Source organism: Bacteroides sp. DH3716P (assembly GCF_025914115.1).
Classification (GTDB): Bacteria; Bacteroidota; Bacteroidia; order Bacteroidales; family Bacteroidaceae; genus Bacteroides; species Bacteroides ovatus.
In genome coordinates, this window is record NZ_CP083673.1 from 3,975,897 (window position 1) to 4,091,239 (window position 115,343).

At 41.4% G+C, this 115,343-nt stretch carries 94 protein-coding genes, 1 other RNA gene and 1 pseudogene (1 of these 96 only partly in view); 22 read left to right on the forward strand and 74 right to left on the reverse strand.

Annotation, left to right across the window (positions count from 1 at the left end):
- Window positions 1–856 precede the first annotated feature (856 nt).
- The 16 genes from KQP79_RS14915 to KQP79_RS14995 all read right to left on the reverse strand — a co-directional run bounded on the left by KQP79_RS14915 (window position 857) and on the right by KQP79_RS14995 (window position 27,519).
- Entirely contained in the window at window positions 857–2,917 is a 2,061-nt protein-coding gene (locus tag KQP79_RS14915) for a SusF/SusE family outer membrane protein (RefSeq protein ID WP_224262682.1), read from the reverse strand.
- Window positions 2,918–2,974: 57 nt separating this feature from the next.
- Complete coding sequence (locus tag KQP79_RS14920) at window positions 2,975–4,156, reverse strand: metallophosphoesterase (protein WP_061448572.1); 1,182 nt, start codon at window positions 4,154–4,156, stop codon at window positions 2,975–2,977.
- Window positions 4,157–4,172: 16 nt separating this feature from the next.
- Window positions 4,173–7,322, reverse strand: a complete 3,150-nt coding sequence (locus KQP79_RS14925; protein WP_262912953.1) for a glycoside hydrolase family 3 N-terminal domain-containing protein — start codon at window positions 7,320–7,322, stop codon at window positions 4,173–4,175.
- 19 nt (window positions 7,323–7,341) lie between these two features.
- Complete coding sequence (locus KQP79_RS14935) at window positions 7,342–10,005, reverse strand: RagB/SusD family nutrient uptake outer membrane protein (protein ID WP_061448573.1); 2,664 nt, start codon at window positions 10,003–10,005, stop codon at window positions 7,342–7,344.
- A gap of 26 nt (window positions 10,006–10,031) precedes the next feature.
- Window positions 10,032–12,860, reverse strand: a complete 2,829-nt coding sequence (locus KQP79_RS14940) for a SusC/RagA family TonB-linked outer membrane protein (RefSeq protein WP_008025350.1) — start codon at window positions 12,858–12,860, stop codon at window positions 10,032–10,034.
- Window positions 12,861–12,889: 29 nt separating this feature from the next.
- Window positions 12,890–14,647 carry a RagB/SusD family nutrient uptake outer membrane protein gene (locus KQP79_RS14945; protein ID WP_032849776.1) on the reverse strand — a complete coding sequence of 586 codons (1,758 nt, stop codon included), beginning with the start codon at window positions 14,645–14,647 and terminating at the stop codon, window positions 12,890–12,892.
- A gap of 5 nt (window positions 14,648–14,652) precedes the next feature.
- A complete protein-coding gene (locus tag KQP79_RS14950; RefSeq protein WP_061448574.1) occupies window positions 14,653–18,078 on the reverse strand; it encodes a TonB-dependent receptor in 3,426 nt (1,141 codons plus the stop codon).
- 148 nt (window positions 18,079–18,226) lie between these two features.
- A complete protein-coding gene (locus tag KQP79_RS14955; RefSeq protein WP_004310276.1) occupies window positions 18,227–19,399 on the reverse strand; it encodes a FecR family protein in 1,173 nt (390 codons plus the stop codon).
- A 62-nt stretch (window positions 19,400–19,461) separates the two neighbouring features.
- Window positions 19,462–20,007 carry an RNA polymerase sigma factor gene (locus KQP79_RS14960; protein WP_004296671.1) on the reverse strand — a complete coding sequence of 182 codons (546 nt, stop codon included), beginning with the start codon at window positions 20,005–20,007 and terminating at the stop codon, window positions 19,462–19,464.
- A 57-nt stretch (window positions 20,008–20,064) separates the two neighbouring features.
- On the reverse strand, window positions 20,065–21,255 hold the full coding sequence (locus tag KQP79_RS14965) for a clostripain-related cysteine peptidase (RefSeq protein ID WP_008777198.1): 1,191 nt from the start codon (window positions 21,253–21,255) through the stop codon (window positions 20,065–20,067).
- Window positions 21,256–21,345: 90 nt separating this feature from the next.
- Window positions 21,346–21,747, reverse strand: a complete 402-nt coding sequence (locus tag KQP79_RS14970) for a hypothetical protein (protein WP_004310274.1) — start codon at window positions 21,745–21,747, stop codon at window positions 21,346–21,348.
- 77 nt (window positions 21,748–21,824) lie between these two features.
- Window positions 21,825–22,448 carry a murein L,D-transpeptidase catalytic domain-containing protein gene (locus KQP79_RS14975; RefSeq protein ID WP_022199541.1) on the reverse strand — a complete coding sequence of 208 codons (624 nt, stop codon included), beginning with the start codon at window positions 22,446–22,448 and terminating at the stop codon, window positions 21,825–21,827.
- Window positions 22,449–22,582: 134 nt separating this feature from the next.
- Window positions 22,583–23,443 carry an RNA polymerase sigma factor RpoD/SigA gene (locus tag KQP79_RS14980; protein ID WP_002561589.1) on the reverse strand — a complete coding sequence of 287 codons (861 nt, stop codon included), beginning with the start codon at window positions 23,441–23,443 and terminating at the stop codon, window positions 22,583–22,585.
- Between the two features lie 184 nt (window positions 23,444–23,627).
- The gene (locus KQP79_RS14985) at window positions 23,628–25,163 is read right to left on the reverse strand and encodes a trypsin-like peptidase domain-containing protein (protein WP_004296667.1); all 1,536 of its coding nucleotides are present in this window, start codon (window positions 25,161–25,163) and stop codon (window positions 23,628–23,630) included.
- A gap of 219 nt (window positions 25,164–25,382) precedes the next feature.
- A complete protein-coding gene (locus tag KQP79_RS14990; RefSeq protein ID WP_138343904.1) occupies window positions 25,383–26,534 on the reverse strand; it encodes a dipeptide epimerase in 1,152 nt (383 codons plus the stop codon).
- A 4-nt stretch (window positions 26,535–26,538) separates the two neighbouring features.
- Window positions 26,539–27,519 (reverse strand): NlpC/P60 family protein, encoded by a 981-nt coding sequence (locus KQP79_RS14995; RefSeq protein WP_008651519.1) that lies wholly within the window; start codon window positions 27,517–27,519, stop codon window positions 26,539–26,541.
- 98 nt (window positions 27,520–27,617) lie between these two features.
- Here KQP79_RS14995 and rnpB point away from each other — a divergent pair.
- The 3 genes from rnpB to KQP79_RS15010 all read left to right on the forward strand — a co-directional run bounded on the left by rnpB (window position 27,618) and on the right by KQP79_RS15010 (window position 32,771).
- Window positions 27,618–28,003: RNase P RNA component class A (gene rnpB, locus KQP79_RS15000), an RNA gene on the forward strand.
- 112 nt (window positions 28,004–28,115) lie between these two features.
- Window positions 28,116–29,435: a YihY/virulence factor BrkB family protein gene (locus tag KQP79_RS15005; protein WP_004296663.1), complete on the forward strand. Its 1,320-nt coding sequence runs from the start codon at window positions 28,116–28,118 to the stop codon at window positions 29,433–29,435.
- Window positions 29,436–29,486: 51 nt separating this feature from the next.
- The gene (locus KQP79_RS15010; RefSeq protein ID WP_008651518.1) at window positions 29,487–32,771 is read left to right on the forward strand and encodes a S41 family peptidase; all 3,285 of its coding nucleotides are present in this window, start codon (window positions 29,487–29,489) and stop codon (window positions 32,769–32,771) included.
- A 213-nt stretch (window positions 32,772–32,984) separates the two neighbouring features.
- Here KQP79_RS15010 and KQP79_RS15015 read toward each other — a convergent pair whose 3' ends face one another.
- The 6 genes from KQP79_RS15015 to pstC form a co-directional block, all read right to left on the reverse strand.
- On the reverse strand, window positions 32,985–33,530 hold the full coding sequence (locus tag KQP79_RS15015; RefSeq protein WP_008777194.1) for a nitroreductase family protein: 546 nt from the start codon (window positions 33,528–33,530) through the stop codon (window positions 32,985–32,987).
- Between the two features lie 32 nt (window positions 33,531–33,562).
- Window positions 33,563–34,165, reverse strand: a complete 603-nt coding sequence (locus tag KQP79_RS15020; RefSeq protein ID WP_004303876.1) for a riboflavin synthase — start codon at window positions 34,163–34,165, stop codon at window positions 33,563–33,565.
- Between the two features lie 375 nt (window positions 34,166–34,540).
- On the reverse strand, window positions 34,541–35,230 hold the full coding sequence (phoU, locus tag KQP79_RS15025) for a phosphate signaling complex protein PhoU (protein ID WP_004296659.1): 690 nt from the start codon (window positions 35,228–35,230) through the stop codon (window positions 34,541–34,543).
- 55 nt (window positions 35,231–35,285) lie between these two features.
- On the reverse strand, window positions 35,286–36,044 hold the full coding sequence (gene pstB / locus KQP79_RS15030; RefSeq protein ID WP_004296658.1) for a phosphate ABC transporter ATP-binding protein PstB: 759 nt from the start codon (window positions 36,042–36,044) through the stop codon (window positions 35,286–35,288).
- Window positions 36,045–36,052: 8 nt separating this feature from the next.
- Window positions 36,053–36,928 carry a phosphate ABC transporter permease PstA gene (gene pstA / locus KQP79_RS15035; RefSeq protein WP_118161539.1) on the reverse strand — a complete coding sequence of 292 codons (876 nt, stop codon included), beginning with the start codon at window positions 36,926–36,928 and terminating at the stop codon, window positions 36,053–36,055.
- Between the two features lies 1 nt (window position 36,929).
- Window positions 36,930–38,126 carry a phosphate ABC transporter permease subunit PstC gene (gene pstC / locus KQP79_RS15040; protein WP_118032911.1) on the reverse strand — a complete coding sequence of 399 codons (1,197 nt, stop codon included), beginning with the start codon at window positions 38,124–38,126 and terminating at the stop codon, window positions 36,930–36,932.
- A gap of 177 nt (window positions 38,127–38,303) precedes the next feature.
- Here pstC and KQP79_RS15045 point away from each other — a divergent pair, with 177 nt between their 5' ends.
- The 4 genes from KQP79_RS15045 (at window position 38,304) to KQP79_RS15060 (ending at window position 43,133) form a co-directional block, all read left to right on the forward strand.
- Window positions 38,304–39,116, forward strand: coding sequence for a PstS family phosphate ABC transporter substrate-binding protein (locus KQP79_RS15045; RefSeq protein ID WP_004296655.1), 813 nt, complete (start codon window positions 38,304–38,306; stop codon window positions 39,114–39,116).
- Between the two features lie 48 nt (window positions 39,117–39,164).
- A complete protein-coding gene (locus KQP79_RS15050) occupies window positions 39,165–40,904 on the forward strand; it encodes a glutamine--tRNA ligase/YqeY domain fusion protein (RefSeq protein WP_004303881.1) in 1,740 nt (579 codons plus the stop codon).
- Between the two features lie 102 nt (window positions 40,905–41,006).
- Window positions 41,007–42,458: a tetratricopeptide repeat protein gene (locus KQP79_RS15055; protein ID WP_004296653.1), complete on the forward strand. Its 1,452-nt coding sequence runs from the start codon at window positions 41,007–41,009 to the stop codon at window positions 42,456–42,458.
- 30 nt (window positions 42,459–42,488) lie between these two features.
- Window positions 42,489–43,133 (forward strand): DedA family protein, encoded by a 645-nt coding sequence (locus tag KQP79_RS15060; protein WP_004296652.1) that lies wholly within the window; start codon window positions 42,489–42,491, stop codon window positions 43,131–43,133.
- Between the two features lie 169 nt (window positions 43,134–43,302).
- On the opposite strand, the gene KQP79_RS15065 is transcribed toward KQP79_RS15060, so the two are convergent.
- Together KQP79_RS15065 and tpx are read right to left on the reverse strand one after the other, a co-directional pair.
- Window positions 43,303–44,187 carry a DUF3078 domain-containing protein gene (locus tag KQP79_RS15065; protein ID WP_004296651.1) on the reverse strand — a complete coding sequence of 295 codons (885 nt, stop codon included), beginning with the start codon at window positions 44,185–44,187 and terminating at the stop codon, window positions 43,303–43,305.
- A 198-nt stretch (window positions 44,188–44,385) separates the two neighbouring features.
- The gene (tpx, locus tag KQP79_RS15070) at window positions 44,386–44,886 is read right to left on the reverse strand and encodes a thiol peroxidase (protein WP_004296650.1); all 501 of its coding nucleotides are present in this window, start codon (window positions 44,884–44,886) and stop codon (window positions 44,386–44,388) included.
- A 137-nt stretch (window positions 44,887–45,023) separates the two neighbouring features.
- On the opposite strand from tpx, the gene KQP79_RS15075 reads away from it, so the two are divergent.
- From KQP79_RS15075 to KQP79_RS15090, 4 genes are all read left to right on the forward strand, one after another.
- Window positions 45,024–45,587 carry an HdeD family acid-resistance protein gene (locus KQP79_RS15075; protein ID WP_004296649.1) on the forward strand — a complete coding sequence of 188 codons (564 nt, stop codon included), beginning with the start codon at window positions 45,024–45,026 and terminating at the stop codon, window positions 45,585–45,587.
- 83 nt (window positions 45,588–45,670) lie between these two features.
- Window positions 45,671–46,150 (forward strand): DUF4494 domain-containing protein, encoded by a 480-nt coding sequence (locus tag KQP79_RS15080; RefSeq protein WP_004296648.1) that lies wholly within the window; start codon window positions 45,671–45,673, stop codon window positions 46,148–46,150.
- Between the two features lie 6 nt (window positions 46,151–46,156).
- On the forward strand, window positions 46,157–46,825 hold the full coding sequence (locus tag KQP79_RS15085) for a YggS family pyridoxal phosphate-dependent enzyme (protein ID WP_004296647.1): 669 nt from the start codon (window positions 46,157–46,159) through the stop codon (window positions 46,823–46,825).
- Between the two features lie 23 nt (window positions 46,826–46,848).
- On the forward strand, window positions 46,849–47,826 hold the full coding sequence (locus KQP79_RS15090) for a dihydroorotate dehydrogenase-like protein (RefSeq protein WP_004296646.1): 978 nt from the start codon (window positions 46,849–46,851) through the stop codon (window positions 47,824–47,826).
- Between the two features lie 120 nt (window positions 47,827–47,946).
- Here KQP79_RS15090 and KQP79_RS15095 read toward each other — a convergent pair whose 3' ends face one another.
- Window positions 47,947–49,272, reverse strand: coding sequence for a PhoH family protein (locus tag KQP79_RS15095; RefSeq protein ID WP_004296645.1), 1,326 nt, complete (start codon window positions 49,270–49,272; stop codon window positions 47,947–47,949).
- Between the two features lie 131 nt (window positions 49,273–49,403).
- Between KQP79_RS15095 and KQP79_RS15100 the strand changes: the two genes are divergently transcribed.
- Window positions 49,404–50,894 (forward strand): bifunctional folylpolyglutamate synthase/dihydrofolate synthase, encoded by a 1,491-nt coding sequence (locus KQP79_RS15100; RefSeq protein WP_138343466.1) that lies wholly within the window; start codon window positions 49,404–49,406, stop codon window positions 50,892–50,894.
- Here the strand turns inward: KQP79_RS15100 and KQP79_RS15105 are convergent.
- On the reverse strand, window positions 50,862–51,236 hold the full coding sequence (locus KQP79_RS15105) for a RidA family protein (protein ID WP_128131872.1): 375 nt from the start codon (window positions 51,234–51,236) through the stop codon (window positions 50,862–50,864). The genes KQP79_RS15100 and KQP79_RS15105 overlap by 33 nt on opposite strands.
- A gap of 95 nt (window positions 51,237–51,331) precedes the next feature.
- Between KQP79_RS15105 and KQP79_RS15110 the strand changes: the two genes are divergently transcribed.
- The 3 genes from KQP79_RS15110 to KQP79_RS15120 are packed head-to-tail and all read left to right on the forward strand — an operon-like array spanning window position 51,332 to window position 56,940.
- Complete coding sequence (locus tag KQP79_RS15110) at window positions 51,332–52,948, forward strand: formylglycine-generating enzyme family protein (RefSeq protein WP_128131873.1); 1,617 nt, start codon at window positions 51,332–51,334, stop codon at window positions 52,946–52,948.
- Between the two features lie 21 nt (window positions 52,949–52,969).
- Window positions 52,970–53,638 (forward strand): hypothetical protein, encoded by a 669-nt coding sequence (locus tag KQP79_RS15115; protein ID WP_061448578.1) that lies wholly within the window; start codon window positions 52,970–52,972, stop codon window positions 53,636–53,638.
- A gap of 20 nt (window positions 53,639–53,658) precedes the next feature.
- Window positions 53,659–56,940, forward strand: coding sequence for a CHAT domain-containing protein (locus tag KQP79_RS15120; RefSeq protein ID WP_234120733.1), 3,282 nt, complete (start codon window positions 53,659–53,661; stop codon window positions 56,938–56,940).
- On the opposite strand, the gene KQP79_RS15125 is transcribed toward KQP79_RS15120, so the two are convergent.
- From KQP79_RS15125 to KQP79_RS15150, 6 genes are all read right to left on the reverse strand, one after another.
- Window positions 56,915–57,208 carry a RyR domain-containing protein gene (locus KQP79_RS15125; RefSeq protein ID WP_004303891.1) on the reverse strand — a complete coding sequence of 98 codons (294 nt, stop codon included), beginning with the start codon at window positions 57,206–57,208 and terminating at the stop codon, window positions 56,915–56,917. The two genes, KQP79_RS15120 and KQP79_RS15125, sit on opposite strands and share 26 nt — an antisense overlap.
- Window positions 57,209–57,230: 22 nt before the next feature.
- Complete coding sequence (locus KQP79_RS15130) at window positions 57,231–58,298, reverse strand: RyR domain-containing protein (protein ID WP_138343475.1); 1,068 nt, start codon at window positions 58,296–58,298, stop codon at window positions 57,231–57,233.
- Window positions 58,299–58,302: 4 nt separating this feature from the next.
- Window positions 58,303–58,875: a sigma-70 family RNA polymerase sigma factor gene (locus KQP79_RS15135; RefSeq protein ID WP_138343468.1), complete on the reverse strand. Its 573-nt coding sequence runs from the start codon at window positions 58,873–58,875 to the stop codon at window positions 58,303–58,305.
- Window positions 58,876–58,879: 4 nt separating this feature from the next.
- Window positions 58,880–61,138: a hypothetical protein gene (locus KQP79_RS15140; RefSeq protein WP_122138442.1), complete on the reverse strand. Its 2,259-nt coding sequence runs from the start codon at window positions 61,136–61,138 to the stop codon at window positions 58,880–58,882.
- 126 nt (window positions 61,139–61,264) lie between these two features.
- Complete coding sequence (locus KQP79_RS15145) at window positions 61,265–61,771, reverse strand: DUF805 domain-containing protein (protein ID WP_004303897.1); 507 nt, start codon at window positions 61,769–61,771, stop codon at window positions 61,265–61,267.
- A 138-nt stretch (window positions 61,772–61,909) separates the two neighbouring features.
- Window positions 61,910–62,269 carry a hypothetical protein gene (locus KQP79_RS15150; RefSeq protein ID WP_004303898.1) on the reverse strand — a complete coding sequence of 120 codons (360 nt, stop codon included), beginning with the start codon at window positions 62,267–62,269 and terminating at the stop codon, window positions 61,910–61,912.
- 152 nt (window positions 62,270–62,421) lie between these two features.
- On the opposite strand from KQP79_RS15150, the gene KQP79_RS15155 reads away from it, so the two are divergent.
- The 4 genes from KQP79_RS15155 (at window position 62,422) to KQP79_RS15170 (ending at window position 66,123) form a co-directional block, all read left to right on the forward strand.
- The gene (locus KQP79_RS15155) at window positions 62,422–64,749 is read left to right on the forward strand and encodes a DUF3987 domain-containing protein (RefSeq protein WP_138343469.1); all 2,328 of its coding nucleotides are present in this window, start codon (window positions 62,422–62,424) and stop codon (window positions 64,747–64,749) included.
- A gap of 256 nt (window positions 64,750–65,005) precedes the next feature.
- The gene (locus tag KQP79_RS15160; RefSeq protein WP_004296631.1) at window positions 65,006–65,494 is read left to right on the forward strand and encodes an HU family DNA-binding protein; all 489 of its coding nucleotides are present in this window, start codon (window positions 65,006–65,008) and stop codon (window positions 65,492–65,494) included.
- Between the two features lie 70 nt (window positions 65,495–65,564).
- Window positions 65,565–65,663: a smalltalk protein gene (locus KQP79_RS15165; protein WP_004303901.1), complete on the forward strand. Its 99-nt coding sequence runs from the start codon at window positions 65,565–65,567 to the stop codon at window positions 65,661–65,663.
- Window positions 65,664–65,679: 16 nt separating this feature from the next.
- Window positions 65,680–66,123: an N-acetylmuramoyl-L-alanine amidase gene (locus KQP79_RS15170; protein WP_118032945.1), complete on the forward strand. Its 444-nt coding sequence runs from the start codon at window positions 65,680–65,682 to the stop codon at window positions 66,121–66,123.
- A 62-nt stretch (window positions 66,124–66,185) separates the two neighbouring features.
- Here the strand turns inward: KQP79_RS15170 and KQP79_RS15175 are convergent, their stop codons facing one another.
- The 27 genes from KQP79_RS15175 to dnaN form a co-directional block, all read right to left on the reverse strand.
- Window positions 66,186–66,419 (reverse strand): DUF4248 domain-containing protein, encoded by a 234-nt coding sequence (locus KQP79_RS15175; protein ID WP_264386536.1) that lies wholly within the window; start codon window positions 66,417–66,419, stop codon window positions 66,186–66,188.
- Between the two features lie 360 nt (window positions 66,420–66,779).
- The gene (locus KQP79_RS15180; protein WP_004309206.1) at window positions 66,780–67,583 is read right to left on the reverse strand and encodes a glycosyltransferase; all 804 of its coding nucleotides are present in this window, start codon (window positions 67,581–67,583) and stop codon (window positions 66,780–66,782) included.
- Between the two features lie 569 nt (window positions 67,584–68,152).
- A complete protein-coding gene (locus tag KQP79_RS15185) occupies window positions 68,153–69,370 on the reverse strand; it encodes a glycosyltransferase family 4 protein (RefSeq protein WP_004313287.1) in 1,218 nt (405 codons plus the stop codon).
- A complete protein-coding gene (locus KQP79_RS15190) occupies window positions 69,371–70,588 on the reverse strand; it encodes a hypothetical protein (RefSeq protein ID WP_004313286.1) in 1,218 nt (405 codons plus the stop codon).
- A 40-nt stretch (window positions 70,589–70,628) separates the two neighbouring features.
- A complete protein-coding gene (locus tag KQP79_RS15195) occupies window positions 70,629–71,759 on the reverse strand; it encodes a glycosyltransferase family 4 protein (RefSeq protein WP_004309203.1) in 1,131 nt (376 codons plus the stop codon).
- Window positions 71,760–71,771: 12 nt separating this feature from the next.
- Window positions 71,772–72,512, reverse strand: coding sequence for a glycosyltransferase family 2 protein (locus KQP79_RS15200; RefSeq protein WP_008771196.1), 741 nt, complete (start codon window positions 72,510–72,512; stop codon window positions 71,772–71,774).
- Between the two features lie 74 nt (window positions 72,513–72,586).
- A complete protein-coding gene (locus tag KQP79_RS15205; protein ID WP_004309201.1) occupies window positions 72,587–73,669 on the reverse strand; it encodes a glycoside hydrolase family 99-like domain-containing protein in 1,083 nt (360 codons plus the stop codon).
- 34 nt (window positions 73,670–73,703) lie between these two features.
- A complete protein-coding gene (locus KQP79_RS25905; protein WP_008777184.1) occupies window positions 73,704–74,279 on the reverse strand; it encodes an acyltransferase in 576 nt (191 codons plus the stop codon).
- A gap of 30 nt (window positions 74,280–74,309) precedes the next feature.
- Window positions 74,310–75,377 (reverse strand): acyltransferase family protein, encoded by a 1,068-nt coding sequence (locus KQP79_RS15220; RefSeq protein ID WP_004309199.1) that lies wholly within the window; start codon window positions 75,375–75,377, stop codon window positions 74,310–74,312.
- Window position 75,378: 1 nt separating this feature from the next.
- Window positions 75,379–76,251: an alpha-1,2-fucosyltransferase gene (locus KQP79_RS15225; protein WP_004313284.1), complete on the reverse strand. Its 873-nt coding sequence runs from the start codon at window positions 76,249–76,251 to the stop codon at window positions 75,379–75,381.
- Window positions 76,251–77,777 (reverse strand): lipopolysaccharide biosynthesis protein, encoded by a 1,527-nt coding sequence (locus KQP79_RS15230; RefSeq protein WP_008771199.1) that lies wholly within the window; start codon window positions 77,775–77,777, stop codon window positions 76,251–76,253. Before KQP79_RS15230 ends, KQP79_RS15225 begins: the two co-directional genes overlap by 1 nt.
- A 273-nt stretch (window positions 77,778–78,050) precedes the next feature.
- A complete protein-coding gene (locus KQP79_RS15235) occupies window positions 78,051–79,064 on the reverse strand; it encodes a glycosyltransferase family 2 protein (protein ID WP_004309195.1) in 1,014 nt (337 codons plus the stop codon).
- 62 nt (window positions 79,065–79,126) lie between these two features.
- Entirely contained in the window at window positions 79,127–80,281 is a 1,155-nt protein-coding gene (glf, locus tag KQP79_RS15240; RefSeq protein WP_004309194.1) for a UDP-galactopyranose mutase, read from the reverse strand.
- Window positions 80,268–81,188, reverse strand: a complete 921-nt coding sequence (locus KQP79_RS15245; RefSeq protein WP_004309193.1) for an NAD-dependent epimerase/dehydratase family protein — start codon at window positions 81,186–81,188, stop codon at window positions 80,268–80,270. The genes glf and KQP79_RS15245 overlap by 14 nt, the downstream gene beginning before the upstream one ends.
- Window positions 81,185–82,264, reverse strand: a complete 1,080-nt coding sequence (rfbG, locus tag KQP79_RS15250; protein WP_004309192.1) for a CDP-glucose 4,6-dehydratase — start codon at window positions 82,262–82,264, stop codon at window positions 81,185–81,187. Before rfbG ends, KQP79_RS15245 begins: the two co-directional genes overlap by 4 nt.
- A gap of 3 nt (window positions 82,265–82,267) precedes the next feature.
- Window positions 82,268–83,047 carry a glucose-1-phosphate cytidylyltransferase gene (gene rfbF / locus KQP79_RS15255; RefSeq protein ID WP_004309191.1) on the reverse strand — a complete coding sequence of 260 codons (780 nt, stop codon included), beginning with the start codon at window positions 83,045–83,047 and terminating at the stop codon, window positions 82,268–82,270.
- A 171-nt stretch (window positions 83,048–83,218) separates the two neighbouring features.
- Window positions 83,219–84,628: an undecaprenyl-phosphate glucose phosphotransferase gene (locus KQP79_RS15260; RefSeq protein ID WP_004309190.1), complete on the reverse strand. Its 1,410-nt coding sequence runs from the start codon at window positions 84,626–84,628 to the stop codon at window positions 83,219–83,221.
- A 20-nt stretch (window positions 84,629–84,648) separates the two neighbouring features.
- Complete coding sequence (locus tag KQP79_RS15265) at window positions 84,649–85,785, reverse strand: chain-length determining protein (protein ID WP_004309189.1); 1,137 nt, start codon at window positions 85,783–85,785, stop codon at window positions 84,649–84,651.
- Between the two features lie 12 nt (window positions 85,786–85,797).
- The gene (locus KQP79_RS15270; protein ID WP_171036014.1) at window positions 85,798–88,212 is read right to left on the reverse strand and encodes an SLBB domain-containing protein; all 2,415 of its coding nucleotides are present in this window, start codon (window positions 88,210–88,212) and stop codon (window positions 85,798–85,800) included.
- Window positions 88,190–88,873: a UpxY family transcription antiterminator gene (locus tag KQP79_RS15275; RefSeq protein WP_264386537.1), complete on the reverse strand. Its 684-nt coding sequence runs from the start codon at window positions 88,871–88,873 to the stop codon at window positions 88,190–88,192. Before KQP79_RS15275 ends, KQP79_RS15270 begins: the two co-directional genes overlap by 23 nt.
- A gap of 356 nt (window positions 88,874–89,229) precedes the next feature.
- Entirely contained in the window at window positions 89,230–90,174 is a 945-nt protein-coding gene (locus KQP79_RS15280) for a tyrosine-type recombinase/integrase (RefSeq protein WP_138343471.1), read from the reverse strand.
- Between the two features lie 359 nt (window positions 90,175–90,533).
- The gene (locus tag KQP79_RS15285) at window positions 90,534–92,240 is read right to left on the reverse strand and encodes a serine protease (RefSeq protein ID WP_032856166.1); all 1,707 of its coding nucleotides are present in this window, start codon (window positions 92,238–92,240) and stop codon (window positions 90,534–90,536) included.
- Between the two features lies 1 nt (window position 92,241).
- Complete coding sequence (gene rlmB / locus KQP79_RS15290; RefSeq protein ID WP_004297025.1) at window positions 92,242–92,985, reverse strand: 23S rRNA (guanosine(2251)-2'-O)-methyltransferase RlmB; 744 nt, start codon at window positions 92,983–92,985, stop codon at window positions 92,242–92,244.
- 41 nt (window positions 92,986–93,026) lie between these two features.
- Complete coding sequence (recN, locus tag KQP79_RS15295; RefSeq protein ID WP_004311491.1) at window positions 93,027–94,688, reverse strand: DNA repair protein RecN; 1,662 nt, start codon at window positions 94,686–94,688, stop codon at window positions 93,027–93,029.
- Window positions 94,689–94,714: 26 nt separating this feature from the next.
- Window positions 94,715–95,923, reverse strand: coding sequence for a bifunctional phosphopantothenoylcysteine decarboxylase/phosphopantothenate--cysteine ligase CoaBC (gene coaBC / locus KQP79_RS15300; RefSeq protein WP_022199382.1), 1,209 nt, complete (start codon window positions 95,921–95,923; stop codon window positions 94,715–94,717).
- Entirely contained in the window at window positions 95,923–96,702 is a 780-nt protein-coding gene (locus KQP79_RS15305; RefSeq protein ID WP_004297028.1) for a 3'-5' exonuclease, read from the reverse strand. Before KQP79_RS15305 ends, coaBC begins: the two co-directional genes overlap by 1 nt.
- Window positions 96,703–96,803: 101 nt before the next feature.
- Window positions 96,804–97,928 carry a DNA polymerase III subunit beta gene (dnaN, locus tag KQP79_RS15310; RefSeq protein ID WP_004297029.1) on the reverse strand — a complete coding sequence of 375 codons (1,125 nt, stop codon included), beginning with the start codon at window positions 97,926–97,928 and terminating at the stop codon, window positions 96,804–96,806.
- 153 nt (window positions 97,929–98,081) lie between these two features.
- Here dnaN and KQP79_RS15315 point away from each other — a divergent pair, with 153 nt between their 5' ends.
- Complete coding sequence (locus tag KQP79_RS15315) at window positions 98,082–98,456, forward strand: DUF3127 domain-containing protein (protein WP_004311494.1); 375 nt, start codon at window positions 98,082–98,084, stop codon at window positions 98,454–98,456.
- Window positions 98,457–98,561: 105 nt separating this feature from the next.
- Here KQP79_RS15315 and KQP79_RS15320 read toward each other — a convergent pair whose 3' ends face one another.
- The 5 genes from KQP79_RS15320 to KQP79_RS15340 form a co-directional block, all read right to left on the reverse strand.
- The gene (locus tag KQP79_RS15320) at window positions 98,562–100,136 is read right to left on the reverse strand and encodes a DUF3352 domain-containing protein (protein WP_004311495.1); all 1,575 of its coding nucleotides are present in this window, start codon (window positions 100,134–100,136) and stop codon (window positions 98,562–98,564) included.
- An 83-nt stretch (window positions 100,137–100,219) separates the two neighbouring features.
- A complete protein-coding gene (locus tag KQP79_RS15325; RefSeq protein ID WP_004311496.1) occupies window positions 100,220–100,978 on the reverse strand; it encodes an MBL fold metallo-hydrolase in 759 nt (252 codons plus the stop codon).
- A 10-nt stretch (window positions 100,979–100,988) separates the two neighbouring features.
- Window positions 100,989–101,981: a UDP-N-acetylmuramate dehydrogenase gene (murB, locus tag KQP79_RS15330; RefSeq protein ID WP_004297035.1), complete on the reverse strand. Its 993-nt coding sequence runs from the start codon at window positions 101,979–101,981 to the stop codon at window positions 100,989–100,991.
- 47 nt (window positions 101,982–102,028) lie between these two features.
- Window positions 102,029–102,877, reverse strand: coding sequence for a DUF4348 domain-containing protein (locus KQP79_RS15335; RefSeq protein WP_004297036.1), 849 nt, complete (start codon window positions 102,875–102,877; stop codon window positions 102,029–102,031).
- Window positions 102,877–103,830 (reverse strand): NAD-dependent epimerase/dehydratase family protein, encoded by a 954-nt coding sequence (locus KQP79_RS15340; RefSeq protein WP_004311497.1) that lies wholly within the window; start codon window positions 103,828–103,830, stop codon window positions 102,877–102,879. Before KQP79_RS15340 ends, KQP79_RS15335 begins: the two co-directional genes overlap by 1 nt.
- A 136-nt stretch (window positions 103,831–103,966) precedes the next feature.
- Between KQP79_RS15340 and kbl the strand changes: the two genes are divergently transcribed.
- Together kbl and KQP79_RS15350 are read left to right on the forward strand one after the other, a co-directional pair.
- Complete coding sequence (kbl, locus tag KQP79_RS15345; protein WP_004311498.1) at window positions 103,967–105,160, forward strand: glycine C-acetyltransferase; 1,194 nt, start codon at window positions 103,967–103,969, stop codon at window positions 105,158–105,160.
- Window positions 105,161–105,362: 202 nt separating this feature from the next.
- Window positions 105,363–105,770, forward strand: a complete 408-nt coding sequence (locus tag KQP79_RS15350) for a DUF2721 domain-containing protein (protein ID WP_004304023.1) — start codon at window positions 105,363–105,365, stop codon at window positions 105,768–105,770.
- A 31-nt stretch (window positions 105,771–105,801) separates the two neighbouring features.
- Here the strand turns inward: KQP79_RS15350 and KQP79_RS15355 are convergent.
- From KQP79_RS15355 to purU, 10 genes and pseudogenes are all read right to left on the reverse strand, one after another.
- Window positions 105,802–108,065 (reverse strand): annotated as a pseudogene (locus tag KQP79_RS15355) (ATP-binding protein).
- Between the two features lie 156 nt (window positions 108,066–108,221).
- Window positions 108,222–108,701, reverse strand: a complete 480-nt coding sequence (locus KQP79_RS15360; RefSeq protein ID WP_004304025.1) for a ferritin — start codon at window positions 108,699–108,701, stop codon at window positions 108,222–108,224.
- 141 nt (window positions 108,702–108,842) lie between these two features.
- Window positions 108,843–110,003, reverse strand: coding sequence for a diaminopimelate decarboxylase (lysA, locus tag KQP79_RS15365; RefSeq protein WP_234120735.1), 1,161 nt, complete (start codon window positions 110,001–110,003; stop codon window positions 108,843–108,845).
- 78 nt (window positions 110,004–110,081) lie between these two features.
- Entirely contained in the window at window positions 110,082–111,401 is a 1,320-nt protein-coding gene (locus tag KQP79_RS15370; RefSeq protein WP_004304027.1) for an aspartate kinase, read from the reverse strand.
- Window positions 111,402–111,414: 13 nt separating this feature from the next.
- Window positions 111,415–112,143 (reverse strand): cell division ATP-binding protein FtsE, encoded by a 729-nt coding sequence (locus KQP79_RS15375; protein ID WP_004304028.1) that lies wholly within the window; start codon window positions 112,141–112,143, stop codon window positions 111,415–111,417.
- A 41-nt stretch (window positions 112,144–112,184) separates the two neighbouring features.
- Entirely contained in the window at window positions 112,185–112,796 is a 612-nt protein-coding gene (hisIE, locus tag KQP79_RS15380) for a bifunctional phosphoribosyl-AMP cyclohydrolase/phosphoribosyl-ATP diphosphatase HisIE (protein WP_004304029.1), read from the reverse strand.
- Between the two features lie 130 nt (window positions 112,797–112,926).
- Window positions 112,927–113,682, reverse strand: a complete 756-nt coding sequence (gene hisF, locus KQP79_RS15385; protein ID WP_004311503.1) for an imidazole glycerol phosphate synthase subunit HisF — start codon at window positions 113,680–113,682, stop codon at window positions 112,927–112,929.
- Window positions 113,683–113,785: 103 nt separating this feature from the next.
- On the reverse strand, window positions 113,786–114,505 hold the full coding sequence (gene hisA, locus KQP79_RS15390) for a 1-(5-phosphoribosyl)-5-[(5-phosphoribosylamino)methylideneamino]imidazole-4-carboxamide isomerase (protein ID WP_004311504.1): 720 nt from the start codon (window positions 114,503–114,505) through the stop codon (window positions 113,786–113,788).
- 18 nt (window positions 114,506–114,523) lie between these two features.
- Window positions 114,524–115,114, reverse strand: a complete 591-nt coding sequence (gene hisH / locus KQP79_RS15395) for an imidazole glycerol phosphate synthase subunit HisH (protein ID WP_004297048.1) — start codon at window positions 115,112–115,114, stop codon at window positions 114,524–114,526.
- On the reverse strand, window positions 115,114–115,343 hold the end of the coding sequence (gene purU / locus KQP79_RS15400; RefSeq protein WP_004297049.1) for a formyltetrahydrofolate deformylase. It continues 628 nt past the right edge of the window; the window shows 230 of its 858 coding nt (coding positions 629–858); the start codon falls outside the window, past its right edge; the stop codon is at window positions 115,114–115,116. Before purU ends, hisH begins: the two co-directional genes overlap by 1 nt.

A 115,343-nucleotide genomic window follows, 5' to 3' on the forward strand; every position in this document is an offset into this window, starting at 1 on the left:
GCTTTCTTCTCTTGGAAAGCGGGTGCAAAAGTACGCCCTTTTGGTATACACTCCAAATATATCAAACTATTTTTTCTAATTATTTTTGAGTACATTTGCTAAAGTGCTGACGCATAACGATGTTGTAGAACATATTTTTCATGTATAGGGAAATTGTGCGCGGAAACGACGAGAGGGATACACATTATTATATCACACGCGGGCGCGTAAAGGCGAAAAAGGAAAAAGCAAGAAGATGCCTGTAAGGGAAAAATCTGTAGTACAAAGACTCACCAACTCAACCCATTTATTTAAACTTAGGTCAATACCTCCTTTTTTCAGATTACAGAGTGCAGAACGGAAATGTTCGAGAATAGTATACATTCTCGCTTAGTGATTAGTAAGGGCTCACCAATGTGAACAAATAAGCTATCAAATGTAGACAAACAAGCTCACTACTGTAAACAAGTCTATCTACTATAGTGAGCCCATAAGAAGCATTAAGAGTTTACAGAAAGATCATTAGGTATTAACCTATAATTGATGAAAGAATATAGAATAAGAGACGGTACTTCAAAAGCAGATACTAATGACACACTTTCGGCATTTATATGATAGAAAAAGGATCAAAATAGTGAGATATGAGATTAGTTGTTTACATCCAAACAGAAGTATATTTCACTATAAATCAATAAATTAAAAGTAAAACTAAAATTAAATAGGGTGAGGGTAACTTTTTACCCTCACCCTACTGCCACACGTTCCCTCACACCTTGCAACCACGATGAATAAAGGGATTGAACGAAGGTGTGAGGGTGTGAGGGTAAAAGTGATATAAAAATATAATCAGCTACAATTTTTCTTGGAGCAGACCGGGCTAAGGAACTACTATCGTTCCTTTCGCTGCCCTGAAATCAAGAGTTATTATAGTGTTGGCAGCCCATACATAATCTTTGTTCGGTTCATCCATGCCCTCTTTACGCAAATAGATTTCAAGAGTCTCCGGATTAACAGCATATTCGCGTTTCCAAGCACCAAATGAAGGATTAAGATTATCAAAAGCAGGAATATAAGGATGTATTCTGAAACGTCCTCCATTAGGTAAAGTAACAGAGAATGTTTTCCCGTCGCTACTTTCCGTAAAAGGCAAGATCTTTTCGTTGTTTCCTCCGGCTGCCGTTCCATACCCATAGATTACAGGCTTTTGGATGGAGATGGTCTTCGAACCTAAATCAACGAAAATGATATAAGTACCACTTTGGGGGATAACCACCAGTCCTTCGTCAGAGATTTCGAAGCCCACATTATTAGTCAGTCCGGTAAACTCTCCATCACCAAATATCTTGGATGTAGAGAAACGAAGTTTAGTTCCGGCATTGAAATAATTAATATGTATCCATCGGTCGGCACTGTTCCAAACCTTATCTAATGAGATAACCCCATCCGAGCCCCAATTCATGTTTCCAAATTCATCGCCAACCATATAAATAGCCTTCGCTGTTGAGGGGACATCACTTGGAGAGGCAAAAGTCACAGCTATTTTACCTCTATCTTGAGAGAAATCAAGTTCTATTGGTATATTAGAAGCAACAGGAACCGGTTCCAGTGCAGCACCTACACCACGATAATAGATTTGTCCATTATAGATGTTGAATTCCATAGTGTTCCAGTCTCTATTGTTATAGTCGGAAGTTGCATACATCTGAAGATTGCCTTGTGTTGTAGTGACAGCAGAGAAATTCTGCCCGGAAAGATCGAACGATACTTCCTGTCCGTCAAAACACTCACCTATTCCATAAACGGCAGGTTTCTCAAAAGCTATAAGATTACGGTTCATATCTACATATACCAAATACAGGCCGCTTGTTTCTACCGTCGCTCTTCCGTTACTGCCTACAACATAATTGACATTTGTACCCAAAGAGGCAAAACTTTCCGCATCAGATTTTTCCGATGCCCATTTAATTCCCTGACCAGCATTGAAATACTTGATAGTCCAGAATGCACCATTGCCAAGCTGTCCCACAGGGGCCATCTCTACCACATTTGTCGAATTCCAATTCCAGTTTCCAAATTCATCTCCAATCATATATAGTTTCTCCGGATACCCCTCCGGTTCGGGTTCTATGATCTCATTGCCCGTCATCTTCGCAAAGAATTTTCCTGTCAAGACTTCATATTGAAGCGTTACTTTATACTCACCTTTGTTTTTAAGATTGAGCTGCACTTGCGACTGGTTGGTTAGTTCGGCATATTCTTCAGTTAAAACATTCATTTTTATACTTCCTCCCGTTCCGGTGTACATAGAAGAGAATGTATATTTCTCCGTATCTGTTTCCTTCACATCAAAAGACGTATTATCGGTATAATTAAACGAAAACTCTGCCGGTAATATCACTTCTAACTCGCCACTGGACACCCAGGTAGCCACATGGTTAATATGGTCGTAAGACGGTTTTTGAAGAAAGAGTTCGTTTTCACCGTCTTCTGTCAGTTCGAATTTACTCGTCAAACGGAAATTGAATGGAACAATATTAACCTGTTTCAATAAAGGATTCACAATTAGCTGATACAATCCATCTTCCATTACTCTGAAACCGCCGGTTCCAGGAGCCAAAGAATAAGTTGACACCTCACTGTTGTCGTTTTGCAAAAGCGCTCCCTGCCCATAATAAACGGGTTGCCCATCCGGTCCGACTAAAGAGATATAAAAATCTCCGCTGGATGTCAGCCATGTGTTCAATGCGACCAAAGTGCCCTCTTTTATCACATTCATTTTACCATTGATTGCCTCTACCGAGAATTGGGACGCACTCCCCGTCAGATAGATACCTTCGGGAACATTGATTTCCCGTTCATAGTGTATCCCGTCGTCGGCACAACGACAGAAAATAAATGGCAACGAAAATACAAATAATAATTTTATTATAGTTTTCATCTTCATGATTACATTAAATTATAAATAACTATACTATTGGAATCTAATGGTATTTGACTAAAATTTCACATCAAACTGATGTTGCTTCTTGTCTTTTCCATTCGCTCCTACCACATCAATCACCATTTTTCCATCTTTTATCTTACAAAGCAGATAGCTGTTATTATCATTGACAAGGATGGGAAAGTTGGCTTTATCGGGTTCTGATTCACGGAAATAATATTTATGAGTGTGTCCGGATAACATCAGATCAATTCCAGCCGTATTTAAAACGGGCAACAAGGTTTGCTGCAAATGATAGTTTCCATGCCAATTGCCTATCGTCGGCGGGATGTGCAGGAATGCGATCCGAAGGGATGATTGCTTAAAATCGTTTTCTTCCACCACACTCCGCAACCATAGGGTTTCTTCTTCTCGATAATTGTCATAGTCGGCAATACCGGCATACTCCAAATCCGAATCCGGCTTATCTTCACCGGAATCAAGAACAAGAAAACAAACCTTACCTATGTTGAAACGATAATAAAAAGTTCCGGTAGACGTAGGAAAATACTTTATCAACGCATCGGAATAAACTCCACGTGTTTCATGGTTTCCCCGGTTGAAAACAATAGGCACTTCGGACGCAAACAATTCGACACAAGCATCAATATAATCTTTACATATCTGCTCCTGCCCCTCTACCCATGACGACATATCTCCATTAAGCAAAACGAAATCAAGAGATTTGAAATCTACTTCCCGACACAGAGACTTCATATAGTCACTCCGCCCGTGAATATCATTTAATACCAGAAAGGAAATTTCTTTCTTCCGGTCGTCGAAAGTTCTGAATCTGAAAGGTTCTTGCTTGTATACATTTGAAGCAGCAATCAATCCATAAGTTACCCAGTCACTCGAAGGCCAAGAGACAACTTCTCTCGAAAAAATCCGGTATCTGTATTCCCTGCCGGGTTCCAAATGTTTGATGCGTACACGGTGGATTGTATCATTGGCCCGCTTACGTCCGGACTCCGTATCGTAATATCGCGGACGTTCCTTCCCATAGAAATGATCTTCACCGGCAGGCGCCACTTCCACCCACGAAAGAGTAGGTTTGTTTGTAGTCCATACCACTGTCACGCCGTCGGTACTCATATCACACAGGTAAGGACCGTGTGTGATCTTTATACTGTCACCGTCATGTGCAGAAAGCCGAGCGGCAAAGATGACAAAAAATACAATTATCCAATTTCTCATAGAACGGTTCCTCCTTCTAATTTATTAGTTTGACCGATATGGTTTGTAAATCATTACTGTTGCAGCCGGTCATAATTTCAAATTCACCGGGTTCTACCACATAGTTCATGGCAGCATCATAAAAGCCTAAAGCTAAAGGAGAAATGTCAAACTGAACGGTCTTTGACTCCCCCGCTTTCAGGAATATTTTTTTGAATGCCTTCAACTCCTTTACCGGACGCACAACAGAAGCAACTTTATCATTCACATACAGTTGCACAGTCTCTTCGCCATCTCTGTCTCCGGTATTGGTTACTGTCACCGAAACGGAGATGGTCTCCTGTCGCGTATATTCTTTTTGGGTGCTCTGCGGAACTGAATAACTGAATGTGGTATAACTCAAACCGTAACCAAAAGGATAGAGCGGAGCATTCGGAACATCGATATGCCGGGTGGTTGAGGAATGGGGCATATCTCCCGGACGTCCGGATTTCTTATAGTTATAGTAAACCGGTACTTGTCCCTCTACCCGTGGAAAAGAAATGGTCAATCTTCCGGAAGGATTATAATCACCGAACAGTATATCAGCAATAGCGGTTCCTGCAGAAGTACCTAAAAACCAGGTTTCGAGAATGGCCGATACGTTCTTGTCCACCCATTCGATAGACAGCGGACGCCCATTCATCAATACGACGACAACGGGTTTCCCTGTGGCAACCAGTTCTTTTATCAATTCTTCCTGCACACCCGGCAAATCCAGTTGGGCACGGCTTCTCGATTCGCCACTCATCAAAGCTTTTTCACCGACAACGGCAATCACCATATCACTTTTGGAAGCCAATTTCACTGCTTCTTTGAATCCTGACTTATCTTCTCCGTCAAAATCGCAACCACGGGCATATCCAACTTTCGTTTTGTTACCGCCGATTTTGTTCTTTATGCCCTGCAATACAGTCGTCACATGGCGATCTTCCCCTCTTGCTCTCCACGAGCCCAGCAGTTCGGTCTGATTATCGGCCAGCGGACCTACCACGGCAATGGAACGGACATTTTTTGCCAGCGGTAATGTATGATTGTCATTCTTCAGCAGGACAGCCGATTTATGAGCCATGTCCAGTGCTGCATCCAGAAATTCTTTTTTCATGATTGTCTGCGATTCGTATTCTTCATTACAGAATTTATATGGATCAACAAACAGTCCCAAAGCATATTTGATATGCAGAATCCGACTGACGGAATTGTCGACATCTTCCATACTGATTTTACCGGCTTCTATCAGTTCTTTCATGTATTTATTATAGAGCCCATCTGTCATATCCATGTCGATGCCGGAATTGAAAGCCAGACGGGTAGCGTCTTTATCGTCTTCCGCCACTCCCTGCGCCACCAGCTGCTTCACTGCTTCCCAATCGCTTACCACAAAACCATTGAAATTCCATTGCCCTCTCAATAAGTCTTTGAGCAGGAACGGATGTGCGGACGCAGGAATACCATTTATATCATTGAAAGCACTCATAAAAGTAAGTACTCCCGCATCAATGCAAGCCTTAAAAGGAGGTAGATAAGTATCAAACAAAGTCCGTTCCGACATATCCACCGGAGCATAATCTCTTCCCGCCTGGGGAAGTCCGTAAGCTACCCAATGCTTTGCACATGCCAATACTGAATTATTCTCCCAAAGATTCCACTGAAAACCATTCACTCTTGCTTTGGCTATTTCACTTCCCAGGTAGGTGTCTTCTCCTGCTCCTTCCACTACCCTGCCCCAACGGGCGTCTCTTGCGATGTCGACCATAGGAGCGAACGTCCAATGTAGTCCGGCTGCCGAGGATTCAATCGCAGCAATCTTGGCAGCTCGTTCGATCGCTGCTAAATCCCAACTACACGATTCCGCCAAAGGAGTCGGAAAGATTGTCTTATATCCATGAATCACGTCCATCCCAAAAAGAATCGGTATCTTTATCCGGGAATAACGCATATTCTTTTCCTGCAAATCACGCAATGTCTTTGCACCGGATATATTCAAAACAGAACCTACAAGTCCGCGTGCTATCAATGAATCGCTCAAATATTCTGATTCAGGACCGGTTAGAAGGGTACGGCCTACGTATTGGGATAACTGGCCGATCTTCTCTTCCACAGTCATCCGTGAGAGCAAATCTTTAACAAATGAATCCGCTTCCGGAGTATGAGGTAGTTTACTATTTCCGACGATCCGGGTATGCGGATCGCGAACATAAACTCTTATCCAATCAATATCGAAATCAAATTGCTGCAATTCCTCCGCAGGATAGCCGACATCCAACTTGTCAAATGCTCCTACCTGCCCGGTGATAGCAATATCCCAAACTCTGTCCAGCCGATTCTCTTTACGAGCCTTAGTGATAAAATCAGTATATGCATCCCCCAACTGTGTACGGGTATGTATCTGGTAATTGACTTTATTATCTATCAGAAACGTAATGATGGCATGATTGTTATCAACAGGATCGGGATCTATCTGAACCGCATATACATGGAAATTATCTCCCGGCTTATCGTCTCCGATTTCAGTATATCGTATCTGACCTTTGGGTAGATTGATTCCCAACCTTTGCGTTTCCGAATTGAACAAATGCAAGGTTTGATTCGCTTTGGCCGGATAAGGATTTTCCCCGAAAGCTTTGGTAAAAAACTCCAGTATATCTATTTCGGCTACTCCAGCTCCTTTATAATGCCTCAACCAAAGTGCATTCCAAAGCCCATATAGATATGGGACTTTGGCTTTGATCTCTATGCGGCAGAAAAGAGGATAATATTTCTCCGTATCGGAATCTCTGCTGGACAGCGCTCCCGACCACCATCCGGTCTTGCTCTTCACACTGGGATGAACGGGACTGGGCGCATCTTTACTTTTGAATGAGTGAATTCGACAAATCTTCTCTCCTGTAGGAAGGGTTTCGATAAAGACCTGCTCCGGACGGTATGTCTGAAGCATGGCTTTATTTTCCTGATTATAGGTGGGTCGCCCCACTTTTTGGGAACCATATATTCCCCAATACCGGGAGTCAATCACATCTCCGTTAAACTCGTCTCCATCGTAATAAATCCATCCGGGAGGGGTTTCTGATGAAGGAGGAATAACGGTTTGGGCTTTCACCACCCCGATACAGCAAAATATGATTATTAGAATCTTTATTTTCAACATGATATTTCTTTTTAATGATTTACCAACCCGGATTCTGTTTCCAGTTCTTCAACTGCAGAATCTCACTTTCAGGTATGGGATACCAATACATTTTAGAATCAAACACTCTCTTTTCTACCACAGCACGGGAATAATCAAACTTCTCGACGGGATATTCCGGCTTTTCAGGAATCTCTGGTTCTGTTTCATCCCGGGTAAATACACGTACCCAATCTACATCCATCGAAACGTTTCTCAAATTGGCATTCCTGTCTTCGGGATAGCCGATACCATTTTCATTCTTTCCTCCGATTTGTCCGGTTATCGCAATGTCCCAGGTTCGCTTTTCTCTTCCCTCCGCTATTGCTTTGGTTATAAATGTATTATATCTGTCATCATAGTCAATCGTCTTGAATGTATTGGTTACTTTACCATCCAACAGGTAGCTGATGATAGCATGCTTATCCGGAGAAACCGGGTCCGGATCTACCTGAACGCCATACGTATGGAAGTCTGCTCCCGGATCAAAATCAAGCACTGTATGTCGTCCGTACCCATTCACGTTGATTCCCAGATTGCCTGTTTTATTATCATGCAAATGTAAAGCCTGGCTAAGCCGGCGGGGTGAAGCCGTATTCTCAAATTCCTTGACGAAAAACTCTTCGATGTCAAGTTCCGCAACACTGGCTCCTGCATAATGACGACACCACGGTCCCATCCATATACCATATATATAAGGTATTTTTGCACGAATCTCAATGCGGGAATGCAGAGGGTAATATTTCCCCTGATAACCATATTTGTCGGTATCCCGGCTGGACAAAGCTCCCGACCACCATCCTTCTCTCGTACTGGCAGTGCTTAATGTCGGAGCCGGTGGATTGTCGTCCTTGGTGGCTGTTATCCGGGCAAAGCTCAATCCGCCACTCCCTTTCTCAATCGTAATCTGTTTTTTACGATAAGTCTGGATATTTCCAGTGGGTTGTCCATACTGTGAGTTTCCTACCGGAGTGTCGCTTCCATACTGTCCCCAATATGAGTTGTTTACGACCAAATCATTGAATTCGTCTCCATCGTAATAATGCCATCCTTCCGGAACTTCGTTAACCGGTATTACGGAATTCCGGGTAACAGCTCTTCGAGCCTGATTCTTACGGGTGATTTCAAGACCTAGCAAATCTCCTCCGAGTGTTTCTTGCGCAATCTTCCACCGTCTTACATCCCACGAACGATGTTCCTCAAATGCCAGTTCGACACGACGTTCACGCCGGATACGCTCACGCATTTCGTCCTGCGTCAATCCGGAAGGCAGATTCGGTTGTCCGGCACGATTGCGCACTCGATTGATGTACTCTGCTATATCCGTATTTTCGGGATCGTACTCATTCAAGGCTTCCGCATAATTCAGGTAAATCTCCGCTAAACGAAATAACGGCCAGATATGTCCCTGACTTCCTCCGCCGGTTTGGATATTCACATCTTCATTGAGGTACTTTTTCAGATAGAATCCAGTTTTGGTTGCATTGGTAACGCCCAGACCGTCTTTTCCACCGTCCCAATTCTCTACCGCCGTGCTTTTCCAAACGGAATCATTCAGCAGAATGGTAGCATTCAACCTGTCATCCCGGTAGAATTGCGGACGAACGGCATTTTCCTCATTCTCCCAACTAAAATAGCTGCCATCTTTCATTTCATAAGAGTCTACCAGATTCAACGAAGGATTGATGCCGCCTACCCCACCATAACTGACAGGAAAGTTGTATTTTTCAAAGTCGGAATTGTTTCCATAACGACGCATCAGAATAAACTCGGAATTCTGAAAGTTATTCTTGAATAAAGTGGCATAACTGCCATACAACGAATATATGCCCAGATCAATTACGTCTTTCGCAGCCTGTGCCGCAGCTTTCCATTTCTCCATATCGGAAGGAAGATCGCTTTCCGAAAAATTCTGCCAGTCCAGATACAAGGGACTGGCCGCATACAATAAAACTCTGCTTTTCAAAGCCAATGCGGCTCCCTTCGTTGCACGTCCCAAATCCGAATCGATTCCTCGTCCCGGAGTTAAATCGAGCACTTCGGCTACCTTATCACATTCGCTGGAGATGAATGAGATGCAATCGTCCATAGACGGGCGTGGAGTCTCCGAATAATCCGCATTGACGGATAGTGTAGAAGTAATCACAGGTACAGGTCCGAAACGTTTCACCAGCTCGAAATGGAAAAACGCTCTTAAAAAACGGGCCTCATATTTCCATGTTTTCAAGTCATTCAGACGGTTCTGATATTCATTCTGATTATCCGGATCGAGTCTGTATTTATCCAGATTCACTCTGTCTACATTTTCTATAAATTCATTCGCTATGCGAATTCCTGCGTAATACTTATTCCACAAATCATCCGGATTGGACCTTGAATTCCAGGCTCCGGTGTTGAAGTGCTGGATGTTGCAGGAGGCATTAGCATGTTCGGCATCATCGGTAGCGGCATCCAACATAGCTTCGGAACCGATACGGTTGAAACCATCAGGCAGATACCGATAAGCATTGACTAGAAATTTGCTTGTACGTTCATAGGAAGTAAAGGTCATCTCGTTGTCGATAAACGAATCATACTCTCTGTCCAGATAATCACTGCATCCGGACAATATGCTGATAGCAGCAAGAGCATTCAATATGATAGATAAACCTATTGGGTATTTCATAATTATTATATTTTTGTTCTTACCTATTAAAAATCAATTTTTATTCCCAGGTTGTAGGAACGTGTCAACGGATATGTAATCAAAGAACTGCTTTCCGGGTCGGCCAATCCGTCAAGATGACTCACGGTGAAAAGATTGCTCGCATTAGCATACACATACAATCTGGACAATTTTATCGCTCTTGCTATTGACTGGGGGAAGGTATATCCAATCCGGATATTCTTCATTCTGAAGTAGTTTCCGTTTCTTTTCCAATATGTAGATATCCGGTAATTGTTTTCAAATGTCCGGGTAGACAAACGGGGATAAGAAGCATTGGGATTCTCCGGTGTCCAGCTGTCGAGAGCCAGTTTTGAAGCAGAGCCATTGTCGGTAAAGGAATAAGCCAACGGCCCGCTCAAATAGATGTCTCTATTGGCAACGCCATGAAATAAAGCCTCAACGTCTATCCCTTTCCATTCAAAGCCTATTTTCAAAGCATAATTCCACTCCGGAATATTAGAATATCCCACAGGATAGGAGTCATTGGAATCGACTACTCCATCACCATTTTTATCGATATATTTTATATCACCGGGGTTTACTTCTCCAAACTGCGGTACCGGTAAATGTGACTTCAGACTTCCATTCGAATCGAAATCACTCTCCTGATACAGTCCGTCAGCAACAAGTACAAAAGGAGTATTCACGGAACGTCCTTTACGATATTGATAATCGTAGAGTTTCACTTCTTCCGCCATATCGACAATTTCATTCTTTGCATACCACGCCGATGTTTCAACGTAATAGTTGAAGTTGTTTTTAAGACTGCTTTCGTACCTGATCGTACCCTCGAAACCTTGATTCTTTACTTTACCTACATTCATATAAGGCAATATGTCGCCATAAGAGGCTCCAACAAATCCGGGAATAGTGGAATACGGCTGTGACAGGATATCATATCTTTCTTTATGGAAATAATCGAATTCTACCGACAGCCCTTTCAGTAAAACTGCATCCAATCCAATATTGAATACACGTTCCTTCTCCCAACTAATATCGGGATTGGCAATCATATCTGCCCGAAACCCGCCTGTTGATGACGACCCTGTACCTAAAAAATAGGAGCCGTTACTGCTATAAGTCTGGTCGAACAGATAACGTCCGTTCTCATTCTGATTGTTTCCAACCAGTCCGATAGATGCTCTTAGTTTCAAATATTCAACCCAGTTGATATTTTTCATGAAGTTTTCTTTCGACAGTATCCATCCGGCGGAGAAAGCGGGAAAGAATCCATATCTTTTTCCAGGAGCATAATCATCACAACCTGTATATGAAGCTGCAAATTCTCCTATGTATTTTTGATTATAAGAGTAAGTTACCCGCCCTGCATAATTCAAGTATTTAATGTCATCACGACTTCCATATTTCTGATATAAATCAGACAGGAAAAAGATGCTGGCAGTGAGTTGATGTTGCTTGAAAACGCGATCATAATCCAACTGTGCCTTAAAGTTCAGACGGCTCCAGTCAGTACGGAATCCTTCATCGGATTCCAAAGGAGAATCAGCGCCGTAGGGTGTATATAGCACCTCTCCCCCTGCTCCTTTGGAAAGAGAATAACGGGCATAATTCTGATTCTTTATAGATGAATCCGCCATATAGTTGTTGTAGGCAATACCGGCACTGACACTTAATCCCTTTGTCAGTTTCTCCAGGTCGTATTTAGGCATAAAAATCAGTTGGAAAGTCCGGCTGTTTTCTTTATAAAGCCCTCTGCTGACGATATTACCGACCGGGTTGGTAAAAGCGGCATTTCCTCCATACGATCCGTCGGGGTTGTACACCGGAAATGCATTCGGAGCTGTTCTCCATATCGCTCCCAAAAGTCCGTTGGCAGAACTGCTGCCTCCGGGAATAGAGCGATTACCTACACTCCCGCTAAAATTGAGTCCGGTAGACAGGTGTTTGCTTATCTGGATATTCAAATTAGACCTGAAATTAAAGCTCGCATAATAGGCATTCGAGTTTTCCCGGCGTTTTTTATCGGTGTCTTTGTAGAAACCGATGTTCTGCAAAAGATTCATCATTACATAGTATTGCACCACATCTCCTCCTCCTTTAAAACTTAAATCAGCCATACTCAAAGGAGCTGTATTATTCAAAATGGCCTTTTTCCAGTTTACATTGGGGTAAAAGTAAGGATCGGTGTTGTTCTGATAGGCATTCAATTCCTCTGGAGTGTATAAACGAGGCAATCCGTCATTCACACGCGCCTGATTGTATAAGGTGGCATAATCATACGCATTGATAGGATCGGGAACGCCCAACGGTTGTTGTATTCCCGTTTGTAAACGGATACTGACTTGCGGAGCGGAAACGCATCCTTTCTTGGTTGTCACCAATAAAACACCATTTGCACCACGCATACCATATAAAGCCAGAGCCGAAGCGTCTTTCAATAATGTTACAGACTCGATTTCCGCAGTGGACAGACTTTCAATCGGGGCTTCGAAACCGTCGACATATACCAGCATTTTTTGTCCGCTTGCATAGGAAGTACGTCCCCGGAGGTAGAGATTCGCGATAGAGAAATCATAGCCGGGCTCTCCGCTTTGTTGCAACAATGTTAGTCCGGGAAGCTGTCCTTGCAGACTATTTCCCAAGCTTGCGGAAGTAGTTTTCAGCAAATCTTCCCCACGTATGGAAGAAATGGCACTTGTTCGCCTCCATTCCGGTTGTTGCCCATAGGCGACTTCTACAAGTGCAGAATCGGCTATGTGTTGAGCAAACAAAACGGGAGCATAAAAAGTGAGAATAGTAGTCAAAAGTATAGCATAACGCTTCCCTTTGTATATACTGTTTATTATTGTCATACCTTTTATTTTTAGTTGATTGAACATATTTACCATCCCGGATTCTGAAGCATATACCCTTTATCTATTTCGGTCTGCTTGATAGGATGTAAATAAGAACGGTCACTCCATAATCTGTTTTCAAAGACATAAGGTTTGTAATGTACTTTACCCGGTGCTCCTGTAACAGCGGAGAGCTGCAATCCATACATGGCACCTTTCATAACACCTTCATCATCGGCTATCAGCCAACGTCTTATATCCCAGAAACGATGATCTTCATAAGCCAGTTCCACGGCTCGTTCTCTTCGCAGTTTCTCCCTGAACTGCTTTTTATTCAAAGTGGAAGGAAAGCCCGGCATTCCGGAGCGTTCACGAACTTTCAGGACTGCATCGAATGCTTCTTTCGGGGGAGTTTCATAATATTCATTCAAAGCTTCTGCATAATTCAGATAGAGTTCGGCTACCCGGAAGACAATCCAGTCCATATTAGTGGAGTTGCGCGGAGCCGTTGCTCTTAGTACGCGAGGTACCCATTTGCGAACCAGGTGTTTCGTTTTATCATTGGCTACATTGTGAGCTCCACCGGGCAGAAAATTAAGAATTCCAATCTCTGTATTCCAGTTAGCTCCATGTGCTGCAATGGTTTGCGCAAAACGAGGGTCCAGTTCGTCGTACTTTTCAAGCAGATCATCGCCACCATCCATATTCCATGTTTGTTGGTTCCCGTCTTTTTTCTCATAGAAACGCACGAAATTGAAGGTTGTAAAAAGACCGCCGTCGCTCCAACTACTTCCCGCCCATGCCGGTATATTGCTTGTTATGGGATGACTGCTTGTTGTGAAATTCCGATATTTTTTGTTGGCCAGAATTATTTCTTTGTTATCGGGAGCAGTCCACACATGTTCGTAATTTGTTTCAGGTGTTCCCTCATCGTACAAGTCATAATAGCCAGAAGATTCAACAGCGGTAATGGCTGCCTTGGCTGCTTTAGCAGCTTCATTCCAGCGTTCTTTACTATAGTTTCCATATCCTATCAGGTCATTATTTCCACTTAAAGGAAGGTACGGATCGTCGGTATTGAACAAAGGACTCGCCGCATACAGGAGTACTCTGGATTTGAGGGCTAAGGCGGCTATCCTGTTTGCCCGTCCCACCAATATCGAATTCGTATAATAATCCGGTAATATGGAGGCAGCCCGGTCACAATCGACAAGAATGGAGTCTACACAATCGGAAAATGTATTACGGGGTAGTTTACCATCTTCCGACGGATTTATTCTACGGTGTATTATAGGCAGTCCACCATATCTATATACTCCTTCCCAGAAGACCAAAGCCCGCATAAAATAGGCTTCGCCTCTGGAACGTGTCTTAAAATCAACGTCTCCCGGATCATCGGGCACTTCGTCAATACGTTCAAGCACGATATTGCATTTTCGTAATGTCTGCCAACGGGTGTTGTGACGGGGGTCTTCATCCCAGTCTATGCTGCTGTTGTTATGATTGTCCACGTTCCACGAGGCATTGCCCTTCCCCCAGTTTGCACCTTGTTCGGCTTCATCACACGCTCCTGCCAGGGTTGAGGTTGCACACAATTTACGGTCGATCCCGCTACTTCCCATCGAGAACCCCAGCGGCATACCTTCTGCATAGATGCCTGTTATGTATTGTTCTGTCAAAGTCCTGTCGGCAAAGACACCGTCTTCATCCAAATCGACAGAGGGCGGAGCTTCCAGATAGTCACTACACGAAAACATCAATACAGACGACAGAAGTATTGCACATATATATGTTATTCTTTTCATGATTATCAAAAATTTATATTAAGACCAATATTATATACTTTCTGCAACGGATATGTATTGATTTCAACATTTCCACTTCTCGAAGGTGCTTCCGGGTCCAGATCTACCACATCTGTCCACGTGAATAAATTGGAACCGTTGAAATATAATCTTACACTATTCAGGTTAAGCCGTTTGACAAAACCTCCGGTAAATGTATATCCTACTTCGAGGTTTTTCAATCGCAAATAACTGGCATCCCGTATCCAAAGAGTAGAAGGACGATAGTTGTGATCGGTTTCTCCGTTGGGATTCAGAGACAAACGGGGAAAGGTGATCTTTTCTCCTGCCTCATACCGTTCCTGTGTCCAACGTTCTTTTATCAGAGATTTCGCACTCTCTTCTCCTTTCGCGAAAGGCCACATCGACCGTCCGAAATATTTAATGGATACATTGTCGGCTCCCTGAAATAAGATGGAGAAATCAAATCCTTTATATTGCGCTCCGAATGAGAAACCGTAAATAATCTCCGGTACGGGGGTGTATCCTATCGGAACCATGTCGTAATCATCAATCACTCCATCCCGGTTGACGTCTACATACTTGACGTCTCCCGGTTGCAACTGATTCCCGCTCCATGAACTTTTAGGACGGTCTAATGCATTGATTTCTTCCCACGAGTTATAGTATCCGTCAAAGATCAGTCCGAAAAACTGATTCTTTCTTCTTCCGGTAGTCATCTGATAATCATATCTCTTCTGCACTTCATCCATGTAGATGATTTCATTCCTCGCAAATGAATAATTGAAGCGTGCCCAATAATGGAAATCTTGTATATGATGTCTAAAATTAAGGTCCATTTCCCAACCGCGATTTTCCATTTCTCCAAAATTATATGCAGGAAGATTAGCACCTATAATCATGGGGGATGTTGATCTGTTGGCTAATATGTTATTTCGTTTTTCTTTGAATATATCAAATGAAGCAGTCAGACAATTATTGAACAGATTAATATCTACACCGACATTCATCTTTTTCGCCTTTTCCCAAGTCAAATCAGGATTACCGATTTTATTTTCAACAATCATCAGTGAAGTATACGGATTGGAAGCCAAACCGAAATTATACTTGTTCACACCCGAATCGCTCGCTGCTCCATAAGAAGACGGCAGATACAAAAATCGATCACCACCTATCTGATCGTTTCCTACCTCTCCGTAGGACCCTCTCACCTTTAGATATTTAACGATATTGTTTTTCGGAAAAAACTTTTCTTCACTGATGACCCAACCTAATGAAACAGCAGGAAAAAATCCGAACCGTTTGCCTTTGGCAAAATTCTCGGTTCCGTTGTATCCCATATTGAATTCTGCCAAATAACGGGAGGCATATTCATAGGTCAATCGTCCTACCAATCCCTGATAAGCATTAGGTACATAATATTGAAGGGAGGGGGAATAGTATTTACTCTGATTATACAGAATAAGTGCTGTCGTTTTATGAAGCCCGAAAGTTCTATTATAATCAATTCCAAACTCCATATATACTTTCCGGTTCTTATCCCATCCGGTACTTACAGACCAGATACTCTCTTCTGATTGGGGGATCAGATAGATGTAATCCGGATCTTCCGCATCACGGCGCGCAAGATAATAAGGAAAGGTTTTCGAATATTTCTTACGGCTGTAATAATAGCTATCATACGCGATACTCCCGTGTACGGACAAACCTTTGGTCAGCAAAGATGATAAATCATAATTCAGACGTAATGTTGTATTGATGTTATTTCTATTATCTTTCTGATAACCGTTGCTTAATAAGGTTTGCCAGGGATTGACGCTTCCCAATCCATCCTGTATGCGGACAATTTTATTGTCCACCAATCCCGGAGAGCTCAAGGGATTGGCAAAAGAAATAGCTTGCCAGATTCCACTGTTACCGGAGCCCGGAGTAATCACTCTGCCTATCTGGGCGGCCATTTGAACAGTTGTCGAAAAGTCCCGCGTTATCTGAAAATCGAAATTAGTTCTGAAGTTATAACGGGTGTTACGGGGATTTACATCATGATCCGAATCTATCTTGGTATGTTTATAGATACCGGTCTGATCGAAATAACTTCCCGATATAAAGTATTTCACACGTTCTGTACCACCCGAAAGGTTGATGTTATGTTGAGTGCGGGTAGAAAACTTTCTAAGAAAATCGTCTATCCAGTTAGTGTTCGGATGCAAAATCGGATCAAAGCCATTTCTGTACAATTCAATATCTTTATCCGTGAATTTCGGTTGGTAGGTAGAACCCGAAACCCGGGAGTCATTTTCTAAAGCTTCATTGTATAAAGTTGCATAATCCGCACTATTCAGATAACTGGGGAGCTGGGTAGATTGCTGCAAAGCAAAATTACCCGAATAGCTCAACCGGGGACGCCCTCTTTCCCCTTTACGGGTAGTAATTAATACTACGCCGTTAGCTCCCTTTACTCCATAGATCGCTGTTGCCGAAGCATCTTTAAGTATATTCAATGATTCAACTTCATTCGGATCTATGCCGTCAAAATTAGTTCGTTCGATGCCATCGATCATTATTAAAGGAGCCGTGTTGTCTGTAAATGTACTGACACCTCTGATTAACAGACTGGAAGCGTCTTCGCCGGGAGCACCACTTCTTTGAAAAGCAATCAATCCCGGCATTCGTCCTACCAGCATGTTACTAATATTGGATTGTTGTGTCTGTACCAGTTCTTTCCTCGAAATAGAAGCGATAGATGCTGTCACACTTTCTTTCTTCTGCTTTCCGTAGCCGACAACAACGACTTCCTCCAGACTTTGCTCGGCTTCTTTTATTTCAATAGAAAGCACTTTATTGTCTTTTACAGGTACTGTCGTCGTGACATAACCGATATAACTGATTTCCAAAACTGCATTCGGATTTACAGATAAGGCAAAGCGCCCGTTTATATCGGAAATTATGCCGTTAAATGTACCGACTTCCTTGATATTGGCACCGATAATCGGTTCTCCTTTTGTATCGGTAATAGTACCGGTTATTCTCCGAGGCTCCTGTGGCTGTGAAGAAAGATTCTTTTTCACTGCCGTTTTTCTCTTTACAACAATCTGTTTTCCATTTATTTCATATACCAGATTTGTCTTTTCAAACAAGGCTGACAATTTTTCTGTGATTGTCTTCTTCCTGGATAGATCTACACTGACAACTTGATTTAAACTAGGTCGGATATCTTTCGAATAGATGAAAACGTAGCCTGTTTCTTTCTCTATATCTTTAAAATATTCCAGTAGAGTCCCTTTCTTTATATCATAGAGTTCGCTCGTTCCATTTCCATTAGCGAGAGTTACATTCGCTATAAATAGAAAAATAACAAAAAATTTCACAAACAGATATGATTTACAAAGAAAATATGCCCTATTTGCATGATTGTAATAGGAATTTTCCATATTTTTGCGTATCAATTTTTAGGTTTTTCATAAGTAATTGAAAAATTTAAATCTCACGGGTTCGGAAGAGTTGCCTCTCTTCCGAACTTCTTTTTTACAAAGGCTTCATTTCTGTGGTTTATTCATAGGCATTAAATTTTTAGGGTTATTACTCGATTTTTATACTTCCCGCTTCAATTGTACACTGGACATCGTACAGCAACGAGAAGGTTTTCATGACTTGTTCTATATCATCAAATAAGATAAGTTTTCCCATTGTACACTTTTGCGCAACTTCCGGCGTACATGTGATAGATACATTATAGTAGCGACTTAGCCGTTGGATAATATCTTTCATTGTCTCACCCCGGAACTGAAGTACGCCATCTTTCCATGAAATATAATCGTAAGCATTAACTTCGTCGATGCCGGATATCCCATCACTCAACTTAAAACGCTGATTAGGCAAAAGGACAAAATCTTCATTGGAGTTTGCTTTTACATTTACTTTTCCTTCTACCAACACCACGGATTGCAATGCATCATCAGCATAGGCAGACACATTAAACTTTGTTCCCAATACATTAACTGTCAGTTGGGGTGTCTCTACATAAAAAGGCCGGGAAGTATCTTTGGCAACTTCTATATAAATCTCTCCTTCTACTTTTATCCTGCGTTCGCCCGGACCAAAAGAGGAAGGGAAACGTAATTTACTTCCGGAATTAATCCATACTTTCGATCCGTCTGCCAATACAATGGATGAATGGCTACCATAAGGAACTATCAGTGTATTTTGTTTTCCGGGTTGAACCGCTCCCTCTTTGATTATCTCTGTTTCCTTACCATCGGATTGAATAGTAATATTGCTATCATAAGTAATGACGGCATTATTCTCTATCTGAATCGCTTCCGCATCATCTCTTATCAGCATTACTTTCTGATACAGAGTATCTGCTTTCACATTGACAAGCAGATCATCAGCAGTTCCGGACGTCTGAAAAGAATGAATCAACCAGAAAGAAACAATACCTAATATTAGTACACAGGCGGCAGCATAACGGGTAAATAAGATAAAACGATGTCTCTTATCACGACGCTCCATGCTTGTCTCTATACGTGCCCACAATCTTTCTGATTCTTCGGGTAAGCGCTGAACCGGATTCAGCCGGGCAGATAATATGATTTTGCGGGCCTCCTGTAGGGATGCTTGATCTTCGGGATGCTCTTTTTGATAATTAACCCACCATTCTTCCGATTCCTGGGTAGGAGCCAGACACCACAATATGAAGTCTTCATTTTGTAGCCATTGTTTTGTCGATTCGGGTATTCGATCTGAATGCATACTCGTTCTTTTTACGGTTTCACTTTAAAAACACGCAAAGAACAAAAATACCCCCACGAAAATTAAAGAAAATAACCGAAAAGGAAAAAATAAATAATTTGAGGCTGAATTTTACGCATTTGTTCGATAGCCCGATACACTAATTTCTGTGCTGCTTTAGGTTGTATTCCCATCAATTTCCCGATTTCCTCATAGCTAAGTCCTTGGGTATAACGAAGATATACAGCCTCCCGTTGCCGGTCTGTAAGGCTATCCAGCATCTTTTTCAGCTGTTTTTGCATAGCGGCTCTTTCTTTTTCTTCATCTATGAGTTCAAAGCCGTTCACTTCAATAAGGAAACTATAGTTATCAGAACCTTCTTCCAGAAATTCGGTATTCATTTCTTTTTTCTTAATGGTCCGAATCCGGTTCTTCAAACAGTTCAACAGATAGAACTTCATATTCTGACTTTCCCAAAGTTTGTGCTCACGCTCATATAAATGCAAAAAAACATCGTGAATGGCATCTTCTAAAAGTTCTTTACTAATGCCAAAAGCAATGCCGTATGAAAACAAATCGTTCTCATACGTCTCATATAACCACTTATATAAGGATTGCTTATTCTTCACACTATCTTCACAAAAAGTTAGAATCCTATCTTCTAAAGAATATTGAAATGGTAATTATCACCAGCCTGTCTCATCCCATCCGGCAGCGGAGTACCATTGTATCGACTGACGATAAAAAGGATTTATCTCCTCTTCATACGACTGACGAAATATATAAGTAGAAAGTCCTGCAGAGCCATTCATCGAGAAACTACCGCCATAACTGGAGTAATTATTAGGAGTAGTCTTCCAATAAACCACAGCAGCATCATAAGCAGCTTTCCAAGCCTCATATTCGCTAGTCTCACTACCTAAAGAACGTATTAATCCATCAAAATCATAATAATACTTACTGGACCGACAATCATAACAGAGTATGCCCGATGTGGCTATCGCTTGTCTGCCCTTAATATATTTCGGAATAATCTCACTACTGCTTTTATCCAGTTGTTCCAACATGGAAGTGTTCACTACAGAAACAGAGACTCCTGCCGTCCAGGGATCACCTAAGCCCCAATTATATGGCAATTTGCCAGTATAAAGATTTTCATCTGCATAAAATTCAAAATATGCCTTTGCTATGTCCGTAGCCGATGCATTATTGGCAAACATAGCCGGAACTACTTTCTGATATGGAGCACCCGGTGCGGGTATCTCTGTCGGAGAGCCTATAATGTAATCCGCATGTTCCTTCAATTCATAGACCACCTCAACAGATTGCATAAAGCATGCATCGAAAAGAAGAAAACTCAAATGAGGCGCATTACGCAGAACATCTTTTAACTCGGAAATATCCATGTAATTTGAACCACCATCCTGTCCCCACCAACGGGTTTTATTCTGCGATTTTGCCAACCATCCTTCTCCATGAGACCACAAAACCAACCCATAACTCTGTGCCGGATATTCAGAAAATGCCGTGTTGATAACCTCCTTCATCTTAGAGACATCTACAGAATTTCGTCCTTCATACGTAGCGATTACCTCCTGTACGACATTCTTCTTTTTATCCTTCTTCAATCGAATTAGTTTAGGACTTGATCCGGTATCAATGTATACGAGTAGGTTATAAGAGTTATCATCTACAGACTGCATTCCCTCTGTCATTTCCGCCAAATCCTCTGTGGCAAAGCTGCGAAGAGAATTGTCACCTGCTATATAAACAAGAACTGTACGCATCTGGACTCCTCTTTCATCATCGTCATTATGACAAGCGATTACCAGCATAGCCAAACACACAAACAAGGAGAATATTTTTATCTTTTTCATTAGATTTCAAGTTTATTACGAGGCAAAGATAAAAAAATAAGAGATGCAAAGCTGCATCTCTTATTATATTAACAATTTAACTATTGCTTATTATTCTTCCGGTTTCGTAAAGCGGAATTTATCTGAATCAATCCGCGATACCGTCATTCTATTATTCTTCTTATATTTATTCAGAATCTTCGTTGCTTCTTTTTCCAACTTCTTTCTGTTTTCCGAGAAGTAAATCATACATGTACTATTCTGCTGCAGTTGGTTATCCTCCAGATAATTTTTCAACTGATAACTATATAATTCACGATGAGCCAAGAACCCTTCTTTGCTAACCTTCGCACTATCTAATATCTGAATATCCGTGAAATAGACTACCGTATCCGTAAATGAAGCAGAAATTCCAAAAGCATAAACCGGTTTAGAATGGTCTTTTTTCAGAGAAAAAGCGGAGCACATGGTAAACACAAGTGCAATTGCAAATAGTATTTTTACGTATTTCATATCATATAATTTTTAACCTTGCAAAGGTAACAAAAAAGAGGAGATTACCTCTATTTATCTCAAATAAATAGCATTTCTTAGTCATAGACCCATAGCAGGACTGGTTTCTTTTCCGCTTTGAGCAACCCGTCAACTTTCCTCATCACTTCATCGGATATTACAGGACACCCTTGACTGATTCCTAACGGAAGATGCAAAGGATACACCTCTGTTTCCGGCAACGGAGTATAAGAATGCAACACGATATACCGCTTGAAAGCATTATCATTCGTCGCTTCCAATCCATGTAATTTATAATGAATATTGATTCCCCACTTGCTATACGACCGGATACCCACCTTGTATTTCCCCAAAGAAGAGCAATAACTACCTTCCACATTGCTGAATACAGGCTTGGACACAGTGCTATTTTTCCCATATCCATGAGCACAGAGACTGGCATACTTCACGGAATCTCCTTTGAAATCCCATACAAAGAAACGCCTTTTACCAGAATGAATACTGAAATCTACCAGAAAGCAATAATTCGTATTATACCCATTCTTATCACAATAAGCCTTTCCCGCCTGTGCTTTTTCCCGCAAACGCTGCTCTACTTTAACAGGCACCGAATCAGAAGAGGATGCCGCACATTTTGCATACGCCACCATCCCTGCTCCCAAAGCAATAAGAACCAATGATATTAAAACTGACTTTTTCATAAAACTCACATAGTATAAGATTGAATTATAGAATGGGGCTTATGTAAAAAGTCGCATAAGTACATTCTTCTATATGAAAAGTGCGACTTATGCGACTCAAATTCTTTTTTCTTTCAGAAACTGATATTCCTTACTTATCCCAAGTAAGATTTGAGCAATTTACTACGATTACTTTGTCTAAGTCTTCTAATTGCTTTTTCTTTAATCTGACGAACGCGCTCACGTGTGAGGCCAAATTTATCGCCGATTTCTTCCAATGTCATTTCTTGCTGTCCGATACCGAAAAACATCTGAATGATTTCTTTTTCTCTATCGGTTAACGTAGAAAGAGCTCTATCAATTTCCCTCGCAAGAGACTCATTAACCAGAGAGCGGTCCGCCATTGGCGAATCATCGTTAACCAACACATCCAACAGGCTGTTATCCTCCCCTTCCACAAAAGGCGCATCCACCGAAATATGACGGCCGGATACCTTCAGCGTATCAGAGATTTTATCAACCGGAATTTCCAGTTCGTCTGCCAACTCCTCGGGAGACGGACGCCGCTCGTTTTCCTGTTCAAACTTCGAGAAGGCTTTGCTGATCTTATTCAGCGAACCTACCTGATTCAACGGGAGACGAACAATACGCGACTGCTCTGCCAATGCTTGCAGAATAGACTGGCGAATCCACCATACAGCGTAGCTAATGAACTTAAATCCACGTGTTTCATCAAATTTCTCGGCAGCCTTAATCAGTCCTAAATTGCCTTCATTAATCAAGTCAGGCAAACTCAAACCTTGGTTCTGGTACTGTTTAGCCACAGATACGACGAAACGAAGATTGGCACGTGTCAATTTTTCCAATGCTACACGGTCACCCTTACGAATGCGTTGAGCGAGTTCCACTTCTTCCTCGACAGTAATCAGGTCTTCACGGCCGATTTCCTGCAAATACTTATCAAGAGAAGCGCTCTCTCTGTTAGTGATACTTTTGGTAATCTTTAGTTGTCTCATTCTTTAAAAACAGATTTGGAGTGCAAAGTTACGACAAATAATTTGTTAACATACAAAATTAAGTAACTTTTACACTATATTTTTCATCTAATAAAACAAAAAGAGATGCCGACAAGTTGATTGGCGGCATCCTTTTTCTATTTCATTAGCTTATCCTGCAATCTTCTTACCTTATTTTTATATATTACTCTTGAGTCAGATCGACAGCGAAATATCCGCGTTTACCTGATGGGAACACACCGGTCAGGAATAATACCTGGTTCGGAGACTTAACAGCAGCTTTCATTACTTCTTCCAGATCGCTGACTTTGCGCATCGGCTGGTCATTAGCTTTCAGGATAATGAAGCCTTTACGAACTCCTGCATCTGACATCTTACCGGAAGAAACTCCTGTCACTTGCAGACCGTAACCTAGATTCAATTGCTTCTTCAAGTCATCCGGCAACTCTTTGAAAGCAGCTCCCAGGATTTCCATGCCTGCATCCTTCACGATCTTGGTAGTACCTTGCTCGTTCTTCAACGTTACTTCAACGGTCTTTTCCTTCTTATCGCGCATCAGTTTTACTTTCACCTTATCACCCGGACGATGTTTAGCAAGTGCTTCCTGCAAGTCAGCCATATTGGATACTTTCTTATTATCCACACCGATAATTACGTCATCGACTTTGATATCAGCTCCGGCAGCAGAACCATTCTCTACGATTTCAGAAACCCATACTCCTTCTACAACACCCAGTTCTTTAGCTTTATCTGCCAATGTCTTACCGGATTTGTCAATCGGTTGACGGTCGTCCATCAAACTGCTACCGATAGAGCCACCACGAATACCGAGCAATGCACGTTGTACTGTTCCATATTGTTTCAAGTCGGCAATTACTTTCGTCATAATGCTGGTCGGGATAGCAAAACCGTATCCTGCATAAGCACCTGTCGGAGAAGAAAGCACTGAATTGATACCAACCAATTCACCTTTGGCATTTACCAGTGCACCACCACTGTTACCCTGGTTGATGGCAGCATCCGTCTGGATGAATGATTCTATACCACCATTATATACTCCCAGAGAACGGGCTTTTGCACTTACGATGCCGGCAGTTACAGTAGAGTTCAAATTGAACGGGTTACCTACTGCCAATACCCACTCTCCTACTTTCAACGCTTCGGAATCTCCCACCGGAATAGTCGGGAAATCATCACCCTCAATTTTCACCAGCGCAAGGTCGGTGCTAGGGTCAGTACCAATCACGCGTCCCTTAAACTCACGGTTATCATTCAGTTTCACACTGATTTCATCCGCACCTTCAATCACATGATTATTCGTTACGATATATCCATCCTTCGAGATGATTACTCCCGAACCAAAACCTACACGAGGTTGAGACTGTACCTGACGTTGCTGTCCGCGTCCATCACCAAAAAAGAAATCGAAAATGTCCGGCGCTTGCTGAACAGTTCTTGTTTTAGCTTCTTGAGTAGACCTTATATGTACGACAGCATGAAGTGAATTCTCGGCAGCCTGTGTCAAATCAACAGGTTGAGCGTTCACAGCGTCAAAAGCAGCCAATTTGACATTGGGATTCTGCTTGAACATCTCATTAAAAGATGTTTCTTTTGCAGATTCGTTAGATTGCAACAATTTGTAAGTTGTCAATCCTGCAACTCCTGAGCTAAGAAGAATGATTGCTCCTACTCCCAGAATGTTCTTTGTTGTCTGTTTCATGATTTATAATTCTTTTAATTGTTAATATTCGACATTGTTTTAACTTTTACGACGTTAAAATAATAACAAATATCGTTCACTTATTCTACTTGTCACTCTTTTTTGTCCACTTTTAACAGAGAATATTTGGAGCTTAACAGCGGTTAACGACAACACCTGACAAATTTACATTCGTTGTATGTCAGATGGCTTTAACACTCTGACATTCATTCAGTAAAGTCAGATTTTCATGACACCGATTCCAGGTAAGTCATTCAGAGTGATCTTTCCTTTCACCACTTCCACCCCTTTAAAGCGATCATTAGAGATAAGCAGGTTGCCATCCAGGTCGGCAAAATCCACTAATGGCGAGAACTGTGAAGCTGCAGAAATAGCACAGGAAGTCTCTGTCATACAGCCCACCATGACACGCATGCCGAGTGCATGAGCCAATGTCACCATCTTCCATGCTTCACGCATACCGGTACACTTCATCAGCTTTATATTGATTCCCGTGAAAGCGCCTTTTAAAGCGGCTACATCTCCCAGACGCTGCAAGGATTCATCCGCAAATATCGGTAGCGGGCTCTGTTGTGTTATCCAGGCAATATCCTCTAGCTTCTCCTTAGGCATGGGCTGTTCTATCATCACAACGCCTTTTTCTTTCAGCCAATGAATCATATCGAGCGCGTATTGGCGGTCTGTCCATCCTTGATTGGTATCTATCGCTATCGGAAGGTCTGTTACCGAACGAATGGTTTCAATCATCTCCTTATCATTGTCCCGTCCCAGTTTCACCTTTAATATATTAAACTGATCGGCACACTCTTTTGTTTTCGCCCGCACTACATCCGGCGCATCGATGCCTATCGTAAAGGTAGTGGAAGGTGTCTTTTCTTTGTTCAATCCCCATATCTTATACCAGGGAGCGCCTAATAGTTTCCCTACCAGATCATGAAGGGCGATATCTACCGCAGCTTTCGCTGCCGTATCCTTTGGCGAGAGGCTGTCAACGTATGACAAAATGTCATCTAGCTGAAAAGGATCACTAAACTGTTCCAGATTCACTTTCCCAAGGAAATTCATCACAGACTCTACTGTTTCTCCCAAATAAGGAGGCATAGAGGCTTCTCCATATCCCGTCACGCCTTCATATTCTATTTCTACCTGCACATCGGGAGTTGTTGTACGCGAATAAGTGGCAACTGTAAACACGTGCCTCAACTTCAATTCATAAGGGAAAAAAGTCATTTTCATCTTCCCTCCCAAACCGAGCTTATTTATATGAATGGTAGAAAGCAACGATTCTCCGGCTAGTGCCTGACGGGCTACTAACCCCGAACTGAAAGCAGCCAAAGCTGCCGTTTTCAAAAAATCTCTCCTGTTCTGCATTCTTTTATTGATAAAAGGGGTTCTTATTTGTGGTATTCATTCCTTTCTCCTTATTTATATAAGGTAAGAAACGGACAGCAAAAAGTAAACGCTTCGTGTTGAATTCATCATAGTTTTGATCCGAAGGATTCATGCTGCTGACGTGCACATCTCCCAATGCGTGGATAAACTGCTTGTTTCCGAGGTAAATGCCGACGTGAGAAATACCTTCTTTACGTTCCGCAGTCGCTTTCCGGCCGAAAAACACCAGATCTCCCCGTTTGACATTAGAGAAGTCAGGAGCAATATCGATATGTTCGCCCACATAGGCCTGTTGAGAGGCATCTCTCGGGATAATAATGTCATGCATAAAAAGTACGGTCCGTACCAGTCCGCTACAATCCACTCCCTTGGAAGAGGTTCCTGCCCATAGATAAGGAATTCCCATCATCGAGTAAGCTGTTTCAATGATACTTTCAACATCTTGTTTCAGTGAAGCTCGCCATTCCGCTTCCGGTTGGGAAATGGATTTCGAAAGATATGCTTTCCGTCCGTCGGGATAAGACACTTGATAGAAATGTCCTTTGCTCCCCTCCCACTTCAAACGATTGCCCGCAACAACATCGGATACGGGTTGGGAACTCTCATCCGGTTTCTCATACGCAAATCCGTAGTGCGAGGTAACCACTATCTTTTCTGCCCGATTCCATTCATCATACCGTTCTTTCGACATGGGGGTAATTACCATCCGGTGCACCCATCCGGTATAATCATCCGGTGTTTGTATCTCGTACCAACCGTTATACTGAAGCACCTTGACCGGCATTCCCAACAATGCCTGCGTACTCATGCCGGAAGTAAATTTGCCTTCCTCGCGCAAATTGCAAACTGAAATATGTACTACCCCATAAGCCGAATCGGCAGGCATGGGACGTATTTCCTGTGCTTTCAGGCTAGCTGCCATCATCGCCAGGAAACAATAGAAAAGGAGGATATTCTTCTTCATTAAAATCCATTTTAATGATAGCAAAGTTAGAAATTATTTCTATTTGTGATACTTTCTTTGGCTAAAACAAAATAAATGACGTATTTTTGCAGTCTAAAGCAGTTGGCCGGTCTGTCGCGTGCATGTTTCGTGCAGGAGGAAAGTCCGGGCAACATAGAGCATCCTACTTCCTAACAGAAAGCTGTCCGCGAGGGTAGAGTAACGTAGAAGAAAATAACCGCCGCTCCTTTCGGGGAGAGGTAAGGGTGAGAAGGTGGGGTAAGAGCCCACCAGTCGCATGGCGACATGCGGGCTGTACGTCTTAGGAGTTGTAAGGTCATGTAAACCGGCGTTATGAGAGTTGCTCGCTCCATGTCGGAGGGTAGACCGCTAAAGTGTCGTGGTGACACGCCACTCAGATAAATGACAGGCACCTGATATAATTAAAGATTAATAATTGGAAATTATATGGGTACAGAACTCGGCTTATAGGCTGACTGCTTTTTCTTTTAATTATCCATTTAATTACAAATGACTAATGGATGAGGATCGACTGTTCGAGCAAGTCTGTTGTAATCAGTAATTAGTTGCTTGCAATTAGTAATTAGCGAAGAACTATGAAGAAGAAAATCACCGATATATGGAAGTTTCTTACGTATGACATCTGGCGCATTACGGAAGACGAAGTGACCCGAACCAAGTTCTCACTCTACAATATTATAAAGACCGTCTATCTTTGTATCAATCGGTTTACCAAAGACCGGATGGCCAATAAAGCTTCTGCACTTACTTATAGCACATTGCTTGCCATTGTACCGATACTTGCCATCCTGTTTGCCGTAGCGCGTGGTTTCGGGTTCGACAACCTGATGGAACATCAGTTCCGCAACGGTTTTGGAGGAAATACAGAAACAACGGAGGCCATTCTCTCATTTGTCAATTCCTATCTTTCACAGACCAAAGGAGGTATTTTCATTGGAGTTGGTTTGGTAATGTTGTTATGGACGGTTATCAATCTGGTCAGTAATATTGAAATCACCTTCAACCGTATCTGGGAAGTGAAAAAAGCACGATCCATGTATCGCAAGATTACGGACTATTTCTCCATGTTCCTGCTGATGCCGATTCTGATCGTGGTATCCGGAGGACTTTCTCTGTTTATGAGCACCATTCTCAAGCAGATGGATGATTTCGTCCTGCTCGCTCCTGTTATGAAATTCATGATACGGCTTATTCCTTTTGTCCTGACATGGCTGATGTTCACCGGGCTGTACATCTTCATGCCGAACACGAAAGTGAAATTCAAACACGCTCTCATTGCAGGTATTCTGGCAGGGTCTGCTTATCAGGCTTTTCAGTTCCTGTACATCAACAGCCAGTTGTGGGTGTCAAAGTACAATGCCATTTATGGTAGTTTTGCCGCACTTCCCTTATTCCTGCTTTGGTTGCAGATATCCTGGACAATCTGTTTGTTTGGAGCCGAACTGACGTATGCCGGACAGAATATCCGCAGCTTTAGCTTTGACCAGGACACCCGGAACATCAGCAGACGATACCGGGATTTTATATCCATCCTGATTATGTCACTCATAGCCAAACGATTCGAAAAGAACGAACCGCCCTATACGGCTGCAGAAATATCGGAGGAGCATCAGATCCCCATCCGACTGACAAATCAGGTACTTTATCAGTTACAGGAAATAGAATTGATTCACGAGGTTGTTACCGACGAAAAAAGCGAAGAAATCGGTTACCAGCCTTCAATGGATATCAATCAACTGAATGTGGCTGTCCTGCTGGACCGTTTGGACACATACGGCTCCGAGAATTTCAAAATAGACAAAGACGAAGAATTCAACGACGAATGGAAGGTGCTGACCGAATCCAGAGAAGAATACTATAAAAAAGCAAGTAAAGTATTACTGAAGGATTTGTAGGAAAGTCAAACCTTAAATCGCGAGAATGAACTTAACACAATATTAGAAAAAATGAAAAAGCTACTGCTAAGTGCATTTGTCATCTGTCTAGCAGGGACAAGCATTGCACAAGAATCTCCTTTATGGATGCGCCACTGCGCTCTTTCTCCAGACGGAACCACCATTGCATTTACCTACAAAGGAGACATCTACACGGTACCGTCAACCGGCGGACGTGCCACACAAATCACCACCAATCCGGCTTTTGATACGGAACCGGTATGGAGTCCCGACAGTAAACAAATTGCCTTTGCATCGGATCGCATGGGAAGTCTCGACGTTTTCGTCGTATCCAGTGAAGGAGGAGCACCCCAGCGACTGACCACTCATTCAGGCAGTGAGAAACCTGTTGCCTACAAAGACAACAAACACATTTTATTCACAGCCAACATTGCTCCCTCTGCCGAAGATGCCGGGTTTCCTTCCGGCCAGTTCCAGCAAGTGTACGAGGTAGCCGTGACGGGAGGACGCCCCGCTATGTTCTCATCCATGCCAATGGAGTGCATCTCTATTAATAAGGAGGGAGTGATGCTCTATCAGGACAAGAAAGGATACGAAGACTATTGGCGCAAGCATCAGGTATCCCCTATTGCCCGTGACATCTGGACATACACTCCCGGGAAAAAACCTGTTTATCAAAAACAAACTACTTTCGGAGGTGAAGACCGCGAACCGGTATGGAGTCCTGATGGTAAATCATTCTATTATCTAAGTGAAGAGAAAGGTTCCTTCAATATATTCCAACGTACTCCCGGAACCACCACTTCCCAACAAATCACTTTCCATACAAAGCATCCCGTACGTTTTCTAAGCATTTCAACCACCGGCACACTCTGTTATGGTTATGACGGCGAAATTTATACACTTACTCCGGGCAAACAACCCCAAAAGGTAAATATAAGTATCCTGGCAGACAAGAATGACAAAGATATTATCCGCCAAATCAAATCCAACGGGGCTACCGACATCGCTGTATCTCCCAAAGGAAAAGAGGTCGCATTCATTATGCGCGGTGATGTTTACGTAACCTCCATTGACTACAAAACAACCAAACAAATTACCAACACACCCGATCAGGAACGTAACATCAGTTTCGCTCCCGACGGACGCACACTCGTCTACTCTTCAGAACGCGATGGATTGTGGCAGCTTTACACTTCCACCATCGTACGCAAAGAGGAGAAACAATTCACCTATGCCACAGAATTGAAAGAAGAACGTTTGACAAACTCCAAAGTCGCTTCTTTCCAACCACAATTCAGTCCTGACGGTAAAGAGGTTGCTTTCCTCGAGAACCGTACCGCTATCCGTGTCATCAATCTAAAAAACAAGGCTGTGCGCACAGTGATGGATGCCAAATATCAATATTCTTATGCCGACGGTGACCAATGGTTCCAATGGAGCCCCGACAGCCAATGGATTCTATCAGACTTCATTGGCATAGGAGGCTGGAACAATAAAGACGTTGTTTTGCTGAAAGCCGACGGAAAAGGCGAAATGGTCAATCTTACCGAAAGCGGATACAGCGACAGCAACGCCAAATGGGTGTTGGGCGGGAAAGCAATGATATGGAACAGTGACCGTGCCGGATACCGTAGCCATGGTAGCTGGGGAAGTGAAGACGACACCTATATTATGTTTTTCGACGTCGATGCCTACAACCGCTTCCTGATGAGCAAAGAAGATATTGCCTTACTTGAAGAAGCGGAAAAGGCAGAGAAAGCAGAAAAAGAAAAAAACAAGAAAGAAAAGGCAGAGAAGAAAGAAGACACTAAAGACAGTAAGAAGAAAACGAACCAGAATGAGAATGCGAAAAAAGACAGTACAGAGATAAAGCCTCTTACATTCGATTTGGAGAATCGTTTTGACCGCATCGTCCGTCTAACTGTAAATTCTTCCCGCCTGGGTGACGCTGTCATGAGTCCGAAAGGTGATATTCTTTATTACCTGGCAGCTTTTGAAGGAGACTACGACCTTTGGGAGCATAAACTGAAAGAAAATACGACTAAAATATTATTGAAAGGAGTTGGCGGCGGCTCACTCATACCGGATAAAGAAGGAAAGAATATCTTTATGTGCACAGGCGGCCGATTGAAGAAAATAGAGATTGCCGGTAGCAAAATTACACCGATAGAATTTGAAGCATTCTTCGATTACCGTCCTTATGATGAACGCGCATACATCTTCGACCACGTTTGCCAACAAGTAAATGACAAATTCTATACTGCCGACTTGCATGGAGTGGACTGGAAAGGATATAAAAAAGCATACGAACGCTTCTTGCCCCACATCAGCAACAATTATGACTTCACGGAAATGTTGAGTGAATTGCTTGGCGAATTGAATGGTTCCCATACCGGAGCCCGGTTTGCAGCAGGAGGCAGCGCAATGCCTACCGCTACTCTGGGAGTCTTTTACGATGAGTCATACGACGGTGCCGGGTTAAAGATCAAGGAAATCATGAAGCAAAGTCCTTTCACGCAGAAAAAGACAGAAGTGAAGGCAGGTTGCATCATTGAAAAAGTAGACGGCACAACGATTGAAGCCGGTGCTGATTACTTCCCGTTATTTGAAGGCAAAGTCGGACGCAAAGTAGTACTTACCGTATACGATCCTTCTACTAAAAAACGTTTTGAAGAAACAGTAAAGGCAATCAGCTATGGAACTCAAAGCGAGCTGCTTTACAAACGTTGGGTAGAGCGCTGCACCAAGAAAGTGGAAGAGCTTTCCGGCGGACGCATTGCTTATGTACATATTAAAGGTATGGACAGCCCCAGCTTCCGCAAGATCTATTCCGAACTGCTCGGCCGTTATCGCAATAAAGAAGCCGTAGTGGTAGATACCCGTCATAATGGCGGCGGATGGCTACACGATGATGTAGTCACCTTACTTAGTGGAAAAGAATATCAACGTTTCGTGCCACGCGGACAATATATCGGCAGCGATCCATTCAACAAATGGCTGAAAGCCTCATGCATGCTAACTTGCGAAGACAATTATAGCAATGCTCATGGCACTCCTTACGTATATAAGACTCTAGGTATTGGTAAACTGGTAGGCGCCCCGGTGGCAGGCACGATGACCGCCGTGTGGTGGGAACGCCAGATAGATCCGTCTATTGTATTCGGTATCCCGCAGGTGGGTTGTATGGATATGCAAGGCAACTATCTCGAAAATCAGACCTTGCAACCTGATATTCTAGTTTATAACGAACCGGCAGCCAGCCTGAAAGGAGAAGATGCACAACTGAAAGCAGCAGTAGACTACCTATTGAAAGATTTGTCAAAAAAGAAATAAATATAGCATTATTGATGCCACCGGAAAAGCGGCATCAATAACACGCTAACTATCAACACCTTAAAAAAGCCATTTATTGGTTTTAAAGAAACAGGTCGTTCCTTTAAAAGGAAAGCATCGTTGGTTTAAAAGGAACGTCCCCTTCCTTTAAAACCAACGATGCTTTCTGTTATATGCTTATCCTAAAGGGCTAAGAATATAATTATTTTTCAATCAATAACGATTGTATGAAATCACCTTTTCTTTCGGCTTCCTTATCTTCTTACGTTTTTCCTTTGCCGGATAGCCAATGACAATATCCAGCAATAAACGTTTCGAAGCAGGAATACCGGCAAGCTGTTTCAGCTCTTTTTCATCGAACCAACCCAGAATACAAGAACCCAAACCTTCGGCTTCAGCTGCCAGAGAAATATGAGCAGCCGCTATTCCAATGTCGATCAACGGAAAATGCTTGCCTTTTACCTTTCCGCCAAGCAGGGAGGTTATATTAGCAGATTCTTCTACAACCAGAATATGCACGGGAGCATCTTTGGCAAACTTATTCATTCCCAAGCCAGCAGCAGCTTTCCCGGCTTTTTGAGCCAGTTCCTTGTCTGTGATGACCACAAACCTCCAAGGTTGTGCGTTGCAGGCCGAAGGCGCCAAACGTGCAGCTTCAAGTACCCGTTCCAACTTTTCCGGCTCCACCGGACGTTCTTTATCATACGAACGGTCACTTTGACGAGCCTGCACCAATTGAAGAAAATCAGTATATGCCATTTCCAATCCTCCAGTCACTTATTTATATTTTCTCATTTATATTGAATCATCCGGCTGATATACTTGCCGATAATATCGAATTCGATATTTACCACACTGCCAATCTCAAATGTATGGAAGTTCGTATGCTCGTATGTATAAGGAATGATAGCCACCTGGAAAGTATCATCCGTCGGATTACATACCGTCAGGCTAACACCGTTCACAGTCACCGAACCTTTATCCACGGTGATATATCCGCGTTTCGCCATCTCCTTGTCAAACGCATATCGGAATGTAAAATACCAGCTGCCTTCCGCATCCTTAATATCGATACAAGTAGCAGTCTGATCCACATGTCCCTGAACGATATGTCCGTCCAACCGACCGTTCATCATCATGCTACGTTCAACGTTCACCTTATCCCCCACTTTCAACAAACCGAGGTTAGAACGCTCCAACGTTTCTTTCATGGCAGTCACCGTATACGTATCATCCGTCAGAGTCACTACCGTCAGGCATACACCATTGTGAGAAATACTCTGGTCGATTTTCAACTCATTCACAAACGAACACTTAAATGTAAAGTGTATATTCTCCTGGTCTTTCACCAGTGCTACCAAAGTAGCATATTCTTCTACGATTCCAGAAAACATAATTCTATTTACTATTTACGATTTTACAATTGAAAGTACTCTCTTAATGCAAGGGTCAAAGATACGAATAAGGAAGCAGCTTAGAAAATAAGAGCAAAAAAAAATGGGGCTTTTCACAAAGCTCCATTTTTCAGTTTTCAATAGGTATTAGTTTTTTTTTAAGGTAAAAAGATTGTTTTCAGGATAACGGTGCAAATATAGGCGGTTTTACCGATACTATCCAAATTATAAAACATGTCATATAACATCTTTTTGAAAATTCTTTGGATTTATTATCATTTGAAGCAAAATCTCCTGTAACTTGTCCGTTACAGGAGACAAATATAAGATAATTTTTTAAGGAGCCCTAATTTCTGTTTAAAAATCGGCAGAAAATTACTTTTCCGGGTAATTTTCATCGGTTTTTCCACGATGTTTTAACACTTTGGCATCAATGAAGAATACAATCTCCTCGGCAATGTTGGTAATATGATCTCCCGAACGTTCCAGTTTACGGAACACGCTGACTAAATCTACGCAAGTATGTACAGCTTCCGGATGTTCGATAATATAGTCTGAAAGAATCCCTGTTGCATCCGCATTGATTTCATCTAGCAAATTATCCTTAGCAAACACTCCTGCCGCCAAATCATTACTCTCTTCATTCAAGGCACGTTTTGCCAGTTCCAGCATCGACAACACCTCTGCCTGCATCTCTGCCAGGCGAAGACGAGACAACAGCTCCGCATCCAATACCGGTTCTTTGCAACGAAGTACAAAACGGGCGATCCCTTCCGCAAAGTCACCCAAACGTTCCAGATTTGTGTTAATCTTCAACATAGCCAACACAAAACGAAGATCAATCGCCACCGGATTATACAATGCGATAATATCTTCCACATCACTATCTATCTTCAATTCAAAAGCATTCACCCTGCGCTCGCGAACCATCACCTGTTGAGCCAGCTCCTTGTCAAGGGTCAACACAGCCTCTCCGGCACGGTCAAGCTGGTTGTACACCAAGGTCCACATTTCATCAATTTCCTTCTTCAATAGGATGAGTTCCGATTCTATAAACTTTACCATAGTCTATTATATATAAATGATTAATATTCTATCAATTGGGTTCCAGATACCCGGATTACCCAAAACGTCCCGTTATGTAATTCTGGGTAGCCTCTTTCTCCGGATTGGTGAATATCTTTTTCGTCTGATCGAACTCCACCATTTCTCCCATATAGAAAAACGCCGTCTTATCACTGACACGGGCCGCCTGCTGCATATTATGCGTAACGATTACAATCGTATAATCCTTCTTCAGTTCATGAATCAACTCCTCCACTTTCGCCGTAGAAATAGGATCGAGCGCAGACGCAGGTTCATCCATCAGCAATACCGAAGGAGAGACAGCCATCGCACGGGCGATACAAAGACGCTGCTGCTGTCCGCCGGACAATGCATAAGCCGATTCCTTCAACTTATCTTTCACCTCATCCCAAAGAGCCGCTCCTTTCAATGTTTCCTCCACACGCTGGCGAATGAAAGCATTATCTTTTATTCCGTTCACACGAAGTCCGTAAGCCACATTCTCGAATATGCTTTTCGGGAAAGGATTGGGACGCTGGAACACCATTCCCACATTCTTGCGGAGTTCGTCCACTTCCACGCCTTTCGCATAGATATTATGTCCGTCGATACGGATTTCTCCCTCCAGACGGGTAGCAGGAATCAAATCATTCATCCGGTTGAAAAGCCGGAGGAAAGTAGATTTGCCACAACCGGACGGTCCGATAAAAGCAACAACCGATTTTTCCTCAATCTGCATGCTGATGCCCTTCAATGCATGAAAGTCCCCATACCAGAAGTTCACATCACGCGCATCTATTTTCACTGTATCCATATACTAATTTAGTTCGTTTTTACTCTTTTCTCAAAATACTTTCTCAAGGCATTAGCCAGCAGATTCACCAACAGGATAATCATAATCAATACCAATGCCGTGCCATAAGCCAGCGGCAGTTGTGCCTCCATATCCGTTCCACTGGTGGAAATCACATACAAATGATAAGGCAAGGCCATACACTGATCCAAAATGCCGGTAGGAAGTTGCGGCAGGAAATATGCGGCACAAGTAAACAGAATCGGCGCCGTCTCTCCCGAAACACGTCCCAAGGCGAGAATCAACCCAGTGATAATGTTCGGCATACCCATCGGCAAAATAACATGCCATATCGTCTGCAACTTCGTCGCTCCCAATGCCCGGCTACCTTCACGCATACTGTCGGGGATGGCTTTCAAAGCTTCCTCCGTTGTCCGGATGACCAAAGGTACGCAAAGCAAACCTAATGTCAAAGAGCCTGCCAGAATACTATCACCAAACCCCATATAATTGACAAACAGCGCCATACCGAACAATCCGAATACGATGGAAGGAATACCGCTCAAGTTATTGGTCATCACCCGGATAAAGCGTACCAACCTGCCTTTCGGCGCATACTCATTCATATAAATCCCACTCATCACCCCTATCGGGAATGCAAACAGCGCACTTCCCACCATCAGGTAGAAGGTACCGACAATAGCCGGCCAGATACCGCCACCTGTCATTCCGTCCGTAGGAGCCGAAGTGATAAAATCCCAACTGATAGCACCGATTCCCTTATAGATGATAAATCCCAGAATCGCAAACAATATCAGTACAATGCAAAGACTTAACAACCGGAAAATCCCGAAAGCGAGTTTCTGCGAACGGTGTTTAGCTTTATTATTACTCCGTATTTCCATCTTATTTGCTACGTTTTAATCCTTTAGAAGAAATATATTCCACACTAAAGTTGATAATCAATGTTATGAAGAACAGTACGACACCCAACAGGAACAATGCCTGATAGTGCGGACCACCCGCAGGAGCCTCTCCCAGTTCGGCGGCAATCGTAGCCGGAATGGTACGCAAAGGCTCAAGGATCGTTGTCGGAATCACAGCCGCATTACCTGTCACCATCAATACTGCCATCGTCTCCCCGATAGCACGTCCGATGCCAAGTACCACACCAGATGTAATACCCGAAATAGAATAAGGAATTACTACCTTATATATCGTCTGCCATTGAGAAGCCCCCAACGCCAGACTCGCTTCCCGCATTGCACGCGGACAGTTACGCATCGCATCTTCCGTCACCGTTATGATGGTAGGCAATGCCATAATGGCCAGTACGATACTCCCTGCCAGGCCGCTCTCTCCCACCGGAAGATTAAACAACTTCTGAATCAACGGAACGATGACAATCAACCCGAAAAAGCCATAGACCACGGAAGGAATACCGCTCAACAGTTCGATAATCGGTTTCAGCCAGTTCCGCACTTTCGGGTTTGCCACTTCAGACATATAGATAGAAACCGAAAGCCCGAACGGCAAAGCAAAAAGAATGGCGAACAGACTCACCCACAACGTACCGGTAATCAACGGCAGGAAGCCGAATTGAGCTGCCGGAGTGGCCGTAGGAAACCATTCGGCACCCGCAAATACATCTTTCACGGAAATGGTGTTATCCTCTATGAAATGCACCGCGTCCGGATGAACAATAAACTTCTGCGGAACAAAAGCTACGATACCCGGTGTTTTCTCTACCAGTTCCGTAATCTTGTCGCCTGCATATTCATAAGCAGGTCCCAGCTCCTCTTCCGTATAATACTGCGTTATATCCTCCAAACGAAAAACCCGGATAGGGAGATCTTCCCCACCGAGTTCCTTCCAGTTTGTGATCTCCTCATCAAAAACATTTTTTATCTGTGCAGGGCTCAACACACTAACTTTGTTGCTCTTATTCAGCGCCAACACATATCCCTCTTCAATCACCTTACTCTTGAACAGCCCGAAAGCTTCCGTGAAAAGGAAGAGTACAATCAGCAGAATAGTAATACTTGTCACGAAACCGCTACAAGTCAACATTCCTTCTATAATCCTTTCAAATACCTTTTTCATACCTACTATGATTTCTGATGCAAAGAAAGCGTCTCTTTATTAAGGAGGTGTGACTAACGTTTGAAGGAAATGTTTCAATCATGTTACGTTTGTGTTACAAGTATCATTTCCATTCCGGATGAAATGGAAATGTAATATCCGATTGCTTAATTTGCAAAGTCAATAAAAAGAAGAAATATGAAAGTGAGAAGAAACTTATTAATCGCCCTTTCCTTACTCTCGCTCGGTGCCAACGCACAACGTATAAAAGGTAGCGACACGGTACTGCCTGTCGCACAACAGACAGCAGAGCGGTTTATGAACCAGCATCCGGATGCCCGTGTCACTGTAACCGGTGGCGGAACCGGTGTGGGTATCTCCGCTTTAATGGATAATACAACGGACATTGCAATGGCTTCCCGCCCGATCAAGTTCAGCGAGAAGATGAAAATTAAAGCGGCAGGAGAAGAAGTAAACGAAGTGATTGTTGCCTACGACGCCCTCGCCGTGGTGGTGCATCCCTCTAATCCGGTGAAACAGCTGACCCGCCAACAGCTGGAGGATATTTTCCGGGGGAAGATAACCAACTGGAAACAGGTAGGCGGAGACAACCGAAAAATAGTAGTCTACTCGCGTGAAACATCGTCCGGTACTTACGAATTTTTCAAAGAGAGCGTACTGAAAAATAAAAACTACATGGCAAGCAGCCTTTCCATGCCGGCAACAGGTGCTATTATCCAGTCTGTCAGCCAGACCAAAGGAGCCATCGGATATGTAGGACTGGCCTACGTGTCTCCCCGTGTCAAAACGCTTTCCGTGTCTTATGACGGAAGCCACTACGCCACCCCTACGGTAGAGAATGCCACCAACAAAACCTACCCTATCGTCCGGCCGCTTTACTACTATTACAATGTAAAAAATAAGGAACAAGTTAACCCCCTGATTCAGTTTATTCTTTCATCCGACGGACAGGACATTATAAAAAAGAGCGGTTATATTCCGGTTAAATAAAAAAAATGTCCTACTTTTGTAGCCTAAATACAGATAACATTAACCGTTATGACAGATATTAAAAACGAAGAAGCAGGCGAAAAGAAAAGCTTGAACTTTATTGAACAGGCAGTAGAGAAAGACTTGAAAGAAGGTAAAAATGGTGGAAAAGTGCAGACGCGTTTCCCGCCCGAGCCCAACGGCTATCTTCACATCGGCCATGCCAAAGCTATTTGCCTTGATTTCGGCATCGCAGAAAAACACGGCGGTGTATGTAACCTTCGTTTCGACGACACAAACCCTACCAAGGAAGATGTGGAATATGTAGAAGCTATCAAAGAAGATATCCAATGGCTAGGCTACCAGTGGGGAAATGAATACTACGCTTCCGACTACTTCCAACAATTATGGGACTTCGCTATCCGCCTGATTCAGGAGGGAAAAGCATATATCGACGAACAGAGTTCCGAACTGATTGCACAGCAGAAAGGTACTCCTACCCAACCGGGTGTGGAAAGCCCTTACCGGAACCGTCCTATCGAAGAGAGCCTCGAACTTTTTAAGAAAATGAATAGCGGCGAGATCGAAGAAGGCGCCATGGTGCTCCGTGCCAAGATTGACATGGCTAATCCGAATATGCACTTCCGCGATCCGATTATTTACCGTGTAGTGAAACACCCGCACCACCGTACGGGTACTACCTGGAAAGCTTATCCGATGTATGACTTCGCCCACGGACAGAGTGACTTCTTCGAAGGAGTGACTCATTCTCTGTGCACACTTGAATTTGTGGTACACCGTCCGCTTTACGACCTCTTCATCGATTGGTTGAAAGAAGGAAAAGACCTGAACGACAACCGTCCCCGTCAGACTGAATTCAACAAACTGAACCTAAGTTACACCCTGATGAGCAAACGTAACCTGCTCACACTGGTGAAAGAAGGATTGGTAAACGGATGGGACGACCCTCGTATGCCGACGATCTGCGGTTTCCGCCGTCGCGGTTATTCACCGGAGTCCATTCATAAGTTTATCGATAAAATCGGATATACCACTTACGATGCCCTGAACGACATCGCCCTGTTGGAAAGCTCTGTCCGGGATGATTTGAACAGCCGTGCTACCCGTATATCTGCAGTAATCAACCCGGTTAAATTGATTATCACCAACTATCCGGAAGGACAGGTTGAAGAACTGGAAGCAATCAACAATCCGGAAGATCCGGAAGCAGGAAGTCACCTGATCGAGTTCAGCCGCGAATTGTGGATGGAGCGCGAAGACTTCATGGAAGACGCTCCCAAGAAATATTTCCGCATGACACCGGGGCAAGAAGTACGTCTCAAAAATGCTTATATCGTGAAATGTACCGGTTGCAAGAAAGACGAAAACGGTGTTATCACAGAAGTATATTGCGAATATGACGCAAATACCCGCAGCGGCATGCCGGATGCGAACCGCAAGGTGAAAGGTACGCTCCACTGGGTAAGCTGCAACCACTGCCTGCAAGCAGAAGTACGTTTGTACGACCGTTTGTGGAAAGTGGAAAATCCACGTGACGAACTGGCCGCCATCCGCGAAGCAAAAAAATGCGAAGCACTGGAAGCCATGAAAGAAATCATTAATCCGGATTCATTGAAAGTTCTGCCCAACTGCTACATAGAGAAGTTCGCAGCTACCCTGCCTCCACTCTCCTATCTGCAGTTCCAACGGATCGGTTACTTTAATATCGACAAAGAATCAACCCCGGATAAACTAATCTTCAACCGTACAGTAGGGTTGAAAGACACATGGGGTAAGATTAATAAATAACTAAGCTTTCAAGCTTAACTTTACAATGGGGCTGTGTCAAAAGGATCATCATCTGAACTTTTGCAACAGCCCCATCTTAGCAATTAAAAATCTAAAAGTAAAATGGGTAGAAAAAATTCGCCATCAGCAAAAAAGGAACTAGTCACACTAATCACAAACTACGAAGAAGCAAAAGCAGAAAACCGACAACTTTATCTGGATGCTGACCAATTGGCCGACATCGCCGACTGGTATGCCTCCGAACGAAAATTTGAAGAAGCACAAGAAGTAATCACTTATGGACTTAAAATACATCCGGGAAACACAGATTTGCTTATAGAACAAGCATATCTTTACCTGGATACCCAAAAGCTGCAAAAAGCAAAAAAAGTAGCGGATTCGATTACCGAAGAATTTGATTCCGAAGTGAAACTGCTGAAAGCCGAACTATTGCTGAATGGAGGAAAACTGGAGGAAGCTCAATGGCTGTTAAGCACAATAGCGGATGCCGACGAGCTGGAAACAATCATTGATGTTGTATTTCTCTATCTGGACATGGGATACCCGGACGCAGCCAAAGAATGGCTCGACAGAGGTAAATCCCGTTATACCGAAGATGAAGAATACATGGCTCTCACAGCCGATTATCTGGCATCGACCCATCAGGTAGAATCAGCCATCATCTATTACAATAAACTCATTGACAAATCTCCATTCAACCCTTCCTACTGGATGGGACTGGTGAAATGTTACTTTGTCCAGGAACAAATAGACAAAGCCATCGAAGCCTGTGATTTCGCATTGGCAGCCGACGATCAGTACGGGGAAGCTTATGCCTACAAGGCACATTGTTTCTTCTATCTGAACAATTCGGATGATGCCATCGAGAATTACCAAAAGGCGATTGAGCTCAAAGCCATTCCCCCCGAACTGGGTTACATGTTTATGGGAATATCCTACGGTAATAAAGAAGAATGGCAAAAAGCCGATGACTATTACGACAAAGTGATCGAACGTTTTGAAGAAGACGGAGACAAGCAGTCTATTTTATTGATAGACACCTATACCAGCAAAGCATTCGCCCTCTCTCACCTGGAAAGGTATAAAGAGGCGCATGAGTTATGCGAGAAAGCCAAAGAGATAAACCCGAACGAGGGATTGATTTATCTGACAGAAGGAAAACTATACCTGGCAGAGGAACTAGAAGACGAAGCTGCCATCTCTTTCGAAAAAGCGATAGAGATCAATCCGAACATAGAAATGTGGTATATGATTGCCTCTGCTTATTCGGAAAGTGACTATCTGATCGAAGCGAAAGAATACTTTGAAAAAGTGTACCAGATAAATCCGAAATACGAAGATGTGACGGAGAAATTGAGTGTTCTTTGCCTCATGCACGGTGAAATCGACAACTTCTTTAAATATAACAAGGAATGTGAACATCCACTGGAAGAAGACATGATCCTGGATCTGTTGAACAGTCCCGAACACAGAGAAGAAGACGAAAGAACTCTCAAAGAAGTGTGGGAACGCATGAAAAAAGAGAATAAGAAAAAAACAAAAGGAAAAAAATAAATCAATTTATAAATTCTATCCTCAAAAAACATGGAATCAGTAGCAGAACTTCTTAAATGGGTATTAGAAAACTTGAACTATTGGGTAGTCACTATTTTTATGGCTATCGAAAGCTCTTTTATTCCCTTCCCCTCGGAAGCCGTAGTACCCCCTGCCGCATGGAAAGCTATGGCAGACGACAGTATGAATATCTTTCTCGTTGTCCTATTTGCAACTATAGGAGCAGATATCGGTGCATTAGTTAATTATTACCTGGCACGTTGGTTGGGTCGTCCTATTATCTATAAATTCGCTAACAGCCGTTTAGGGCACATGTGCCTTATTGACGAAGAGAAAATACACCATGCAGAAGAATATTTCAGAAAGCACGGTGCAGCCTCTACTTTCTTTGGCCGTCTTATTCCGGCTGTACGCCAACTTATCAGTATTCCCGCAGGGTTAGCCGGCATGAAAATAGGTCCTTTCCTGCTTTATACAACTCTCGGCGCTGCTATATGGAACAGCATATTAGCTTTGCTCGGATACCTGATTTACCGTTTTACAGACCTCAAAACGACTAACGATGTCTATGTAATGGCCACCGAATACAGTCACGAAATCGGCTATGTCATTATAGCAGTGGTGGTAATTGTAATCGTTTTTTTGGCTTATAAAGGGCTGAAAAAAAGAAAATAAGTAGTAAAATACTCATTGCAAAGCCACAGAGGACGCAGAGAACACAAAGCAAGAACATAGAGTTACCGGGGCATCCATTATTGTAAATCGGCTATTACCCGTTAAATTCTTACTTCTTTGTGTATTCTACGTCCTCTGTGGTTTATTTTTTGTGGTAGATAAGAGCTAATTAGAAATTAAACTGAACTCCTACTCCCAATATCTCTTTAAATTGCACACGAGCACCTTTTGTACCATCCTTTTGCACGATTTTCACATCATCGTCATACATCAGGTTAGTAGTAAGTGTGGTTGAGAACCATTTATTGATAATCATATTTACTTGTACTTCCCAGTTCACATCTATATTCAGCGGCTTATGCAGATAATCGGAATATAGATCCAAACGTGAATATACCGTCATATTTTTCAAGAATTCATATTTGGCTTCTCCTTTCAAGTTAGCACCGAAGCTGGATAATAGATGTTTGCCCGGATCCACTCCATAAGCTCCTTCGTCAGAGAGACGGTCATTGAGTACAAATGTTCCGCGCCACGCAGCAGGAGACAATACAACGGTAAATATCTTACCCGGATCATACGTAAAGCCCAAACCGGTAGTCAAATAGGCAGGAGCCATAAATTCGGAGATAGCAATGTCTTTATTGACGGAGTAGTCATATCCTGGAGAAAACTGTGTCTGGAAAGTGGCGAACGCACTGGCATACCAACTTTTGGCAATAGCATAGCCATAATTCGTATTCAAATAGATTTTATCATTTGCTTTCCTGGTTCCGTCGTCACCGGTCTTATTTAATCCATAAGCCAGTTCGATACGATTATTCCACAGATGTTTTCCTTTCTTATAATTAATCTGATAAGTGCCCTGCAAGTCAAAGGCAACGGAGTTATCACCTCCGGCAGCCCAATTAGTGAGGCTCACTTGCGTTAGTTTCAGTCCGGCAAATCCTTCTTTTGTCCAGGGAGAAATTTGTGTACTATCGGCAGTTTGGGCCGACAAGGTTCCAACGCCCATACATAACAGGGCGATGAATAGAGTTTTCATTTTGTTCATGATAGTTGAGGTTTAGTGTAGAAAAAACACAACCTAACAAGAACGGAGCCTTGGCAGTTTACCAAGCCTTTTTACCAGTTCCCATTAGGTCAAAATCTTTAAGATAAGTAGCAGGCTTAAGTATTAAGTATTAGCCATATTCGTTTATTAGCTGCAACTAATAGTTAATACCTAATACTTAATACTCCATATTCTATATTACTTTACAGCAGCTAAGGCTTTGTCATAATCAGGCTCCTGGGTGATTTCAGGAACAAGTTCCGTATATGCAATTTTGCCATCTTTGCCAATCACAACTACCGCACGCGCCAAAAGTCCTGCTAACGGACCATCTGCCATACGCACTCCGTAACTTTCGTCGAAATCAGAGAAGCGGAAATCAGACAATGGAATTACATTTTCAATACCTTCTGTCGTACAGAAACGGCCGTGTGCAAAAGGAAGATCCTTAGAAATAGCCAATACTACCGTATCTTTCAATCCGGCAGCCATTTTATTAAACTTACGTACAGAAGTTGCACATACGCTGGTATCCAGACTAGGGAAAATATTTAAAATCACATTTTTACCATTTAAATCTTTCAGAGAGAAAGAAGATAAATCTGTTTTTACCAGCTCGAAGTCAGGAGCTACCTTACCTACTTGTATAAATTCACCGATCAGTTTCACCGGTTGTCCTTTGAAATTTGTTGTTGCCATAATGCATGTATATTTAAAATTTACTTTATATAGGAAACAACTATTCCCCCAAATATGTTCACGGAAAACCTTTTCTAAATTCAATTTGTTATTCCTCAACGAAATCACTCTAGTGTTCAATTTAAAATATAAAATGTATGGAAACTGTATTCAATGAGATTCAACATTCAGTAAAAAATTGGTGGACTTCTCTTCTTTTGGGAATCGTGTATATCATTGTAGCCCTTTGGCTCATGTTCTCACCCGTAAGCACCTATGTAGCTCTAAGTATCATTTTCAGTGTATCGATGCTGATAAGCGGTATTCTGGAAATCATCTTCGCTCTTAGCAACCGGAAAGGTGTCCCGAGCTGGGGGTGGTATATCGTAGGAGGACTCATCGACCTCGTTCTGGGTATTTACCTGATTGCCTATCCGATGGTCAGCATGGAAGTTATCCCTTTCATCATAGCCTTCTGGCTTATGTTCCGAGGGTTCTCCTCCACCGGCTATTCCATCGACCTGAAACGTTACGGAACCCGCGACTGGGGCTGGTACATGGCTTTCGGTATTCTTGCCATCCTGTGCTCTCTTTTAATATTATGGCAACCCGCCATAGGAGCGCTCTACGCAGTGTATATGATTTCTTTTGCTTTCCTCATCATCGGACTTTTCCGTGTCATGCTTTCATTTGAATTAAAGAATCTGCATAAAAGAAAATAAAAAGCTTTCGGCACTTACTTTGGGATTTTGTTTATCTTTGTAGGCAATTTACATAAATCAATTAATTAAAAAGGAAGAAAATTATGGCAATGCATACATGGTTTGAGTGCAAGATCCGTTATGAAAAAGTAATGGAAAACGGAATGCAGAAGAAAGTAACTGAACCTTATCTTGTTGACGCACTCAGTTTTACAGAAGCAGAAGCACGGATTATTGAAGAAATGACTCCGTTTATCTCCGGAGAATTTACCGTTTCGGATATTAAACGTGCCAACTATAGCGAACTTTTCCCTAGCGACGAAGAAAGTGCCGACCGCTGGTTCAAATGCAAACTTATTTTCATCACTCTGGATGAAAAAAGCGGTGCTGAAAAAAAGACTTCCACCCAAGTACTGGTACAAGCTGCCGACTTGCGCGACGCAGTCAAGAAGCTGGATGAAGGAATGAAAGGAACCATGGCAGATTATCAGATCGGTATGGTATCCGAGACTCCGCTCATGGATGTATATCCTTACAGCGCCGAACCGAATGACAAACCGGAGTTTGATCCATCAAAAGCATAAGTAACAATGAGTATTGCTGACAATTTAAAGCAAGTGCTGGCCGAACTCCCTCAAGGAGTCCGGCTGGTTGCTGTCTCAAAATTCCATCCCAATGAAGCGATAGAAGAAGCATATCAGGCGGGACAGCGTATTTTTGGAGAAAGCAAAGTGCAGGAAATGACAGCTAAATACGAAAGTTTGCCCAAAGACATTGAATGGCATTTCATCGGACACCTGCAGACGAACAAAATCAAATACATGATACCATACGTAGCGATGATTCATGGAATTGATAGTTATAAACTGCTGGCCGAAGTCAACAAACAAGCTGTCAAAGCGGGACGTACAGTGAACTGCCTATTGCAGATTCACGTTGCGCAGGAAGAAACCAAATTTGGTTTCAGTCCCGAAGAATGTAAGGAGATGTTGAATGCCGGAGAATGGAAAGAGCTGACTCATGTACGCATCTGCGGATTAATGGGGATGGCCAGCAACACCGATTGCATTGAACAAATCAACCGGGAATTTGGTTTACTAAATAGGCTCTTTAACGAGATAAAAACAACTTGGTTCATCCACTCCGATACTTTCTGCGAGCTGTCGATGGGAATGTCACATGACTACCACGAAGCCATTGCCGCAGGAAGTACGTTGGTACGGGTAGGAAGCAAGATTTTCGGAGAACGAATTTATTAATCAGGAGTAAAAAACATATTGCTATGACCGATTTAAAAACTACTTTCGCAGGGCTTTCCCTTAGAAACCCTATCATTATCAGTAGCTCGGGGCTGACCAACAGTGCCGGCAAAAACAAAAAATTGGCCGAAGATGGTGCCGGTGCAATTGTTCTGAAATCACTGTTTGAGGAACAGATCATGCTGGAAGCAGACCAACTGAAAGATCCGGCTTTCTATCCGGAAGCCAGTGACTATCTGGAAGAATATATCCGTGAGCACAAGCTATCCGAATACCTGACTTTAATAAAAGAAAGTAAGAAGGTATGCCCCATTCCTATCATTGCCAGCATCAACTGCTACACTGATTCCGAATGGATTGACTTTGCAAAGATGATTGAAGAAGCCGGTGCCGACGCATTGGAAATCAATATCCTTGCCCTGCAATCGGAAGTGCAATATACATACGGTTCATTCGAACAACGCCACATCGATATTCTCCGCCACATTAAAAAAACAATCAAGATACCTGTAATCATGAAACTGGGTGATAACCTGACAAATCCTGTGGCATTAATCGATCAGTTGTATGCCAACGGTGCAGCAGCAGTTGTTCTCTTCAACCGTTTCTATCAGCCGGACATCAATATCGAAAAGATGGAGCATATTTCAGGCGAAATATTCAGCAATGCTTCCGACCTCGCCATTCCGCTTCGTTGGATCGGAATTGCGTCTGCAGTAGTAGACAAGATCGACTATGCAGCTTCCGGTGGTGTTGCCAATGCAGAATCAGTAGTGAAAGCTATCCTTGCCGGTGCTTCGGCTGTAGAAGTTTGTAGCGCAGTCTATCTAAATACAAATGCATTCATCGGAGAAGCCAACCGCTTCCTCTCTGCATGGATGGAACGCAAAGGGTTCAGGAATATAGCTCAATTCAAAGGCAAACTGAATATTAAGGATGTTCAGGGTGTTAATACATTCGAACGTACACAGTTCCTGAAATATTTCGGAAAGAAAGAATAAGGAAAAAGTATACTAAATCAATAAAGAAAACGGTGAACAAATTGTGCTATTTGCAACAGGATGTTCACCGTTTACTTTTTTAATCACTTATTAATTTATCTCGCTTAGCAGAGAAATCTGTTATAACAGGTTGCTTGCCAGTTCACTCAATTCACTTCGTTCACCTTTCAGCAAATTGACGTGTGCAAAGATATTCTGGTCTTTCATACGATCAATCATATATACCAAGCCATTGGACTGACTATCCAGATAAGGTTGGTCAATCTGCTGGATATCTCCCGTAAATACCATCTTCGTACCTTCTCCTGCACGGGTGATGATTGTCTTTATTTCATTCGGGGTCAGATTCTGCGCTTCGTCAATGATGCAATACATTTCGCTCAAACTACGACCACGGATAAATGCCAGAGCTTCAATCACCAGCTGCTCGCTTTTCTGCATATCTTCTATGCGCTTCACTTCGGTAGAGTTTGTAGCAAACTGACGTTTTATGACGTTCAGGTTATCAAACAACGGCTGCATATAAGGAGCTACTTTTTCCTGTGCGTCTCCCGGAAGGAAACCGATATCCTTATTGGAAAGCGCCACAACGGGACGTGCCAGCAAAATCTGTTTGTAATCCGTCAGCTTGCCCAAAGCAGCAGCCAAAGCCAGCAAAGTCTTACCTGTTCCCGCTTTTCCTGTCAGAGCCACCAGTTTGATGTTCGGGTCATTCAGAATCTCAAAAGCAAAACTCTGTTCCGCATTCCGTGGTTCGATTCCATAATTCTTACCCTTCATCACACGGATAATAGAATGGGTAAAAGGATTGTAGCGTGCCAATACACTATTCCGGTCACTCTTCAATACAAAACATTCATTGGGATGAATCAAATCCTTAAAGTCAAATTCACTCAAGTCAATGCCTTCCTTTGAAGAATAAATACGGTCGATCAATGCCGGATCTACATTTTCAAAAATCTCATTAGATTTCTCGAACACATCTACATTTACCACCTTATCCGTAATATAATCTTCGCAAAGCAGACCGATTGAACGGGCTTTCATGCGCAGATTCACATCTTTGGTCACTAAGATAGATTTCATTTTCGGATACTTGTCGGTCAGGTATTCGGTTGCCGCCAAAATCAAATGATCGGGTTTCTTTATAGGAAACGATTCCCACACTTTGGCAGCCGGCACATTGCTTGTCACGACAAACAGACGTCCCAATCCTTCGCCAAGCTTCACTCCGTCGGAGAAAAGCTCGTCGCTTGTCAGCACATCCAATTCGCGCACGAACTCACGAGCATTGAAATTTATCTGCTCGTTTCCTTTTTTGAACTTATCCAGTTCTTCGAGTACAACAAGAGGGAGATAAATATCATTTTCCTGAAAATTCTTCAAGCAATTGTAGTCGTGAAGAATAACATTTGTGTCTAGCACAAAATTTTTCTTAGTTCCCATGATTTCTTAGATTTAAATGTTGATATTTGCAATCTCATTCGCCAATCCCCCATTTATAGTCAGATTGACGGTTCTAAAGATAAACAAATTAGTGGGCAATAAAGATTGCCCGACGTTAAATATTATAAAACATGGACTATCAGAACACTTTAAAGTACTTATATGAGAGTGCGCCAATGTTTCAACAAATAGGAGGCAAAGCATATAAGCCGGGTTTAGAGACCACACACAAATTGGACGAACATTTTGGGCATCCTCATCAACAATTCAAGACGATACATATCGCCGGAACCAATGGAAAAGGATCCTGTTCACATACCATCGCAGCCGTATTGCAGTGCGCCGGTTACCGGGTAGGACTATTCACCTCCCCTCATTTAATCGACTTCCGCGAACGTATCCGTATCAACGGTGAGATGATACCGGAAGAGTATGTAGTCAATTTCGTAGAAGAGCATCGCTCTTTCTTCGAGCCGCTGCACCCTTCATTCTTCGAACTGACCACCGCTATGGCATTCCGTTATTTTGCCGACCAGAAAGTAGATGTAGCAGTTATCGAAGTAGGCATGGGCGGAAGATTGGACTGTACGAATATCATCCATCCGGATTTGTGTGTTATCACCAACATAGGCCTCGACCACACCCAATATCTGGGTGACACGCTGACGAAGATTGCCAAAGAGAAAGCCGGAATTATCAAAGAAGGAGTTCCGGTCGTTATCGGCAGAGCCCAAGGGGCAGTGAAACGTGTATTTACCATGAAAGCTAAAGAAAAGAATGCGCCTATCGAATATGCCCGTGAAAATGCCCGGTACTGGGACATGGAAATAGTTCCTTATTCGAAATTGCAAGAAATAAGACCGATGATGGACAACACAATTCAGAGCATGCACGAAATGATCGAAGCAATGGACGAACAATCAGAAGAAGAGGCAAACCAGATGCGGCAAGCATTACTCATGTTAGACCTGTCAGACAGTCTACGTACGCTAGACCAGATACTCGACAAAAGAAAAGATGCTATCAAAATCCACAATGAGATGTTTCCTTTCGGACTTTTCACAGAGTTGAGCGGAGCTTACCAATTCGAAAACATGTCCACCATCCTAAAAGCCCTTGCGACACTGACCCGTCTGAACTACAACATCAGATCCCAAGACTATCGCGCAGGTCTTGCAAACGTATGTCAGCTCACCGGTCTGATGGGGCGTTGGCAGAAAGTACACAGCTATCCGGATATTATCTGTGACACGGGACATAATGTTGATGGAATCGAATATATCCATGTACAGCTCAATGCCATTCACAAAACCTTCGATCAGGAGATCCATTTTGTATTCGGCATGGTCAATGACAAAGACATCCGGGGGGTTCTGCGAGCATTGCCGAAATATGCCACCTATTATTTTACCAAAGCAAGCGTTAAACGCGCGCTTCCGGAAAATGAACTACTGGCATTGGCAGAAGAAGCCGGATTGAAAGGTACCACCTACCCCACTGTTGTAGAAGCTGTACAGGCGGCAAAAAAGAACTGCCCCCCCAAAGATCTGATCTTTGTAGGAGGCAGCAGTTTCATTGTCGCAGATTTGTTAGCGAACCGCGATACACTCAATCTCTACTAACGCATCCTTTGGCAGAGCTTTTACGGCAACCGCCGAACGTGCCGGAAAGGCTCCGTCAAAATACGTGGCATACACACCATTCATCCCTGCAAACAGGGACATATCCTGAAGAAAGACAGTGGTTTTGACAATGTTTCCCATTGTCAATCCTGCTTCTTCAAGAATGTGTTTGATATTCTCCAACGACTGGCGTGCCTGTCCTTCTATGCCCTCCGCCATCTGTCCCGTAGCGGCATCAATAGGCAACTGACCGGACACAAATACCATACCATTGGCTTCTATCGCCTGACTATAAGGGCCGATAGCCCCCGGAGCTTTCTCATTGCAAATTACTTTTTTCATATATATTTCCTTTTTCTGTTTACTGAATTTCAAAGATAAAAATAAATTTCGAGTAAGATTGACAAATCTGTTTCTTTTTATTATCTTAGCAGCTGATGAGCAAACATAATTACGACATATTCATAAGTTACCGTAAAAGATGTTCGGGCGACAAGCCTGAAATGCTACAACTGATGCTGGAAGAATCCGGATTCCGCAAAAGGGTGAGCTTTGATAAAGACAATTTAAACGGTCGGTTTGATGTTGAGTTGATTCGCCGTATTGATGAGTGCAAAGACTTCATTATGTTTATGGTGCCGGAGACGTTTACAACGATCCGCCCGCTCAATGAAGAAGCGGTCGAGACAGGCGAAAAAGCAACATGGGACATGGAAGAAGTGGCTTTCTACGAACGGATGGCATCCTTGACCTATGAAGAGTTTGAAACGGAAATTAAGCAGATCAGCCATACCGGAGAAATCGATTTTGTCCGGATAGAATTAGGCCGTGCGTTACACCGCCGGAGTAGAAACCCCAAACAGATAAATATCATTCCGATTGCTCCGCAGGAAAGTGAAAGCTATGATTTCGCCACCCTGCAACTACCACCGGACATTAGCGGATTAAAAGATTTTCAAGCTGTATTTTACAGTAACTCACGAGTAGCCCGATTCAAAGATATAAAGGGTGACTTCCTGAAACAAATGTTATCAAAACCTTCTTATGTATCTGCCAAATGGCTTGTGATGACTTTCATTGCTCTATCATTAATAGTAGCAGGAAGCAAAACTTATACTTCCATCCAAAGAACGGCAGAACAAAAACTGGAATTCAAGGATTGCCGCACTTATGACGATTATAGTAGTTTCATAAAGAAACACCCGGACAGTTCTTTGAAATCTACATGCGACTCCATCCTGCATGAATTCAATGCACTCCGGAATGACGGACGCGCTTCCGTAAACAACACCGGAAACAGGGATATAAAAGACAGAGAGAAAGAATGGGTAGACGTAAAATGGAATCCCACAATCACACTGCCCCAGCTCCGCTCCCTGGTGGACATGATGAATAATATGCTGCTGATTCCGGCCAAAAACAAAGAATTCATCATGGGGAAAACTATGGGAAAAGGATATGACTCACCGCAGCACACCGTTGTATTAAGTTCCGATTATTATATGTGTAAATACGAAGTAACACGTTCGTTGTGGTATGCCATTATGAATGACTCCATTGTTACGGAAGAAGGCATGCTGCCTATGACACATATAACGTGGAATGATGCAGAGGCCTTCACCAAGAAACTGAACAAGCTCACAGGTTTACCTTTTTCCCTCCCTACGGAGGCGCAATGGGAGTATGCAGCCGCCGGAGGCGAAAGCTATCCTTATGCCGGTTCAGACAACATTCGTGATGTAGCCTACTATGCCTCCAATGCCAATGAACGCCTGCATCCCGTTGGCGAGAAACGCGAAAACGGATTCGATTTATACGACATGTCAGGCAACGCCGCCGAATGGTGTACAGACTGGATGAGCCGGTATGAAAATACACGGGTCACAGATCCCCAAGGTCCGGCAGAGAATCCCGGACACCATAAAAAGATAGTGAGAGGAGGCAGCTACCTGGCCAACGAACGTGATATGGACATTCGCCATCGTAGCGTACAGACTTACGATACATCAGAACCACATATCGGATTTCGTGTGGTACTTAATCCTATTCAATAACACTATGAATGCAGAATAAAAATGAGCAGGAAAACTATTTTCAGAGTATTCATCCTCCTGTTTTTTTCCATCGGAGGGCAAATGAGTGCCAATGCACAGACAACGACACCCTTTGAAACGGTGTTCGACGCCTGTAAGAAAGCATGTGAAGCATTGGACGGCGGCTTTGCCAGTGGCGAACAACTGCTGGCAGTAAGCAAAACGCTGCGTGATGCAGCCCCTATCCCATTAACCGTCAAACAAACCAAGGGCGATGTCTTGAGCCTGAAAGGACATCTGGTATTTGACTACGAATTCATTCAAGCCTGCGTTGATAATGAAACAATCTATGAAATTGCGGACAAGTATGCAGCAGAAGCGAGGACGAGAGGCGATAAGGACTCCGCCAACAAAGTAAGATTAGATACCAAAATGGTGGCTGCCGGTCAGACCTGTACTTTCGAGATTCCGAGCTGTTCGGGAACCTCGCAGATAGGCTGTGTGGCAGAGGTGAATCGCTCTTTCAGTTGGAAAATAAAGACAATCGGTTATCAATCGAAAAGTGAACGGGAATACAAATGTAATGACAGCGTCCGGAAAGGTCTTCCCTTCCGAAAAGAAAAGGTTAGCTCGGATGAACGATATAAAATCATCGTCTCGATCACCAATAAAAGCAAGAGAGACGGGAGCTTTGCCTTGATCTTATTTTAATCCACTAAAATCTCTATTATATGCGACAATTCATTCTATCTCTATTAGCCTGTCTATGTCTGACAGCCTACTCACAGACTACAAGCCAAGCCGACCTACTAGTTGAAGAAGCTCAAAAACTAGAAAGTAAACAAGATTACCCAACCGCCATTACCAAACTGAAACAAGCGGACGAATTATATGTCAAAACGGGAAAGACACAGAGTGCGGAACGTGCTACCTGCCTGCACATTCTCGGCCGCTGTTATCTGAATCTGGAACGTCCCGAAGGACTAACCTATACACAAATGGCAGCAGATATGCGCAAGACCATACTGGGCGAAACAAATATCAAATACATTTCCTCCCTGAACAACACAGGACTCTACTACCTGACTGTTGCAAAAGACTATCCTAAAGCAGCAGAAATTCATGGCAAGACATGGGAACTGTGCAGTCGCATTCAGCCCCGTCCTGAACAGGCATTCATGTTTCATATCAATCTCGCCCGCTGCTACATAGCTTTAGGAGAAATGGACAAAGCAAGTGCCATCGTAGAAGAGGAAATAGCCATCAGTAAAAAGATGTATGGCGAAAAGTCCCTTTCAGTTGCCCGTCAACTCCAGCAGATAGGTTCGTTGTACTACCTGTCGGGACGTAAAGATGTAGGAGTCACTTATTATGAGCAGGCCTTCAACATCTTTCCTGACGATTCAAAAGAATACGAGCAACTTCTCGATTGGATATCATCCATCTACGTGGAACTGAACAATCAGCCGAAAGTATTAGAATACATGAAATTGGTAGAAGCTCACAATAAAAAAGAATTGGAAAAGCCTTGCGACGAACCTGATTGCCTGACCGAGCGTGCCCAGTATTTTGCCAGCATAGGTGACAACGATAAGGCAAGGGCACATTTTCTGGATGCTTTAAAGAAATGCGATGTGAATACTGATAAGGAGATTGTTTTTAAAGTACGCCACAACTATGCGCAATTTCTTTCCGGAATACAAGATCACGCATCTGCCGGCGAATACTACGAACTGGCAGCAGACATCCTTCGCAACAATCCTGCCGAACAGGCTAAATTTGCATTGGAATCTTATCTGGGCGGACTCAATTATAGCATTGCCGCCAAGTATGAGGCCTCCAATCGTATGCTCAACCAGGCACTGTCGGTTTATGCACAGATGTTGCCGGACAGACTGGACAAATATGTAGACGCCTCCGTTGCATTGTGCCGTAACTACGGATTCACCAAGGAGTACGGAAAAGCCCTCGAAATACTCACAAAAGCCGAAAAACTGCTTCCGACGGGTGATAAGTCAGATAAGATGGGGGAAATTCTGCGTTCCAGAGGCAGTATCTTATACCGACAAAAACAATATGCAGAAGCAGCAGCAAACTACCAACAGGCTGCAGACATTTACAAAATTCTTCCCGGCAGTGATGTAAAATATCAGGATGCACTTAGCAGTCTGAATCGTTGCCACACCATGATGGGCAATGAGACAGCAGCCAGGCAGACAGAACAGGATGCCGAACGTCAACGAATGGCGGTTTTAAACAGGCTATTGAAAGAGAATCTTGAACAATTGGACGCTTATCGCCTGCAATGGGGAGAAGACGGTTTGATGTATGTCTCCGCATTAGGGACTATCGCTGACATCTACTATACCCAAGGACAGACCGACAAGGCATTAGCCTATATGGAACCTTTCCTCTCCGGCGAAACAACCGCGCTGCGTAATCTTTTCCGTCTCTCGAAAGCCGATGAACGCCTGGCATTCTGGAAGGATATCCGTTCCTCACTGGACAGTATTCCCCTCCGTGCAGCCAATATCGCCGCAACAGGTACACCTGAACAAAAACAACGTTTTGCCCGGTTAGGTTACGATGCATTATTGTTTTCGAAAGGTATTATGCTCAATTCGTCTATTGAACTGGAGTCTCTGATCCGCGCTTCGGGAGATAAATCCCTGCTCGGCCAATACAACAAGGCTACCCTTATGGCGGAACAAATTTTATCCATGCAAAGTGAACTCCCGAATGCAACCAATCAGACGGAAGCACGGAAAAATATCATCCGCCAGAAAGAGGAGTATGAACAGTTGCAACTGGACTTGATGCGAAAATCTACTGATTTCGGCGACTATACCCGTTATCTTTCTGTCAAATGGCAAGACGTACAAAAGCATCTACATGGAAACTCCATCGCCATAGAATTTGCTCTCATAGACGATGAACTACTAGCTCCGGACAAACACCTGGCCGCTTTCGTACTTCGTCCGGGCGACACGTCTCCCACCGCAATCAAGTTAATGAGTCAGAAATTGCTATCGAAAGAGATGCAATCGCCTACGGCTTTCACCACAACCGAAAACGGGGCACATTTCTGGAAAGCGCTGGATGAATATATCAGCAAAGCGGATACTATTTATTTTTCACCTGACGGGATACTTCATCAGTTACCTGTAGAATATCTTCCGTATGGAGCGGGTAACCTGCCGTTAGCATTCCAGAAAGCCGTCTATCGTTTATCGTCAACAAAAGAAATCGCACTCGACAAAACTTCACTGAACTACTCATCAGCCGCACTTTTCGGAGGATTAGACTACGAAATGGCTTCAACCAAAGTTCGCAATATTGTTTCTACAGATCATAACTCCGGGAAATTCCGTAACGGACAGAATGGGTATCATGAGTTACCATATACGCTCAATGAAGTAAATAACGTAAATTCCCTATTGAAAGAAAAGAAGATTAAAACCAATCTATTCGTAGGTGAAAACGGAACGGAAAAGCAGTTCCGGGCACTCGACGGCAAAGCTGTTTCGTTGATTCACATAGCTACTCACGGAGACTATAAAGAATTGAAGCAACGTGAAGCCGATGATGCGATGAAGCATTGCTTCCTGATTATGTCCGGCGCCAATGCCACGGAAGAGAATAACGACGGACTGCTCCGTGCAGATGAAATCAGTACACTAAACCTCCGCGGTTGTCGTATGGTTGTTCTTTCTGCCTGCAACACCGGTCAAGGTACTCTTGGTGCGGATGGTCTTTTCGGTCTTCAACGAGGCTTTAAGAATGCAGGAGTACAAACCATCCTCATGACACTTTCAGCTGTTGACGACCAGGCCTCCATGCTTCTCATGACTAAATTCTATGAGAACATCATTTCAGGATTATCCGAACGACAGGCTCTTATCAAAGCACAACAGTACCTTCGTGAGAACGGATATGCAGACAGTAAATATTGGGCACCATTTATCTTGTTGGATGCAGGCAGATCGCCTATTCCTCATCCTTCGAAATCTTGAACCCTAGTTTCATAATCAGTTTCAAGGTTTCCACCGAAGAATTTCTGTCGTACACCTTTTCTTCTTCAGGTAATTCTTCATACGGAACCAGGCACGGATGCTGCTTCAACACATCATCCCGCTTTTTTCCATACGTCCAACCTTGTTCTATTCTGGTTTTCGACCAGACTTCATGAACATTCTTAGCCATCTCTTCTACCAAATATTCCAACTCCTTCGGGAGTTGGATATGTCCTGTATCCACCGGATTGGGAATATACTCTTTCATTTTATGATTCATTATTTATATATTAGCGGAACAATTTCCAATCTATCTTTTTACCACAATGACTGCAATAGATTTGGTCCATAAAAATAGACGCACCACATTCACAGACTTTGGCATCACCTTCATTCTTCAATTTTCTCATCAGCTCATTATGAAGAGCCGTATCGCCCTGTTTGATAATACTATACCCCAGCTTTTTCATCAGCTTGATCGTATCAAACGCCATACGTCGATCATATTCTTTTTCCGAATAAGGAAGCATGGAATAAGGCACCATGTCCGGAGTCTCTTTCTTCTCGTCATCCCTCTGCGGTCCATAAGTCCATCCCTCTTCCTGGCGCTGGTCGGCCCAGACTTCGTGCGCATTTTCAGCAATGGCTTCACGCAATTCAATCAAATCAGTGCTCAATTCAACATCTTCCAGATCAATAGGCCGCGGATTATAATCCAGATCAGGCACTTTCACCCTCGCAAGATACGCTTTTGCATCATTCCATGCCGCAATAAAGTGATCCTTGGGATAGGCCGTACTTTCCTCTCCTGTTGCAGGATCATAAAGCATCACTTCCTCTTCATTTACGTCAAGCACTACTGCTGCATGATAAGCAATTTCCTCCTCACTATTTCCCGGCAACCGGCAACTATTTACCACAACAATCGCATCATGTCCGGCCTTGAGGGCACGTATGACACTGTCAATACTGGAACCATAACTGCGCATCACAATCAATCCGTGTTGTTCGAGCAGGCGGCCTACACTATGCAAAGGAGTTCCCCTCTCCCTCAACCAACTGTTATTCCTGGCCTCCTCCGAGAGTTCGTCCGAATTATATTCAATCTTTCTACGTTTCAAAATAAACTGTTCACACTGGAAATCACAAAGATTACCTTCCGATTTGGCTGCCATCTGCGCCATTGGCAGGAAGTCCGTTTCTTCATCATCAGCTCCCATCATGGCATCCAACTGTTGAGACAAGATAAATTCCTCTTGCAAACTTTCATCAGTCGCCAGATATTCAAGTACCAAAGCTGTTTCTTCAGCATTCGTCTTACCTTCTTCAAAAGCAGCCAACAATTCTTCGGTTATCATATTTTTATCTTTTGTTTTCATACTTCTTCTTATCATTCATAGCTAAGTGAGCCAATGCTGCCAGCGCACGCTTTTTAATATTGTACAGATTAGCAACAGTTATTCCCATAGATAATGCTAAAAATCCAGGTTCGACCTCTTTGAGTACTAATTCCCTGATGACCATCACATACCGCTTATTCGACATCAGATCGAACAAACGTTCCAAATCAATCTTTGCGGCTATTTTCGATTCAGAGTCGTCTATTTCTTCTTCATGATTCTGCTCATAAAGAGGCTCTTTACTCTCGTCTTCTATCATCTGTTCACGTTTTTTCTGTTCCCGGAAAAAACGGATTGCCACAATCTTAATCCATGTTCCAATGGTGCTACGTCCCTCAAAATTACGAAGAACGGCAGCATCATTCTTCATTAGATGATAGTAGAGTTCGCTGATACATTCATCGTAATCAACCTGGTAATCAAATATCAGCTTAATTACATTGATAAACAACGGACGATATTTTATGTTGAAAAACCAATCGGTGATTTTTTCATCCCGATTGATTAATCCGTCGACTATTTCCTGATCTGTCATATAGTTAGTTCTTTTTCAATCTAAAACTTAGCTCAACCACACACTGGTCATAAGGGATGGTTTCCGGATATTTACTTCTTAAAATATCATTATCGACGATGCATTTATGCTTCTTCTGCTGAAAGTCTTTATCTCCGTCACACGTTACAAATCCTTGCAGTTCCATACATGCATTCCAACGCAAATGTTCGCACTTACTCAAATTATCAAATAATGTACTGGAAACAACGTCACAAACCTTAGAATAGTTCAATGTATGGGCATCACGCTGCGTCAGCTCAACCATCTCTTTCAATCTTTCCTTATTATCTTTGCCATCCTCTCCCATGGCCCCAGCTAAAAACTTTTTGGTATCAATATGCCATACATTAGCCCTATCCTGCTCTTCCTGATAAGCCAATTTAATTTGTGCATCCAAGCTATGCTTGTCCTGCAATGCCTCTCTACGCGCATTCCATTCTTCTTCCGCTGTTTGCTTCAGGCTTTCCTTCGCTTTCTTCTTCTCTTCAATTTCCTTCTCATTCGTTTCAGGCATTGCGTCAATCATAATTTTCTGATATGCATAATAAAATTCCTTTGCCAATACTTCAAGCACATCTGTCGATACCACATCGTACGAGAATATTTCTTCCTGCGCTCCAAAAGTTATGATTACATCCCGGGTATTGCCATAAATATTAAAATACTCTTTTATTTGCTTCAGCTGAATGGTGTTGCAACTTCCATTGACGCGCAGATAAATCCTAAAATCATTGAAACAATCCTTTCTATATCGATAGGCATATTCGTAGAGATCAATCGCCAATGCCATCCCTTCATTATCATTTCCTATAGCAATTACAACATAGTTTAGATCATGAATGATTTCAGAAAATTTTTCCCAAAAACGTTCGGAATGGATAGACATTTCTTCACACCATTCCAACTCATTTTTCCTCTCCTTCAAGGCAGGTGCTTTCATTAAAAAATCACCTTTCAATTCATCTATATGTTCATCAACCACATATATTTTTTGAGGGTTCCTATTGCCATTTACATCGATCAATGCCCCAAACTCATATAGAAAACGAAATGCATCACGTCCGGTTTCTCCAAAGCCAATAATCATCGACGTAAAAGGTTTCTTTACACAAGCCTTCGATGTATCGACATCTACAAAATTCACGGGGTGATTCCTCACATTCTTTTTTAATTGCAATACAGCAAGATTAGACGAGTCGATGATATGAATCTGATGTTTCAACCCATCACATATTTCCAACTTCTGGTTCTGGTTGTTCTTACGCGCATGGCAATAAATCTGAACCTGATTATGGACTCTATCTTCTTTACATTTCGCTATTTCCTTAAAAACAGACACCGCCTCCAGATTCAGTTCTTCATTGGGAGACAAGAAATAGAAAGTTGCCTGCGGGTACTTCTTGATTAGGTTTCCCAATCTCCTCAATCCGAGATATTTGTATAAATCAAATTCCGATTTGACTTTATCTATAACCCGGCCTGTGATTCCAAATTTAGAGTTAACCAGTATGCCGTCAAGCTCTTCTATCTTTTCTATGAATTTTTCAGTTCCGTCATGAGACGAATTAAAGAAATGACTGAATGTGAACCGGCCATGAGAACTGCTTTCATTAGCAGAAAGCAACCTCACGAAAATGAACTTACAATTCTCCCATCCTTCTTCATTCTTCCCCTTTGGCTCTGCCGCTTTTTTTCTTATACTGTTAGCCAGCAATATCGCATTATCATTGACACCCCAGAAAATAAACAGCCGGCATTTCTTCTTTCTTGAAAGATTCGCCATACATAACCGCACCCATGAGATGAATCTGAATCCTAACAGTTTGATGATAAAAACCGCACTCACTATAACGGCCAGGAAATGTATCACAGAAAATATCGTCATGTAGAAAGGATCATGATGCAGATCTTCAGGAACCTCCAAAAGATCGGAATGCGAAGCGAACATTTCCATAGAAGACAGAGCAGACCTAAACGCCAACGCTATCGAATTACTGTCACTCCCTCCCTCATTAAAAGCGTACCAATATATCAGGAAACCTGCAATAAATACTGTACCTGCAATCCATTTCAGGTTATCCACTAAGAATTTCCGCTTCTTAAAAAGCAGGTATACTAAACCTATCCCGATAATGATTAACAAAAGGGTAGAATATCCCCATTGATTTAAAAAACAAGGGTCTGTCGCGTGCTGTGCATTGCATTCACCAGTTTGAGAGATTACTGTGCTTAACATATACATATTCGATAGATTGATTATTTATTCTACAAATTTATACAAAATATTGAATAACAAACAGATTAGTAACAAAAAACCTCCTGCAAAACGAATTTTGCAAGAGGCTTTCTTATTTCTTCTTTAATAAGATTATTCAGCTTTTTCTTTATTCTCCTCCGCTGGAGCTTCTGCAGGTGCGGGAGCATCCTCCACCGGCTTGTCAACTTTCACCTCTTCTCTTGAAACGTTTACAGTCACATTTACAGAAGCAGGCTGTGCCTGATATGGCATACGGTTTTTCGGATCTGCTCCGTAAGGATTAGGACCTACCGTACCATCTGCAAACAACATATACAATGCAAAAATCCAACCAATGATAGGCACACAGCACAACAAAATCAGCCAACCGGATTTGTTTAAGTCGTGCAGACGTTTCACACCCTGTGCCAAAGAGAACCAAATGGAAGCAATCATAGCAGCAAGACCGATCAATAAACCAAATACTGATCCACCGGCCGATCCGCTGGCAGCACCCAAAATAAATGTACCTACACCAAGTGCCCATGCAATACTGGAAACTATACCACCGATAATGCCCGACAGGAAATATTCAATTCTACGAATACGCCCGTCAAATGAGAAAGGAGCTTTGAACATAATTTATTAAATTTATATGAATAAATAAGTGAGTTTTTATCCGTGTTTCTCAATATGAAAGCAAAGATATAAAAAAAAATTAAATAAAGAAAGAAATCGGGCAAAAAGATTGAAAAAATGCCCTATTTTCTGTAGAAATCACAATTTCACTCCATCCCAATGCATCACTGCCACCCATTCTGTCGGCTGACAAGTTCCGCAAGAACGATGCGGAACCGTAGCGACCACCAAGTCACAATGGGAAGACAGTACGATTCTTAACTCCTTCAGCAACATATCCAGCTGAATAATCAAATGAAGATATTTCGTCATACACCGGATCACCCGTACATACTGATAAATGCACATATCCTCTCCCCGCCTTATCTCCCCTAATGTTTTAGGAGAGATAGCGAATTCGCTTATGAAAAAACTGTTACTGAAAATACGATCCATATCCATTAAAGCCAATACCAAATTGCTTAAAAACTCATAAGGTTCCTGTTTTTCTTTTGCCATGTCATTCTATGATTAATAAATTATAATATTTCATTTTTTATTTGCTTTATCAAGTGCTATCCACATAGGGAAGCAACCCTATTTTTAATATCCCGACCTTTGTTCCCGTTATCTGATAGTCAGGTAGCTCAATCTTACAAAAACAATTTTATATGAAAGTTTTAGAAGAAATCAAAGTCTCGGTTTACGAAAATGTGTATTCAAAAAAGCCCCGAGTCATGTCTTTCCTTGAAGTCATTATTATGTGCATTCATCCGATCTATGCCTCCATCATAAACGCTATTCGGCGGTACTATGCAGAAGGAGACCATGCCGCGGCACAGAAGCTGAAAAACCAACTCCCCTGCTTCACTCCGGCAGGCACATTCGACGGAGCGCACGCTATCAAAAACTTTCTTCTCCCCAGCCATATTGTCGGACTTGATTACGATCATGTAAAAGATCGTCTTCAAGTCATCCAACGTTGTGCGGCAGATCCCCACACAGTAGCGGCAATAGAAAGCCCTACCGACGGAGTGAAAGTTTTCGCCTATGTAGAAGGTATCGAAAACCGCCATCGTGAAGGGCAGCAACTAGTGAGCCGCTACTACAATCAACTGCTGGGATTGGAGAGTGACCCGGCATGCAAGGACGAAAGTCGCATGTGTTATTTCAGTTATTCCCCCAACGGATATGTTGCGGCGCTCTATCAGGCATTTGTGTTGGAGCCACTTATAAAAGAAGAAACAAACACTTTCTCTGAAAATGAAGTGCTTCCTCCCTTTCCCCTTCAGGATAATACTCCGGAAAACGTGTCTGAAGAAGAAATCGCCCAATTTATTTCGTCCTATATTTTCTTTCATCCGCTAACAGCCGGTCAGCGCCATTCCAACGTCTTCAAACTTGCCTGCGAAGCCTGCCGCCGACACTATCCCCAGAAAAGCATATTACGCGAACTTACTGTATTTTTCGAGCACACGGATTTTCGTCCCGAAGAACTAACAAAGGTTTTATCGTCTGGATATAAACAAGTTAATGAACATGCACCCGCTTCCTCTCCGGCCAGCGCCCCTTCTTTTCAAAAGGACATAAGGACAAAAAGACAATATAGTACTGCAGAAAATTCCGATACCGACGACGAAGCCTATTGGCTGGGAGAAGAATTCCGAAAAGGAACTCCTTTATTTCCCCGCAGTTTGTACAATAATCTTCCCGACCTATTAAATGACTGTATCATTGAAGACGGAAGCGAACGCGAACAAGATGTCGCTCTCCTTTCCGATCTCACGGCCTTGAGCGCAGCACTTCCGCAGACTTTCGGAATTTATAATCATAAAAAATACTCCACGCATATATTCAGTGTCATACTTTCGCCTGCCGCCAGTGGTAAAAGCATCGCCCAAACCGGACGATACCTGTTGGAAGAAATACATTCAGAAATCCTGTCTACCAGTGAATCTATGATGAAAAACTACCAAACTGTACATAATAACTGGCAATCAGAATATCAAAAACAGAAAAAGAAAGGAGAAGCATGCTCCGAAGAACCGCAACGACCTCCTTTCAAAATGCTATTCATTCCTGCTACTACCAGCTATACCCGCATGCAAATGCAGATGCAGGACAACGGTCCACAGGGAAGTATCATTTTCGACACGGAGGCACAAACGCTATCCACAGCCAATCATCTGGATTGTGGCAATTTCGACGATATGCTCCGCAAGGCTTTTGAGCACGAAAATATAGATTCTTCCTACAAAGCCAACGGCCTCATTCCGATCTATATACGCCATCCCAAATTGGCTTTGTTGCTGACGGGTACTCCCGGACAAATAGACGGCCTATTGAGCAGCTACGAAAACGGATTGCCCAGCCGCACCCTGATTTACACTTTCCGCGAAGCTCCGCACTGGAAAGAAATGGGCGACGACTGCGTCTCACTGGAAGATTCTTTCAAACCGATTGCGCATCGTGTCTCCGAATTATATCACTTCTGTCTGGCTCATCCGGTTCTTTTTCATTTCAACCGCCTGCAATGGAACCGTCTGAATGAGATTTTCTCACGTATGCTGTCCGAGGTGGCATTGGAAGGCAACGATGACCTCCAAGCCGTAGTGAAACGCTATGCTTTTCTGGTGATGCGTATCAGTATGATCCAGACCCGTATCCGGCAATTTGAAGCAACCGATCTTTCTCCCGAGATTTATTGCACGGACGCTGATTTTGAGCGTTCTCTTCAAATCGTTCTATGTTGTTACGAGCATAGCCGGTTGTTGCACTCATCCATGCCGTCTCCTTCGGTCCGTCCACTGAAGAATCCGGACACTATTCGTAATTTTGTTCAAGAGTTGCCCGACAGTTTCACGACAGATGAAGCGATTCAGATTGGCGCAAAATACGATTTCAACCATCGTAAGGTAACACGTCTGCTAAAATCGCTTAATGGAGTAAAGATCAATAAGATATCCCATGGTTCCTATACCAAGATGAATGAGCAATAGTCACATCTGTCCTTTTTGTCCTTTTGTCCTTTTGGAGGGCCCGGAAAAACATCGGGAGATTTGAAAAAAACATCTCAATGATTGAAATCAAACATTGGGAAGTTTCGATACAAATCTCCCGATGTTTTTTCTTTTTATCTGTGCGCCTGTGTGCGTCATTATGCGTCATGCCGCTTTCCCGATGTAGTACTTTTGTCATGTAATCGATTACAAGGCAATTAAACAATTAAAAATTAATGATTTAAAATTAAAAGTTATGGCACAGAATTACACTCTCATGGCTCGTAAGAACCTGTTGAAACCTAGTGAAACTCCGAAATTTTATGCAGTGGCGCGTAGCGGTCGTAAAGTGACGGTCAAGGAAGTTTGTAAACGTATCACTGAACGCTCTTCTTATTCCAAAGGGGAACTGGAAGGTTGTATCGGTGAGTTTTTGCTCGAAATCGTCAATGTACTGGATGAAGGAAATATCGTCCAGATGGGTGACCTGGGTAATTTCCGTATGAGTATCAAGACCGGTACTCCTACCGATACGGCAAAGGAATTCAAGGCATCATGCATTGATAAGGGCAAAGTGCTCTTCTATCCGGGTAGTGATCTCCGCAAGTTGTGTAAGACATTGGATTATACATTGTATAAAAGTGATTCTTCCACTGATTCGGATAAAGATCCGCTTCCTGATGATGGCGGTGATGATAATCAGGGAGGTTCCGGCAGCGGGGAAGCTCCGGACCCGGCAGCTTAATCAACCGGTTGTTGACTGGTTCTTGAGTTCATAATGTATCAGTAGTATTTATTCTTTAATTCAAATTTATATGAAAAAGCAACTTTGGAAAAACATTCTCCAGTTTATTGTAACTATCGCGACTTCGATCATTTCGGCTATCGGTGTAACGTCCTGCGTGGGACATTAATCTCCTGCTGACCGATATGGAAAATTCAGAAGAAAACTATCTCCCACGTGAGATTAAGTTGTTGGTGATTCATTGCAGCGCGACGCGCTGCAATGTTTCCTTCACCGTAGAGCAGCTTCGACAATGTCACCTGCAACGAGGTTTCAAGGACATAGGGTATCATTTTTACATCACCCGTAATGGGGAACTTCACCATTGTCGCCCGGTATCAGAGCCCGGTGCACATTGCCGCGGTTTCAACCGGCATAGTATTGGAATTTGCTATGAAGGCGGGTTGGATGAAGCAGGTCGTCCGGCGGATACAAGAACACAGGCGCAGCGCTTCGCGCTACTTGACTTGTTGACGATTCTCAAACATCAATATCCGGATGCGCAAATCCTGGGACATTATCAGCTTAGTGCTTCGATTCATAAGGCTTGCCCCTGTTTTGACAGTCGAAAAGAGTATATGAATATATAAAAAGAACTACGGGAGCTCGCGAAAGTGCAGTCTCCCGTAGTTCTTTTTTATGTTTATATCATTTACAGTTCCCCCGGCTTTCCCAAGTAATAGGTAATAAGCCGCACTTCTCTCACAGAAAATGCCTTTGTCTTCGGATGAAAGTCAGTAGATAGTATTTCATTCATCAACGGCTTGCATCTCCTCATCCACCTCCGAAGTTTTTTGACCGAAGCACGAATCGTCAGATCAGGAAAATACATCTGGGCTAACTCTTGTTTATTATAACATTTCACTACAAAGTCTGAATGTTCCATTGTTTCTTTATTACTGTTTTCTATGCTATAAAGTTACAAATATTTCAACATATAAACAAAGAAAACTGATATTATTATCCAGTATAATGAGAGTAAAAAATATCAACGATCTTCACAGACAGTTGATATAGTGGGAAATTCACATCGGCTTTAACCTCCGATGTCAGGGCGTAGATCAGAAATGTACCGTCGTACGATTTCCAATCCACAATGTAGGAGAATCATGCCCTTACAGCATGAAGCTAGGGACCTACATTTTTTTCATCTCACATACGAAACACTCACGTGTTTATTACATCTCAACATTTTATTTTATACCATTTCTTATTTTTATACACATCAATTATATCACCTAATCACTCATAACAATTCTTTTAATAACCGCTTGTTCCATTTTTTTCGTTCGCTATCAAATACCCATCCCCATTTATTGAAATATTTAATCGCATTCCGAATATGAATTATAAGCATCTTTTTACTTTTATATGAAGCAGCACGATGAGCATGAACAATAGTAACCCCTGGCCAAAACATTGTTCGATAATACTTATGTATTCTTCGAGTAAGATCAATATCTTCAAGATACATAAAGAATCGTTCATCAAACAAACCAGTCTTATTGAAACATTCAATACGGAAAAACATAAAACTTCCTTGATGATGAGGGATATTCATAGCCTGTGTATGATCATTAAACTTAAGTATATATCGATTATTTCTTTTTTCTATCATTTTCTTTGGTAGAAATCGACGGAAAATAAGATCAACTGGTGTTGGCAATAATCTACAGGTATATTGCATTCTTCCATCGGGATATATAATATTAGGTTGTACTTGAGCTACATCTTCATTTAAATCCATATAATCAGCCAACTGCTCCAACACACTCGGGTCAAAATAGACATCTGAGTTTAGTATCAAATGATATTTACTCTTTGACTTCAAAACCTTACGCAAAGCTTGATTGTGTCCTGCACCATACCCCACATTTCTACTGCCGATATATTCTACATTAGCATATTCTTTACAAAAATCGGCAATATACTGCTGGCTTGAATTATCAATTATATACACTTTAGATATCAAGGGAGAAAGCAAAGAAGTTAAGCACTTAGCAAGTTCTACCAAGTCTGTTTTATAAGTTACAATAGAAACTGTTATCATTAAAAATAATATAAGAAATTGTTATTAGCTCGACATTATTTAAATAAATAGACAGCTCTCCCCAGAGCTTTCTATCCTCTCCTAACCATCTCAATAAATATTAAAGAGAATAATTATACCAAAGCATAAACATAGCAATGTTTGTAAAATATTTCTACCAGCTGGTGCCATGAGGCTCAACAACTATAATTTTATATCAAATACACTTAGCATCAATGTACAGAGTTTAAAGCCAACAAAGTGTAAAGCTATAATATAAAATGACTCCTTACCACGCCCATGCCTTACCTACTGTTCCATTTTCTATCCCATACTCCATATATTTTCTACCATAATCAGCCACTGCATCATAAAAAACAATATTCAGCCACACATTTTGTAACAATACTACTAGAATATGAAAGTACAACAACAATTGATAAAAGCGATTCATCTTCCCTTTGATAAATCTGACAGGGGAAAATCGTTTTTCTGCTTTTAAGAAAAAACACCTACAACGAAAAATACCGAAACGATCACTATACCTTTAATGATATATACCTAGCAGAAATGAGTAGACTTTAACTTATTCACGATTCTGTAATTATTTCATTATATACTTGTACTAGATTCTTTATATGAGATATCAAGCTCCAATCGTCTGCAATAAAATTATTTACAATATTATTTTGCATTACTTGGATATCAGCATTCTCATATTTGACAAGCACCTCTTTTAAAGAATCCAAATTTCCTGTTTTGAATAAATAACCTGTTTCTCCATCAATAACCTGTTCACTTGCAGCACAAGAATCTGGAACTATACAAGGAATTCCATAAGACCTAGCTTCCGCCACAGATAAACCAAACGTTTCATAACATAACGAAGTGAAGACCAAAGCTTTTGCTTTTTTAAAGTAGGCTTGTTTATCTTTACCTGCAACCCACCCAACAAATTGTATATTAGGATATTTTTCCATTAATTCGCTTCTCAAATATCCCTCACCCAATACTATTCCTTTCCGATTCAAATCCGTTACAGCTTGACAAAACAGCCCAATTCCTTTCTCAGGAGATAATCTGCCCATAAACAAATAAACATCGTTATTTAATAATTTATTAGGTAATTGATTCTCATTTATTTCTACAGGATCTGCAATCGTATATATTTTACGACTATCATTCATCAGCTGCATACAAATCTTTCGAGTCAACGCCGAGATTGATATGAAATATATTTTCTTATTTTTTGCCATTACATGATTCTGAATCGCCATTCTTATACTTCGCCATATTTTCTGCGGATAGCTTCGGACATCGCAGTTACAAGTCAAACATGAATAACTCATCGGTTTCCTAAAGCAAATCTCATTACGTTGATAATCATAAAACCCTCCATTGGGACAAAAGCAAAAAAAATCATGAAGTGTTATCACCGTCTTAAAATCCATTTTGGCTGTAACAGCGTAGAGCGAAGCGGTTAACGCTTTTGTCCACGTATGAAAATGTATAATAGACTCTACGGGACTCAACGTAGCTAAAAGGCGTTCAAACACTCGCTTTGTTTCGTTATCCCACAATCCCTTAGATATTGCACGAATCCGATTCTCATCATGCAATATGTCCTTTTTCCCAATACATATAACGCGCACGCCGACCTCCTCCAACCTCCTATCAATAGGCTGAACGGCAGAAAATAGATATACAGAATAATGTTTCGCTAACCCAATAGCAGAATTTATGGCAACACTTGCAGCCCCTCCCTCTATATGTGCACAATCATTAACAATTACTATATTTTTAAGCATCTATATTTTTTTGAAACAGTTTATTTTGTAAGGAGAAATAAAATAATAAACAATATGAAAGAAAGCTGTCCCATAGAGCATATAATGACCGCCTTTTATCAAATAAGAAATAAAAAATACAATAAGACAGAGGCTTATAATATTATCCTTATTATAATACCTTATTAGAAAAAAAGCATAAAGACAAAGTCCTAACACTCCAAATTCAGAATACAGCCGGGCAAACATCGAATAAGCATCATCTTTATTCAATCCATATCCACCAAAGTCTGATTTATACATACGCTCATAATTCTGGGCGTGTGTACCCAACCCTGTACCCAAAATGCGACAGGGAGCATTGAAAGCAATCCAATAATTAGTCAATATCACATACGAACTCGTATTTAAGTGCTCAAAATCTTCAGGCTCCGCATATTCAACCATAGATAAGGTTTGTGTTATCTTCTCTTGAATAGCTCTTAATTGTGGATTCACGAAATATTCAGAAGATGATAAAATATCCCTATTATTAATACACCAACACACACCCACAATGAAACATACCACAAGACCAATTCTTAAATATTTAAAATAGTAGTAGAACTTAAGAAATAGGATAATCACAACTGCAACAATCATACTGGTGGTCAATGTCAGTATTAAAGCGATCCCAATGACTAGAGACTTCATTCGATTATATTTCATAAATCCCGGAGCCAAAAAAACATATGCAGCGGCTGGTATAGAAAAAGCAGTGAAAGATCCTGGTTCCATTAACATTGCATGCAACCTACCCGTATTCTGTGTCATCGTGCCATCTAATGTATAAGGAAAGATATCTATTTGAGTCGCTGACATAATGACAAATTGAACAATGCCTATAATGGACAAAATATAAACTAAACTCACATATCTACGGAACCATTCAGAAACAGGTATCTGACAATACCGAAAAATCTGATAATAACAAAACACACAAGTAAACAATAGCACAATCTGCTGAAATAGTTTTCCAGTATCATAGCCATTATACACAACCATTGACAATGAATGAAAGAAAAAAAGAGTGCCTACAAACAAACAAGAAGTACTTACATATACTTTATTAAGTTGGAGCATTATAAATAAAGTTGCTATTATTAGAAATGCGGGTTCAGTATATCGACCTAGAACCATTCCTGCCAACACAAACCAAACAAGCGATAATTTCAATGTGATAGAAAGACGCATTTTCATATTAAACACAAGGCTAAATGCATTCGTAAATAATTCTGGATTAAAGATTGTTTTCTTCCATTATTTTCCTGAATCTCTTTGACCAAGTGCTCCAATTTAGTCTTTCATTAAAAAGCGTTATTCCTCCCTTATGTAATTGAAGAAATTCATTTGATTCCAAGCTCTTTTCAATAGCATCCGCAAACTCCTGTTCGCGTGCTGCTAGAGGAAGTTTATAACCATTTACACCATCTATTACATAATTCCCTGTCCCTCCCGTATCATAAGTAAAAATAGGCAAACCGAATGCAGAGGACTCACTAAAAACAATAGCAGAACATTCCGCATTAGTTGGTAATAAAAGTAAATGAGAGTTCTTCACTATATCTACATACTTTCGGTAATGCTCCGGATTATTCTTATCCAGAAATCCCATTATTCGAACAAATGGAAGATTCGCATATTTTAGAGGTATTTCGGAAAGCCCTACAATGAACAGACAAGAGTTAATCCCACGCTTATTTAAAAGTTGCACCGTTTTAACAGCAACTTCCCCTCCTTTACGAATCCAGTCTACACCTGAAAATAAGATATTCAAAGCTCCACTTTTATAAGGAGTAGCATGCAAAAGATCCTTGTCATCAAAGTTTGCTCCAAACTCAAGAACATAATTTCTCTGGAGACACCCATCGTAATCGTTGATAACAGAAGCTGCTGCCCATTGAGAAGAACGAATATTAATAAACGCATTCTTAATCGCTTCTTTTTCATAGTGTTCCCCTTGAGTAATCAACCATGAGGACAAACCATGCCAATAATAATCTATCATAATATGAAAGGTTGCATCTGTATAATAAATTATCGGTTTCTCAAAATTAACAAAAGCACTAATTTGCGCCCCACCAGGAAAGAAAATATAGTCGCACAATCGTACTTTATTCATATTTATATGTTTGGCGCAAAGCTTAAAATAATACCGATTATGTTCTACTATGGCTTTTTTCCCAAAAAGCATTTTAAGTAATATTTTCAAAAATATAAAACATATTTTACTTGGTTTACAAGAAATCCATACCACTTCATAACCAGCATTTTGGAGAGCTTCCCTTATTTTATATTTCGTACCACTCCATGCCTTTTTGTCTCGGAAAGGGTCTTCAGCAGAAACGTATCCTATTATTTTATTTCTCATCACTAATATATCTTAATTAATTATCTTAATTTTCCGCATGTAATATCCAATGACACCTTTTGTCAAATAATATACATTCAACAAAAGAGGAATTGACTTACAATAACGCTTAACTTTAAAACTCTCCCAAAGCCCTCTGATTGTATTACTAACTCCTCCCACTTGCATGGCTATAGTAGGTGTTTCAATATACCTAGCATTCAATTTCTTACGAAGCAAAAATTCGTAATCTGCACAAATTTTAAATGAGATATCAAAATTCCCCAATTCATCAAATAACTTTCTATTATGTAATGTCGAACCATGAGAAATTTTCATACAACATCGAAATTCTTTTATATTATATGGATTCCCGAATACTCTCTTATATTTCCCTTTAGCATCAATTAATTTACTTTGCGCCGTTATTATATCGATACCATCCAAAGTCTGCTTTTTTAGATAATTCCAATATACATTCATAGCACCTTCCAATAAATAGTCATCAGCACCCAAAAACATAATCCATTCCCCCGTAGCCAAACGGATGCCCTTATTCCACGCATCATAAATCCCTTTATCTACTTCCGAAACAATAACATCAATACTCTCTGCAAACTCTCTGACAATATCCATTGTCCGATCTGTAGAGCATCCATCGATAATTAATAATTCCAACTGGTCTTTTTTTTGAGAAACAATGCTATTCAAGCAGCGCTTAAGAGTCTTTTCTGCATTATATGTAGCAATTATAATTGATATTATCTTTTTCATAGAATTAACAATCCCAATAGTGTACAGGAATAGAGCATTATACAATCTTTTTCTTACATACAAATTTTATGATTCTATTTAACCTTTTCTAAAACGTCTCTAATCACATCTAAAAATTGAGTCCCATATTTTAAATCTGGTTCCAAATAATTTCCTTCCCCCCATTCATTCCAAGCTTTTATGAAAACCAGATTGTCCTCTGCAGAACGCACAGATACTTTTGAAAACATCTCATGACAAAGTTTCTTCCATTTTTGGGGAGTACTATTAACGATTATAGTTCCACGAAATTTGCTTCGCGGTGAATGATCATAGTTAGGGCATATAGAAGGATAAACATTCTCATTAACTATGTAATTATTTAATAAATATTGAGAATATTGACTATACTCAATCGTTATTGGTTTCCTTAATAATTTCCTTAATATTTTTTTTATATATATATTCGGAAGAGTTCCACTTTTTTCACTAGCTCCAAATACAAAATCCACCAATACACTATCAAAGCCTACCTTAAGGATTTCTTGCTTCAAGCTATCCTTAATAGTAAATCCCATAAAATAGAAACCTTCCAATCCATTTTCTCTAGCCAACCGATTCCATGTCTCAATAAATAATTGCGGTTCTGGGATATTCAATGGATCATAGACGGCAAATAGTATTTTTTCATTTATTCTAATATAACGCCTATCTTTAAATGCAGGCAACATGGCGTAGAAGTGTTCTTCATAATCTTCAATACCTGGATAAGTTTGTTCTATCAATAATTTAGAAGGCTTATTAGGGTCCCATGTCTTTGCATACCATGAATGATTAGCCCAGCATAAGCAAAAAGGAAAATCAGGCTTACCTGTTTCTACTACTTCTCCAAAAACTCTATCTAGCATTCGTTTACCGGCAAACCAATAATGCCAGTAGCAAAACCCTTCAATGCCAGCATTCTTTGCCATTTCCGCTTGTTGAATTCGAACTTCTGGAACTCTTAAATCATAATATCCCAAATCTGCAGGAACACGAGGCTGATAATGCCCTTTAAATAGAGGCTTCGCCCTACCTACATTTGTCCACTCCGTAAATCCTTTTCCCCACCATTCATCATTTTCTTTCGTAGGGTAATATTGTGGAAGATAAAATGCGATCAATCTTGGTTTTGACATAATATACTACTGTTTATTCTTTATATATTCATAATTACTTTGTTGCAAACGAAGCAAGGTGCTGTAGTTGTCCGTCCTTCATGCGATCTTTTTCACTATAAAGAATTCCCTCATGCTGCTTTACTTGTTCTATAGTGAATCTTATATTCAACACATGTGCTGGAATTCCTCCTGAAACACAATAAGGTGGTATTGATCTAGTTACAACTGCACCAGCAGCTATCACGGCTCCACGACCTACTGTAACACCCTTTAGAATCGTAACATTTGCACCAATCCACACATCATCTTCTATTATGATATCAGCATCATCACTTGCCTCTTTTTCATTATTATCAATTATTGGAACTCCTATTTTCCTCATATTATGATCCCCATTCACCATAGTAACATTAGGGCCTAAAAGAACATTATTTCCAAAAATTATTTTTTTATAAATACAATACAAAACAGCATTAGGACCAATAGATACATGATTGCCTAATTCAATCATAGATGCCGAATTGATTATACAATTCGAGCCTATAAAACATTTATCTCCTCTCTTAGCAAATTTATATTCTGGACGAAATATGTAAGCGATTAGCTTTTTAATAATATTTTTCAGCATGATGTAACTATTTTAAATCAAACAGAATATTTATCCTCGGCTACCTGTAAATAATAATAGTAGCCGTGGAGAAAGAATACGCAATATTAAGAATGATAATAAAGATATTATTAACGTCAAAAAGATGCACGCAAAATAAATTAAAACTACTGTTATTTCACTTTCTGGTTGTATCATAAATACTACACATGATGTTAAAGGAGCAACATAAATCCAATGAAGACAATATGTAAAAAAAGAACTTGCAGTTAGTATCTTTGGAACATTCATTTCATGTTTATCAATATATAAGAATAATGCAGAGACCAAAGATAGCCCTAATAAGATACTTAATCTAATTGGAAAGTTATATGCTAATTCATCATATTCCCAAACAGCCCATAATAACGAAATTATATAAACAGGCCAATATCCTGTAAGTGATGCCATTTTTCTAAAGGGCTCTATCCCTTTCATGGCAAAATATGCTCCCCATGTAACAAATAGTATAATATCTATACCAGGCACAATAGGCAATCTAGGCCACAAACCTAATAACCAGATAAAAGTCAAAACTATAACAACATATTTACCACATTTATTTATCACAAAAAAAATGATAGGAGCCAACACCATAACAGCCATCAAATCACGAACATACCAAAGAGGTGCATCAGAAGGAGCATACATACCCCAAAATGAATTAAAAATCTCTTTGCACAATAAGAAAAAACTTTTAGGGAGAAGTTCCAACTTATCAGACGATATCATAAAAAGTCTCCAAATTTCAAATATAATATTCCATAATAAATAAGGTATCAATAACGTTTTTACTCTTGATTTTAATTTTAATTTATACTTTTCCTTAAAACAATCAACAGTATTCAATCCTTGAAAAAATAAATAGCCAGATATGATACAAAACATAGGGACCGCCACACGAGGAAATATCCAATTAAAGAAATAAATAAACCTATGAGACCATGAATCGGTATTAAAAGGGAATGTATATTCTATGCCACCTTGAGATGCTGCAAATGGTAGAACATGAATAAATAAAACTAATACAGTCATCGGGAAACGTAACCGCTCAATAGTTCTTGATGTAATATTATCCATATCAACAAGATTTTATTTTATGCCACCGTTCAGGATAGAAATCTTTTGTTACAACATTTCTTATAAAGCGTTCAGGACAAACAGTAATTGAATCTTCAAATTTACATAGCCAAGCTCCCCACCATGAGAATGTACTATTCGCATTAATATGATAATGACATTCACTCATCAAATACATATCACGCCATGAATTTACACCTTGATTACACTCAATATAAAAAAAATTCTCTACTCCGAATTGCTCCTTGCACCAATCCAAATCATTAGAAAAAACATAGAAATGAGGAGTATCCACATATTGCCGAATATAATCAATTGCTTCATGGTAGTAATCCAATGTAGCTACACCATTCAATTGATAATAACCAGTCGGTTCTATATTCATATAATCTCCCCGTCGAATATGGACAGAAACACTACTATTATCACCACGAATAACCTGAAGCCATTCATTAAATCGATCCTCATTAGGTTGTTCACGGAACATAAATGCTTTTTTGACTTCATCAGGTACATTCATGAAATTTTTTTCGGAATGCCATCCACCCACATAGTAATTGATCCCCCAAGGTCCTTTCTGCATCAATAACGGCGTGTAGTCATAATTGAGAGGTTCATAGATTGTTCGAACACCAACACTCTTGAATAGTCTAAATTTTCTACTTAATACATAGATAATTTGTAAAACCTTTATCAACAATGTTTTATTCACCTCTATACCAAATGCCCGTTCTAAATCATATCCATAGTGATTATGCTTTGACATGATATCAAATATTACTTTTGTGTTAGGATTTACTTTCTTCTTAGCTAAATAGTACGCATACTGAGACATTTGATTTCCCAAACCATTAAATATAACAACAACATCCATTATACAGTAAAATTATTTATATTATTCCTATACTTACCGAACCGTTTTACCCACGCTGCTCTTACTATTTTTCTCTCTGAATCATCAATTCCTATAAAATAAGCCGAAATAGAGAAGATCACAAATGAAGTTACGGTGGACAGGATCAAACGAGTAAAAGATTCATCTTTCAATATAATCCTAACGCAATAAACAGCACATAATGTAATTATCCCTACCAAAAGCATAGGCATAACAACTCTACCCAAAAAATGCCAGAAAGGAAAACTCATCACTTTTTTAAGATAGAAATAGCTCATAAAAAATAAAAGTATTTCTAGCCCGAACCCCAGTTGCATACAAATAATAACATTGATTCCCCTCTCACAACAGAGATAACAAACAGGCAAATACATAAAATTAAGGAGACTGCCTGCCAGCTGTAAATTCCGAATACGTCCCATCGCCAAATAAATTGGGCCAAAAGCACCTGTAATCGCATGTATAAAGCTTATCAGTATTCCCCAACATACAAACTCCTGAGTGTATACAGGAAACGATTTCAACCATATTGTAAGTATATAATGTGACTCTAATAAAAATGGGATCATCATTACAAGAACAAGATACCCCTGTGCTTTAGCAGAAGCGAAAGTCAAGCTGATACTACGTTTAATATCACCTTGACTATAAGATTTTGTTATTTGTGGTGATATTGCAAGTCCTATATTTGAAGCAAAACTACTAAAAACAGACATCACCTGCATACAGATACCACGTGCCGCATTTACTGTTAAGCTATAAAATATATTTATAATAATATTCAGGCCCTGATCTTTTAAAATACCTGATGCTGTTCCAATCCCCATCCATACAGAAAAGGAAGTCATTTGTTTGGATATATGTTTATCCAGAATAAAATGATATTTTGATTCTTTAAAATGACGATTGCAATATATTCCATAAACAACACGAGATATCACACTTATCAAAGCCAGAAGAAAGGCATAGAAATATAAACGATCAAACGAAACATAAGGCAAAAACAAAACTACAATCAACTTAGCAACAGATTCAAATATACTCATTATGGCATAAAAATTCATATGTTCATGAGCTATAATGATTGCTTGATACGGCACTGCAAGAAGTGTCATTGAGAATACAAATAAAGAACAATAAAAAACAAAGTAAGCCGCATTCATTCGCTCTGGCGGTATATTGAGATATGTACTTATTAGGTATGTCCCCCCAACAAGTCCAATAATAAATACACCAATAGCAATAATAATAAGCAAATTTATAATTGTAGATATTGTTCTTTTCAAAATTTCAGGATTTCCTATACCTATTTCATAGGTAATAAAACGAGCAGCCGTACCTGAAAAAGTTCCTGTCAGAATAGACAACATAGAAACAAAGCCTCCTACCAAAGAATAGAGACCAAAGTCATCTACTCCAAGTATCTCCAGCACTACCCTGCTAGTGTATAGGCCAATAGCCATTGATAAGAACAATCGTATATATAGATATACGGTATTCTTCATTATACGCTTATTATCTGCAGAATTATTTGACATTCTAAAGTAAAATGGGGCTAATCATGTTATTTAAAGTGCCCCAACAATAAAGCATTTACAATCCTATTCTTCTGTAATAACTCGTCTATGCGAATAACTATCCACATGAGAGAAACACCTAACAATAGTCTCCAAAACAGGTTAAATAAAATTTAATTAAATAGTCTTTATGAAAATCGCCATACACAAATTGTAGAACTCATCATTATTATCCTTCTGTATATTTAAGAGCATATATAATTACTTAAAAGTGTTCTTAAGTCTACAAACCTGTTTACTTGACAATAATGAAGCAATAAATAATTTAAGGTAAATCATTGAAGATGTATTTCTAATAATTTCATTAGCCATTGGATGTTTCATTTTTAATAAATATGGCTTTAGATACTTATCAAAATCTTTTCTTTGATCTCGTGGTATATATGAATAGTATTTATACATACGATTACATACTTGATAAAAATCATATTTAAGATTTTCAGGAAGAAGTCGGTCTCCCACTTCATAGATTGCTCGAAAATCAATGGCATCACGTTTAACACCTGAAGCATAGGGAGAAGCATAGGGCATCATTGCATATAAATACGATTCTTTTGAGTACATCAATGTTTTTCCTTTAGATAAGAAGTTCCAATAGAAAAACAAGCTCATATAAAAACAACCTTTCAAAGCTACAGGCGCTTCTACATTTTTAACGGCTTCAGTTCTGTATATAACTGACGAAATAAACGTTCCTAATCCTAGTATGTTGTTACATAATAAAAAATAATTACGCATTGCCATCTCATCTTTAAAGTTCACCTTTAAAGACTCTACTTCTTCACGAAGGAAATAAATAGGTTGTAATGGCTTTAGTTCAGGAGACATGCCAATGGGGCTTGATACAATCACATCCACATCTTGATTTTGATCTAATAAATTGAATATCTTATTTAGTCCTCCATCCATTAAATAATCATCATCACCTTTAAGAATAGACCACTCTCCATCAGCCATTTTCATTACTTGTTCATGATTAGCATCCAAACCACGATTTTCACCAAAATAATTTATTTTAAAGTTAATAGTAGGATATTTTCTTTTCATTTCTTCAATGATATCTTTAGTTCCGTCAGTAGAGCCATTATCAGAAAAACACAGCTGAACATCATTCTCTCTATGTTCAGAAAGAATTTGTTCAATTATCTTGGTAGTTGTATCTTTAATAAAATATACACGATTATAAGTTGGTTGACAAATAGATAGTTTAAACATGTTTTTGTTGTTTATAATATGAGTATATTAATAACTTAAGTAATTTAACAATTGATTTATATTTATGTCAAACGTAATACTGCAAGGATTGCTTGATCCATATTATAATATTTATAATTAGCCAGCCGCCCACATAGTATTAGATTATCATAATTCCCAGCTTTTGCTTTGTATTTAGAATAAAGCATAGCTGTATCATCTGTTGGAACAGGATAATATGGTTCATCCGCTTTACCTTCCTCAAACATCATAGGATATTCATAAGCAATAGTTGTAATCCCTAAAATATTTTGTTTAGGGAGCTGCTTGTATTCTGTTATACGGGTATATCCTTCAACCTGAGGATAAGCCACTACTGGAGTTGCTTGAAATAACTCCTCATTCAAAGTCTCATATTTAAATGTTAAAGAGCGATATGGTAATTTTCCAAACTCATAATTAAAAAGTTCATCAATAGCACCTGTATATACTAATTTACAATTAGTGGACACTTCTAAACCATGGAATTCAATCCTATGGTCTTGATCATTCAAAGATATATATTTAAGTGCATCCTCATTGTTTATATATTCAATATTATCGTGATCCAAAAGGTCCTTAATGAAGGAAGTAAAACCACCCTCTGGCATACACTCGTACTTATCAGAGAAATACATCTCTTTATAATCTAAGCGAACTGGAACTCGTTTCAATACATTGATATCGATTTCACTAGCTTTAATACCCCATTGCTTTGCTGTATAAAGACTGTAATCATTATCAAAAAGCATTTGTGCATACTGCTTAATAAGAGGCTCTTCACTGTTCAATAATTCCACGATTGTTACAGTACTTTGATTAGGATACTTTAATAGCAAAGCTTCCTTAATTAATTCAGCTTTATCTGTAGCATAAAACTGATCTATGGTTTTAAAATTGAAAGGAGAAGGTGTTTGTTGTCCACACATATCAACAGAACACCTTAATTTAAAGGGATTCCATTTATGATATTTAGTTATAAATGAATATACTTCCTCACTATTAGTATGAAAAATATGTGGTCCATACTGCTGAACTAATATGCCATACATATTAGTTTCATCATAAAGATTACCAGCTACAGTGGATCGCCTGTCTATCACTAGAATTTTAGAGCCTTTTTCAGCCCTCAATCGTGCAAATGTGCTTCCACTCAAACCTGCACCAGCTATAATATAATCAAAATTACTTAATCGCATTTTTATAGTAATCTATTGTCAATTTTATTCCAGACTCAAAACTATACCTTGCTGTAAATCCTGTATCTTCATTTAATTCTGATATATCAAGTATCTGATTATCAATAGTTTTATTTTTATAAGGTATATCTCCAATTCCTAAAGGCAAGGTAGGATCAATCATATCACGTATAATCTTGACATATTCTACTATTTGTTTATTTTCACCACTCCCAATAGGATATGTCTTTCCTCCTATTCCTTTTTCACCAACAGCAACTAGCGCATCAATTAAATCGTCAATATACAAGTAATCCCACTGCTGTTCAAGCCCTGTAAAAGATGGTTTTTCACCTTTTAACAATGTCTTAATACAATAGGTTATCAAATTTTCATCATTACGACCAGGACCATAAATACTTGTAATTACAGCCCAAATTAACGAAATACCATTTTGTCTTGCATAGGTTTGACACAAGAACTTGGTTGCTACCTTGGAAGCACTATACAAATCAGAAGGCGATGGAATACTGCGCCCATTAATAACTTCATTACCACAAGCATATTCGGATGCAGAACCTGGAAAAATTACTCTAGAAATTCCATTACGATGGGCAAACTCCATCACTTGTATTCCATACAATATATTTGAAACTTGAATTTCGACTTGATTTTTATAAGTTGAGCTAACACCCGCCCAAGCCATATAGAACATTGTATCAGCACCTTTTATCTCCTCAATTCCATCCCAATCAACAATCCGCGATAAATCAAATTCGATACAGTTGACATTATGCAAGCTTTTTGCAAAAGAGTAATCACCTCCTTTAGCAACTAAAGCAACAACTGCAATACCTTTGGATGCCAGTTTCTTACATAATTCCCTCCCTAAAAAGCCATTAGCACCTACAACTATTACTTTTTTCATTTGATTAAATATTGCTTAATCTGATCAACACACAAGCTATATACATTCTCAAATGTATACCTTTTATACCAGTCAACAGTAAGAGCAACACATTGATGAATATTCATACGTGGTTCCCAGCCTAGTTGAAACTTAGCTTTACTAATATCAAGCATTAAAAATCTAGCTTCATGAGGAGCATTGGGGATGGAGATATCATTGAGCCCACCACTACCATAATTCTTGACTACATCATTTGCCACATCCCATACAGAGGTAATACTTTCCGCACGAGGCCCGAAGTTCCATCCCTCACAATATTTTGTTGGTTCTTCCCAAATTTTTGCAGTTAAAAGCATATAGCCACTCAATGGTTCCAATACATGCTGCCATGGACGGACAGATTTAGTATTTCGAATATCAATATTCTTACCGGATTCAAGAGCTTTAATGCAATCTGGAATAATACGATCTAATGCCCAATCGCCTCCACCAATCACATTACCTGCTCGAACACTAGCAATACTCTTGCCATGTTTATCATACTGGTCAGGATTGAAGAAACTTCTGCGCCATGAGGCAATGGCTATCTCTGCCGCCCCTTTACTACTGGAATAAGGATCATATCCTCCCATCGGTTCATTTTCACGATATCCCCAAATCTGCTCTTTATTCTCATAGCATTTGTCCGTAGTTATCATAATACCGACCTTCACACTATCTGTTACTCGTATAGCCTCTAAAATGTTTATTGTTCCCATCACATTCGTTTCGTATGTTTCAACAGGAATATCATAACTTAGACGCACTAAAGGTTGAGCAGCTAAATGAAAAACAATTTCAGGTTGGTATGTCTGAAAGATTTCTTTCATTCGTTGACTGTCACAAATATCGGCACGTAAGTCAGCTTTAATTTTCTTTCCTATTCCCGATAAAACATAATTATCTTTTTCTGAATATGGATCTTTCGCTACACCAACTACCTCTGCACCAAGTTCATGAAGCCAAATAGAAAGCCAACTACCTTTAAAACCAGTATGTCCAGTTACAAGAACACGTTTTCCTTTATAGAAATTGTTAAATATATCTATACTCATTATTTACCAAACTTTCCAAGGAGCTAGCCCCTTATCCCACATCTCATTCAATTCTACATTATCACGCAGTGTATCCATCGGTTTCCAAAAACCAGTATGACGATAAGCATGCATTTTACCATCTTTTGCTAAATTTTCGAGAGGTTTACGCTCGAAAATAACAGTATCATCATTTTCGGGAATATATTCTAAAATTTCAGGTTCGCAAACAAAGTAACCTGCATTTATCCAATTGCGATCACCATCTGGTTTTTCTTGAAAAGAGAGCACTTTGTTACTTTCCAAGTCAATTTGTAACGCACCAAATTTTCCTCCAGGTTTATAAGCCGTCAATGAAATGGCACATTCTGATAATTCATGTTCTTTAATACTCTCTGCTATATTAATATCTGCTACCCCATCACCGTAAGTAAGAACGAAACGTTCAGCACCAATATATTTCTGTACCCGCTTCAAGCGACCACCTGTTTGGGTATTCAACCCTGTATCAACCATAGTCACTCTCCAATCTTCTGAATGGTTATCCAAAATTTCAACACAATTATTAGATAAATCAACTGTCATATCACTATTGTGCCGAAAATAATTGGCAAAATATTCTTTTATTACATATTGCTTATAACCGCAACAAATAATAAACTCATTAATACCATAATGACTATAAGTCTTCATGATATGCCAAAGGATAGGTTTTCCTCCTATTTCAACCATCGGCTTAGGAATTAAATTGGTTGCTTCGGACAATCTAGTACCCAAGCCACCTGCAAAAATTACAGCTTTCATATACAGGAAAAAATTATAAGCCCCTGTTTCTATATCTACTTCTAAAAATATATCTTTAAAAATATCCCATAGAAAATAGACAATTTTCTATAGGTTCTCTATATGCTATTGCAAACAGGGGTAAGTAGTATTATCTCAATATATTTGACTAATTTAAATTGATCATCAATCTTAATACGCATTCTTTTCTCCAATGACCACATTTGCTATAGTCTTATAAATGATATATAAATCTAGGAATATTGTCCAATGCTCCATATACCAGATATCAGCCTTCACACGTCCTCCCATCTGTGAAAGTTCTTTGGTTTCACCACGAAAACCGTGTATTTGCGCCCATCCGGTCACTCCAGGCTTAATAAAGTGTCTAACCATATATTTATCAATTAACCGAGCATAAATCTCCGTATGAGACAACATATGAGGACGAGGACCGACTATTGACATTTCACCTTTAAAAACATTTATAAACTGTGGAAGTTCGTCAATATTAGAACGTCGAAGAAAGTCTCCAAAACGAGTTTTCCGGGGATCATCAGCCGTTGCCTGTTTGCTGTCAGCTTCATCATTTACTTTCATTGAACGGAATTTGTAACACACAAAATCGACGCCATTCAAACCGGTACGCATTTGTTTAAAAAGTATAGGACCGGGAGAAGTAAACTTTATGATACTTCCCACAATGAGATAAACAAAAGGAAAAACAGTAACCAGAAAAATACCAGATAAAGCAATATCGAATATCCGTTTTAATATACGGTTCTCCATCTTACCTAGAGGTTCATAACGCAAATTCAAAATTGGCATATTACCAACCATACTATGCCAGATACGACGGGGAAAACCCTTACAAACATTAGGAACACCATGAAAATAAAGTAAATGGTTCTCACAATAATTCATGATAGAAAAGTTATAGCGTCCTTCCTCCATTGACAAAGAACAAAAAACATGCTTAATTCCTGTGTGTACGGACATAAAGTCCGAGAAACCATCAGGACTACCCAAATAAGGACATTGGGAGGAAATAGTGTCATTCGATTTAATATCAAAATAACCGACTACCTCATAAACAGAAGATGCCAAAGAACTCTCCATTTCCTCATATAACATCTGCATATTATTACCTCCACCTATAAATACAGCATAGCGCCTATGTTTACCTTTCGTGCAATAAACTATCAGCAAATGACGAATAATAATGCGGTAAATACTTAAAACAAGAAAGAGAATAAAAAAATAAGAGACAAAGAAAAGAGGAGAAAAAATAGAAATTCCACTAAAAGTCATAATACATGCCCAAAAGATAGAAAAGGCTATAATGTTCTTCAATACACGTAATACGAGCTGATCTGCACGAATCCCCCTACTGTCCCAAACCCTCCCACGAGATCCGAAACAAGCCAGATAGCAGAGAGTAAGAGAAGCCATCATAAAAGAAACAGTACAAGAAAACGGCAAATTTATAAACGCTTTCTTCCAAAAGAAAAGGAGCAGAGACAAACACAGGTTCAGGATAATTAGGTCTCCCAAAACTACAATAGACTCTACAACTTTATTTATCTGGTTAGTTGATGCCATAACACTTTACTAATGGATATTTAAGCCCGGATTTCTTTAAACTTATTCAAGATATCTTTTCCCAATAAATGCCAGAATATAACAATACAAACAGACAGAAATACAAATGCCAGCACACATATCTTTTTGTCGGTTCCTGAAGGAGTCAGCGGCACTACTGCAGGCTCTATAACAGCAAACACAGGCTTTTCCTCCTGAACTTTGGCTCTAGAGACCTGAAGTTGACTTCCAACTTGGCTATATATCTGGTAAGCAAGACTCATATCATTCTGTAAACGTTCCTGTTCGGCACGAACACTTTGCAAAATGATATTATCATGAGAATCCAAATAATCAGCATATTTCTTTTGGGCAGCATAATATTCCTGCTGACGTTCTTTGAAAAGTTTCTCCAAGTAGATACAGTCTTCTTTCGCCTTGGAAGTACGATAGTCAATGATGTATTCCTGCAACTTTTTCACAACCGAATCTGCAACAACAGCAGCCACTCTGGGTTCTTGCAAGGTTACGGCAACGGAAGTCATGGATGTTTTCTTATCTACAGAGGCAACAATCATTTTCTTTAAAACACCAATCTTACCCAACTCTTTCTTTGATAATTCAATTGTACCCTGACTTACTTTATCAGAAGATATGAATTCATCCTCACCTTCAATAAACAAAGACTTTACTCCACCAATTACCATAGCAGGAAATCCAATTACATAACTCCACCAAGGAGAAGACTCCTCATCCAGATAAGCATTCAAGGTCATCATTTCATTTTTCAATACAGGTATTTTCATTGTGGAAAGTTCCAATAAGAAAGGAGTGGAAGATACAATATCTGCAGATAAAGAAGCATTCAAAGCATCACTGCCATCACCCATAGTAACGTCACTTCCCAAGAAAGAAGCTGCCAAACCAGATAGACCACCACCTTTAGCACTTCCCATCTCCGGAGAAAGAGTCACTTCAACCGTGTACTGCCTAGGAATACTGATTGCTATAATAACGCCAATTATCAGTCCGATACCGGCTGCCTTATAAATCTTCTTACGAATACCCATAATCCTACGAAGAACACCCATCAAATCAATTTCGATCTCTTCATCCGTATGATTATTCCGTTTTTGTTTTATATCTTTTTCAGATTTTTGTTCTATCAAAGTAGTCATAAAAGGAATTCGTTATTTCTTTATTAAGTTAGCAATAGAAGCAACCATCATTCCCAATGTGCTGAATGTAGTAGCGTACCCTAAAATATTACCCATATTAGTCCTTTTCTTAGCCTTACTAGGCACAATTATCTCACATCCCGGCTCGATCTGTTTCTTACCACTACCTTTCACTTTAGTCACTTGGCCATTCATATAAACTATAAATTTCTTACTCTTCTTTGCATTTTCAGAATAACCACCAGCCTGATTCAGATAATAGTCTATATTCTTTCCTTCCATATAAGAAACCGTATTCGGGACCATTACGGCACCATTGATCGTTACTGTATTATTATTTTTCGGAATAGAAATTACATCACCCACACGCAAGACAATATCTGCTGTACTTCCAGGGTTAGCTAATGCTTTCTCCAAGTCAATACCAACACTAAAGGTATCTTCCACACGAACACCTAATGAGTCCATCATAGCTTCACCCAACTGTCGACTCATCAAGCGGACCACATCACCCATGCGTTTCTTTTCACTTGCATTGGCTACACGAGTCAATTTGGCACCACGTAAGTAGGCATAATTCGTTGCACCTCCCGCTTTATTGATTAAGTCCGAAAGACGTTCTTCACGACTGGTCATAGCATAAGAGCCTCCGAACAGAATTTCACCTTCAACAACCACATTCTGTTGAGCTTGATACCCCGGACTACGACGTACATAAACTTCATCATAAGGTTGAAGGACAAAGCCAGGGGTTCCATCTACAATAAAACCTTCTTTTAGGGAGAATGTATATATCTGGCCGATAGTATCGTTATCTACTGTACTGCGAGGATTCTTAATTCTACGGGATACATCTACACGGACTACAGAAGCGGCTTCACGCAAGCCACCTGCCTGAATGATCAAGTCTTCAAGGGTCATGTTATCAGCATAAGGATAAGAATCAGGTTTGGCTACTTCACCATGGATTACGACGTTGCCTCTGTCTTCCAGGTCATGAATACTAGGAATATAAAGGATATCGTTTTTCATCAGGATGATGTTTTGGGAAGTACCGTCCATGATAGCTTTAATGTCTACAGGAACAACTTCGGTAGTCAAGTCCTCACGCTGGCGGTAGAGAACGGCACGGTTCAAGAAGGCATCACCGGTCAGGCCTTGGGCTTCGTTTACCAGTTCACGGACAGTATTCAGTTTTCCATTCAACTGGTAGATGCCGGGACGATAAACGGCTCCACGGATTTCAAGTTTATTGATGAAACGATTAAGGATGGCTTCGGCGGTCACAACATCACCGTTTCGCATTTTATAGACACTATAGTCAAGGTCTTTGACTGTGTTTACTTCATATTCCTGTCCGTTCTGACGTACGACACGCAAGGAACGGGTGTAGGCGTCGGCTTCAAAGCCACCGGCATAGCTGATAAGAGTGGATAGACTTTCATCCTTTTTCATTTCGAAACGCATCGGGCGTTTCACTTTTCCGTCGATCTTAACCAATACGTCATAGGCGGGGACTATTACTACATCGCCTTCCTGAAGACGAATGTCATCCTGAATGTTTCCTTTCATGATAAATTGGTAGACGTCGATCGTGGCGATATTTTTGCCGTTACGTACCAGCTGCACATTGCGAAGGCTTCCTATGTCACTGACTCCACCCGCACGGTAAAGTGCATGAAAGACTGTGGCAAAAGAAGAGAGGGAGTAAGTGCCCGGTTGGACAACCTCACCCATTACATTGATCTGGATAGTACGTATGCTGCCCAAAGTCAGACGGATGTCAGAGGTGGGATCATTCGCATTATTAAGACCATTATATATCTTGTTTAATGTTTTTTTGAGATAGTCATTGGCTTCAGCAATAGTTAGTCCGTTCAGGTTGACAGGACCTATTTTCTGAATGTTGATCGTGCCGTCAGGAGAAATCTGTTGGCGGATAGTGTTCTGGCTGGCTCCCCAGATATCGATAATCACTTCATCACCGGGACCCAGACGATAGTTCAAGGGGGTGGCGATATTGACACTGGGTTCAAAAGTAAGGTTACGGGTGTTGAAAATATTTCGTCCGAAAACCTGGTTCCCAAGTGCGAGGTCTTGAGTGCTCGGGTGGTCTTCCAGCATATCGGAAGTGTTTTCTTTCATTTCCTCACGAAGGCGTGATTCATTGATGTCGGTACCCGTTGCATTGGAAGCATTGACATTGTTTTGCTGCTCATAGAGTTGCTTCACACGAGTTGCCTGTTCTTTGGTCACACCTCTACGTGCCAGTTCAGAAGCTAGTTGTTTCTGTTCTTTACCCTGGCGGATGCCATCCTTGACATATTCAAGAACTTGGGAGTCGCTCATATTTTGAGCCATTAAAGGAGAAAAAACTCCCAGCAACAGAATGAATAGAAATACGTTAAATTTTCTTCGTGTTGTCATTGGTGATCTTTGTGGGTTCTACATAACCGATTGGCATATCTACACAAGCACAGCCAAGCATATTTAAACGAACGGCAATCTTACTCTTCCCGCCTACAGTCACAAGTTCGCCAACAAGTCCACTCAAAGGACCTTTTATGACACGAACTTTCTCACCACGCGCTAGTGGAGTATCATTCATACAGACTGCTTCTTCGGAATAATCGAGCATGAAACGGAAACGGGCCATCTGCTCGTCAGGAATAACGGCAGGNGGAGTATCATTCATACAGACTGCTTCTTCGGAATAATCGAGCATGAAACGGAAACGGGCCATCTGCTCGTCAGGAATAACGGCAGGAGTACTCTCTCCACGCATCACCATATAACGGCTGACCGTAGAAAATGAAAGGACTTCCATACGTTCTTTTGGATTGACATGTACAAAAACCATCATTGGGAGTAAGACTGTATCAACCATCTTACGACGGTCACTCCATTGATGGATTTGTTGTTGAACGGGAACAAAAGAATCAATTCCCATCTTAGACAAACGCTCGGCAACTTTTTTCTCGTGATGCATTCGAACGAGTGCTACATACCAGCGTTTTGAGTGTGCTACGCCTTCCCCTGTCCCACTACTAGGCCCGGCATTTACTGATTTCGGTTTCGTTAAAATCATATTTTTTTACCCCATGTTCATCCGTTACTTCTTAGGTAACGGACAACACACATATAGAATACACATCGCTGTGAAAAAAGAAAAAAATCGATTATGAGGGAATATAAAAGCGGGCACCTAACATTCAATATAAAACATTCTTGAATTTAGGTAATAAAAAGCCTTTGAGCATGAAGATGTTATCCTTCATGTTCAGATAGATTTATGTTGCATATTTTAGAGAAAAAGGAAAAAAAGAAGTTTATTGTTTGTTTGCTATTAATATTTTTACCTATCTTTGTAGCGAATATAATTCCGTTACCTAAGAAGTAACACCAGCATTAAGTCCCTAATCCATAATGCTTTAATAATATAAATCAGAGCATTTTAAAATTGCAAACGTAAGAATAATTCAATTTATTTACTTTTGTTCTTTCTTCCAATTCGAAACCCTTTAAATATATCTGTGTTGTTTTAATAGATTTGTGTCCTAGTGATTCGCTAATCATTTCGATAGGTACACCTCTGTACTTAGCAGTCGTAGCCCAAGAATGACGAAGCGTATACGACGTGACGGGCGAATGTAGCCTTAATTTTCTGGACAGGCTTTTCAACTCATTATTAAAACATCTCAAAGCTGACTGATACTCACGATAGGCTCCTTCTTCATTCCGCTTGTACGCTCCGCTTAATATCCGGAAAAGATAATCAGGATAGCCAGAACTCCGGGCGTCAGATTTATTGTACAATCCCCCAATTGCATTCTGCGCTGACTCCAGCACTTCTATACTCATAGGAGTACCGGTCTTGGTACGATTGTACTTCAAAAGCCCCCGCTCCAGATTGGACTTTTCCAAATGGGCTAAATCAGAAAAAGGCATTCCACAAAACTGAAATAACAGATTGGCAATGGCCTGCGTCCGGCGAAGCTTTTCCGATTGAGGATCTTTGTTTAATAGCATGTGAAGTTCGCCGATCGGGATAGCTTTCTTCTGACGTGTGTCCACCCCGGTAAAAACATCCCGGAACAAACCATGTACATAAGGAGCCTGATGCATATCGACACCACGATTGTAGATACTACGCAACATACGCATATACGTAGAAATCGTATTGGGCTTCAAACGGGAAGCCATCAGATAGTTACTATACCTCTTTAGAGTTTCACGGTTTATCTTACTAAACGTGATGGATTGAGTTCCACAAAACTGCGAAAAAGAACGAATAGCGTGTTTATACACATGGGCCGTAGAATAACGACCCTCTTGTCGCAAACAGTCGATGTAATTGTTTGCACAAATAGTAAATCGATTTTTTTCCATAAATTATAACTTATCTCATACGTGTTATTAAAAACGTGCGGAATATAGTAAGATTATAGATAAAATGAACCACGATTTTAAATTTAATTACTGTTTTAGATAGAAATTCGAATTATTTCTAAAAAAAATAAGTGAAGCCATGCAGTATTTTCAATAACCATGCATTTAACTTATAAAAGAGGGGAAAAAGGGAAATCAAACCATATATCATTAAAACCTACAACCTGAACTTAACAAGTGAAGTGGGGAAAAATAAAAAAGAGAGAGAGTTTTTTATACAACGTCCCCAAAAACGAGGAATCCCTGCCAATTTTCGAGTTGGCAGGGATTCATTTTTTATCTTCAAGAAGATAATCTTTTTACTTGCAGTATTTGGTTATCAATTCATCTGCGTTCGGATCACCCAATTCTTTCGCTTTCTTAAAGTTGCCGCAAGCTTCATCTGTCTTCTTCAGCTGTATCTGGCAAAGTCCCAATAAACGGTAAGCCTCACCATATTTAGGATCAGTCCTCAATATATTATTTAAAATCTGAATGGCTTCTTCATACCGTCCTACACGGAGGTTTACAACTGCATGCTCTGCCTGGTAGGTGAGGTCTGTCGGATTCATCTCGATGGCCTTGGCAATATCGTCTAAAGCGCGTTGAAACTGACGTGCTTTCAAAGCTGCCTGTTCGCGATAATAATAGAACACGTCGTTCACTTCTCCCTTGACTGCCGTATGGTAAGCATCATAATCGAGCATTGCATTTCGCGCCTGATCGGCATTCATATTCATCTGCGCACGTTCCAACAAATATGGAGCAAAGTCGGCCGTAATCGGTTGCGGGCAACGGGTAATACAGCTATCCATTAAGGCTACCACTTCTTTCGGATCCCCTTTCAGCAGTTCTTTCGTCTTGGCAGCACTAAAGAAAGTGGCCGGAGAAGCAATATTGCTGGTATTTACCTTTTCATAAGCAGCCAAAGCACCGGCATAGTCTTGTTGGGCAAACAGTATATCGCCTTCCATTTGAATGTAAATTGGCAGCGGATCAATAGCGATTGCCTGACGGACATTCTTCAAAGCGGTGTCATACGTCCAGTCTTTATAAGTTTTCTCCGGCTTCGATAATTGATAAGCATACATTAGCTTACCTATATTATAATATACATCATCTTTCTTCTGGGCTACTTTCAGAGCTTGATTAAAGTCGGCAACGGCTTTATCATACCAGGTCTGATCGTCTTTACCTTTAGATGCATAATAATTGGCACGACGGAGATAACCATCTGCATTGGCAGGGAACTGGCGAATGAAGTCATCCAACAGCTTTTCATAGTCCTCGCCCGAGAGGCTCGAAGAGGCCATGAACAGATATACTAATGCCTGATCTTCCGTTTCAGGTAAACCTTTCCGGATACCAATGCTTTTCAAGGCAGCGTCTCCCAAAGAAAGAGCACTGATTTTCTGCGACATGGCAAAAGCTGCTCCCGCCGCATAACAAGTAGTCACCGTATCGATACCGGATGATTTCTGCGCAATACCAAATACCTGACCTTCCGCATTCATCACCGGACAGCTCACCATCTTATCTTTCATATGCATGCTCAATGTATAATAATGGTATTCTCCGGCTACTTTGGAAACATCTTTCACCTTACCAGTAACGCAAGCGATACTTTTTTGTGTAGAATAAGGAAGCATCCACGCATCGGCTCCTGTCGCCGGGGCTGTTTTAGCAACGACCAGCGCAGGCACTTTCTTCTCGGTGATAGCCACACGAAACTTAATGACATCATACATGTCATTCGCTCCAAGTATTAGGCTGACCGGCATCTGCTTGCCTTCGGAAGTAATCACTACCGCACGTTCAGCTCCTTTAAAAAGAGTATAATCTGATAAAGCCAATCCGTCTTCGGATACAAAGAATCCGTTTCCCGTATTCAGCATTTTATCATTCTTGTCATAAGTCACTATTGAGAAGACTGCACGTTTTGCCTTCTCTACCCATTTTGGGGTTTGTGCCATGCTTCCTTGTACCAGGAAGAAAAGCAGCAAAGGTAGAATTAAAATCTTCTTCATATCAGTCATTGTTTCTTTGTTTCACAGCTTCGTAAATCAGGATACCGGCAGCTACAGAGACATTCAGGGATTCGATAGTGCCCAGCATCGGAATTTTCACCCATTCATCACAGAGGGCAAGGTTTTCATAAGAAACTCCTGTATCCTCCGCTCCCATTATGATGCAGAGGGGACCTGTATAATCGGCCTTGGTATAGTCATAATCTCCTTTTTCGGTAGCAGCCACAATGCGGAAACCACTGTCTTTCAGATATTGCAGAGTCGAACGGAGGTTCTGTTCACGGCATACAGGAAGAGTATGTAGCGCTCCTGCCGATGTTTTTACGGCATCAGCATTGACCGACGCACTACCCCGGACAGGAATAATCACGGCATCGACAGCTGCACATTCGCAGGTACGTGCAATCGCCCCGAAATTGCGTACATCGGTCACTCCGTCGAGCATAACAAAAAACGGATTTTTTCCTTGCTCAAACAAGAAAGGAACAAGATCCTCCGCTTTCTGATAAGTCACAGAAGAAATGAAGGCGATCACTCCCTGATGATTTTTCCGGGTAATACGGTTGATACGCTCTACCGGAACACGCTGAACAGGTATCAACGTACCTTTCAAAGCTGCAAAAAGCTCCTTGGAAAGATCACTTTGAATATCTTTCTTCACGAGGATCTTATCTATTTCTTTTCCAGCCTGAAGGGCTTCTATCACGGCACGAACGCCGAAAATCATTTCACTTTTATCTAACATCTGGTTGATTTACTATTTTACTATTTACTATTCACTATTTATCAGTTGCGGGCAAGCAGGGATTTGGCATTGCTAAGGGCAGCTTCGGTGAGAGTGGCGCCACTAAGCATATGAGCTATTTCCTCTACTCGTTCTTCGTCAGTGAGACGGCGGATATGGCTGTTGGTTTCCGTATCGCTATCTTTCTTGTATACCTTATAATGAGCACGCCCACGGGCAGCAATCTGCGGCAGGTGGGTGATACTGATTACCTGACGGTTGCGGTCGCCCATCTCCTGCATCATGTCCGCCATACGGTCGGCTATTTCACCGGAGACTCCGGTATCTATTTCATCAAATACGATGGTCGGCAGCTTGACGGCTCCGGCAATCATTGCCTTGATAGAAAGCATGACACGGGCGATTTCACCTCCTGAAGCTACGGAAGAGATATTCTGCAAGGTGCCGTTCTTATTGGCGGAAAACAGGAAGTTGACTGTATCTTCTCCTTGCAATCCCGGCTCTTTCTTCAGTCCCATTTCTATCTGGAAACGAACATTCGGCATTCCTAATGGAATCAACCGGGCAGCCAGCTGTTTTTCAACTTCACGAGCAGCTTTCGTACGGGCTTTGGTCAGCACTTCTGCCTGTTGTTTCACTTGTTTATATTGTTCCTCTTTGCGAGCAGTCAGTTCGGCGATACGCTCATCATAGGAAGTGATGTCCGACAATTTGCTGCGGTATTCATCCGTTAGTGCTATCAATTCGTCAAGGGTTTGTACCCGATGTTTCTGCTGTAAGGAATAAATCAGATTCAACCGTTCATTCACTTCGTCCAGACGGACCGGATTGAATTCAACGGAGTCACTTTGTAAAGAGACTTCGTGCGAAATATCTTTCAGTTCGATATAAGCGCTCTCCATACGTTCGGTAAGTTCCTTGGCCGGCTGATATACTCTTTGCAGATTATTCAGTGTATTCAGACTGTCTTTCAGATAAGAAAGCAATCCACCTTCATCCGAAGCAAACGACTGTTCCACCCGGTAAAGTCCGGCTTTTATCTCTTCTGCATGACTTAATGTTTCAGCTTCCTGCTCCAGTTCTTCCTGTTCGCCTTCCACCAAACAGGCTTCTTCGAGCTGTTCGAGTTGGAAGCGGATATAATCTTCATCGGAGCGACTTTTCTCTGCCAGTGACACTAATTCAGCGAGTTCGCGATCTGTCTGTTTCCATTCGTCATAACACAGATGGTATTTCGCCAATGCAGCGTCATTATGTGCCAGAATATCAAGCACATTCAACTGAAATCCTTCTTTATTAAGCAGCAGATTCTGATGTTGCGAATGTACATCTATCAGCTGTTCGCCCAGCTCTTTCACTTGTGCCAACGAAGCAGGAGTATCGTTGATGAATGCCCGGCTCTTACCGGAAGACTGCACTTCACGACGCAAAATGCACTCTTCATCATATTCCAACTCGTTTTCTTCGAAAAACGAACGCATACCATAGGCAGATATATCGAAACGTGCCTCTATGATACATTTGGAAGCTCCGTGGCGAATCGCTTTCACATCGGCACGCTGTCCTAACAGGAGTCCGATAGCTCCCAGAATAATTGATTTTCCGGCTCCCGTTTCACCTGTTATAACGGAAAAGCCTGTTTCAAAACTGATATCCAGTTTTTCTATCAATGCGTAATTCTGAATGTATAGTGAACGTAACACCTTCTATTTTAATTAAAGATTAAAAATTAAAAACCGGAAGACAGAGTGGCTACCAGACGGTCGATGATGTCTTGGGCTACTTCCGTCTTCGGCTTCAGAGGATAGTCTGTACGACCTTTCCTGTCGATGATACTTATTTTATTGGTATCATGGCGAAAACCGGCTCCAGCATCATTCAACGAATTGAGCACAATAAAGTCGAAGTTTTTGCGTTCGAGCTTTCCTTCGGCATTCTGCTGCTCATTATTGGTTTCGAGGGCAAAGCCAACCAATAACTGATTTTTCCCTTTCAGTGCTCCTAAATTGGCAGCGATGTCTTGTGTTGCCTGAAGATGGAGGGTTAGTTCCTCTTCTTTCTCCCGCTTAATCTTCTTGTCGGCCACTGTTTCCGGACGGTAGTCGGCTACTGCCGCACAAAGAATACCTGCATCAGCATCTGGAAAATAGATCTGTGAAGCCGCATACATTTCTTCTGCTGATTCCACATCTACACGCCGGATACGGGAATGTTTCGTTTTGAGCTGCACAGGACCTGTTATCAATGTCACCTGCGCTCCGCGACGGGCACATTCTTCTGCCAACGCAAATCCCATCTTTCCGGAAGAATAATTGCCTATGAAACGCACCGGGTCAATTTTTTCGTAAGTAGGTCCGGCTGTAATCATCACTTTCTTTCCGGATAGTTCATCACTCGAAGCGAAGAATTCATCCAATACCCGGATGATGTTTTCCGGCTCTTCCATACGTCCCTTTCCTACCAAGTGGCTGGCTAATTCTCCTGTTCCCGGCTCGATAATGTGATTACCGTAGGAACGCAGTATATCCAGATTTTTCTGGGTGGCGGGATGGGCAAACATATCGAGATCCATTGCCGGAGCAACAAACACGGGAGCTTTTGCCGAAAGATAAGTTGTTATGAGCATATTGTCGGCTATTCCATTGGCCATTTTACCGATAGTAGAGGCAGTGGCAGGTGCAATCAATACAGCATCCGCCCACAATCCGAGATCGACGTGGCTATTCCACGTTCCGTCACGCTGGGCAAAAAACTCACTAATGACTGGTTTGCTGGTCAAAGCCGAAAGAGTGATGGGAGTAATAAATTCTTTTCCCGCCGGAGTAATTACGACTTGCACTTCCGCTCCCTGTTTTATCAGTCCACGAATGATATAGCACGCCTTGTACGCGGCAATACTGCCGGTAATTCCAAGAATTATTTTTTTTCCTTTTAGCATTATTTTGTAATCAAATTACTCATTTCACGCAAACGGATTTTTGTCAATGCCGCCTTAGTGTTCAACGTGAAATCACTATTCAAAATCCAACTGTAATATCCGGGATCTTTCTTCAAAACCTCGGCTACAGACATTCCTTTATATTTTCCGAAGTTGAACACTTCCACCCCATTATCATCGTACACCATGCGTCCGGCAAAGTCTACATTCTTGCTGAAACTTGAATAATCTGCCAGGAACGCAATATCATTCTGAAGATCGGAGTAACGGTCGAGCTGTGCTTTCAGCACTTCGTAAGTGGCCCGTGTATCTGCTTCGGCAGTGTGTGCATCTTCCAGATTCTTGTCGCAATAGAATTTATAGGCAGCAGACAAGGTGCGTTGTTCCATTTTGTGGAAGATCACCTGTACGTCTACAAATTTGCGTTTCGTCATATCAATGTCCACTCCGGCGCGAAGGAACTCTTCAGCAAGGACAGGAATATCAAAACGATTGGAATTAAATCCTGCCAAATCGCAACCTTCAATGTCCCTGGCTATGTTTTTCGCCACTTCTTTGAAAGTAGGGCAATCGACTACGTCGGCATCATAAATGCCATGTATAGCAGAAGATGCTTCCGGGATATGCATTTCAGGATTGATACGTAATGTTTTTGCTTCTTCATTTCCATTCGGATATACTTTCAGATAGCAGATTTCAACAATTCGGTCTGTGTTGATATTGGTTCCGGTTGTTTCTAAATCAAAAAAAACAATGGGATTTTTCAGGTTTAATTTCATTTCTAATTATTTTTTCCACCACAGAGTAACACAGAGTTCTACAGAGCAATAAATACATAAAACACTCTGTGGAACTCTGTGTTATTTTGCGGTGATTACTATTAATCATTTAGCATCATCGGCATCAGCAGCATCAGCAGGTCTTCGTTTTCTTCCTGCTCTACCGGGATGATTACTCCGGCACGTGAAGGATCTGCGAGTTCGATGACTACTTCGTCTGCTGAAATATTGTTCAGGATATCGATGAGGAATGTCGATTTGAAACCGATGCTCATTGCTGCACCTGCATACTGGCAAACTTGTGTTTCTTCGGCAGAAGTAGAGAAGTCAATATCTTGTGCGGAAATCACAATCTGGTTTTCCTGCATACGGAGTTTAATCAAACTGCTTGCCTGCGATGAGAAAATAGACACACGACGCAAAGCTCCTACCAACTGTTGACGGTCTACGGTCACTTTGTGCGGGTTGTTCTGCGGAATTACCGAGTTGTAGTTCGGGTAACGTCCTTCAATCAGGCGGCAAACCATCCGGTAGCTTTCGAGCATGAATACAGCATTACGTTCATCGAATTCGATCGTCACTGTGCCTTGTTCTTTCGGCAAAAGATTCTTAAGCAAAGTAGCCGGTTTCTTTGGAAGGATGAAGGCTGCACGCTCGTTACCTTTGGCTGCCAATGTCTTGCAACGCACCAGTTTATGACCGTCTGAAGCAACCATTGTGATGTCTTCTGTGGTAATATCGAAATAAATACCGTTCATCACCGGACGAAGTTCGTCATCGGCAGTAGCAAACACCGAACGGTTGATACCTCCCAGAAGTACACTAGCCTCCATTTCTACACGGACTGCATTATCACCCAGTGTAGCCGATTGCGGGAATTCATCCGCATTCTGCCCCATCAGGCTGTATTTTCCGTTCTGGTACTGCACTGTTATTTCATAATTATCCGGATTGATTTCAAATGTAAGTGGTTGTTCCGGGATTTCTTTCAGTGCATCAAGCAATGTTTTCGCTACTACGGCAAAACGCCCGTTTGTATCGCTTTCATTCACTTCTACGGTAGTCACCATCGTTGTTTCACTGTCGGATACAGTCACAGACAATGTTCCGTCTTCCAATTCGAAGAGGAAACAATCGAGAATTGGCAGCGCATTTTTTGAATTAATCACACGGCTGATGGCCTGTAAATGGCTGGAAAGAGCAGTACTTGAAACGATAAATTTCATATATTTTCGTGTATTTAAGTTTTAAATGTTCTATCGCACAAAGTTACGAAAAAAGATTTGGGCTGCCCAATAAAACAAAAGAAAAAAACAGGCATTGTGTGAGGGATATTACTAAAAAATTGTAACTTCGCCCCAGAATTTAAAATTATCGCAATGGAATTTACAGGAAAAATCATCGCTATCCTCCCCCCGAGAGGCGGAGTTTCAAAAACTAGCGGCAACGAGTGGAAATCACAAGAGTACGTTATCGAAAACCACGACCAATATCCGCGCAAGATGTGCTTCGACGTATTTGGCGCAGACAAAATTGAGCAGTTCAACATTCAAATGGGCGAAGAACTAACTGTATCATTCGACGTTGACGCCCGTCAGTGGAACGATCGTTGGTTCAATAGTATCCGTGCATGGAAAGTAGAACGTGTTGGTGCAGGTGCTCCGATGGCTTCCGGTTCTCCCGTTCCTCCCCCACCTCCGTCAGCTATGCCGGAATTTACTCCGGGGGATGCCAAAGACGATCTGCCATTTTAAACCGAAAGCCATTCGCCGGACGAATAAGCATAAAAAACTCCCGATAGGATTAAATTCTGTCGGGAGTTTTTTTTAGAAAAACGATTGTAAACAAACGGTCATTTTTTATTCTGATTTATATTTCAAAACAATGTTAGGATATACCACTCCGTCTGTACAGGCAAACTGAACAAAGAGGGTGAAATTATGGAAAAAATCGGCGTTACGCAGAAAAAAATCCGGTACAAAACGAACGTGGTTTTCTGATTGCCGAAATATGTGGTCAAAATCCGCCATCAACATAAAGTGGTATGAATCAGACAAGTGATCCATGCCTGCCTGATAGGCCATTACTCCATTAAGCACTTCGCCTTTATCCAGTTGGCGAATATATTGTGACAGAGCATTCTCATCAGGAGCAAGCAACAAACGCCCGTCATAGAACGCCGCATACACATCCAAAGTGGCCTCCACAAAACTGGTCAGTTGTTTAAACAATGTTGTTTGAGGCAACCGATAGACCAAGTATGCCTTATTTACAGTATAACCAAAAGTAATACGGGGAGTTTTTCTTCCTTCATCTGCCGAAGCAGTATTGACAAGGGTACGAAGCATCCTTTCAGCTTCCGTCACATCTGCCACAGACAGGCTCAAGACTGCCGCTGCATCCTGCAACGTATCTTCACGCTGGAAGAGACAGGCAACCAGGTCTTGCCCGGCATTTTCCATCAGATAGCGGGAAAATTCCTTATCTCTATTCTGCACTTCACTCGTGCGGACTGCCCCGTTCTGCTCCTGCGCATTTCCATAAGAAAGTAAAGACGCCCAGTCCGTAATCCCCTGTCTGCTAAAATAGAAAGCAGTGGAGGGCAGTGCTTCACCCGGGAAGCCTTTGACTGATTGCTGCTGGCGAAGTTGTTTTATAAATGCAAAACAAGTGTCTGCATCATGAGTGATGCCGGAGAAATAGATAAAATCATCTTTCATCTTCATGTCAAATTCCGTCCATCCCATCATCCCTTTCATACGGGCATAGATTGTGGCGGTCGCTGCACTTTTTTTTGGAGCACGCACTCCTGTAAAGGTAGGATCATCTGCCAATGATTTACCACTCTTATATGCATCAATAACGTTTTCAATCAGTTTTTTCTGAAAACTTAATGCCATAAAATCAGACGTCAGATAGCAGGCTAGAAAATCACCATCTGCCATCGGGTAAATGATTATTTCCTCTCCTTTGTAAACAAACGTTTTCGGTGGATAAAGCGAAGATATATATTTACGCACAAACCTGTTTACCAATTCCTTATCCCCATTTCCCAATCTGCAATAAAGTACCTGGTTCCGTTCGTTATCCGGTTCGTGGAAACTAATCAGCATCTGATTCATTTGCCGACTCAAGCCATGGGGAGTATCTTCCGAGAGGGCATAAAGGCTTTGTTTCAGATAAGAAAAAAGTTTGGACACATAAATATATTGCTGATTTTTACTACAAGTCAGATCATCGACCTCCGCTACAAACTCGAGCACATCATCGGTAACAAATACGGCTGAAGTGGTGGATGGAACCAGTTCATAAAGATCAAAATCTTTCTGCCCTTCGGCCGCCGACAGTCTAAAAAAAGAGTACAATGCGAAACCTGAGCACAAAAGTACAACAGAAGACGTGATCGCTATTTTCACTATCGTACGAAGTTTCATAATATTCGCTGTTTATCGGCTAGGTGCAAAAATAATAATTTCTACAAAGAAAACAAAACTTTTGCTAAAAATTTCACCGATAATCAAAGATAGATATCCAATCCGTCGAATGCCAGGTGAATATTTTCCGGAAGGCTCTTTTCAACCTCCGCATGCAAGCCCATATCATGACTCATGTGTATAAAGTACGTCTTCTTTGCCTGAATGCGCTGCGCCACTGCCAAGGCTTCTTCCAAATTCTGATGAGTAGGATGCGTGGCAATCCGAAGTGCATTCACTACCAAAACATCTATTCCCGCCAATTGTTCATAGGATTCTTCGGGCATGGTCAGCATATCAGTGATATAACCTAATTGCCCGATACGATATCCCAGAATAGGCAATCGGCCATGCATCACACGTAAAGGAAGCACCTCCGTGTGGTTAACTGAAAAAGCCTGCCCCACCGAGATTTCCTGCAAAGGAATGTCAGGAACTCCCGGATAACGATGGTCAACAAAGCAATAGGGCATACGCAAGCGCAAGCCTTGCGCCACATAATTTTCCGCATAAATAGGCACTGAACCAAATCGGCAAAACGGACGCAAATCGTCCAACCCGCCCACATGGTCATAATGTTCATGCGTAATGAGCACACCATCTATCTTCTCAAAAGGAAGACGCAATACCTGTGTCCGGAAATCCGGACCGCAATCTATCAAAATTCGCGCATCATCTGTCTCAACAATAGCAGATGCACGCAATCGGTTATCTTTCGGATCGGTAGAAGTACAAACCGGACATGTACAGCCGATTTGGGGTACTCCCGTCGATGTTCCACTTCCAATGATTCTTACTTTCACTTGTTACTTCTCAATTTATTAAGTTAACTTCCGGGTGGATATCAATGCCGAACTTCTCATGAACAGAGGCTCGGACTGCATCTGAAAGCGCAAGAATATCGCTACCTTTTGCTCCACCAAGATTCACTAACACCAGCGCTTGTTTATCATGTACGGCAGCCGGACCTAAGGCCTTACCTTTCCAGCCGCATTGGTCGATCATCCATCCTGCCGGAATTTTCACCCGATCTTCTGCCAGCTCATAGTAAGGTATCCGGGGATATTCCTGCTGCAGGGCTTCCAGTTTTTCTTTCGGCACAATGGGATTCATAAAGAAGCTGCCGGCATTTCCCATTACCTTTGGGTCGGGCAACTTGCTCTCACGAATATCAATTATCACTTTCCGTACAACAGAAAGCGTCAATGCCGGATATTTTTCAAGCTCCTGACGAATGGTTCCATAATCTAACGTATAATGTTCTTTTTTACTAAGTCGGAAACGGACATAGGTGACAAAAGCCGACTTGTTTTCCGGGCGTTTAAAGATACTGTTGCGGTAGGTATATCCACACTCTTCCACCGAATAAACGCGTTCTTCAGCTTGAATGTTCACCGTTTCCACAGCTGTTATCAGATCTTTCACTTCAACGCCATAAGCTCCGATGTTCTGTACCGCGCTCGCTCCGACCTCACCGGGGATGAGCGACAGGTTCTCCGTTCCATACCATCCATGTTCTACGCAATATGCAACGAAGTCATCCCATACTACTCCCGCTCCCACTCGTACCGACACAGAGTGTTCATCTTCCTCCGTCACTTCGATTCCTTCAATGCGGGAATGGAGTATCAACCCGTCGTAATCTTTGGTAAACAGCAGGTTACTGCCGCCACCAATATGCAAAAAAGGTGTCACAATGGCACCTTGCACAATCAGCTTCTTCAGTTCTTCAACCGAAGAATATTCTAAAAAACGAGCGGCACTGACATCGATGCCGAATGTATTGTAGGGCAAAAGAGAATACATATATTTTTAGTTATAAGTTATACTGTTATAGTGCATCTTAACCTGTATCAGATACTTGTATCTTCAAACTTATACAATTCCCATTCTCCGGCTTTCCGGCGGAAATAAAGGATATTGGAAAAACCATTTCCGATACCTTTCAACGCCAGGATTTTCGTGGGCGAATCATCGTCATTCCGCTGTCCGTAATTAATATTAGAAAGGCGGTCGACAGGAAGTACCGGTTTGAAGGCGAACCACTGATTAAGATCGAGGGTTGTCTCCAAAATGGAGAAATCATCGTCCGGATCACTGGTTACAAAAGCCAACGGCTCCCGCACACGCTGACTCTGAAAAAGACTATCCGTTGCAAAATGTCCGAAAAACTCAACAAAGTTTTCATTATCACTTTGTTCAATGGGCCGCAGGTTGATTGCCTCCAGTATCCATGCACCTTTGATACGTTCAAAATAGTATCTTTTCACCATTCGTGTTTTCACGAACATCCACTCTACCTGCACAGAAGTGAGGGAGGTATCTCCTACTAAATCCATGTCTTCTTCTCTATCAAACAGCAGTGTATAATAATGCTGTTTGGTAAACAAGTCATCATGCTTCCAGTTGCGTTCCTCAATGTTTGACTTCTTATCTCCATTGTAGTAGGGCAATGGAAATTTCACACGCTGACGCTGTAACACATCATCGGAAGCAAAATTGTAAATAAAATCATCGAAAGATTCATCCGCCTGTATAGGCTGCGGATCTTCCGGCGATTTATCATGGTGGCTAGAATCGGCTATCTGCCGGACTGAATCCACCTCTTTAGTAATAGATGCGAAGGGGTCAATATTTGTTTTCTTGTTTCCACAAGAGCTCAATATACCGAGCAGTATGACCCCTGCAATTAGTTTTTTCATTATTTCAGTTTCTCTCTTAACTTTTCAAGCATATCCACCGTCATGCTTTCCAAATTGTAGGCCGGCTTCCATCCCCACTCTTCACGAGCACAGGTATCATCCAGACTATCGGGCCAGCTATCGGCTATACGCTGCTTCAAAGGATCTATATCATAAATCATCTCAAACTGCGGCACATGCTTCTTGATAGCTTGATATATCGTTTCCGGATCGAAACTCATGGAAGCGATATTGAAAGCATTGCGATGTATCAATCTTGCCGGATCAGCTTCCATCAGTGTGATTGCTGCATTCAGCGCATCCGGCATGTACATCATATCCATTAAAGTGCCTTGCTTAATGGGGCACACAAACTTTTCTCCTTTCACTGCCGAGTAGTAAATATCGACAGCATAATCGGTCGTACCTCCTCCCGGAGGGGTCACATTCGAAATAATGCCCGGAAAACGGACAGCACGAGTATCGACACCGTATTTATTAAAATAGTAATCACTCAACAACTCTGTCGTTACTTTAGTGACTCCATACATGGTACGGGGACGTTGAATGGTGTCCTGCGGTGTTTTCGTGTGAGGCGTACTAGCGCCAAACGAACCGATAGAACTCGGAGTAAACACCGCGCACCCTTGTTCACGTGCCACTTCCAGCACATTCCACAATCCATCGATGCCTATTTTCCAAGCCAGCTTGGGTTTCGACTCGGCAACTACGGACAACAGAGCAGCCAAGTTATAAATTGTATCGATATGATACTCTTTTACTACAGATGCAATCGCCTCGCCGTCCGTTACATCAGCAATAGCCGACGGTCCCGACTCCTTTAATTCCCCTTTAGGTTCTGCACCCGGAATATAACCAGCTACTACATTTGCATTTCCGTAACGTTTACGTAGCTCCATCGTTAGCTCCGACCCTATCTGTCCGGTAGCTCCAATAATCAAAATGTGTTCCATTTTTTCTTCTGACTTAGAATATCAAGCTTAAATAGTGCGCAAAGTAAGCACTTTTTTTTCAGATTTTAATCAAAAAGACATTGTTATTCCAAGAAAAATTGTGTCCTTTGCAATATAACTTAATCACCCAAACACTATGTACGGTAAAATGCAAGAATATCTCCGCCAAACATTGGCTGAAATCAAGGAAGCCGGACTTTATAAAGAAGAACGACTGATTGAAAGTGCGCAGCAAGCTGCCATCACTGTAAAAGGTAAGGAAGTATTAAACTTCTGCGCAAACAACTATCTAGGATTGTCCAATCATCCCCGATTAATCAAGGCTTCGCAGGAAATGATGAACAACCGTGGATACGGAATGTCGTCCGTCCGTTTCATTTGTGGAACACAAGATATACACAAAGAACTGGAAACTGCCATCTCGGACTATTTCCAGACTGAAGACACGATTCTGTATGCTGCCTGCTTCGATGCTAACGGCGGTGTATTCGAACCACTTTTCTCTGAAGAGGATGCCATTATCTCGGACTCGCTAAACCATGCTTCTATCATTGACGGGGTACGTCTTTGCAAAGCGAAACGTTACCGTTATGCCAATGCTGACATGAAAGACTTGGAAAGATGTCTGCAAGAAGCGCAGGCACAACGTTTCCGTATTGTTGTTACGGACGGTGTGTTCTCAATGGATGGTAATGTAGCTCCGATGGATCAGATTTGTGATCTTGCCGAGAAATACGATGCGTTAGTAATGGTGGACGAGTCTCACTCTGCCGGTGTGGTAGGTGCCACTGGTCATGGCGTAAGCGAGTTGTATAAGACTCACGGACGTGTAGATATTTATACCGGAACGTTGGGTAAGGCTTTCGGCGGTGCACTGGGAGGATTTACCACCGGACGTAAAGAAATCATTGATTTGCTCCGTCAACGCAGTCGCCCGTATTTGTTCTCCAACTCATTGGCTCCAGGTATCATCGGTGCAAGTCTTGAAGTTTTCAAGATGCTGAAAGAGAGCAATGCCCTGCATGACAAGTTGGTTGAAAATGTAAACTATTTCCGTGATAAGATGACGGCTGCCGGATTTGATATTAAACCGACGCAAAGTGCTATTTGTGCGGTAATGCTGTATGATGCGAAACTGTCTCAAATTTATGCTGCACGTATGCAGGAAGAAGGAATCTATGTGACAGGTTTCTACTATCCGGTAGTGCCGAAAGATCAGGCCCGCATCCGTGTACAGATTTCTGCAGGACACGAAAAAGCACATCTTGACAAGTGTATCGCTGCCTTTATCAAGGTAGGTAAAGAGCTCAACGTATTGAAAGCGGAATAACTCCGAAGCAAGGTTTCCTTGCGGAATCTATATTTTAGGCGAGGATTACACGGATCACACAGATTTCACGTATCTGACACAGTTGCTTTATAACAAGCTTCATTCTAAAAAACGTATAATACGTGAAATCTATGTTATCTGCACCTAAATTCTCTTTTATAAAATGAATTTTGAACCGCTACTTGACTACAAAAAATAGATTATGGAAGAACTGACCCTCACTACTCCTGCCCTACTTTTCTCGGCAGTTTCATTGATTTTGTTGGCTTACACCAACCGTTTCTTATCGTATGCCCAACTTGTGCGCCAACTGCGTGACCGCTACGTGGAGAACCCTTCGGATATCACTGAAGCTCAAATCGAGAATTTACGGAAACGGTTGAACCTGACCCGTACAATGCAAGGACTGGGTATTGCAAGTCTTTTTCTTTGCGTAGTCAGTATGTTTCTTATTTATATCGGACTGCAATTATTTTCTGCTTACGTATTCGGACTGGCACTGATTCTGTTGATAGCCTCTCTAGGCGTATCTTTCCGCGAAATACAGATTTCCACCCGTTCACTGGAGATTTACTTGGGAACGATGGAGAAAGGGAAAAACAAAAAATAACACGGTTGACAATCCCTCCTATTAAGTTTTATCAAGACACTACCCGGCAAGGAAGGATGACCGTAAAGCGACTTCCCTTGCCTACTTCGGATTTGAGTTCAATCCTTCCACCCAGTTTTTCTATAATTACCTGACAAATAGAAAGCCCCAATCCTGCTCCCTGTGAAAATTCGTTCTGTTTGTAGAAACGGCTGAAAATCATCCGTTGTTCTTCGCGTGGAATACCTCTCCCAGTATCTTCTACATAAATCCGCACATGCCCCTCATCCGGCAGATAAATATACCCTAATTTGATATATCCGGTTTCCGTAAATTTACTGGCGTTATTCAAGAAATTTGTTAGAACTTGTATCAAGCGCTCTCTATCCACATTAATTTCCAAAGGTATATTATCCACTTCTTTCAGGAATTCCAGGCGTGGAGCAATCAATACCTGGTGAGTCATATAAATGTCATCAATCAGCTCTCTCACCCTACATTTCTTAAACGAGAAAGACATATAGCCTGATTCGATACGAGAAAGCTCCAAAATATCGTTAATCAATTTGAGCAACAACTCGCTGTTCTTATTAATAGTGCCGATGTATTCTTCGCGTTCTACGGAACTCAATCCATCTTCCAATGCCAGAATATTGGCAAAACCCACAATCGAATTAAGTGGAGTACGTATCTCATGGCTCATATTTGCCAGGAATGATTGTTTCAATTCTGCCTTTTCAGCGAGTAAGCGTGCAGCTTCCAGTTCCTCTTCACGATCTTTTATATCTTGTATGTTGAGCAGCAAACCTGCTGTTTTATATTCACCACCCGAAAGCTGTTTAGTAGTATAACGAAACTCCCACCACTATAGCCTTTACCGTCGAAGTTACAAAGCTCCTGCACAATTTTTTTATGAGCACTTTTCAGATTTCGCCAGTTGAACTTCACTCCCTCCCAATGATCGGGATGAATAAAGCTCATGAATTCCTTAAACGATAGTTGTCTAGGATTTAACCCTTGCGACGCCCAGAATGCATCTTCAAAAACAAAACAACCCTTATCCAATCTCCAAGCATACGTCATTCCACCCTCAATGGCTAATGACAATGTTTCTTTTTCATCAGCCAATGCTATAAGAGCCTGTTTTTTCCTCATCTGTTCCCGAAGATATAGCCACCAAAGAGAAGCAAAAAGTAAAATCAGGAAAAGAACAAATGAAGCGACTAAGGCTCCCCACAAAAATGGATATTCATCTCTGAACGGAATATTGATAATACGATATTTAGCAGGAATACTTTCCTTACTCAAACCAATTTGCGTCATTGTATTCCAGTCTACGACATACTCTTTCCGGCTTTCAACAATGGGTATATCCGAAGGGCTTGCGCCATGTAATATGCGAACGGCAGTTTTCACCTCTTCTTCTACCTGAATAGGCAGCGAAGTGATGTATCCACCCAACAACTTCTCACCAAACCCAAAGGCTTCATTGATGGCTGTCAGACTAGGACTACCACAGATACTCCCAATATTAATAGTGGTGTAATCACGTTTCAACTGGATATAACATTGATCGCGGTAACTCCTGTTCAAAACCCACATAAAAGTAGCATTCGAATGGTTTCTGGCATTACGCAAAGGAATAGCCATGAAACGGGTATAGCCTTCTTCCTGTGCCAAACGTATCTGTTCTTCAGGAGAAAGTTCGGGATTATCTATGAATCCGGTCACTTTATATCCTTTAAACTGCTCCTTTGCATCTCTTCTGATTTGTCTGTCGATATAGGTAGTATCAAGCATGGTAAACAAACGAACGTGCTCACCGAAAAGCTCTTTTGCCACACTGATATTCTCATTAAAGGCTATCTTGTCATGGAAGCCTGTCACGTTGGGATGATGTTTCAGTAATCCCCAATTCGGATAATTGACACCACCAAAAACTACAGGCACTTCTTTCGCCAACTGAATTCCGCATTTCATCAATGAATAAGTAGCCTAGTCTTCATTCACCAGAATCACTTCCGGCCGCCAATCTTTCGATACGGAATCAACCAGAAAGCGCATCCGCTCAAGTTCCGGCTCTTCCCAGTAGGATTCACAGTCTAAATAAACGGTACGAATATCAGCATCAATTTTCTCTTTTTCAAATTGCTCCGCTATCATCCGGTTAAATTCCGGATAAGCCGCATAAGTCTCCTCATAAGAGTGGATAACCAGAATACGCCGTTCTTCTTTTTGAGAACAACTACTCACCCCCAAAAAGAGCAATAAAAATACAGGGAGCAATCTAAAAATTCCTCTATTCACACCATTCATTTATAATAATCGGGATTAATTTTTCTCTGACTCGTAATACAAAGGTAGTTTATTTTCGAACATATAAGCCTAATAAGTGAAAAAAAAGAAGCTGTCTGAACAGAAATTCAGGCAGCTTCTATCTATATAAAGAACTATTTTTTCAGAGTAGCATCATTAACGCTGTCCCAATTGTGAATCTACAAAGAAAATTCCGGTATCACCAGCCTTCTTGATCTTGTCAACAATGCCTTGTGCTGTAGCTTCTTCTTCTACTTGTTCGCGAACAAATCCCCACAAGAAATCCTGTGTTGCTTTATCCTTTTCAGCAGCAGCTACGTCTACCAGCTTGTCTACCAATTGAGAAACATGACATTCATGCTTGTAAACGTGTTCAAACACTTCGAGAGGTGTACCCCATCCGTTAGGAACAACATCTATTTTATCTACTTTAGCAGTTCCTCCACGTTTGATGATATAATCTGCCATTGCATAAGCGTGTCCCATTTCTTCCTGGGATTGCTTTTTCATCCAATGAGCAAAACCGCTGAAACCTTCTTTCTCAAAATAGAAAGACATTGCTAGATACAGGTTAGCAGACCACATTTCAGCAGTAATCTGTTCGTTAATTGCATTCTGTAATTTTTCTGAAATCATAATCGTATTTTTTATTAAGTTGTTAATGTAGTTTCTTTTTGAACTCATTACAAAAATAACAAGCTTTCAGTTAAAATTGTTCCATGCACCCTATATTTTTAAACTACATTCACATTTTGATTGTAGTGGTTCATTTTTTACTTACACCAGTTCGTCGGAAGTATATCCTTTCGGCAGTTCACGACAGTTGTATCCGGAAGCCATTATTTCACCATAAGCACCAGCAGAACGAAGGGCTATCAAGTCACCACGCTTCACTTTGTTCAGGTCAATTGCTTTTCCGAAAACATCCGACGATTCACAGATCGGTCCTACTACATCGTATGCCTCCAATGGTTCTTCGGAAGTAATATTTTCCATTTTATGGAATGCCTGATACAGAGCCGGACGGATAAGATCGGTCATACCTGCATCCAGGATGGCAAATTTCTTCCGTGTGCCTTGTTTTACATACAAAACCTTAGAGATTAAGGAACCGCACTGTCCTACAACTGCACGTCCCAATTCAAAATGCAAGGTCTGATAAGGACGTAATTTCAGTTGTCCGGCATAGGTAGCAAAGTAATCCTTGAAGTTCGGAATAGCCTGACGATTGGGATGTCCGTAGTCAATTCCCAAACCACCTCCTACATTAATGTGTTCTACCAGAATTCTGCGAGCTTCCAATTTATCCTGCAATTCATTGACACGATTACAGAGAACTACAAAATCGCCCATATCCAGAATCTGTGAACCAATGTGGAAATGAAGCCCGATAAACTTTACGTTTTTCATCTCCTGCGCCACATCTATCACCTTGTCCATATCCTGCATGCTGATACCGAATTTGTTTTCCGCCAAACCGGTAGTGATATTTGCGTGAGTATGTGCGCCTACATCCGGATTGATACGGAAAGCAACATTAGCCACCTTATTTTGAGCAGCAGCCAATTCATTGATTACTTCCAGTTCGGGAATAGACTCTACATTGAAACAGAAGATGCCGTACTCCAGCCCGAGGTTAATTTCCCAGTCTGCTTTACCTACTCCTGCAAAAACAACTTTATTGGCCGGAAATCCTGCACGGATAGCGGCACGAATTTCTCCACCGCTCACACAGTCGGCTCCCATTCCGCTCTCACGGATGATGGTAAGTACTTTCGGGTTAGCATTTGCTTTAACAGCGTAATGCACTGAATAATTAGGATATTTGGCAACCTCATGGTTAATAGCCGACAATGTATCGCGCAGCACTTTGGTATCGTAATAATAGAAAGGTGTCTGCAAAGTGCGGAATTTATCGATTGGAAATATTCCCTTCATAATTCGAAAAACTTGTTTAGTTGGTTAAAAAAGAGCGCTTTTATCAGTTCGGTAAAAGCGCTCGTATTATTTGTGGAATTATTTGCCGTTGAAAAGCATATCGCTCAACGATTGTAAAGCTACTTTCTTATCACACTCCCGAATGAGGAAGGAGATGTTATAGTTACTTCCTCCAAACGAGATCATTCGCACCGGTATATCGCGCATCGCATCGAGTGCTTTTGCTTCAAAACCGACATTTTCCCATTCAAGGTCACCTACAACGCAGATGATACACATTTCTTTATCAACGGTTACTGTTCCGTATTTCTTCAGGTCGTCCAGAATCTCATTAAGATGTTTCGTGTTATCTATCGTAACAGATACACCGACTTCTGACGTACAGATCATATCGATAGATGTCTGATAGCTTTCGAAGATTTCGAACACCTTACGCAAGAAACCATGAGCCAATAACATGCGGCTGGATTTAATCTTAATAGCAGTGATGTTATCTTTTGCAGCTACTGCCTTAATCTTGCCTTTTTCCGTATCGTTAGAAATCAGTGTGCCCGGAGCCTCCGGATCCATTGTGTTCAACAAGCGGACAGGGATATTGGCATATTTAGCCGGCTGGATACAAGTAGGGTGCAGAATCTTTGCACCGAAGTAAGCCAACTCGGCTGCTTCTTCGAAGTGCAGCTGGCGTACCGGAGCGGTCTTGTCAACAATACGCGGGTCGTTATTGTGCATACCGTCGATATCTGTCCAGATCTGGATTTCGGAAGCGTTCACTGCTGCTCCGATCAGAGAAGCGGTGTAGTCGCTACCACCACGTTGCAGGTTGTCTATCTCACCGTAAGCATTGCGGCAGATGAAACCTTGCGTAATGTAGATTTCCGTATCCGGATAAAGATCCAATTGAGCACGCAATTTATCCTTAATATATACGGGGTCCGGTTCTGCGTTCTTATCAGTACGCATGAATTCCAAAGCCGGAAGCAACACGGACTTCACACCGCATTCCTGCAGGTAAAAGTTTACCATCGCCGTAGAGATAAGCTCTCCCTGTGCCAAAACCACTTTCTCTTCGAACAAAGTGAAAAGGTCTTTAGTATAGGAGCGGATGTAGTCGAAGTGGGATTTGACAACTTCAAGACCTTTCTGTTTATATTCCTGGGTTGCAAAAAGCTCATCAATATGCTGTTTATATTTTGCTTCCAGCTTATTAATAATCTCGTTGGCACCCTCCGGATTCTTCTTATACAGATAGTCCGAAATTTCCACCAATGTGTTTGTTGTTCCTGACATAGCAGAAAGAACAACAATCTTCTGTTCACCATCGGTAATCAATTTGGCTACTTCCTTCATGCGCTGAGCAGAACCTACGGAAGTTCCTCCAAACTTTAAAACTTTCATTTTCGTTACTGTTTTAGTTATCTATATTTAAATCTATTTCTATTGTTCTCTGTCTGGGCATATATTCATCAGTCACATCTACAATCTGATGGTCGGCACAACGATATACCCTGCCCGGATAATCTTTCAACAGTTGCAAATTGTGCGTCGTCATCACTACCGATGAGCCGGATTCGCAGATATTGTGCAACAATTCAACGATGGCTTTACCTGTTTCCACATCCAGATTTCCGGTTGGTTCATCCGCCAGGATGATAGCCGGAGAATTGAGTACGGCACGTGCAATCACAATGCGCTGCTGTTCGCCACCGGAAAGTTCGTTCGGAAGTTTATAACCTTTGTTGGACATTCCCACCAGTTGAAGCACTTCTTCAATACGATCCTGTATCTCCTGTTTGTTTTTCCAGCCTGTGGCACGAAGCACAAATTCCAGGTTATTATATACAGTACGGTCTGTAAGCAGCTGAAAATCCTGGAATACAATGCCTAACTTGCGGCGCAGTTGCGGGATATGCTTACGTTTGATAGATCGCATATTATAACCCAGCACTTCCGCTTCACCGTCAATTACGTCCAGTTCGCCATAAAGAGTCTTAAGCAGACTCGTTTTTCCCGAGCCTACTTTTCCGATCAAATAGACAAACTCTCCTTTGTGCAATTCCAGATTTACATCACTTAGCACACAGAGTTCCTGTTGATGGATTTCTACGTTCTTATATTGTATCAACGCCCCGTCATCCATGCCGACTCCCGTTTTAATTTTTAATTTCTAATCTTTACTTATTAATGCTTCTTCCAGGTACTGCTATGTCTTTCCTGCAGTTCACGTGCAAGATCTTCGATGCGATAGCCTTTTGAAGCAAGCAATACAATCATGTGATAAATGAGGTCGGCTCCTTCGTAGATCAAACGTTCGTCAGTACCGTTCGTTGCTTCGATCACTGTTTCCACAGCTTCCTCACCTACTTTTTGAGCTATCTTATTGATTCCCGACTCAAACAGACTGGTCGTATAAGAACCTTCGGGCATCTCTTCGTGACGCTTGTCTATGAAGTCCTGCAATGCTTTCAGGAACATGACTGGTTCTTCGTTTTTCTCCCCCCAACAAGTATCTGTGCCTGTATGACACACAGGACCTACCGGATCTACTTGAATCAATAATGTATCATTGTCGCAATCAGCCTTTATAGATACAACATGAAGGAAGTTACCGCTTTCTTCACCTTTTGTCCATAAACGATTCTTCGTACGGCTAAAGAATGTAACTTTTCCGGTTTCCACCGTTTTATCATAAGCTTCTTTATTCATGAAACCCAGCATCAAGACCTTACGTGTCTCGTTGTCCTGTATGATAGCCGGAACGAGTCCGTTCATTTTATCGAAATCCAATTCCATTTTTATATAAGTTCTAATTACTATTCCAATTTACAATTACTACCTATTCGCCTACGGAATTCTTTTGCAGACAGTTCCTATATTTATCTGACTATATAATCCATCCGCAGGAAAACCCGGCCGGGGTGCCTCACCCCCTGATGGTAATTCCTTCGCCGCAAAGATACGATTTTAATTCGGGAATTTTAATTTCTCCGAAGTGAAAAACACTGGCAGCCAATGCAGCATCTGCCTTTCCCTGTAAAAAGACATCACGGAAGTGCTCCTTACAGCCCGCACCTCCCGAAGCTATGATGGGAATAAAGAGTTGATCCGCTAAAGCGGCAAGTGCTTCATTTGCATAACCGGCTTTTACACCATCGTGATTCATGCTTGTGAAGAGTATTTCTCCTGCTCCGCGTTCCTGTGCTTCTTTAGTCCACTCGAACAGATCTTTATCCGTTTCGATGCGTCCTCCGTTCAGGTAACATTTCCAACCGTTTTCGGTCTGTTTGGCATCTACAGCCAACACACAAACTTGTGAGCCGAAATTCTTTGCTATCTCGTCAACCAACCGGGGATTGCGGATAGCGGAAGAATTGATAGAAATCTTATCTGCCCCTGCATTCAGCAGACGGTCTACATCACTTAATTCATTGATTCCACCACCTACGGTAAATGGGATATTGATATTAGCAGCAATCCGTTTTACCAATTCCGTAAAAGTCTTACGTCCTTCATGGCTTGCAGTAATGTCCAGGAAAACAAGTTCATCCGCTCCCTGTTCACTGTAAGCACGACCTAGCTCCACCGGATCACCGGCTTGGCGCAAGTTGACAAAATTCGTTCCTTTCACGGTTTGTCCGTCTTTTATATCCAGACAAGGTACTATTCTTTTTGCTAACACAATCCTATTTTATTTATTGTTCAACAATTTATAATCTATATTCCTGAAGCTCGATTCTTATCTTCCTTATAATAAAGGTATCTTATTTATTCCGATACGCTCATTACAGAAAGATTCTCAAATCTTGTAAGGTGATATGTCCTTCGTATAATGCCTTACCGAAAATAACTCCGGGAACACCGGCCTCATCCAAGGCTACAATATCATCCATCTTGCTCACCCCGCCACTAGCCATCAGATAAAGGTCAGGGAATTTTGCCAACACCTCTTTATACAAATCGATAGAAGGGCCACTCAACATTCCGTCACAGCTAATATCCGTACAGATTACTTTTCGTATACCTTTATCTATATAATTTTCGAGAAATGGAAAAAGTTCACAGGCACTTTCATCTTTCCAACCATTGACGGCTATCTTATGTTCTTTTACATCTGCCCCCAAAATAATCTTCTCACTGCCGTATATTTCCAGCCAATGACAGAATAATTCCGGATCTTTCACTGCAATGCTTCCTCCGGTTACCATCTGCGCACCGCTCTCAAAAGCAATTTTCAAATCTTCATCACTCTTTACTCCTCCACCAAAATCTATGACAAGAGAAGTGCGTACAGCAATCTGTTCCAACACCCGATAGTTAACGACATGATGAGAAGCAGCACCGTCCAAGTCTACCACATGAAGCCTGCGAACACCGTTCGCTTCAAACTCCTTTGCAACTTCCACCGGGTTCTCATTATACACCTTTTTACTATCGTAATCTCCCTGGGAAAGGCGTACGCACTTTCCATCAATAATATCAATGGCTGGAATAATTTCTATCATCTATTTACTATTTGTATCTTAGAGGTTTAAAAAGTTTGTCAGAATCTTCTCTCCTGTCTTACCACTTTTTTCCGGATGGAACTGGGTAGCATAAAAGTTATCTTTATGGAGCGCAGCACTGAACGGGTGAATATAGTCAGTTGTAGCAGCAGTAAAGTCGCAGGTCGGCACATAGAAGCTATGCACAAAATAGACAAACTCTTCTTCGGTGAACCCTTCAAACAATTTGCTATTCGTTTTTCCAATGGTGTTCCATCCCATGTGCGGCACTTTATCCTCATGTTTCTGCGGGACAAAACGTTTCACATCCACATCAAAGATATTCAAACAATCGACTTCTCCTTCTTCGGAATGCCGGCACATCAACTGCATGCCGAGACAAATTCCAAATACAGGCTGACGGAGATTCTTAATCAGTTCGTCCAGTCCCGTTGCCTTCAAGTGGTTCATGGTAGTTTCCGCCTCTCCCACTCCGGGAAAAATAACTTTATCGGCCGATTGGAGTTCTTCTTTATCAGCAGTAATCACCGCTTCTACCCCCAACCGCTTTAAAGCATAATCCACAGAACGAATATTGCCGGCATTGTATTTTACAACTGCTACTTTCATCAGCTAAATATTACTGTTTTATTTTTATAAGCCAAAACTTTGCGCTCGATGTGCTTCTGCACTGCACGCGAAAGAACGATTTTTTCCAAATCCTTTCCTTTATTTACGAGGTCTTCAATAGCATCTTTATGAGTAATGCGCACTACATCCTGTTCAATAATCGGTCCGGCATCCAGCTCTGTCGTTACATAATGACTAGTTGCACCAATAATTTTCACCCCTCTCTGGA

Excerpts from the sequence above, each read along its gene's own strand:
- KQP79_RS14915 (WP_224262682.1), bottom strand. The coding sequence starts at position 2,917 with ATGAAAACTATAATAAAATTATTATTTGTATTTTCGTTGCCATTTATT.
- KQP79_RS14920 (WP_061448572.1), bottom strand. The coding sequence starts at position 4,156 with ATGAGAAATTGGATAATTGTATTTTTTGTCATCTTTGCCGCTCGGCTT.
- KQP79_RS14925 (WP_262912953.1), bottom strand. The coding sequence starts at position 7,322 with ATGTTGAAAATAAAGATTCTAATAATCATATTTTGCTGTATCGGGGTG.
- KQP79_RS14935 (WP_061448573.1), bottom strand. The coding sequence starts at position 10,005 with ATGAAATACCCAATAGGTTTATCTATCATATTGAATGCTCTTGCTGCT.
- KQP79_RS14940 (WP_008025350.1), bottom strand. The coding sequence starts at position 12,860 with ATGACAATAATAAACAGTATATACAAAGGGAAGCGTTATGCTATACTT.
- KQP79_RS14945 (WP_032849776.1), bottom strand. The coding sequence starts at position 14,647 with ATGAAAAGAATAACATATATATGTGCAATACTTCTGTCGTCTGTATTG.
- KQP79_RS14950 (WP_061448574.1), bottom strand. The coding sequence starts at position 18,078 with ATGGAAAATTCCTATTACAATCATGCAAATAGGGCATATTTTCTTTGT.
- KQP79_RS14955 (WP_004310276.1), bottom strand. The coding sequence starts at position 19,399 with ATGCATTCAGATCGAATACCCGAATCGACAAAACAATGGCTACAAAAT.
- KQP79_RS14965 (WP_008777198.1), bottom strand. The coding sequence starts at position 21,255 with ATGAAAAAGATAAAAATATTCTCCTTGTTTGTGTGTTTGGCTATGCTG.
- KQP79_RS14970 (WP_004310274.1), bottom strand. The coding sequence starts at position 21,747 with ATGAAATACGTAAAAATACTATTTGCAATTGCACTTGTGTTTACCATG.
- KQP79_RS14975 (WP_022199541.1), bottom strand. The coding sequence starts at position 22,448 with ATGAAAAAGTCAGTTTTAATATCATTGGTTCTTATTGCTTTGGGAGCA.
- KQP79_RS14980 (WP_002561589.1), bottom strand. The coding sequence starts at position 23,443 with ATGAGACAACTAAAGATTACCAAAAGTATCACTAACAGAGAGAGCGCT.
- KQP79_RS14985 (WP_004296667.1), bottom strand. The coding sequence starts at position 25,163 with ATGAAACAGACAACAAAGAACATTCTGGGAGTAGGAGCAATCATTCTT.
- KQP79_RS14990 (WP_138343904.1), bottom strand. The coding sequence starts at position 26,534 with ATGCAGAACAGGAGAGATTTTTTGAAAACGGCAGCTTTGGCTGCTTTC.
- KQP79_RS14995 (WP_008651519.1), bottom strand. The coding sequence starts at position 27,519 with ATGAAGAAGAATATCCTCCTTTTCTATTGTTTCCTGGCGATGATGGCA.
- KQP79_RS15005 (WP_004296663.1), top strand. The coding sequence starts at position 28,116 with ATGAAGAAGAAAATCACCGATATATGGAAGTTTCTTACGTATGACATC.
- KQP79_RS15010 (WP_008651518.1), top strand. The coding sequence starts at position 29,487 with ATGAAAAAGCTACTGCTAAGTGCATTTGTCATCTGTCTAGCAGGGACA.
- KQP79_RS15015 (WP_008777194.1), bottom strand. The coding sequence starts at position 33,530 with ATGGCATATACTGATTTTCTTCAATTGGTGCAGGCTCGTCAAAGTGAC.
- KQP79_RS15020 (WP_004303876.1), bottom strand. The coding sequence starts at position 34,165 with ATGTTTTCTGGAATCGTAGAAGAATATGCTACTTTGGTAGCACTGGTG.
- phoU (WP_004296659.1), bottom strand. The coding sequence starts at position 35,230 with ATGGTAAAGTTTATAGAATCGGAACTCATCCTATTGAAGAAGGAAATT.
- pstB (WP_004296658.1), bottom strand. The coding sequence starts at position 36,044 with ATGGATACAGTGAAAATAGATGCGCGTGATGTGAACTTCTGGTATGGG.
- pstA (WP_118161539.1), bottom strand. The coding sequence starts at position 36,928 with ATGGAAATACGGAGTAATAATAAAGCTAAACACCGTTCGCAGAAACTC.
- pstC (WP_118032911.1), bottom strand. The coding sequence starts at position 38,126 with ATGAAAAAGGTATTTGAAAGGATTATAGAAGGAATGTTGACTTGTAGC.
- KQP79_RS15045 (WP_004296655.1), top strand. The coding sequence starts at position 38,304 with ATGAAAGTGAGAAGAAACTTATTAATCGCCCTTTCCTTACTCTCGCTC.
- KQP79_RS15050 (WP_004303881.1), top strand. The coding sequence starts at position 39,165 with ATGACAGATATTAAAAACGAAGAAGCAGGCGAAAAGAAAAGCTTGAAC.
- KQP79_RS15055 (WP_004296653.1), top strand. The coding sequence starts at position 41,007 with ATGGGTAGAAAAAATTCGCCATCAGCAAAAAAGGAACTAGTCACACTA.
- KQP79_RS15060 (WP_004296652.1), top strand. The coding sequence starts at position 42,489 with ATGGAATCAGTAGCAGAACTTCTTAAATGGGTATTAGAAAACTTGAAC.
- KQP79_RS15065 (WP_004296651.1), bottom strand. The coding sequence starts at position 44,187 with ATGAACAAAATGAAAACTCTATTCATCGCCCTGTTATGTATGGGCGTT.
- tpx (WP_004296650.1), bottom strand. The coding sequence starts at position 44,886 with ATGGCAACAACAAATTTCAAAGGACAACCGGTGAAACTGATCGGTGAA.
- KQP79_RS15075 (WP_004296649.1), top strand. The coding sequence starts at position 45,024 with ATGGAAACTGTATTCAATGAGATTCAACATTCAGTAAAAAATTGGTGG.
- KQP79_RS15080 (WP_004296648.1), top strand. The coding sequence starts at position 45,671 with ATGGCAATGCATACATGGTTTGAGTGCAAGATCCGTTATGAAAAAGTA.
- KQP79_RS15085 (WP_004296647.1), top strand. The coding sequence starts at position 46,157 with ATGAGTATTGCTGACAATTTAAAGCAAGTGCTGGCCGAACTCCCTCAA.
- KQP79_RS15090 (WP_004296646.1), top strand. The coding sequence starts at position 46,849 with ATGACCGATTTAAAAACTACTTTCGCAGGGCTTTCCCTTAGAAACCCT.
- KQP79_RS15095 (WP_004296645.1), bottom strand. The coding sequence starts at position 49,272 with ATGGGAACTAAGAAAAATTTTGTGCTAGACACAAATGTTATTCTTCAC.
- KQP79_RS15100 (WP_138343466.1), top strand. The coding sequence starts at position 49,404 with ATGGACTATCAGAACACTTTAAAGTACTTATATGAGAGTGCGCCAATG.
- KQP79_RS15105 (WP_128131872.1), bottom strand. The coding sequence starts at position 51,236 with ATGAAAAAAGTAATTTGCAATGAGAAAGCTCCGGGGGCTATCGGCCCT.
- KQP79_RS15110 (WP_128131873.1), top strand. The coding sequence starts at position 51,332 with ATGAGCAAACATAATTACGACATATTCATAAGTTACCGTAAAAGATGT.
- KQP79_RS15115 (WP_061448578.1), top strand. The coding sequence starts at position 52,970 with ATGAGCAGGAAAACTATTTTCAGAGTATTCATCCTCCTGTTTTTTTCC.
- KQP79_RS15120 (WP_234120733.1), top strand. The coding sequence starts at position 53,659 with ATGCGACAATTCATTCTATCTCTATTAGCCTGTCTATGTCTGACAGCC.
- KQP79_RS15125 (WP_004303891.1), bottom strand. The coding sequence starts at position 57,208 with ATGAAAGAGTATATTCCCAATCCGGTGGATACAGGACATATCCAACTC.
- KQP79_RS15130 (WP_138343475.1), bottom strand. The coding sequence starts at position 58,298 with ATGATAACCGAAGAATTGTTGGCTGCTTTTGAAGAAGGTAAGACGAAT.
- KQP79_RS15135 (WP_138343468.1), bottom strand. The coding sequence starts at position 58,875 with ATGACAGATCAGGAAATAGTCGACGGATTAATCAATCGGGATGAAAAA.
- KQP79_RS15140 (WP_122138442.1), bottom strand. The coding sequence starts at position 61,138 with ATGTATATGTTAAGCACAGTAATCTCTCAAACTGGTGAATGCAATGCA.
- KQP79_RS15145 (WP_004303897.1), bottom strand. The coding sequence starts at position 61,771 with ATGTTCAAAGCTCCTTTCTCATTTGACGGGCGTATTCGTAGAATTGAA.
- KQP79_RS15150 (WP_004303898.1), bottom strand. The coding sequence starts at position 62,269 with ATGGCAAAAGAAAAACAGGAACCTTATGAGTTTTTAAGCAATTTGGTA.
- KQP79_RS15155 (WP_138343469.1), top strand. The coding sequence starts at position 62,422 with ATGAAAGTTTTAGAAGAAATCAAAGTCTCGGTTTACGAAAATGTGTAT.
- KQP79_RS15160 (WP_004296631.1), top strand. The coding sequence starts at position 65,006 with ATGGCACAGAATTACACTCTCATGGCTCGTAAGAACCTGTTGAAACCT.
- KQP79_RS15165 (WP_004303901.1), top strand. The coding sequence starts at position 65,565 with ATGAAAAAGCAACTTTGGAAAAACATTCTCCAGTTTATTGTAACTATC.
- KQP79_RS15170 (WP_118032945.1), top strand. The coding sequence starts at position 65,680 with ATGGAAAATTCAGAAGAAAACTATCTCCCACGTGAGATTAAGTTGTTG.
- KQP79_RS15175 (WP_264386536.1), bottom strand. The coding sequence starts at position 66,419 with ATGGAACATTCAGACTTTGTAGTGAAATGTTATAATAAACAAGAGTTA.
- KQP79_RS15180 (WP_004309206.1), bottom strand. The coding sequence starts at position 67,583 with ATGATAACAGTTTCTATTGTAACTTATAAAACAGACTTGGTAGAACTT.
- KQP79_RS15185 (WP_004313287.1), bottom strand. The coding sequence starts at position 69,370 with ATGCTTAAAAATATAGTAATTGTTAATGATTGTGCACATATAGAGGGA.
- KQP79_RS15190 (WP_004313286.1), bottom strand. The coding sequence starts at position 70,588 with ATGAAAATGCGTCTTTCTATCACATTGAAATTATCGCTTGTTTGGTTT.
- KQP79_RS15195 (WP_004309203.1), bottom strand. The coding sequence starts at position 71,759 with ATGAGAAATAAAATAATAGGATACGTTTCTGCTGAAGACCCTTTCCGA.
- KQP79_RS15200 (WP_008771196.1), bottom strand. The coding sequence starts at position 72,512 with ATGAAAAAGATAATATCAATTATAATTGCTACATATAATGCAGAAAAG.
- KQP79_RS15205 (WP_004309201.1), bottom strand. The coding sequence starts at position 73,669 with ATGTCAAAACCAAGATTGATCGCATTTTATCTTCCACAATATTACCCT.
- KQP79_RS25905 (WP_008777184.1), bottom strand. The coding sequence starts at position 74,279 with ATGCTGAAAAATATTATTAAAAAGCTAATCGCTTACATATTTCGTCCA.
- KQP79_RS15220 (WP_004309199.1), bottom strand. The coding sequence starts at position 75,377 with ATGGATAATATTACATCAAGAACTATTGAGCGGTTACGTTTCCCGATG.
- KQP79_RS15225 (WP_004313284.1), bottom strand. The coding sequence starts at position 76,251 with ATGGATGTTGTTGTTATATTTAATGGTTTGGGAAATCAAATGTCTCAG.
- KQP79_RS15230 (WP_008771199.1), bottom strand. The coding sequence starts at position 77,777 with ATGAAGAATACCGTATATCTATATATACGATTGTTCTTATCAATGGCT.
- KQP79_RS15235 (WP_004309195.1), bottom strand. The coding sequence starts at position 79,064 with ATGTTTAAACTATCTATTTGTCAACCAACTTATAATCGTGTATATTTT.
- glf (WP_004309194.1), bottom strand. The coding sequence starts at position 80,281 with ATGCGATTAAGTAATTTTGATTATATTATAGCTGGTGCAGGTTTGAGT.
- KQP79_RS15245 (WP_004309193.1), bottom strand. The coding sequence starts at position 81,188 with ATGAAAAAAGTAATAGTTGTAGGTGCTAATGGCTTTTTAGGGAGGGAA.
- rfbG (WP_004309192.1), bottom strand. The coding sequence starts at position 82,264 with ATGAGTATAGATATATTTAACAATTTCTATAAAGGAAAACGTGTTCTT.
- rfbF (WP_004309191.1), bottom strand. The coding sequence starts at position 83,047 with ATGAAAGCTGTAATTTTTGCAGGTGGCTTGGGTACTAGATTGTCCGAA.
- KQP79_RS15260 (WP_004309190.1), bottom strand. The coding sequence starts at position 84,628 with ATGGCATCAACTAACCAGATAAATAAAGTTGTAGAGTCTATTGTAGTT.
- KQP79_RS15265 (WP_004309189.1), bottom strand. The coding sequence starts at position 85,785 with ATGACTACTTTGATAGAACAAAAATCTGAAAAAGATATAAAACAAAAA.
- KQP79_RS15270 (WP_171036014.1), bottom strand. The coding sequence starts at position 88,212 with ATGACAACACGAAGAAAATTTAACGTATTTCTATTCATTCTGTTGCTG.
- KQP79_RS15280 (WP_138343471.1), bottom strand. The coding sequence starts at position 90,174 with ATGGAAAAAAATCGATTTACTATTTGTGCAAACAATTACATCGACTGT.
- KQP79_RS15285 (WP_032856166.1), bottom strand. The coding sequence starts at position 92,240 with ATGAAGAAGATTTTAATTCTACCTTTGCTGCTTTTCTTCCTGGTACAA.
- rlmB (WP_004297025.1), bottom strand. The coding sequence starts at position 92,985 with ATGTTAGATAAAAGTGAAATGATTTTCGGCGTTCGTGCCGTGATAGAA.
- coaBC (WP_022199382.1), bottom strand. The coding sequence starts at position 95,923 with ATGCTAAAAGGAAAAAAAATAATTCTTGGAATTACCGGCAGTATTGCC.
- KQP79_RS15305 (WP_004297028.1), bottom strand. The coding sequence starts at position 96,702 with ATGAAATTAAACCTGAAAAATCCCATTGTTTTTTTTGATTTAGAAACA.
- dnaN (WP_004297029.1), bottom strand. The coding sequence starts at position 97,928 with ATGAAATTTATCGTTTCAAGTACTGCTCTTTCCAGCCATTTACAGGCC.
- KQP79_RS15315 (WP_004311494.1), top strand. The coding sequence starts at position 98,082 with ATGGAATTTACAGGAAAAATCATCGCTATCCTCCCCCCGAGAGGCGGA.
- KQP79_RS15320 (WP_004311495.1), bottom strand. The coding sequence starts at position 100,136 with ATGAAACTTCGTACGATAGTGAAAATAGCGATCACGTCTTCTGTTGTA.
- murB (WP_004297035.1), bottom strand. The coding sequence starts at position 101,981 with ATGTATTCTCTTTTGCCCTACAATACATTCGGCATCGATGTCAGTGCC.
- KQP79_RS15335 (WP_004297036.1), bottom strand. The coding sequence starts at position 102,877 with ATGAAAAAACTAATTGCAGGGGTCATACTGCTCGGTATATTGAGCTCT.
- KQP79_RS15340 (WP_004311497.1), bottom strand. The coding sequence starts at position 103,830 with ATGGAACACATTTTGATTATTGGAGCTACCGGACAGATAGGGTCGGAG.
- kbl (WP_004311498.1), top strand. The coding sequence starts at position 103,967 with ATGTACGGTAAAATGCAAGAATATCTCCGCCAAACATTGGCTGAAATC.
- KQP79_RS15350 (WP_004304023.1), top strand. The coding sequence starts at position 105,363 with ATGGAAGAACTGACCCTCACTACTCCTGCCCTACTTTTCTCGGCAGTT.
- KQP79_RS15360 (WP_004304025.1), bottom strand. The coding sequence starts at position 108,701 with ATGATTTCAGAAAAATTACAGAATGCAATTAACGAACAGATTACTGCT.
- lysA (WP_234120735.1), bottom strand. The coding sequence starts at position 110,003 with ATGAAGGGAATATTTCCAATCGATAAATTCCGCACTTTGCAGACACCT.
- KQP79_RS15370 (WP_004304027.1), bottom strand. The coding sequence starts at position 111,401 with ATGAAAGTTTTAAAGTTTGGAGGAACTTCCGTAGGTTCTGCTCAGCGC.
- KQP79_RS15375 (WP_004304028.1), bottom strand. The coding sequence starts at position 112,143 with ATGGATGACGGGGCGTTGATACAATATAAGAACGTAGAAATCCATCAA.
- hisIE (WP_004304029.1), bottom strand. The coding sequence starts at position 112,796 with ATGGAATTGGATTTCGATAAAATGAACGGACTCGTTCCGGCTATCATA.
- hisA (WP_004311504.1), bottom strand. The coding sequence starts at position 114,505 with ATGATAGAAATTATTCCAGCCATTGATATTATTGATGGAAAGTGCGTA.
- hisH (WP_004297048.1), bottom strand. The coding sequence starts at position 115,114 with ATGAAAGTAGCAGTTGTAAAATACAATGCCGGCAATATTCGTTCTGTG.